At 45.4% G+C, this 115,343-nt stretch carries 91 protein-coding genes and 1 riboswitch (1 of these 92 running past the window's edge); of the genes, 61 read left to right on the top strand and 30 right to left on the bottom strand.

Annotation, left to right across the window (positions count from 1 at the left end; translation table 11 throughout):
• Both ABDW33_RS18890 and ABDW33_RS18885 read left to right on the top strand, forming a co-directional pair.
• Nucleotides 1–1,421: the 3' portion of a M2 family metallopeptidase gene (locus tag ABDW33_RS18890; protein WP_343691646.1), read on the top strand. 403 nt of this gene lie to the left of the window's left edge; only the last 1,421 of its 1,824 coding nucleotides appear in the window; the start codon falls outside the window, past its left edge; the stop codon is at nucleotides 1,419–1,421.
• 374 nt (nucleotides 1,422–1,795) lie between these two features.
• Nucleotides 1,796–3,607 carry a hypothetical protein gene (locus ABDW33_RS18885; RefSeq protein ID WP_343691645.1) on the top strand — a complete coding sequence of 604 codons (1,812 nt, stop codon included), beginning with the start codon at nucleotides 1,796–1,798 and terminating at the stop codon, nucleotides 3,605–3,607.
• Between the two features lie 228 nt (nucleotides 3,608–3,835).
• Here the strand turns inward: ABDW33_RS18885 and ABDW33_RS18880 are convergent, their stop codons facing one another.
• Both ABDW33_RS18880 and ABDW33_RS18875 read right to left on the bottom strand, forming a co-directional pair.
• A complete protein-coding gene (locus tag ABDW33_RS18880) occupies nucleotides 3,836–4,777 on the bottom strand; it encodes a putative sulfate exporter family transporter (RefSeq protein ID WP_343691644.1) in 942 nt (313 codons plus the stop codon).
• A 173-nt stretch (nucleotides 4,778–4,950) separates the two neighbouring features.
• On the bottom strand, nucleotides 4,951–5,337 hold the full coding sequence (locus ABDW33_RS18875; protein WP_343691643.1) for an HPF/RaiA family ribosome-associated protein: 387 nt from the start codon (nucleotides 5,335–5,337) through the stop codon (nucleotides 4,951–4,953).
• Nucleotides 5,338–5,556: 219 nt separating this feature from the next.
• Between ABDW33_RS18875 and ABDW33_RS18870 the strand changes: the two genes are divergently transcribed.
• Nucleotides 5,557–6,609, top strand: coding sequence for a histidine kinase (locus ABDW33_RS18870; protein ID WP_343691642.1), 1,053 nt, complete (start codon nucleotides 5,557–5,559; stop codon nucleotides 6,607–6,609).
• Nucleotides 6,610–6,614: 5 nt separating this feature from the next.
• Nucleotides 6,615–7,346, top strand: a complete 732-nt coding sequence (locus ABDW33_RS18865) for a LytTR family DNA-binding domain-containing protein (RefSeq protein WP_343691641.1) — start codon at nucleotides 6,615–6,617, stop codon at nucleotides 7,344–7,346.
• A gap of 21 nt (nucleotides 7,347–7,367) precedes the next feature.
• On the opposite strand, the gene ABDW33_RS18860 is transcribed toward ABDW33_RS18865, so the two are convergent.
• The gene (locus tag ABDW33_RS18860) at nucleotides 7,368–7,976 is read right to left on the bottom strand and encodes a hypothetical protein (protein ID WP_343691640.1); all 609 of its coding nucleotides are present in this window, start codon (nucleotides 7,974–7,976) and stop codon (nucleotides 7,368–7,370) included.
• A 94-nt stretch (nucleotides 7,977–8,070) separates the two neighbouring features.
• Here ABDW33_RS18860 and ABDW33_RS18855 point away from each other — a divergent pair, with 94 nt between their 5' ends.
• The 9 genes from ABDW33_RS18855 to ABDW33_RS18815 all read left to right on the top strand — a co-directional run bounded on the left by ABDW33_RS18855 (nucleotide 8,071) and on the right by ABDW33_RS18815 (nucleotide 14,084).
• A complete protein-coding gene (locus ABDW33_RS18855) occupies nucleotides 8,071–8,547 on the top strand; it encodes a carboxymuconolactone decarboxylase family protein (RefSeq protein ID WP_343691639.1) in 477 nt (158 codons plus the stop codon).
• A 4-nt stretch (nucleotides 8,548–8,551) separates the two neighbouring features.
• Nucleotides 8,552–8,902, top strand: a complete 351-nt coding sequence (locus ABDW33_RS18850) for a YciI family protein (protein WP_343691638.1) — start codon at nucleotides 8,552–8,554, stop codon at nucleotides 8,900–8,902.
• On the top strand, nucleotides 8,902–10,122 hold the full coding sequence (locus ABDW33_RS18845; protein WP_343691637.1) for a sigma-70 family RNA polymerase sigma factor: 1,221 nt from the start codon (nucleotides 8,902–8,904) through the stop codon (nucleotides 10,120–10,122). The genes ABDW33_RS18850 and ABDW33_RS18845 overlap by 1 nt, the downstream gene beginning before the upstream one ends.
• A gap of 176 nt (nucleotides 10,123–10,298) precedes the next feature.
• Nucleotides 10,299–10,796, top strand: a complete 498-nt coding sequence (locus ABDW33_RS18840) for an FUSC family protein (RefSeq protein WP_343691636.1) — start codon at nucleotides 10,299–10,301, stop codon at nucleotides 10,794–10,796.
• Nucleotides 10,793–11,566: an exodeoxyribonuclease III gene (gene xth / locus ABDW33_RS18835; RefSeq protein ID WP_343691635.1), complete on the top strand. Its 774-nt coding sequence runs from the start codon at nucleotides 10,793–10,795 to the stop codon at nucleotides 11,564–11,566. The genes ABDW33_RS18840 and xth overlap by 4 nt, the downstream gene beginning before the upstream one ends.
• A gap of 12 nt (nucleotides 11,567–11,578) precedes the next feature.
• Nucleotides 11,579–12,106, top strand: coding sequence for a hypothetical protein (locus ABDW33_RS18830; RefSeq protein ID WP_343691634.1), 528 nt, complete (start codon nucleotides 11,579–11,581; stop codon nucleotides 12,104–12,106).
• 74 nt (nucleotides 12,107–12,180) lie between these two features.
• Nucleotides 12,181–12,504: an antibiotic biosynthesis monooxygenase gene (locus ABDW33_RS18825; RefSeq protein WP_343691633.1), complete on the top strand. Its 324-nt coding sequence runs from the start codon at nucleotides 12,181–12,183 to the stop codon at nucleotides 12,502–12,504.
• A 9-nt stretch (nucleotides 12,505–12,513) separates the two neighbouring features.
• The gene (locus ABDW33_RS18820; protein ID WP_343691632.1) at nucleotides 12,514–13,032 is read left to right on the top strand and encodes a hypothetical protein; all 519 of its coding nucleotides are present in this window, start codon (nucleotides 12,514–12,516) and stop codon (nucleotides 13,030–13,032) included.
• A gap of 74 nt (nucleotides 13,033–13,106) precedes the next feature.
• On the top strand, nucleotides 13,107–14,084 hold the full coding sequence (locus tag ABDW33_RS18815) for a hypothetical protein (protein WP_343691631.1): 978 nt from the start codon (nucleotides 13,107–13,109) through the stop codon (nucleotides 14,082–14,084).
• A gap of 399 nt (nucleotides 14,085–14,483) precedes the next feature.
• On the opposite strand, the gene ABDW33_RS18810 is transcribed toward ABDW33_RS18815, so the two are convergent.
• Nucleotides 14,484–15,488 (bottom strand): NAD(P)-dependent alcohol dehydrogenase, encoded by a 1,005-nt coding sequence (locus ABDW33_RS18810; protein ID WP_343691630.1) that lies wholly within the window; start codon nucleotides 15,486–15,488, stop codon nucleotides 14,484–14,486.
• A gap of 104 nt (nucleotides 15,489–15,592) precedes the next feature.
• On the opposite strand from ABDW33_RS18810, the gene ABDW33_RS18805 reads away from it, so the two are divergent.
• The 9 genes from ABDW33_RS18805 (at nucleotide 15,593) to ABDW33_RS18765 (ending at nucleotide 27,194) form a co-directional block, all read left to right on the top strand.
• Nucleotides 15,593–15,940, top strand: a complete 348-nt coding sequence (locus tag ABDW33_RS18805) for a helix-turn-helix domain-containing protein (protein WP_343691629.1) — start codon at nucleotides 15,593–15,595, stop codon at nucleotides 15,938–15,940.
• Nucleotides 15,941–16,077: 137 nt separating this feature from the next.
• Nucleotides 16,078–16,917: an NEW3 domain-containing protein gene (locus ABDW33_RS18800; protein WP_343691628.1), complete on the top strand. Its 840-nt coding sequence runs from the start codon at nucleotides 16,078–16,080 to the stop codon at nucleotides 16,915–16,917.
• A gap of 6 nt (nucleotides 16,918–16,923) precedes the next feature.
• The gene (locus tag ABDW33_RS18795) at nucleotides 16,924–17,937 is read left to right on the top strand and encodes an ABC transporter ATP-binding protein (RefSeq protein WP_343691627.1); all 1,014 of its coding nucleotides are present in this window, start codon (nucleotides 16,924–16,926) and stop codon (nucleotides 17,935–17,937) included.
• Nucleotides 17,879–18,880 (top strand): ABC transporter permease subunit, encoded by a 1,002-nt coding sequence (locus ABDW33_RS18790; RefSeq protein WP_343691626.1) that lies wholly within the window; start codon nucleotides 17,879–17,881, stop codon nucleotides 18,878–18,880. The genes ABDW33_RS18795 and ABDW33_RS18790 overlap by 59 nt, the downstream gene beginning before the upstream one ends.
• A gap of 114 nt (nucleotides 18,881–18,994) precedes the next feature.
• On the top strand, nucleotides 18,995–20,509 hold the full coding sequence (locus tag ABDW33_RS18785) for a family 43 glycosylhydrolase (RefSeq protein ID WP_343691625.1): 1,515 nt from the start codon (nucleotides 18,995–18,997) through the stop codon (nucleotides 20,507–20,509).
• Between the two features lie 113 nt (nucleotides 20,510–20,622).
• Nucleotides 20,623–21,336, top strand: a complete 714-nt coding sequence (locus ABDW33_RS18780; RefSeq protein ID WP_343691624.1) for a DUF4262 domain-containing protein — start codon at nucleotides 20,623–20,625, stop codon at nucleotides 21,334–21,336.
• 134 nt (nucleotides 21,337–21,470) lie between these two features.
• On the top strand, nucleotides 21,471–23,921 hold the full coding sequence (locus ABDW33_RS18775) for a WG repeat-containing protein (RefSeq protein ID WP_343691623.1): 2,451 nt from the start codon (nucleotides 21,471–21,473) through the stop codon (nucleotides 23,919–23,921).
• A 77-nt stretch (nucleotides 23,922–23,998) separates the two neighbouring features.
• Complete coding sequence (locus ABDW33_RS18770; RefSeq protein WP_343691622.1) at nucleotides 23,999–25,711, top strand: family 43 glycosylhydrolase; 1,713 nt, start codon at nucleotides 23,999–24,001, stop codon at nucleotides 25,709–25,711.
• A gap of 100 nt (nucleotides 25,712–25,811) precedes the next feature.
• Nucleotides 25,812–27,194, top strand: a complete 1,383-nt coding sequence (locus tag ABDW33_RS18765) for an alginate export family protein (protein WP_343691621.1) — start codon at nucleotides 25,812–25,814, stop codon at nucleotides 27,192–27,194.
• A 36-nt stretch (nucleotides 27,195–27,230) separates the two neighbouring features.
• Here ABDW33_RS18765 and ABDW33_RS18760 read toward each other — a convergent pair whose 3' ends face one another.
• Nucleotides 27,231–28,127: a helix-turn-helix transcriptional regulator gene (locus tag ABDW33_RS18760; RefSeq protein ID WP_343691620.1), complete on the bottom strand. Its 897-nt coding sequence runs from the start codon at nucleotides 28,125–28,127 to the stop codon at nucleotides 27,231–27,233.
• Between the two features lie 1,009 nt (nucleotides 28,128–29,136).
• Between ABDW33_RS18760 and ABDW33_RS18755 the strand changes: the two genes are divergently transcribed.
• A complete protein-coding gene (locus ABDW33_RS18755) occupies nucleotides 29,137–30,207 on the top strand; it encodes an L-dopachrome tautomerase-related protein (protein ID WP_343691619.1) in 1,071 nt (356 codons plus the stop codon).
• 131 nt (nucleotides 30,208–30,338) lie between these two features.
• On the opposite strand, the gene ABDW33_RS18750 is transcribed toward ABDW33_RS18755, so the two are convergent.
• The 4 genes from ABDW33_RS18750 to ABDW33_RS18735 all read right to left on the bottom strand — a co-directional run bounded on the left by ABDW33_RS18750 (nucleotide 30,339) and on the right by ABDW33_RS18735 (nucleotide 35,280).
• Nucleotides 30,339–31,229, bottom strand: coding sequence for a dienelactone hydrolase family protein (locus ABDW33_RS18750; RefSeq protein WP_343691618.1), 891 nt, complete (start codon nucleotides 31,227–31,229; stop codon nucleotides 30,339–30,341).
• Nucleotides 31,230–31,262: 33 nt separating this feature from the next.
• Nucleotides 31,263–33,611 (bottom strand): TonB-dependent receptor, encoded by a 2,349-nt coding sequence (locus tag ABDW33_RS18745; RefSeq protein ID WP_343691617.1) that lies wholly within the window; start codon nucleotides 33,609–33,611, stop codon nucleotides 31,263–31,265.
• A 174-nt stretch (nucleotides 33,612–33,785) separates the two neighbouring features.
• Nucleotides 33,786–34,364, bottom strand: a complete 579-nt coding sequence (locus tag ABDW33_RS18740) for a TMEM175 family protein (protein WP_343691616.1) — start codon at nucleotides 34,362–34,364, stop codon at nucleotides 33,786–33,788.
• A 226-nt stretch (nucleotides 34,365–34,590) separates the two neighbouring features.
• The gene (locus tag ABDW33_RS18735; RefSeq protein WP_343691615.1) at nucleotides 34,591–35,280 is read right to left on the bottom strand and encodes a DUF434 domain-containing protein; all 690 of its coding nucleotides are present in this window, start codon (nucleotides 35,278–35,280) and stop codon (nucleotides 34,591–34,593) included.
• Nucleotides 35,281–35,306: 26 nt separating this feature from the next.
• Between ABDW33_RS18735 and ABDW33_RS18730 the strand changes: the two genes are divergently transcribed.
• From ABDW33_RS18730 to ABDW33_RS18710, 5 genes are all read left to right on the top strand, one after another.
• Nucleotides 35,307–35,828, top strand: a complete 522-nt coding sequence (locus ABDW33_RS18730) for a Crp/Fnr family transcriptional regulator (protein ID WP_343691614.1) — start codon at nucleotides 35,307–35,309, stop codon at nucleotides 35,826–35,828.
• 30 nt (nucleotides 35,829–35,858) lie between these two features.
• Nucleotides 35,859–36,581, top strand: a complete 723-nt coding sequence (locus ABDW33_RS18725; RefSeq protein WP_343691613.1) for an SDR family oxidoreductase — start codon at nucleotides 35,859–35,861, stop codon at nucleotides 36,579–36,581.
• 93 nt (nucleotides 36,582–36,674) lie between these two features.
• Nucleotides 36,675–37,922 carry a sorbosone dehydrogenase family protein gene (locus ABDW33_RS18720; RefSeq protein ID WP_343691612.1) on the top strand — a complete coding sequence of 416 codons (1,248 nt, stop codon included), beginning with the start codon at nucleotides 36,675–36,677 and terminating at the stop codon, nucleotides 37,920–37,922.
• 285 nt (nucleotides 37,923–38,207) lie between these two features.
• Nucleotides 38,208–38,777, top strand: coding sequence for a Crp/Fnr family transcriptional regulator (locus ABDW33_RS18715; RefSeq protein ID WP_343691611.1), 570 nt, complete (start codon nucleotides 38,208–38,210; stop codon nucleotides 38,775–38,777).
• Nucleotides 38,778–38,779: 2 nt separating this feature from the next.
• Nucleotides 38,780–40,138 (top strand): MFS transporter, encoded by a 1,359-nt coding sequence (locus tag ABDW33_RS18710; protein WP_343691610.1) that lies wholly within the window; start codon nucleotides 38,780–38,782, stop codon nucleotides 40,136–40,138.
• 106 nt (nucleotides 40,139–40,244) lie between these two features.
• Here the strand turns inward: ABDW33_RS18710 and ABDW33_RS18705 are convergent, their stop codons facing one another.
• Complete coding sequence (locus ABDW33_RS18705) at nucleotides 40,245–40,535, bottom strand: hypothetical protein (RefSeq protein ID WP_343691609.1); 291 nt, start codon at nucleotides 40,533–40,535, stop codon at nucleotides 40,245–40,247.
• A 47-nt stretch (nucleotides 40,536–40,582) separates the two neighbouring features.
• Between ABDW33_RS18705 and ABDW33_RS18700 the strand changes: the two genes are divergently transcribed.
• Nucleotides 40,583–41,305 carry a metallophosphoesterase gene (locus ABDW33_RS18700; protein WP_343691608.1) on the top strand — a complete coding sequence of 241 codons (723 nt, stop codon included), beginning with the start codon at nucleotides 40,583–40,585 and terminating at the stop codon, nucleotides 41,303–41,305.
• Nucleotides 41,306–41,405: 100 nt separating this feature from the next.
• On the opposite strand, the gene ABDW33_RS18695 is transcribed toward ABDW33_RS18700, so the two are convergent.
• From ABDW33_RS18695 to ABDW33_RS18680, 4 genes are all read right to left on the bottom strand, one after another.
• Nucleotides 41,406–42,791: a PepSY domain-containing protein gene (locus tag ABDW33_RS18695; protein WP_343691607.1), complete on the bottom strand. Its 1,386-nt coding sequence runs from the start codon at nucleotides 42,789–42,791 to the stop codon at nucleotides 41,406–41,408.
• The gene (locus ABDW33_RS18690; RefSeq protein ID WP_343691606.1) at nucleotides 42,781–44,877 is read right to left on the bottom strand and encodes a TonB-dependent siderophore receptor; all 2,097 of its coding nucleotides are present in this window, start codon (nucleotides 44,875–44,877) and stop codon (nucleotides 42,781–42,783) included. The genes ABDW33_RS18695 and ABDW33_RS18690 overlap by 11 nt, the downstream gene beginning before the upstream one ends.
• A 140-nt stretch (nucleotides 44,878–45,017) precedes the next feature.
• Nucleotides 45,018–45,202, bottom strand: a riboswitch (cobalamin riboswitch).
• Nucleotides 45,203–45,344: 142 nt separating this feature from the next.
• Nucleotides 45,345–45,884, bottom strand: coding sequence for a DUF1801 domain-containing protein (locus ABDW33_RS18685; protein ID WP_343691605.1), 540 nt, complete (start codon nucleotides 45,882–45,884; stop codon nucleotides 45,345–45,347).
• Between the two features lie 142 nt (nucleotides 45,885–46,026).
• On the bottom strand, nucleotides 46,027–47,529 hold the full coding sequence (locus tag ABDW33_RS18680) for an alpha/beta hydrolase-fold protein (RefSeq protein ID WP_343691604.1): 1,503 nt from the start codon (nucleotides 47,527–47,529) through the stop codon (nucleotides 46,027–46,029).
• Nucleotides 47,530–47,760: 231 nt separating this feature from the next.
• Between ABDW33_RS18680 and ABDW33_RS18675 the strand changes: the two genes are divergently transcribed.
• Nucleotides 47,761–48,735: an SDR family oxidoreductase gene (locus ABDW33_RS18675; RefSeq protein WP_343691603.1), complete on the top strand. Its 975-nt coding sequence runs from the start codon at nucleotides 47,761–47,763 to the stop codon at nucleotides 48,733–48,735.
• A gap of 186 nt (nucleotides 48,736–48,921) precedes the next feature.
• A complete protein-coding gene (locus ABDW33_RS18670; protein WP_343691602.1) occupies nucleotides 48,922–50,031 on the top strand; it encodes a serine hydrolase domain-containing protein in 1,110 nt (369 codons plus the stop codon).
• 228 nt (nucleotides 50,032–50,259) lie between these two features.
• On the opposite strand, the gene ABDW33_RS18665 is transcribed toward ABDW33_RS18670, so the two are convergent.
• The 5 genes from ABDW33_RS18665 to ABDW33_RS18645 form a co-directional block, all read right to left on the bottom strand.
• Nucleotides 50,260–50,805, bottom strand: a complete 546-nt coding sequence (locus ABDW33_RS18665) for a hypothetical protein (RefSeq protein WP_343691601.1) — start codon at nucleotides 50,803–50,805, stop codon at nucleotides 50,260–50,262.
• A gap of 68 nt (nucleotides 50,806–50,873) precedes the next feature.
• Nucleotides 50,874–51,344, bottom strand: coding sequence for an SgcJ/EcaC family oxidoreductase (locus tag ABDW33_RS18660; protein WP_343691600.1), 471 nt, complete (start codon nucleotides 51,342–51,344; stop codon nucleotides 50,874–50,876).
• A gap of 5 nt (nucleotides 51,345–51,349) precedes the next feature.
• Complete coding sequence (locus tag ABDW33_RS18655) at nucleotides 51,350–51,940, bottom strand: DinB family protein (protein ID WP_343691599.1); 591 nt, start codon at nucleotides 51,938–51,940, stop codon at nucleotides 51,350–51,352.
• Between the two features lie 10 nt (nucleotides 51,941–51,950).
• Nucleotides 51,951–52,463: a DinB family protein gene (locus tag ABDW33_RS18650; protein WP_343691598.1), complete on the bottom strand. Its 513-nt coding sequence runs from the start codon at nucleotides 52,461–52,463 to the stop codon at nucleotides 51,951–51,953.
• A 60-nt stretch (nucleotides 52,464–52,523) separates the two neighbouring features.
• Complete coding sequence (locus tag ABDW33_RS18645; protein ID WP_343691597.1) at nucleotides 52,524–53,333, bottom strand: AraC family transcriptional regulator; 810 nt, start codon at nucleotides 53,331–53,333, stop codon at nucleotides 52,524–52,526.
• A gap of 121 nt (nucleotides 53,334–53,454) precedes the next feature.
• On the opposite strand from ABDW33_RS18645, the gene ABDW33_RS18640 reads away from it, so the two are divergent.
• The 3 genes from ABDW33_RS18640 to ABDW33_RS18630 all read left to right on the top strand — a co-directional run bounded on the left by ABDW33_RS18640 (nucleotide 53,455) and on the right by ABDW33_RS18630 (nucleotide 57,062).
• Nucleotides 53,455–53,874, top strand: coding sequence for a VOC family protein (locus ABDW33_RS18640; RefSeq protein ID WP_343691596.1), 420 nt, complete (start codon nucleotides 53,455–53,457; stop codon nucleotides 53,872–53,874).
• A gap of 342 nt (nucleotides 53,875–54,216) precedes the next feature.
• On the top strand, nucleotides 54,217–55,392 hold the full coding sequence (locus tag ABDW33_RS18635) for a metallophosphoesterase (RefSeq protein WP_343691595.1): 1,176 nt from the start codon (nucleotides 54,217–54,219) through the stop codon (nucleotides 55,390–55,392).
• Between the two features lie 86 nt (nucleotides 55,393–55,478).
• The gene (locus tag ABDW33_RS18630; RefSeq protein WP_343691594.1) at nucleotides 55,479–57,062 is read left to right on the top strand and encodes a Na+/H+ antiporter; all 1,584 of its coding nucleotides are present in this window, start codon (nucleotides 55,479–55,481) and stop codon (nucleotides 57,060–57,062) included.
• A 5-nt stretch (nucleotides 57,063–57,067) separates the two neighbouring features.
• Here the strand turns inward: ABDW33_RS18630 and ABDW33_RS18625 are convergent, their stop codons facing one another.
• Complete coding sequence (locus ABDW33_RS18625) at nucleotides 57,068–57,640, bottom strand: Crp/Fnr family transcriptional regulator (RefSeq protein WP_343691593.1); 573 nt, start codon at nucleotides 57,638–57,640, stop codon at nucleotides 57,068–57,070.
• 296 nt (nucleotides 57,641–57,936) lie between these two features.
• Between ABDW33_RS18625 and ABDW33_RS18620 the strand changes: the two genes are divergently transcribed.
• Nucleotides 57,937–58,794 carry an SDR family oxidoreductase gene (locus ABDW33_RS18620; protein ID WP_343691592.1) on the top strand — a complete coding sequence of 286 codons (858 nt, stop codon included), beginning with the start codon at nucleotides 57,937–57,939 and terminating at the stop codon, nucleotides 58,792–58,794.
• A 502-nt stretch (nucleotides 58,795–59,296) separates the two neighbouring features.
• Here the strand turns inward: ABDW33_RS18620 and ABDW33_RS18615 are convergent.
• From ABDW33_RS18615 to ABDW33_RS18600, 4 genes are all read right to left on the bottom strand, one after another.
• A complete protein-coding gene (locus ABDW33_RS18615) occupies nucleotides 59,297–59,815 on the bottom strand; it encodes a nicotinate-nucleotide adenylyltransferase (RefSeq protein ID WP_343691591.1) in 519 nt (172 codons plus the stop codon).
• Nucleotides 59,816–59,942: 127 nt separating this feature from the next.
• A complete protein-coding gene (locus ABDW33_RS18610; RefSeq protein WP_343691590.1) occupies nucleotides 59,943–61,619 on the bottom strand; it encodes a pseudouridine synthase in 1,677 nt (558 codons plus the stop codon).
• A gap of 324 nt (nucleotides 61,620–61,943) precedes the next feature.
• Nucleotides 61,944–62,717, bottom strand: a complete 774-nt coding sequence (gene map / locus ABDW33_RS18605) for a type I methionyl aminopeptidase (RefSeq protein ID WP_343691589.1) — start codon at nucleotides 62,715–62,717, stop codon at nucleotides 61,944–61,946.
• Nucleotides 62,718–62,728: 11 nt separating this feature from the next.
• The gene (locus ABDW33_RS18600; protein ID WP_343691588.1) at nucleotides 62,729–63,178 is read right to left on the bottom strand and encodes a GyrI-like domain-containing protein; all 450 of its coding nucleotides are present in this window, start codon (nucleotides 63,176–63,178) and stop codon (nucleotides 62,729–62,731) included.
• Here ABDW33_RS18600 and ABDW33_RS18595 point away from each other — a divergent pair, their 5' ends adjacent.
• From ABDW33_RS18595 to ABDW33_RS18585, 3 genes are all read left to right on the top strand, one after another.
• On the top strand, nucleotides 63,179–63,397 hold the full coding sequence (locus ABDW33_RS18595) for a hypothetical protein (RefSeq protein ID WP_343691587.1): 219 nt from the start codon (nucleotides 63,179–63,181) through the stop codon (nucleotides 63,395–63,397).
• Between the two features lie 174 nt (nucleotides 63,398–63,571).
• A complete protein-coding gene (locus ABDW33_RS18590) occupies nucleotides 63,572–64,138 on the top strand; it encodes a class I SAM-dependent methyltransferase (protein ID WP_343691586.1) in 567 nt (188 codons plus the stop codon).
• Between the two features lie 44 nt (nucleotides 64,139–64,182).
• On the top strand, nucleotides 64,183–64,512 hold the full coding sequence (locus tag ABDW33_RS18585) for a hypothetical protein (RefSeq protein ID WP_343691585.1): 330 nt from the start codon (nucleotides 64,183–64,185) through the stop codon (nucleotides 64,510–64,512).
• A gap of 71 nt (nucleotides 64,513–64,583) precedes the next feature.
• Here the strand turns inward: ABDW33_RS18585 and ABDW33_RS18580 are convergent, their stop codons facing one another.
• The 3 genes from ABDW33_RS18580 to ABDW33_RS18570 form a co-directional block, all read right to left on the bottom strand.
• Nucleotides 64,584–65,156, bottom strand: a complete 573-nt coding sequence (locus tag ABDW33_RS18580) for a Crp/Fnr family transcriptional regulator (RefSeq protein ID WP_343691584.1) — start codon at nucleotides 65,154–65,156, stop codon at nucleotides 64,584–64,586.
• A gap of 4 nt (nucleotides 65,157–65,160) precedes the next feature.
• Complete coding sequence (locus ABDW33_RS18575; RefSeq protein ID WP_343691583.1) at nucleotides 65,161–65,961, bottom strand: oxidoreductase; 801 nt, start codon at nucleotides 65,959–65,961, stop codon at nucleotides 65,161–65,163.
• 176 nt (nucleotides 65,962–66,137) lie between these two features.
• Complete coding sequence (locus ABDW33_RS18570) at nucleotides 66,138–67,061, bottom strand: AraC family transcriptional regulator (RefSeq protein WP_343691582.1); 924 nt, start codon at nucleotides 67,059–67,061, stop codon at nucleotides 66,138–66,140.
• Nucleotides 67,062–67,148: 87 nt separating this feature from the next.
• Here ABDW33_RS18570 and ABDW33_RS18565 point away from each other — a divergent pair, with 87 nt between their 5' ends.
• From ABDW33_RS18565 to ABDW33_RS18495, 15 genes are all read left to right on the top strand, one after another.
• On the top strand, nucleotides 67,149–68,261 hold the full coding sequence (locus ABDW33_RS18565) for an FAD-dependent monooxygenase (RefSeq protein WP_343691581.1): 1,113 nt from the start codon (nucleotides 67,149–67,151) through the stop codon (nucleotides 68,259–68,261).
• A gap of 430 nt (nucleotides 68,262–68,691) precedes the next feature.
• Nucleotides 68,692–69,573: a hypothetical protein gene (locus ABDW33_RS18560; RefSeq protein ID WP_343691580.1), complete on the top strand. Its 882-nt coding sequence runs from the start codon at nucleotides 68,692–68,694 to the stop codon at nucleotides 69,571–69,573.
• Nucleotides 69,574–69,749: 176 nt separating this feature from the next.
• Nucleotides 69,750–72,179, top strand: coding sequence for a bifunctional YncE family protein/alkaline phosphatase family protein (locus ABDW33_RS18555; protein WP_343691579.1), 2,430 nt, complete (start codon nucleotides 69,750–69,752; stop codon nucleotides 72,177–72,179).
• A 58-nt stretch (nucleotides 72,180–72,237) separates the two neighbouring features.
• Nucleotides 72,238–73,047, top strand: a complete 810-nt coding sequence (locus ABDW33_RS18550; RefSeq protein WP_343691578.1) for a DUF5984 family protein — start codon at nucleotides 72,238–72,240, stop codon at nucleotides 73,045–73,047.
• 254 nt (nucleotides 73,048–73,301) lie between these two features.
• Nucleotides 73,302–77,432: a two-component regulator propeller domain-containing protein gene (locus ABDW33_RS18545; RefSeq protein ID WP_343691577.1), complete on the top strand. Its 4,131-nt coding sequence runs from the start codon at nucleotides 73,302–73,304 to the stop codon at nucleotides 77,430–77,432.
• Nucleotides 77,433–77,561: 129 nt separating this feature from the next.
• Entirely contained in the window at nucleotides 77,562–80,417 is a 2,856-nt protein-coding gene (locus ABDW33_RS18540) for a TIM-barrel domain-containing protein (protein ID WP_343691576.1), read from the top strand.
• Between the two features lie 19 nt (nucleotides 80,418–80,436).
• Nucleotides 80,437–83,559 (top strand): TonB-dependent receptor, encoded by a 3,123-nt coding sequence (locus ABDW33_RS18535; RefSeq protein ID WP_343691575.1) that lies wholly within the window; start codon nucleotides 80,437–80,439, stop codon nucleotides 83,557–83,559.
• Between the two features lie 18 nt (nucleotides 83,560–83,577).
• A complete protein-coding gene (locus ABDW33_RS18530) occupies nucleotides 83,578–85,170 on the top strand; it encodes a RagB/SusD family nutrient uptake outer membrane protein (protein ID WP_343691574.1) in 1,593 nt (530 codons plus the stop codon).
• A 337-nt stretch (nucleotides 85,171–85,507) separates the two neighbouring features.
• Entirely contained in the window at nucleotides 85,508–88,666 is a 3,159-nt protein-coding gene (locus ABDW33_RS18525) for a TonB-dependent receptor (protein ID WP_343691573.1), read from the top strand.
• Between the two features lie 27 nt (nucleotides 88,667–88,693).
• On the top strand, nucleotides 88,694–90,271 hold the full coding sequence (locus tag ABDW33_RS18520) for a RagB/SusD family nutrient uptake outer membrane protein (RefSeq protein WP_343691572.1): 1,578 nt from the start codon (nucleotides 88,694–88,696) through the stop codon (nucleotides 90,269–90,271).
• Nucleotides 90,272–90,292: 21 nt separating this feature from the next.
• Entirely contained in the window at nucleotides 90,293–91,510 is a 1,218-nt protein-coding gene (locus tag ABDW33_RS18515; protein WP_343691571.1) for a glycan-binding surface protein, read from the top strand.
• An 11-nt stretch (nucleotides 91,511–91,521) separates the two neighbouring features.
• The gene (locus ABDW33_RS18510) at nucleotides 91,522–92,976 is read left to right on the top strand and encodes a cellulase family glycosylhydrolase (protein ID WP_343691570.1); all 1,455 of its coding nucleotides are present in this window, start codon (nucleotides 91,522–91,524) and stop codon (nucleotides 92,974–92,976) included.
• Nucleotides 92,977–92,992: 16 nt separating this feature from the next.
• On the top strand, nucleotides 92,993–95,182 hold the full coding sequence (locus ABDW33_RS18505; protein ID WP_343691569.1) for a glycoside hydrolase family 3 C-terminal domain-containing protein: 2,190 nt from the start codon (nucleotides 92,993–92,995) through the stop codon (nucleotides 95,180–95,182).
• A gap of 76 nt (nucleotides 95,183–95,258) precedes the next feature.
• On the top strand, nucleotides 95,259–97,346 hold the full coding sequence (locus tag ABDW33_RS18500) for a beta-galactosidase (protein ID WP_343691568.1): 2,088 nt from the start codon (nucleotides 95,259–95,261) through the stop codon (nucleotides 97,344–97,346).
• A gap of 26 nt (nucleotides 97,347–97,372) precedes the next feature.
• Nucleotides 97,373–98,965 carry a glycoside hydrolase gene (locus ABDW33_RS18495; RefSeq protein ID WP_343691567.1) on the top strand — a complete coding sequence of 531 codons (1,593 nt, stop codon included), beginning with the start codon at nucleotides 97,373–97,375 and terminating at the stop codon, nucleotides 98,963–98,965.
• Between the two features lie 88 nt (nucleotides 98,966–99,053).
• Here the strand turns inward: ABDW33_RS18495 and ABDW33_RS18490 are convergent, their stop codons facing one another.
• Nucleotides 99,054–99,935 (bottom strand): AraC family transcriptional regulator, encoded by an 882-nt coding sequence (locus ABDW33_RS18490; RefSeq protein ID WP_343691566.1) that lies wholly within the window; start codon nucleotides 99,933–99,935, stop codon nucleotides 99,054–99,056.
• A 225-nt stretch (nucleotides 99,936–100,160) separates the two neighbouring features.
• On the opposite strand from ABDW33_RS18490, the gene ABDW33_RS18485 reads away from it, so the two are divergent.
• The 6 genes from ABDW33_RS18485 (at nucleotide 100,161) to ABDW33_RS18460 (ending at nucleotide 110,488) form a co-directional block, all read left to right on the top strand.
• Nucleotides 100,161–101,807 (top strand): alpha-L-fucosidase, encoded by a 1,647-nt coding sequence (locus ABDW33_RS18485; RefSeq protein ID WP_343691565.1) that lies wholly within the window; start codon nucleotides 100,161–100,163, stop codon nucleotides 101,805–101,807.
• Nucleotides 101,808–101,911: 104 nt separating this feature from the next.
• Entirely contained in the window at nucleotides 101,912–103,180 is a 1,269-nt protein-coding gene (fucP, locus tag ABDW33_RS18480; protein WP_343691564.1) for an L-fucose:H+ symporter permease, read from the top strand.
• A gap of 59 nt (nucleotides 103,181–103,239) precedes the next feature.
• Entirely contained in the window at nucleotides 103,240–103,575 is a 336-nt protein-coding gene (locus tag ABDW33_RS18475) for an L-rhamnose mutarotase (RefSeq protein WP_343691563.1), read from the top strand.
• Nucleotides 103,576–104,087: 512 nt separating this feature from the next.
• Nucleotides 104,088–106,880 (top strand): T9SS type A sorting domain-containing protein, encoded by a 2,793-nt coding sequence (locus ABDW33_RS18470; protein WP_343691562.1) that lies wholly within the window; start codon nucleotides 104,088–104,090, stop codon nucleotides 106,878–106,880.
• 186 nt (nucleotides 106,881–107,066) lie between these two features.
• On the top strand, nucleotides 107,067–108,968 hold the full coding sequence (locus ABDW33_RS18465) for a glycoside hydrolase family 97 catalytic domain-containing protein (RefSeq protein WP_343691561.1): 1,902 nt from the start codon (nucleotides 107,067–107,069) through the stop codon (nucleotides 108,966–108,968).
• A 125-nt stretch (nucleotides 108,969–109,093) separates the two neighbouring features.
• Nucleotides 109,094–110,488, top strand: a complete 1,395-nt coding sequence (locus ABDW33_RS18460) for a sialate O-acetylesterase (protein ID WP_343691560.1) — start codon at nucleotides 109,094–109,096, stop codon at nucleotides 110,486–110,488.
• Between the two features lie 153 nt (nucleotides 110,489–110,641).
• Here the strand turns inward: ABDW33_RS18460 and ABDW33_RS18455 are convergent, their stop codons facing one another.
• Together ABDW33_RS18455 and ABDW33_RS18450 are read right to left on the bottom strand one after the other, a co-directional pair.
• Nucleotides 110,642–111,952, bottom strand: a complete 1,311-nt coding sequence (locus ABDW33_RS18455; RefSeq protein WP_343691559.1) for an alpha-L-fucosidase — start codon at nucleotides 111,950–111,952, stop codon at nucleotides 110,642–110,644.
• 441 nt (nucleotides 111,953–112,393) lie between these two features.
• On the bottom strand, nucleotides 112,394–112,933 hold the full coding sequence (locus tag ABDW33_RS18450) for a DinB family protein (protein ID WP_343691558.1): 540 nt from the start codon (nucleotides 112,931–112,933) through the stop codon (nucleotides 112,394–112,396).
• A 414-nt stretch (nucleotides 112,934–113,347) separates the two neighbouring features.
• Here ABDW33_RS18450 and ABDW33_RS18445 point away from each other — a divergent pair, with 414 nt between their 5' ends.
• Both ABDW33_RS18445 and ABDW33_RS18440 read left to right on the top strand, forming a co-directional pair.
• A complete protein-coding gene (locus tag ABDW33_RS18445) occupies nucleotides 113,348–114,097 on the top strand; it encodes a hypothetical protein (RefSeq protein ID WP_343691557.1) in 750 nt (249 codons plus the stop codon).
• A 431-nt stretch (nucleotides 114,098–114,528) separates the two neighbouring features.
• Complete coding sequence (locus ABDW33_RS18440; RefSeq protein WP_343691556.1) at nucleotides 114,529–115,203, top strand: YceI family protein; 675 nt, start codon at nucleotides 114,529–114,531, stop codon at nucleotides 115,201–115,203.
• The last annotated feature ends 140 nt before the right edge of the window (nucleotides 115,204–115,343 follow it).

Here is a 115,343-nt window from a genome sequence, read left to right as displayed (position 1 = left end):
CGACTAACAAGCAATTATCTGCACTTTATGGGTTCAAGTTTACGATCGATGGTAAACCCGTTACTACCGGTCGCATTGATGAAATACTTGAATCTTCCGATAACTTACAGGAAAGAAGAAAAGCCTGGACTGCCAGCAAAGAAGTGGGTAAGACCCTGAAAGCAGGTCTCGACTCTCTTCAATACCTGCGCAACGCATCGGTGACCCCACTGGGTTATAAAGATTTCTTCGATTACAACGCCCGTGAGTATGGCATGAGTGAGGATGAGATCATCAAACTGACCCGCCAGTTCGTGACTGAAATATGGCCCCTCTACAGGGAACTGCATACCTGGGCGCGTTATACACTTGCCGCGCGCTATAAACAACCTGTTCCGGATTATATTCCTGCGGATTGGTTACCTAACCGCTGGGGCCAGGATTGGTCTTCCCTGGTAGATGTAAAAGGCCTGAGCATTGATTCTATCCTGAGAGTACATGGTGCTGAATGGATGGCCCATCAAAGCGAAGCGTTCTATAAGAGTATCGGGTTCGATGCGCTGCCACCTGTTTTCTGGGAGAAGAGTAGCCTCTACCCGGTGCCGGCCGATAGTCCATTCACCAAGAATAACCATGCTTCTGCATGGCATATGGATCTCGCAAATGATGTTCGCTCGCTTGAAAGCATCACCCCGACGACCGATTACTGGAGTACGGTCTTACATGAATTTGGACACATCTACTATTATATGTCTTACAGCCGCCCGGAGATTCCGGTGATACTGAGAAGCGGTGCAAACAGGGGCTTCCATGAAGCATTTGGTACGATGATGGGATTAGCCTCCCTGCAAAAGCCATTTCTTGAGAACCTGCATCTTATTCCTGCAGGGACCACTACCAATGATACACTCAAGTTGTTGAAAGAAGCGTTGAGCTATGTAGTTAGCCTGCCGTGGAGCAGTGGTGTGATGACGGAGTTTGAGTACAACCTTTATGCGAAGAAATTGCCGAAAGATCAGTACAACCAGCAGTGGTGGAAGCTGGTGAAACAATTCCAGGGAATTGTACCGCCTACGGAAAGGGGAGAAGAGTACTGCGATGCGGCGACTAAAACCCATATCAATGATGATCCTGCCCAGTACTACGACTATTCAATTGCAAGCGTGCTGGTATTCCAGTTTCATCAGCATATTGCGGATAGCATCCTGCACCAGGATCCGCATGCCACTAATTATTGGGGGAATAAAGCGGTGGGCGATTTCCTGAAAAAAGTAATGAGCCCGGGTGCCAGTATTGACTGGCGGCAACAGCTCAGGGATGATCTGCATACAGACATGAGCGCCAAACCAATGGTGGCCTATTTTAGTGTGTTGATGGATTACCTGAAGAAGGTAAATGCGGGTAAGAAATATACATTACCGGAACAACCTGTTTTTGAATAATAACATACAGTATTTGTGGAAGGGGCGTTGACAAAATGGAATGCGTGTTTTTTCACAAGAGAAAGGAGGTGGCTCAAAAAGTAGGTGAGGCACCTCCTTCTCTTTTTTACCGGCATTGTGCCGGAATGAAAGTCAAAGATCATTAAAAAAATATTGGTCTTTTAATATGATATATACTATATTTACGCCTGTTACTACAACTCAAATAAAGAAGATATCCTTAACAAATCCCAAATAGAACATCACTCAAATAACAAGTAACACCCCTTATTATTTATTTATCCTATCCATTCGTGTAGCCGGATTAGCTGTTGTCATTATCTCAGTTCAGAATCAATTCCACATATCATCACACGTTAAAAAAAACGCACAACATGAAAAAGCCCCTACTTATTGGTATTTCCCTCATGGCAGCTGTGACCCTCACCTGGCTGGGCGCCTGCAACAGTAGTCATAACAACAAGACCACAGAAAGTGCAACCGGAAACGGTCCCTACTCCCGCATCACACTCCCCCAGGATGCGATGGCCACCTGCACTATTTCGAAAGATTCATTTAATACCTGGTTTCAAAGCGGTCAAGCCAGTGAAAACGGCGCGGTTACACCCGCTAATAGTGTCACCTTTCCACATCAGGACAACTGTGATTTCTATCAATGGTCAGAACGTATGTTCCTGTGGCTCACTTCCTCTTCTGCGCAGTATGGCGGTTCAGTAATGGCTTCCCCGGTATTCTTCGATGTAGTGTCCGATTCGGCAGGTAATTTACAGATGCAGCGACATATCGCTGGCATCATTCCAACAGCGAATAGCAGCCTTGATAAGAACGGACCAAACAGGCTGCCCGTTTTCAGGGACAAACAAGGCCGTCTGTTCGAAGTCATGGTCCATAAGGCCGGCGAGAAGGTGGTGTTTAAAAACAAAGCCGGTAAACTAATAGAACTGGGCAAGGTAGAAAAGACTGCGAATGCACAGGTGCTGCTTATGGACAAAGCCGGTAATAAGATCGAACAGGCGCAGATCGTTACGAAATTACACAATCCTGATAGGGTACTCCATGCATTTCAGACACCCACAGGCACCGTGGTCTTGGATATGGGCAACAAAGAAGTGAAATTAGAAGCAGAAGTGACACAGGCTACACTGAATGCCCTGATCGCGCAGAACAATTCCCTGGTGTATTACATCACCATGGTAAATGACATGTATGCTTATTACCTCACAGCTGTCAAAGATCCAAATTTCAAGAACGACAGCATCTCCAGCCTGCAATTTCCTACCACTGCAGCAGCAAGGACCTGTATTGTAAATTATGCAAAGGCACATGGCTATCCTGTACCTACCGACTCAAATGCGCTGACCATGGAACTGAAAACATCCTGGGTGATAGCAGACAGCCTGGCTAATCCACAGGACTATTTCCTGATGGATGCTATGATCCCCACATATACCGCCTCTTCTGACACACTATGGAAACCGTCCGGACAAAAAAAGGCAAAGCTGGCATTGGTAGGTATACATATTGTCGGCAGTGCAGCGGGCCACCCCGAGATGATATGGGCAACATTTGAACATCACAGTAATACACCGAATGCTGCCTATCAGTATCTCGATACCAAAGGCCAGGTGAAGACAGTTGCTGCAGATAAAGGCCGCTGGCTCTTTAACAGCAATGCAGCTGATACACCCTATAACGTTAACTATATTAACTACGACCCAACTACACAAAACCTGGTAGCAGCAAATTCCAAAATTGGTATAGCACCCAGCAATACGCAACGCCTCTTTCCATTCGGTGCGGCAATGGATTCCATCCCCAACCAGCAGGATACCAGCGCCTCCGCATCCAACACTGAAATTATCGCTATCAACAACGCGGTCATGGGCCTCATACCGGGTGCTGACATCAGGAAAAACTACGTATTCATTGGCGCCGTATGGACATCAGGGGGCTCAATACCCAATGGAAATGTCTATAATCCAAGAGATTCCATTTCCGGGCTGGCCATTGGTACCAGCCTCCTGGCTAACAGTACGATGGAAACCTACTTCCAATCCACCAGCTTCACCTGCTTTACCTGTCACCATGGCGCCTCATTGGCCCCCAGCGATTTGAGCCATGTCTTCAGCAAGATAAATCCCCTGAAAGCCATGTTGGATAAAATTGATAAGGACCAGAAGAAATAAGAATATCCCTGCCTTTCAGGACGTTTATTCCCGCTTTGGGAATCCCGGCTGGTAGCGGATGTTATGATATAAAAAAGAAGCCTTCTCAATGGCGTGCCTCCTAAAAGTGTCTAACTTTTAGGAGGCACGTCAAATCATCCGGACAGCTTCTTTTTGGTGCATTTTTAAAATAAAGCGCTTTTTTCAGCCATATGATACCTGATGTGATAGAAGTCATTTCAGGTGATCTCAGGCCAGTGTGATGATAGACCAGAGTGCAGCTCCTGCGATGATCACCCATAGTAGGATGCCCTGGATAAATGGCCGGATGCCAACTGCTTTGAGCACTTTTGCATTCAATCCACAGCCAATTAAGAACAATGTCAGCGTTAATCCCGCCTTGGAAATATCTACCACATAATGCCCAAATTGTTGCACCAATGGTACATATGTATTCAATATCATTGCTACTATAAAGAACCCGATAAAGACCGGAATTTTAACTTTCTTTTTATCAAAACTGCTCAGCAAAGAAAGCGGGATGATCCACAATGCCCTCGCCAGTTTGACGGTTGTTGCCACCTGCAATGCTTCTGTACCATATTTACTGGCAGCCCCAACTACAGAACTGGTGTCATGTATTGCGATCGCACTCCACAAGCCAAACTGTGTCTGTGAAAGATTGAGCAAATGTCCGACAACAGGAAATATAAATAAGGCCAGGGAGTTCAGGATAAAGATCGTTCCGAGTGCGACAGAGATCTGTTTTTCTTCTGCTTTGATTACGGGAGAGATGGCTGCTATGGCACTTCCTCCACAGATAGCCGTACCGGCAGAAATTAAATAAGAAGTTTTCCTGTCTATTTTTAACAATTTGCCAAACAGGTAACCGAAGAACAATGTACCGATGATAGAGGCTATAGTAAACAACAATCCCTGGCTACCCGCGTGTACAGCACTCGTTACATTCATGCCAAAGCCCAGGCCTACGACTGAGATCTGTAGTAACAAATGGGTGGCCTTGTGATTTAAATGTAAGTACGGATGCCCGACAAACTGGGCGATTACGAGTCCCATCAATAATGCAATAGGTGGCGTAATAAGAGGTGTAAGACAGCATACGAATGCCAGTAAAAAAATGACTTCTCTTGTCGTGAGACTTACGGTCCGGTCTAAAAATGTTTTATTCATCGTTTCCATAATGCACACAAAGGTCTGCTGTTGTGCTGGCAAATGAAAATCGCTAATAGTAATGGGTTATAACATTAAGTTATGAGAAACCGGGAAAAATGGAATGCTGAAGTTATAAAAAAAGGGGTGGTAAAAGATACCTTTTACCACCCCTTCATAGAAAGAAAAACACACTATTTCACTACATCTTCTAATTCTACGTCTTCATTGTTGTCACTGTCCTCCTGCATCAGTACATCCTGGATATTTGACTTATCCTGGTGCCTGTAGCCGTCCTCTTTTCTACCCCTGACCTTTGCGATCTGGGCCTGCAGTACATCCACACATTCATTTACCGCAGGTTCAAAATGAGGACTTACTTTCTTTACAAAATGATCTTGTCCCGGCACTTCCAGCCTGATTTCGCAGTAGTTATTCTCAGGCGTACTATCCGGGCCTTTATATAAAGTAACGTTTGCACGTACGATCTTGTCTGTTTTTAACGTGTTCAGCTTTTCACGGATATATGACTCAAGTGCATTGCTGGCTTTAAATCCGAGAGATTGAATAATTATATCCATAGTTCTATATTTTTACAGTTAGTAATACAGGAATTGTGCCAGACGGAATCAGTTTATAAACTGATGATGGTTAGTGGCCTTCTGCAAACCTTTATGTATTTCGTCAATTATTTCATGTCGTTCATATAGCAGCCTTACCCGATTCCCTTCCTTTTGCGTAACTTCAGTATGATGCCGAAGTGGTTTTACAAATACAAGCTTTATCACATTCCCTTCTGGATGTTGTACCAATACATCTGGTGGGCAGTGGCCTTTGGCAATCCCATAAAAGCGGCTGTGACCATTTTTTCCACGACTTTATTTCTCAAATATTTCACGTACGTTTTTTGGGAAACGCTGGCGGTGTATTTTAACTTGTATTACCTGCTGCCCCGTTATTTTGAAAGAGGCAAATATTCCACGTATGTAGTGCTATTGGTAGCGACTACGTTGTTGACTGCGGGGTGCATCGTACCGGGATATTACCTGACCGCTTCACTGGCAGGTACCACTGTTAAAGAATTATTTCATACAGATAGTTTCCTGAGCATCATACTGGCCAATTCCCTTCCCAGCACCGTTGCTGCCATGACACTTGCCATGAGCATCAAACTCGGCAGGAGCTGGCTGCAAACTCAACGAAGGGAACAAATGCTGGAAAAGGAGAAACTGGAAACAGAATTGAACTACCTGAAGTACCAGTTTAATCCTCACTTCCTATTCAATACCATCAATTCTATCTTTTTCCTTATCCATAAGAACCCGGACATTGCCTCCGCCTCGCTGGCGAAATTCTCTGATCTGCTGCGCCACCAGTTATATGAGTGTAATGACAGGCAGATCCTGCTGAATAAAGAAATTGCTTACCTTGAAAATGGAATTGAACTGGAGCGGTTAAGGCAGAATGCCAATGTAGAGGTTGATATCCAGTTACCTGTATTGTACGATACCAGGTTGGGGATCGCTCCCTTTATATTAATGACTTTTGTGGAAAACGCCTTTAAGCACGTCTCAAAGCAGGCAGATCAGCCTAACTGGATACAGATAGACCTGCAGATCGACGGGCAGGATTTAAAACTGGCAGTATCGAATAGTATCGCTGGTATTACAGAAGAGCAAAAAGTGATGCATTACGGAGGAATCGGGTTGAAAAATGTACGCCGCCGGCTGGACCTCATGTATCCCGGTCAGTATGAACTGGCTGTAAACAGTAATAGCTCCTCTTTTTCCATCCGGCTCACGTTACAATTGTCTGTATTGCAAAGCGCACCCATCATGCATAAAATCGCCTGAAACAGATGTTAAACTGTGTAATCATAGATGATGAACCACTGGCCCGTGAAGGAATGGCCGATTATGTGAAAGAAATAGATTTTCTCCACCTGGTAGATACCTGTGAAAACCCCGTGGCGCTCATGAAACTAATGGATCAGCATGCCGTTGACCTGATCTTCCTGGATATTCAAATGCCTAAAATGAATGGTATCGATTTCCTGAAGATCATTCAGAAACCACCTATGGTGATTATCACCACTGCCTATCCCAGTTATGCACTGGAAGGCTTTCAGCTGAACGTGATGGACTACCTCTTAAAACCGATCACCTTTGACCGGTTCTTCAAGGCGGTGAGCAAGGCCAGGGAGTACCACCAGCTGGTGAACAGGGCTACGGTGCAAAAGGCAGAGGCTACCACCGACTATTTCTTTATCAAGTGTGGCAGCAAATATGAAAAGATCCATTTTGAAGATATCCTGTATGTAGAAGGTATGCAGAACTACATTACTATTTACACCGTAAAAGGGAAATATGTAACATTGCTGTACCTGAAAAACCTGGAACAGAACCTCGATAGCCAGGCCTTTATCAGGGTACACAAATCCTACATTGTAGCCATCAATAAAATAGAGGCGATTGAAGGAAATGAGATCTTTATACAACAACACCGGATTCCCATCAGCAGGAACTACAGGGAACAGGTGATTGAACAGGTAGTGTCCAACAAATTGTGGGATAAAATTCGTTTTTCATAGCTGTCGGTCAAGCCATGATCGTCAGAAATTGAAGAGCGCATGCACGTTGAAAAGCTGGTGTGTGACTCCCGTAATACCTGCTACATAAGCTAATCCAACTTCTATATTTCTTCTCCGGTAAGACCTGCCGACAGCAAATCTAACACCGCCATTGAGGGCTACACCGGTCGAAAATTCAGTCGAGTCGCCGGTTATCCTGGTGTTATTGTAAGTATCTATGTAGGTTTCCTGGTAAGTTCTGTATTGTATACCATATCCTGCTCCGCCATAAAATCCAACCCGGTTACGTGATTTTTGGGAAGACCCTGCGCCATAATTAAAATTGAACATGAAGGGTAACTGAACGATGTAACTTGTCCAGTCATCGCTCACTACCGCATTCCCGTAAGTGGCATTATAATAATAGCTGGCATAACCCACGCGCAATGGCGCATTGATTGAAAACGCGTATTTTTTGTTTTCCATAAATGTAAAGCCAGGGGTATATGCGAGGGCAAAGTAGGGATGCTGCCTGGAAAATCTGGTTTCATCATGCATCAGGCTGATTCCTAATCCATGGGTAAAATGCTGGGCCTGGCCGTTAAAAAAAGCAAACAGGCAGATAAGGATGATAAACGGACTTTTTTTCATAGGATATATTGGATTACAAATTTATAAAATAAATATGTATTGATTTTGTCCAATTCAGAATATCCCGGTTGTCATAAGGGCAAAATCACAAATCATGAAAACAAGACTTAATTATTTCCAGCAGGCCAGCAATCCGATGAAAGCTTTAAGTGGGTTCGCACCGTATCTCGCAGAATCTGTACTTGACAAATCCTTGTTAGAATTGCTTTATTTTCGGGTATCTCAGATCAATGGTTGTGCTTTTTGCCTGGATATGCATAGTAAGGAACTGCGTGCCATGGGAGAGCAGGAGCATCGGTTGTATGTAATGAATGCGTGGAGAGAAGCTGCTTTCTATTCAGAGAGGGAGCGTGCAGCACTGGCTTTTGCAGAAGCGCTGACTAAAGTAGAACATGGGGAAGTGCCTGATGAGGTGTACAATGCAGCGGCGGCACAATTTTCAGAAGGAGAGCTGGTAGACCTGGCCATCGCTATTGTTGCCATCAACAGTTACAACCGGTTGAATATTGCATTTGGATCACCATTGCCGGTAGGCAGTTATAAAGTTGGCATGTTTGCCGAAAAACATTAATACTATGAACGAGTTTTTATTGATCTTCAGAAGAGATAATTCCAAAGAAGCACAACCTTCTCCCGCGGCCTTACAGGCGAGCATCAAACCATGGCAGGTATGGCTGGAGAAGTTGGCGGCTGATGGTGCGCTGGTAAGTCATGGAAACCGTCTTCAACCGGAAGGGGCTGTGATCAAAGCGGGTAAGATTGTAACAGATGGTCCTTACCCCGATATCAAGGAAGCCATTGGTGGGTTTGTGGTCATCAGGGCGACAGATCTGCAGGCGGCTACTGAGATAGGGAAAGACTGCCCTGTATTAAATGCGCCCTGGAACGGCTCTGTTGAAGTACGTATGCTAATGAAAGAAGCGTAATGGAAGATCAGGCGTTGCTTCCCTATTTATTCAGGACAGAGTACAGGAAGATCATTGCTGTACTCTGTCAGCTATTTGGTATCGCTCATATTGAAATTGCAGAAGATATAGTGAGTGATACGTTTCTATCTGCAACTGAGTTGTGGAGCCAGCAGGGTATTCCTCCAAATCCTGTGGCATGGCTGTATACCGTGGCAAAGCGAAAGACGCTGAACCACCTGAAGAGAGATCATTTATTTTCGAGAAAGATACGTCCGGAGATAGCGAAATCCAGCCATGAGATGACAGAAATGGATATAGATCTGTCTGATCAGCGTATTCATGATAGTCAGCTGGCGATGATCTTTACCGTCTGTCACCCGGGTATACCGGAGGAGTCACAGGTCGCGTTGGCATTGAATCTCCTGTGTGGTTTTGGTGCACAGGAAATAGCGGATGCCTTTCTGACCAATAAAGATGTCATTTACAAACGCCTGCAAAGGGCAAAGGAAAAGCTGAAAGCAGACCAGATCCCTATTACCCCTCCTTCCGCCGGGGCAGTGAATAGCCGTTTGGATACGGTATTGACTACTTTATACCTGTTGTTCAGCGAAGGGTATTATTCTACCTCGCAGGATACGACTTTAAGAAAAGACCTTTGCCTGGAGGCGATGCGGCTGACCTATTTATTGGTATCTCATCCGCCTGCGGCCTTACCTGCGGTCAATGCGTTGCTGTCATTGATGTGTTTTCATGCATCGCGGTTTGAAGCCCGGGCAGATCAACAGGGGGGCATGATCCTGTATGATGAGCAGGATACCAGCCTGTGGAACCAGGAACTGATCGTAAAGGGAACGTATTATTTAAACGAGGCTGCGAGTGGCGGGATATTGACGAAGTATCACCTGGAAGCAGGTATTGCCTACTGGCATACGCATAAGGAAGATAGCCGGGAGAAGTGGGTGCAGATCCTGTATTTATACGATCAGCTGGTGCGGGTAGAGCCGTCTCCGATAGCTGCACTGAACAGGATTTATGCATTAGCAAAAGTAAATGGAAATGCAGCAGCGATAGAAGCGGCTGCATTGTTGCCATTGACGGATAATCATTTTTACTATGCCCTGTTGGGCCACCTGTATACACCGCTGGATCGTACGAAGGCCATGGTGCACTTCCGGAAGGCATTGTCACTGGCGGTAACGGCGGCTGATAAGGAGGCTATCAGCAGGAAGTTGCGGTAGTTTTTTTATTTTAGCCGGTGTGTTAAGAATGCCGGAGTCTTTCTGCGTTTCCTTATTTTGCATGACGAAACTTTACCGGGAATGAGATTTGGGTTTGATTATTTATATAATGATCAGCAGCTCCGTTTCCTTGCAGGCATGCGGAGGTTTTTATACTATTAATTACCTTTGCACGCATGGAGATGACGCAGCGACTACGGAGCTTGTTGCTTTACATTGCGCAATGTTTAGCAGGCACGGCGATTGGATTTTACCTGTATACATTGTATCCCACTATCGGGGCCTGGTGCCTGATATCTATTATACTGGTATTGGCGCCTGACAGAAAGGATGCCATGACACTGGCAAAGACCCGTATCAAAGCTAACCTGGTAGGCGCTGCCATCGGTCTCGTCATCTTTTTTATTCACCCGGTGAACCTGTTGATGATCTGTGTAGGAATTACCCTGTCCATAATTGCCTGCGAACTGCTGAAGTTACAGCCAGCTACCCGCTCCGCTGCGATTGCAGTACTGATCATTACCATGCATGAATCAGGCAGGCATTTCTGGGATGTGGCATTGGAGAGAGCAGGTGGTGTACTCGCAGGTTGTGTAATCGGAATGCTGATCACATGGGTATTTCATGCTACCATTATCAGGTCTGCAAAAGTCATACGAAAAATAGGAAAATGAAAATAGCTACTTATAATGTGAATGGGGTAAATGGCCATCTGGCAGTATTACTTCGCTGGTTGAAAGAAACATCACCGGATGTGGCATGTTTGCAGGAATTAAAAGCACCACAGGAAAAGTTTCCCGAAGAAGCTATCCTTGAAGCCGGGTATACTGCTATCTGGCATGGACAGAAGAGCTGGAATGGCGTAGCTATCCTGTCAAAAGTGGGTAAACCGGAAGAAGTAAGACGCGCATTGCCGGGAGATCCCGAAGACCTGCACAGCCGGTATATAGAGGCCGTTGTAAATGGTATTACCATTGCCTGTTTGTATCTGCCCAATGGCAACCCGGCGCCCGGTCCGAAGTATGAATATAAGTTAGGTTGGTTCAAACGCCTGCATGCACATGCACAGGATTTAATAAACAGTGGCCGGCCGGTTATCATTCTCGGGGATTATAATGTGATACCAACAGAGAAAGATGTATATAAGCCTGCCAGCTGGGTCAATGACGCGCTCTTTCTGCCGCAGACCCGCGAAGCTTTTGAAGAGCTGAAGGCACAGGGGTGGACAGATGCGCTCCGGAAAATGTATCCGGATGAAACGATATATACCTTCTACGATTATTTCCGCAATGCCTATGGCAGAAATGCCGGATTAAGAATTGATCATTTTCTGGTAAGTCCGGATGTAGAGAAAAGATTGATTGCCGGCGGAGTAGACAAGGAAGTGAGAGGATGGGAAAAGACGAGTGATCACTGCCCGGTATGGATTACTATAAAAGACTAGTACTTTTATGCTATGAAAATAAAATCCTTATTACCGTTTGACCGCTATACCCTGGTAACCAGGCTGACTGTAGCTGAAGTGATGCTGCGACTGGACGCGAATGTAGCCCCGAAAAAACTAACTTCTAACCTGGTGGTAACACGGTGGGGGCAGAAAGAGAAGTTGGATAAACCTTATGCCGGCGTCATTAACGGGCAGCATTTTGATATATCAAGGGTCATTAACTACAAGAATTCTTTTTTGCCTGTGATAAAGGGGGAGGTTGTTCATTTCCTGGGGCAGACGGAAATAAAGGTAAAAAGTAGTCCTCATATAGCAGTTCTCGTCTTTTCAGTATTCTGGATGTCGATGGTGTTTTTGGGGTGTGTGGCAGTCACTATAGCGAATATAAAAGATGGATTTGAGCCAACATTGTTAATACCCTTTGCGATGTTAGTATTTGGGAGTTTATTATTCACCATTCCCTATAAAATAGAAGCAAGAAAATCTAAGGCATTCCTGGCAAACCTGCTGGAAGGAACGGAAGTGAAAGAGGCATAGCTGCATACTTTTACAATGAAGTTCAACGTGCAGCAAATAGTTGCCGGCTTTCCAGGAAGCAACAAAAAATAAGCATGATGATAGCCCAAACACCACCACCACCTTATTATGCAGTCATATTCACTTCGCTCAGAACGCCTGTGGAAGACGGATATAAAGATACCGCTACCCTGATGATGACATTGGCACAGACCCAACCCGGATACCTGGGTGTAGAATCTGCAAGAGAGGGTGTGGGTATTACAGTGTCTTACTGGGAAAGTCTGGAGGCGATCCGTCACTGGAAGCAGCAGGCAGACCACCTGATTGCCCAGCAAATGGGTAGAGAGAAGTGGTATGCGCAGTATAAGACGAGGATCTGTCTCGTGGAAAGAGATTATGGTTTTGATAAAGAATAATACATTGTTATGAATATTACATCCCTGTTACCTTATCAGCATTTTACGCTGAGTAGCCCACTACCATTAGAAGAAATTAAAAAAAGATTATTGGACAATTGTGACCCTTCCATTTCATTGATTAGTGCGCCTCATGGAGTAAGGAGCCTGGGTGGTAAACCATATGGGGGAATGGTCTCCGCTGATGGTTTTGAGATATTCAAAGTGGTTTATCAGAAGAACCTGCATTTGCCCATATTGAAAGGCAAATTTGAATCTTATCCCGGCAAAACAGCAATTAAAGTAACTGTGCAGCCGCAGCTGATGAGTTTAATGGTTTTTGTGGTGGCTACTATTATGATCGCCTGTATAGTGACAATGCCGAAGATGTTTGTTGGCTTTTTAGAAGTGCCTTTGTATTTCAAGGTATTCGGCAGCGTGATGGTCGTGCTGGCTTTTGCCAGGACCGTCTATGCATTTCACGTGGAGAGCAAATCCAGTCAGCAGTTCCTGGCGAACCTGCTGGAAGCTGAAAGACTAGATGGTTAGTCGTATAGCTATATGAGTGGTCGCAAACGCTTGAATTAAGTGCTTAATTTGCCTTCGTAAATTATAACTATACTATGAAGGTCTTATTGCTGCTTGCTTATCTGACAGCGTTTTCTTTGTTTTGCGCTGCACAGGCGCCTCTGCCTGAAAAAAATCTAAGCATTTTCGGAAGGGGGATGTATCCCGGGGATGATTCAACCTATGCTTTATTGCAGGATGCGGGGTTTAATACTGTGTTGCTATCCAGTTTCTATATTCATGGAGATGGAGATCTGTATTCCGGTGATGACAACAAGCATCCGGTGATCCATGATGGGAAGTGGGTGGGAGATACTGCCTACCTGCGTAGGGTGGCGGCTTTGAAGAAGACTGCAAGAATCGAGATCCTGCTGGAAGGCAGGTGGTATAACCAGCCTCCGAATACATTTGACTTTATACGGGATTGGGTGGATGCGACAAAGCAGGTACCTGGTGTGGTAACGGGAACGGGTAATAACAGCACCCTGTTTAAGATCTGCCAGGTATTGAAGGAAGTGGTAGGGGCGGATGCATTTTGTATTGATGATGAGTCAGTATATGACACGCACTCTGTTATTGAAATGGGAAAGATAGCCGCGAGGTTGAAGATGCATATGACCTTGTGTCCGTTTAGGGTGAATGATTTCTGGAAAACAGTCGTAAAGGATACGGATCCTAAGATCGTAGATGCCATTTACCTGCAATGTTATGATGGTGGTACGAGGGCGAATCCGGGTACATGGAAAGCAGCCACGGGTGCGGTACAACCGGTGTACCCTATTTTTATGTGCAGGGGGGCGTTCAGTACCTGTGAGAGTTCGCATAACAGTAAGACGGTGACTGAGATAAAGGATGAGATGATACGCTTCAAAGCCGGGTATCCTGAAATGAGTGGGGCTAGTATCTGGCAGATGGCGGATGTAAAGAGCTTTGTAATTAATAATTGTGCGGTAACAAATCCGGCCTCCGGTTCAGCGACAACTGTGAAGGAGTTCCTGGCACAGATAAAAGAAAGTTTAAGTACGGGTCTTTAAAAAGGACCTGCGATTATACAAACAAGGGCCGGTTGCATGTGCAGCCGGCCCTTATTTGTATGCAGCCAGCTTATTTTCTTACGGGGTTATCTGTGCGGGATTCCATCAGGGAGAGAAATTTCCGGATTCTGGAAGATTAATAGGGTAGGGCTGGTTGAATATCGGTTGATTTACAGTTAGTTATGTTTTGTTTAACGTCTTGGCATTGGTTTGGCAATATATCATACAGAGAATGAGAAGTAATCAATCTTTTTTCCAGATGGAACACACCGGGGTTCTTCAGGACCCTGGGATTGTTCCTCACGATAACAAACGACGAAGCTAAAGCCTTACATAATTCATGCTGACTATTTTGGGGGAATGCTAAGAGGAGGGAGCGAGAGTTCCCTCCATCTTTTTTTAGAGTGTGATTACGAGTTTACCGAAATGTCCCCCGCTTTCCAGTTCCCGGAATGCCGCTTGTACTTCTGCAATGGGATACACCTTATCGATTACCGGTTTGATCCCGGCTTTCAGCAAATCCCGGAAGCTTTCGCGGCTACCTACTGCCAGTCCTGCGAGTCGTTTGAAATTCAGGTTCATATCTCCGTATACATCCAGTGTGATCTCAGACCCGGTCAAAGCACCGGCTGTGCATACCCATCCATTTACCTTCACGGCCTGTAAAGACTGGCGAATGGTATCTTTCCCACCCACATCCAGTGTCACATCAGCGCCTATACCCCCGGTCAGGCGTAGTACTTCTTCCTGCCAGTCAGGGTGCGTTTTATAATTGATGACGGCATCTGCGCCCAATGTCTTTAACCTGGCGGCTTTGGCATCGGAACTGGTGGTGGCAATTACCCGCGCCCCTGCCTGAAGGGCTATTTGCAGGGCGAACATAGAAACCCCTCCGGTACCTTGCACCAAGACGGTTTGGCCGGGTTGTATGTTGGCAATATTGATCAACCCCTGCCAGGCAGTGACACCTGCCACGGGCATGGTAGCTGCCTCTTCAAAGGACAGAGAATCAGGGAGTTTTACCAATCCGTAATCCGGCACAGTGACATAATCGGCCAGCACGCCCTGTGTCTGCCATCCGATGCGTACGGCATCTTTCAACGCGATCCCTTCACCTGCCAGGAAATTCTGTACATAGGTCAGTGCTACCCGGTCGCCGGTCTTCCAATCGCTTACTGCTTCACCTACTGCTGTTACTATTCCTGCACCATCGCAACCAGGAGTATACGGAAAGGGGAGCCCGGTTGGGAAGTCTCCTTTTACGATCATGAGGTCCAGGAAATTTAATGATACTGCTTTAATATTTACCACCACTTCATGAGCCGCGGGTTGGGGGATGCTTGTCGTGCCTACCTTCAGTGCATCAATTCCTGTTTTGTCTATTTGTACGATTCTGTTTTGCATATCCTTATTTTTGTATTGCAAAATTGGACCCGTACGGGGCGAAAGTCAAGTACTGGGAATTTAATCACCAGGTGATAATTTAATCACCTTTTAAGGTTTGAGAGATGTATACAAGGAAAATCCCCCGTTTATATAATTGTTCGCTGGAAGTAACCATGGAAGTAATGGGTGGTAAGTGGAAGCCATTTATCATCTGTTACCTGCAGCATGGGCCCAAACGCCCCAGTGAGCTGCTAAAAATGATCAATGGTGCCAGTAAAAGGGTCATCAGTCAGCAGCTGAAAGAGCTGGAAGACCATGATATTATTGCAAAGAATGTGTATGCGGAAGTCCCGGTACGTACGGAGTATTATCTCACAGACTATGGTCGGGAGCTATTACCTGTCGTATTGATGATGGAGCAATGGGGGAGAAAGTACCAACCTCACCTTGAAAATAAGCGGACCGCGTAGTCTGAAATTTTCACATTTTTTTTACAATTAAAATCTGAGACTTTACTAAATTGGCAGCCGTTTCATTTTAACAGGTAAGTAAATAACAATTATTTCGGTCAGTATATAATTTATTATTTATTAATCTAGAATTGGCAATGTCAGCTACTACAACTAAGCATCAGCGCCGGATGACGCGCAGTCCTTATTTATTTGTTCTGTTATTTGTATTCTTATTCAGCAACCAGATCTGGGCACAAACTTCACCACCATTTACTGCCCGGTTGATCAACATTGAGGCCGCGGCCAATACCACGTTTAATTTCAACACCAAACTCAAAAACGTTGCGCCTGTATCCCGTATCTTCCAGCTCTCTGCAGTATTGCCGGCAGGTTGGAATGCCAATTTCAAAATAGATGGCATGTCAGTGACTTCCGTGAATATTGATTCCGGCAGGACGGCTGATATCGGCATTGAAATTGTCCCTACACTGGATAGCAAACCGGGTAAGTACGCGATTCCCGTGACAGCCCTGGTGGGGAACGATTCCCTGAAACTGAGCCTGGAAGCGGTGATCAAAGGCACTTATGGAGTGACGCTCACTACACCCACCGGTAAACTCAGCGAAGATGTAACAGAAGGCAGCACGAAAGAACTGCAGCTGGTTGTTAAGAACACGGGTACAATTCCGTTGGACAACCTGGAATTCAGTGCACAAAATCCCTCTCAATGGCAGCTTACTTTCGCACCTACTAAAATCCTTCATCTGGAAGCGGGGGCCGATACCACTATCACTGCTACACTACAGGTGCCCGACAAGACACTGGCCGGCGATTACATGACCAATGTTACCGTAAGGAATAGTAATGCCAACGCAAAAGCAGATTTCAGGATTACTGTAAAAACTTCTGCATTAACAGGCTGGCTGGGATTGTTCATTATCCTGATCGCCGTAGGTGCTGTTTATTTCCTTATTCGTAAATATGGCAGGCGATAGTACATTATGGAACAACCAATCATAGAGATACATGGGTTATCCAAAACCTATGGGTCTTTGAAAGCCGTTGATAATCTCCATCTCACGATTCAGCGGGGTGAGATCTTCGGTCTGCTGGGACCTAATGGCGCCGGAAAATCCACTACTATATTGATGCTGCTGGGGCTCACAGAGCCAACAGCAGGAACGGCGCAGATCTGCGGATTGAATGCGTCGCGTCATCCCATTCCTGTAAAAAGGAAGGTGGGGTACATGCCGGATAATGTTGGTTTTTACAATGATCTGTCAGCACTGGAAAATCTGAAATACATTGGCCGGTTGAATGGTATTCCTGAAGCGGAAGTCACAACTGCCGCAAAGGAAATGCTGATTTCCGTTGGGCTGGAAGCTGCTATGCACAAGAAAGCGGGCACTTTTTCCCGCGGTATGAAGCAGCGACTGGGACTGGCAGATGTATTGATCAAACGTCCGGAAGTGATCATACTTGATGAACCTACATTAGGTATAGATCCGGCAGGTGTCAGGGATTTCCTGGAACTGATCCGGCGGCTGAACCAGGAGCAGGGTATTACGATTCTCTTATCGTCTCATCACCTGCACCAGGTACAACAGGTGTGTAGCCGTGTAGGTATTTTCGTGGGTGGGCAGCTGCTTGCCCAGGGAAGTGTGGAAACACTGGCAGCGAACCTGTTCCAGGCAGATCCGCATGTTGTGCAGGTGACCCTGAGAGATGCTTCGGCAGTTGCGGAGAGCGACCTTTTGCAATTACCGGGTGTTACCAAAGTAGATATTACGGCTACTGCAATAGAGGTCTCTGGTCAGTCAGACATTACGCCGGACATTGTTCGATATTTTGTACACAAAGGATATGATGTAACAGGTGTACAAAAAAGAACTTATGGTCTGGACGAGATCTATCAACGTTATTTTGAAAATAATTTAAAGGAAAACGAGGTACATAATGAAAAGTCTACTGGCTTATTCCAAAGATCATTCCGAGGCAGGTTCAAAAAACGTTAGCCCGTTTTGGGTGATGGTCAGGAAGGAAGTGGCTGACCAGATACATAGTTGGCGGTTCATTATCATGGCGCTCCTGATCCTGCTTACCTGGTTGGGTTCGATGTATGTTTCGATGTCCAACATCAGGGGAGCGATGGAGAATGTGCCCGATCATGATACCCTGTATTTTTACCTGAAGTTACTGACCATCACTGACCGGTCATTGCCTCCCTTTCATGTATTCATTGGTTTCCTTGGTCCTTTGTTAGGCATCGCACTGGGTTTTGATGCGATCAATTCAGAGCAGAGCAATGGTACACTGATCCGGTTAATGGCCCAGCCTGTTTACAGGGATTCGCTGCTGAATGCAAAGTTTACCGGATCGTTGATAGTGATCAGTATCCTGTTCTTTTCCCTGAATATGCTGATGGTAGGAGGAGGAATGTTGATTACCGGGGTACATATAGAAGGGGCGGAGTTTGTACGCATTCTTTGCTTTGTAGTGTTGAGCATCATCTATGTGGCGTTTTGGCTGAATCTTGCTATCCTGTTGTCTGTTAAATTCCGGCAGACGGCTACTTCGGCATTGACGGCGATTGCCATCTGGTTATTCTTCACGGTTTTTTATCCTATCCTGGTACAGATTATCCTGAAAGGCATCCTGCCGGATCCCAGTATGCTGGGGCCTGAGCAAATGGCGATCTACAACGAGATCAGGCATAATTTCCTGTTGGTGATACCGAGCCAGATGTATACAGATGGTACCACAACATTGCTGATGCCGGTGGTAAGGAGTATGGGGCCGTTGACCATGGAGCAGATGGCCATGGCGGTGCCGACACCATTGCCTTTAAGAGAGAGCCTGTTAATCACCTGGCCACAGGTGAGCGGGCTGATTGCGGCTACAGTGGCCTGCTTTGCAGTGTCTTACTGGCTGTTTATGAGAAGGGAGATCAGGACATAATAATTAGGCACATACAATAAAAAAAATGCTTCTGTCACCAGGACAGAAGCATTTTTTTTATTGTATATTTCACCTGAATACCTAATATTCACTTATCTCTCAAAATTAACCGGCATGAAAAGAATCTTTCTGCTACTGGGCTTGCCCGTGCTTGCGTTATTGCACGGATGCACAAAGCCGGAATCTGCGCAAAAACTGCCAGGTTCATCCACGTTAAAAGCTGTTACTGCTGCCAGCACTTCGGTCATCTTCACCAATCCTTTACCCTCCATCGACAACGGTAGTTACTACGATCCATGGGTGATCAACATTGGCGGGTATTTTTATTACTGTGGTTCAGACGGCGGACGTTTATGGATCACAAAGTCAACCACACTGGAAAACCTTTTACAACAGACAAAGACTTACATTTTCACCCCACCATCAGGCACACTTTATAGTGGTAACCTGTGGGCACCTGAGTTGCATTACCTGAATGGCAGGTGGTATGTGTACTTTGCCGCAGATGACGGTAACAATGCCAATCATCGCATGCATGTACTGGAAGGCGGTACAGATGCCAACAATCCACTCAACGGGTCTTACAGCTACAAGACGAAGCTGAGTGCGACGACCGATCGCTGGGCAATAGACGGGCATCCGTTTTCATTCAACAGCCAGTTGTATTTTGTATGGTCAGGATGGGAGGGTACAACGAATGTATCGCAGTACCTGTACATCGCAAAGATGAGTAATCCTTATACCATTGATGGGGAGCGGGTGGAGATTTCCAGACCGGATTATGCATGGGAGCAGGTAGGTACGCCTACAGTGAATGAAGGGCCTACTTCCCTGATCAGCGGGAACACGGTCAATATTATTTATTCAGCGAGTGGCAGCTGGACGAATGATTATTGCCTGGGTCGTATTACCTGTACAAACGGCAACCTGTTGTCCAAGGCATCATGGACAAAGAATTCAACAGCGGTATTTTCAAAGTTCGGGAATGTGTATGGTCCGGGGCATGCTTCTTTTGTGAAGTCACCAGATAACCTGCAGAACTGGATTGTGTACCATGCGGCTAACAGTGATGGAAGTGGGTGGGATAGGAGAGTGATGGCGCAGCAGTTTAGCTGGATCGGGGATGTGCCTTTCTTTGGATATCCGATAGAAAAGGGAATTCCTGTGCCCGCGCCTTCAATTGGGCCAGGCTATGCGATGCCGGTTGCAAACGGGACTTATAGAATTAAGTCTAAAGTGACATCACAGTGTGTGGATGTACCCAATGCGGCGTCTACGGCAGGATTACAGATCCAGGAGTATACCGACAATGGTACGAATGCCCAGAAGTGGGTGTTCACATCGCTGGGTGACGGATACTATAAGATAACGAATGTAGCGTCAGGGCTGAACCTGGATAATGCAGGCGGCTCAACGGCTGCGGGGAATATCCTGATTCAGTGGACGGACAATGGAAATGTGGCGCAGCACTGGCGGGTGCAGGACATGGGAGGTGGGTATTATAAGCTCATCAACCAGCGGAGTCTGCTGGCGTTGAATGTACCGTATAGTAATCAGACACCGGGAACGAAGTTGGAGCAATGGTATGAGAACCAGTATGACGCGGAGTTATGGCAGATTATACCATAAGAGGGTGGTAGAAGGGATGGGGGAGTCGTTATGACGTAGCATAATGCTCCTGCTATAGATGCATTTTTTAGAGAAAGCCTGCCATTTTTGGCAGGTTTTCCTATCTTAGGACGATGGAAACTAAAGAAAGAGACCGGATTAAGCAGAATATTGAAAAGCATGGTTGTCATTTGATAATGGTCATGGAGGACGATTATCTGCCGGCATTTGTGCATACAATCGGGCTGTATGAGAAGTATGGCCATCCGGAATTGATTTGTTTTGGCTTGAAGAAGGAGGTCGCGAGTGAAATATTAAATGATGCAGCTGAAATGATCAGTGAGGGGCAATCTTTTGTCCCGGATCAATCGTATGATGATTTTCTGAAAGAGCACCCTATGCAGTTCTTGTCGGTAGACAAGCGTTATTATGAATTTTATTTCGGCTATGCCAGCAGGTATTACGGTCATGATGATTTTCCTGTTTTACAAATGGTATGGCCGGACAAAGCAAGTTTGTTCCCCTGGCAGGCAGGCTTCGTTGCCGACCTGAAATTTAAGCAGCCCTTGCTGGACCGCAACGTTGATTTTATGTTTTATGAAGAAAGAAATGTAGCTGCCTTTACAACCAAACAGGTATTGGAGGGAGCGCCCATTTTATATGTGTACCATGATGACGAAGATGGTGCCTGGCAGTTCCACCACAGCAAAAATCCAGATCAGAAAGATGCAAAATTGGTTGCATTGGCAGAGATCACAAAGATAGATCCCTCTGTAAATCAGGTCCATTTTCTCCCTTATGGCGGTGCTGCCTGGCGGAAATCGCCACAGGATAAGTGGGAGTATTAATGTTTTTCGGTCTGATAACTAACTACTTACAGTTCCTGTAGTCGTTTTGTAGTCGCTCTTGTAGTCCCCTGGTGACCTCGGTTTTTTGGAAAGATATGTTCGCAACCTGACATTTGCGCTTACAAATTCTTTATATGAAATACCGATTACTAGCCAGCTGTTTATTATTCCTCTCCGGAAGTGTGGCGGCACAACAAAAATTCGACGGAGGCTCCCGCTTTGTGCAGGGGTTTGCCAGAGTAGTAGACCATGGACACTCCATTTATATCGATAGCACAGGCAAACCAGCTTTTGATACTATTTATAATGACAGAAGTCTCTCCGATACCTGGGCAGACACTGATTCGGTATCCCTGCCACAAGACATCCTGCAGGTTGGCTTTAAGGGCAAACAAGGGATTATGACCGTATCCGGTAAGTGGATCCTGCGGCCTGAATATGACACCATAGATACCCAATACTCCGACCAATGGATTATAAAGAAAGATAATAAATCCAGTTTGTACACCTCTAAAGGCTTTATTCTTCCCTTCCGCTTTGAAGCCAGTAATCAACTTGACACGGACTGGTTTGCCGTAAAGGAAAACGGTAAATGGGGCGTGTATAACCGGCAGAAAAACGAACTCACCGTGCCATTCTTATATGAGGATGTGGACTATTGTTATGGTTGTAACACCAAAGGTGACTACATATTTGCACAGAAAGACGGCAAATGGGGGGTAGTAAGTTTCAAAAATGAAGTATTAGTTCCTTTTGAATACGATCACGAGCATATGAATATGCGAAGTGATGAATGGATCGAATCGCTCTATAAAAACGACCAGAAGATGAGCATCAACCTCAAAACAAAGAAAGTAGAGGTAGATACCTGCGAGTGCCTGCCGGGAGATGATGTGTCAGTTCAGGATACAGAACTGGGTCCTTTCACCGGTCAGCAGAGAAACGGTAAATGGGGACTGGTGAATAAAGCTGGCCGGTTAATCCTGGACCATGTATACGATGATATTAACTATTACAATGACAGCACCGCTTTCATTGGCATCGTGCGGAACGGGAAATACGGGCTTGCAGATACGACTGGTAAGATCGTTGTTCCCACCGCATTTGGTTATTGGTTTGAACCCCGCTGCGGAGGCGCATTATTCCAATCTGAAAGAAATGGGAAAGAGGTAATATTTGATAAAACAGGTAAGCAGATCTTAGCGCAATACAGCCTGTTTCACGAAATGTCTATGGAAGACGGTACAATGATGCTCGCCATCATACAGGGCAAGTTATACGGCTTCTATAACCCTGCTACAGGCAAACTGGTGCCACCTAAATATACCACGCTCAGTTACTACGGAGATGCGCATTACCTGAATGTGGGGATGGGCGATAAATATGGCTTTATCGACAAGGAAGGCAATACCGTCGTACCACCTATCTACGATTATGTAGACATGCATACCATTCCTAAAAATGACCAGCTGGCAAAAATTAGCCTGAAAGACAAAACAGGACTATTTGATATCAAACAGCAAAAGGTCATACTTCCTGTTATTTACGATTACATTTCTACCTACGATGACAGCAGTGTGCTGTTAGTAACCAGGAATGGCTTAAGCGGCGTATTTGATTTTTCAGGTAAGATGCTGGCCCCTGTAAAATACAGGGAGGTCGTTCCGTTTAACAGTATATATTCCTTTTTAAATCCCAAGGATTCCGGCAAAGCGGAGATCCTGAATAAGCGAACCCATGAGATCGTCAAACTGCCTTTTGATACGGCCTATGTTGCATACGAAGGGCATTTGATGCTGGTATGGGAAAACGCTAAATGTTTTATCTATGATATAGATAAAAAAGCGAAAGTGGAAGGTGATTATTCAAAAGGAGGATTCCCTGAATACATGGGGTATTTTTCAAATCACCGGGCCATGGTTGTAAAGAACAGGAAGTTTGGGTATGTGGATGCAAAGGGAAATTATGTCGTGCAACCGAAGTATGATTATATCTCTAATTTCCATAAAGGGGTAGCGGCTGTATATGAATGCCTGGATACCGCCGCCCGCATTTTCCGTTATGGTTATATCGATTCTACCGGCAGGGAGATCGTACCGGTCATCTATGATGTACCCCAGTCAATCGTACAGCGATTTACAGAGGATGCGTTCTTCGGAGAAGATGATTCAGAAGTGCTTACGCTCATGAAAAGTGACGGCAGAAAGGGGTTGGCAGGGTTGAACGGCCGGATCATTGTACCGGTGAATTATGAAAAGATCTCTCCTGAAAAACATGGTAAAGGTTACCTGGTGATGGAAGGAACTAAATTCGGGATACTTGACGCCAATGGCCGGGAAATTATTAAACCGCTATATGAAAATATGATGCTGGACGAATTAGAGGGATACGATGGCAGGGTGTCATTTAGTTTTCCGATCATGGCGAGAGAAGGAGAATCGGCCAGCTGGAAATACATAGATGAGCATGGCAAATCAATTGGTGTGGATGTAACTGACTATGTAGCGTTCAGTACACTGGATTGGGGTGAGGCTCCTGTGGAGGTGCCTGCACCACCGATGCTACCGCCGGCAGAAGAAAAATAATTCAGATGGGGACAATTAGCAGGGAGGTGGCTACTGATAGCCATTTTCCCTGCTTTTTCGTTTAACTTTGAGCCGTTATGAAAAAGATCCTTCTTTCCTGCTGCCTCATGATGAGTATGGCTGGCCGTGCACAACAGCCTACCTATTGTAACCCCATCAATGTGGACTATGGTTATACACCTATTCCCAACTTTACAGAATGGGGTAAACACAGGGCTACTGCGGACCCTGTTATTGTGAATTACAAAGGGGATTATTATTTGTTTTCGACCAATCAGTGGGGATATTGGTATAGTGCAGATATGGTAAACTGGACTTTTGTATCGCGTAAATTTCTGCGGCCCTGGAATGAAGGATATGATGAATTGTGTGCCCCTGCTGTAGGAATTGTAGGCGATACGATGCTGGTATTTGGTTCCACTTATACCCGCAACTTTACCTTGTGGATGAGCACTTCACCAAAGGAAAACAACTGGAAACCACTGGTAGATTCTTTTGAGATCGGTGGTTGGGATCCTGCATTTTTTACAGATGATGATGGCCGGTTGTATATGTATAACGGGAGTAGTAATCGCTATCCGTTATATGGGGTAGAGCTGGATCGTCAAACATTCAGGCCCATTGGTACCCGGCAGGAAATGTACCTGCTGGAGCCGTGGCGGTATGGGTGGCAACGATTCGGGGAGCATATGGACAATACATTCCTGGATCCGTTTATAGAGGGAGCCTGGATGACAAAACACAATGGAAAATATTACCTGCAATATGGTGCACCGGGAACAGAGATGAGTGGGTATGCGGATGGTGTGGTAGCAGGGCCTTCGCCATTAGGGAATCAATTTACGCCACAGTCAGATCCATTGTCTTTCAAGCCCGGCGGGTTTGCGAGAGGAGCCGGGCATGGGGCTACATTTACAGATCACAAAGGTGCATACTGGCATGTGAGCACCATGGGCATTAGTGTGAAGAATAACTTTGAACGCAGGATTGGCATCTGGCCCGCAGGATTTGATAAAGATGATGTGATGTATTGTAATACGGCATTTGGCGACTACCCGCATTTTACAAACGGGGATTTTACAGGGTGGATGTTGTTGAATTATAATAAGCCGGTGATGGTTTCGTCTACCCTGGGTAGCTATAGTGCAAATAATGCCGTCGATGAAGATATTAAAACGTATTGGAGTGCGGCGAGCGGAAATGCAGGAGAGTGGCTGCAATCAGACCTGGGCGCCGTGTCGGCAGTGCATGCTGTGCAGGTGAATTATGCAGACCAGGATGCGACATTTTTGGGCAAACAAACCAATATCTATCATCAGTATAAATTGTTGTATTCGCTGGATGGTAAGAAATGGTTGTCATTGGCAGATAAGAGTAAGAACCATACGGATGTACCTCATGATTATGTATCGTTGGAAAAGCCAGTGAGGGCGAGGTATATTCGCCTGGAGAATGTGCATGTGCCGACTGGCAGGTTTGCCATCAGCGGACTAAGGGTGTTTGGAAATAGTGACGGCAATAAGCCGGCGATAGTGGAGAGCCTGATCGTGCTCCGCACAGAAAAAGACAAACGTAGTGCATGGCTGAAATGGAAGCCGGCGACAGATGCCTATGCGTATAATATTTATTACGGTACAGCACCTGATAAGTTGTATACAAATATTATGGTGTACAACGCTAATGAGTATTGGTTGAAGACGCTGGATAAGGAGAAGGTATACTATTTTACAATAGAAGCCATTAATGAGCGTGGGGTGTCGGAGAAGTTACCTGTGCAGCGGGTTGAGTAGCTACTTTATTTTGGGCCAATTGTCCTATTAATACATCATTTATTACAAGCTGAACTCCTGTTTGCTTTTCATCTTTGCATTGTTAAAAACACAATAGAAGATGAAACGAGCCATCTTGTGTATCCTCGCACTATTACCGCTACTCACCTATGCGCAGGATACCATCAAAAAACGGCCTGTACCGAAATTCTTACCACTGAACTATGAAGAAGATTACCGCTATCTTTCAGATAAACAGCTAAGAACCGGATTGTGGGCGCAGCTGAAATACATTCCACTATGGAGAAACGGCTACCTGACCTTTGGAGCTGAAATCCGACCCAGAGTGGAATACAGGGAACACCTGAAATATGGTAAAGGCAATGAAGACCAGGGCTTCGACTGGCAACAACGTTCCCGTGTATGGGCTGATATCCATATCTTACCTAACCTGCGTGTATTTGGAGAACTACAATCAGGTACTACCTACGAGCTGGATTATAAACCCTCTTTAACAGACTACAACCCGGGTGAACTCCACCAGGCATTTGCTGAATATACCCTTCATTTAGGTAAAGGCAATAAGATGTATATAAGAGCGGGGCGGCAGGAAATACTCTTTAATAAAGGCCGGTTACTCGATGTAAGACAACCACCTAACAACCGGCATTCCTTTGACATAGGCAGGATCGGCGTAAAATTGGGCGCCTACACTTTCGGTGTAATGGCAGGCGAGGAAGTACAGGATAAGGCTGGTTATTTCAATGATCCATCCAACAGGCAACTGAAATTGGCCGCAGCACATGTGAGCCGTAAATTAAGCGGCACGTTATCCAATTCAACTGTTGAGTTACTGTACCTTTATACGGACAAAAAAGCCGCTGCGAACGCATTGTACAATGGTACAAAGAATACATTTTCTGCACGGATCGGTGGTATAGAAGGTGGCTGGAACTACGATGTAGAGCTGGTAGGTCAGACGGGTAAAAATGCCCTCCGTCAAAAGGCGCGTGCATGGTACGTGGCAACAGAAAGCTGGTATACCTTCCGTACAAAATGGAAACCATTCATAGGTACCCGCATTGATATCGGGTCAGGTGATAAAGACTCTACAGATAACAAGACAAACAGTTATGATTACCTCTGGTCCCGGGGGATGAGCTGGGCGCCTGACCTGGGATATACCAATATCGCTGCCGTGGGGCCGGTAGTTGGTTGCAAACCAATTGCAAAACTGAGCATTGACCTTACCATACAGGAACTGTGGCGTACCTCCAAAGAAGATGGTATCTATGCTATGTCTGGCGTACAGGTCAGAAGTGCCGGTGCAGGTACATCAGGTGTGATTGGTACCCGATGTTGTGCGAAGGCCGAGTACCAGGTAAATCCATTCCTGCTATTCGGTGCTTATGTAAATGAAACATTTAAAGGGAAATACTTAGAACAGGCAGGGAATAGCCAGCAAATGGTGTATGCACACCTGTACAGCGTTTTCAGATTCTAATTTAACCTTGTAATGATCCGGGGGGACTACTTCGGATCATTCTTTTATTTTAGCCAGCGGAATTTGTTTGCGATACTCATTAGGTGTTAGCCCGGTATGTTTTTTGAAGAGCCGGGTAAAATAAGAGGGATCATCAAATCCCAGTTCATAGGCAATTTCGGAAATGTTGGAATCGAAATGATACAAATGTGCCTTTGCTTTGCATATTAATTCTACCTGTACGACCTGTAATGCGGACATTTGTTTGAGCGCGCGGCAGATCCGGTTCAGGTGTTTTGCTGTAATATGCAAGTGATCTGCATACACCTGTAAACTTGTGAACGGACTCCTGGAGATTTTGACAAGGTGCTGGAATTTCCTGAAATAATAGAGGTTATTGTTGTGACCTGATTTCACAACCGGTTGTTCATTGGAGTAGCGATAGAACTGCAGTATCAATAAATACAACATGTGCTCCATGATAATATCTTTACCGACTTTAGACTCGTTGAATTCAGCGTGAATATCATTGACTGATTTATGGAAGGAGGGGAGTGCGTCTCCTTTGAGTACACAGACGGTATCCAGTGCATGCAGGATGTTAGGATATCTTTCATGCAATGTCTCTGTATAAAAATCTGAAAAGGTCAGCATGCGACCCCTTATCTGTGCACCGAAATGAAACCGGTGAATACTCAGCGGGGGGATAAAAACCATGAAGGGTGCTTCCAGGCAGATTTGCTCATCGGCTGTATAAAAAGTGGCGTACCCGCTTTCAACAGAAAATACCTGGTATAATGAACTATGAAAATGGGCGTCTACTTCCCAGTTAAAATCTTTGTTGCTGCTTTCGAAGTTTTCGCAGTAGATATAGTTTTCATTGTGCGTGTTCTTTTCTCTATGTATACCAGCGTAGTTGATGAACTCGTGGTGCTGAATGCTGTTCGCGTGCATAGCATCGTACGTTTGAAATCCAAAATTAAGTGGCCACCCTGCCTTCCATTCTGACCGTCGGCAGTCAATAGACTGATCTTAATCCGGTTCGGATTGTTATGCTTAAAATGTCTGTGTAGCCGGCGCGGCGGGTAGTGAAGTTTTGTAATGACGATCAATAGAGTCATTTTGAACCGGTTCGAATAGTCCTGTTTAAAATGTTTGTGCAGCCGGTGCGGCGGGCAGTGAAGTAATAGACTGCTCTTAATCCTTGCCTGGTTGATTGTTTAATATGTGTGCAGCTGGTTCGGCAGGCAGTGAAATTTTGTAATGACGATCAATAGAGTCATTTTAAACCTGTTCGAATAGTCCTGTTTAGAATGTTTGTGCAGCCGGTTCGGCGGGCAGTGAAGTAACAGACTGCTCTTAATCCTTGCCTGGTTGACTATTCAATAAGCGTGTAGCTGGTTTGGCAGGTAGTGAAGTTTTGTAATGCCGATCAATAGAGTCATTTTAAACCGGTTCGAATAGTCCCTTTTAGAATGTTTGTGCAGCCGGTTCGGCGGGCAGTGAAGTAACAGACTGCTCTTAATCCTTGCCTGGTTGATTGTTTAATATGTGTGCAGCTGGTTCGGCAGGCAGTGAAATTTTGTAATGACGATCAATAGAGTCATTTTAAACCTGTTCGAATAGTCCTGTTTAGAATGTTTGTGCAGCCGGTTCGGCGGGCAGTGAAGTAACAGACTGCTCTTAATCCTTGCCTGGTTGACTATTCAATAAGCGTGTAGCTGGTTTGGCAGGTAGTGAAGTTTTGTAATGCCGATCAATAGAGTCATTTTAAACCGGTTCGAATAGTCCTGTTTAGAATGTTTGTGCAGCCGGTTCGGAGGGCAGTGAAGTAATAGACTGCTCTTAATCCGTGCCTGGTTGACTATTCAATAAGTGTGCAGCCGGTTCGGCAGGTAGTGAAGTTTTGTAATTCATAAGGTGCAACTTCATTAAATTTGCTGCATTAACAAATGTAGCGTATATGTCGAAATTGAACTTACTGGCGTTGGGAATCTTCTTAGCCGCGTGCAATAATAGTGGACAAACAAATAAAAATACCACCGATACAGTGGCAACATCAGCTGCTGTACCACAGCTGGAAGAGGTGTTCGGTGACCATCAGTACCAGCTTACAGGTGTAGCCGTTGCCAGGGATGGCCGCTTGTTTACAAACTATCCCTACTGGGGAGAAAAGCACGCTTATTCTGTGGTAGAAATAGTCAATGGTAAGCCGGTACCTTACCCGGATACTACCTGGAATAGTTTTAAGAAAGGAGAAGACGGGCAGAATAAGTTTGTATGTGTACAGTCTGTCGTAGCAGATGATCAGGGTTATTTGTGGGTAGTAGATGCGGCAGGAATTGGTCTGGGGCCTGTGTACGAACATGCCAACAAAGTATTAAAGATCAACCTGGCTACCAACCAGGTAGACCGGGTTTATCATTTTCCGGAAACTGTGGCGGGTAATGACAGCTACCTGAACGATATCAGGATTGACAATGTGAATGGATTTGCCTATATGACTACCTCTACCAACGGAGGAATCGTCGTGTTGAATATTAAAACCGGTGAATCCAGACTGGTATTGCACGACCATTATTCAGTAAAGGCAGATCCACATTATCACTTCGAGAAGAATGGGCGGACAATGGTTGTCAATTCAGATGGGATTGCGCTCACAGCAGATCAGCAGTGGCTGTATTACAAGCCGCTTACTGATAATAAACTGTATCGCATTAATGCCGGTCTGCTGCGGAATTTTAAAACCGCTATGCGCACCCTGCAGGACAGCGTACAGGACCTGGGCCGTTTTGTAACTACAGATGGAATGATCTGCGATAACGCAGGTAACCTGTATATGGGTGACCTGGAGAAAAATGCCATTGTGAAGATTACGCCAGACTTACAAATGCATTATATCGCGCAGGACAAAACAAAGTTAATGTGGCCGGATAGTTATAGTATTTCTACAGATGGTTATTTATATATATCCTGCTCCCAGATCACCTATCCACCGGTGTTACCATACAAGATATTCAGACTGAAATTATAGTGTATATACTTCACTATTTAACGGATAGCTTACACCAGCAAGAGGTGTAAGCTATTTTTTTGTGTATGGTGCATCATTTTAGGAGGAACCTGCCTAAATGATTGTTGCTTCACTCCTCCGTGATAGCGATATCAGCTCAGGTGTGCTTTGAAGAACTCAATTGTTCGTTTCCACGCCAGCTCCGCCGCCGCTTTATCATACCTGGGGGTGGTGTCATTATGAAACCCGTGGTTGGCACCGGGATATACATACGCTGTGTACGTTTTCTTTTCTTCCTTCAGGGCTGCCTCATACGCAGGCCAACCTTCATTGACATGTGTATCCAGTTCGCCGAAATGCAGGAGTAAAGGTGCTTTGATCTGAGCTACCTGCTCCCTGGAGGGTTGTGAGCCATAGAAAGGTACGGCTGCGGCGAGATCGGGTATTTTTACCGCCATCATATTGGCAATCCATCCACCAAAACAGAAGCCTACTACACCCACTTTACCATTACAATCTTTATGGTGCTTCAGGTATTCAAAAGCAGCAATAAAGTCTTCCAGCATCTCATTTTTATCTCTCTTTGCCTGCAGCTCACGACCTTTGTCGTCAGAACCGGGATAGCCACCCAATGGGGTCAATGCGTCGGGGGCAATAGTAATGAACCCTGCCAAAGCCGCACGTCTCGCTACGTCTTCGATGTATGGATTCAGTCCCCTGTTTTCATGCACGACGACGATTCCACCCAAAGGGTGTTGCGCATCTGCTGGTTTGGATAAGAGGGCTTTGATGCTACCTCCGCCTTTGGGCGACTGATAGGTGATATACTCCGATTTCAGTCGGGGATCATCTGGTTTTACCTGTACATTGTCCTGGTAGTTGGGCATCAGGAAACTCATCAATGCCGGTACGGTCATGCTGCCAACGGCATAGATCGAGAGTCTGTCAATAAAGTCCCGCCTGCTCAGCCGATTATGGGCATAATCGTCGTACAGGTCAAAGACTTCCTGTTTGATATCTTCTTTCTTGATAGGATTGCTCATATGGATGAAGGTTTATTCTTTAAATGTAAGCTATTATCTGAATTTAAAGGCCACTGTAGTACTGAAGCGCCCTGGCATCATCTGACTTACATAACTACCCCAGTATACCTTGTTGGTCAGGTTGTCCATTTTCAGGCTAATGCGGTAGGCGGAACGCTCATAACTTACTACTGCATTCAGTGCGGTATAAGCAGGCAGATAGAATTCACCTGCGTTGCGTGACTGGGTGATATACGCCTTCCCGTTATAATTACCACCGATGCCGACACCCAACCCTTTCAGCGCGGTGTTGAACAGGTGATAGCTGATCCACAGGTTAGCCATTTGTGCAGGCCCCGTCCATTGATGCAGGCCGTCCAGGTTCACATTCGTATTAATGGTATAAATATCATTGTAGGCATAACCGGCAATGATGTTCAGCCCTTTGAGTGGATTGGCGATCACCTCCGCTTCGTATCCTTTACTGAGTTTGCCACCGTCCTGTACGGAATAGCCGGGCTGAGTGGCATCGAAGCTGGCATGGATCACGTTATCCACTTTGATGTGGTAGTAACTGAAGGTGCCGTTCAGTTTGCCCTCAAAGAATTCAAGTTTCACACCCGTCTCCCATTGGTTGGCATAACTTGGTTTGAACATGCTGAATTTACCGTCAGGTTGCTGAACGGGTGCATTATTGGTAAAGCCATTCATGTAATTACCAAACAGTGACAGATGTTTGGGCACCAGCTGGTACACTGCTCCTAATTTGGGAGAGAGGGCCGTCTGGTTATATTTTCCGGTAGTCGTATCAAGGTTGGCATTGAATACGCCTCCGTTCACAAAGTGATCTACGCGCAAACTTGCCATTACCAGCAGGTTGTCAGTGATGTTCAGTACATCGGATACATAAGCACTGTATACACTTTGCTGGCTCCGGCTTTTCGCGTAAGGTTTATTGGCGAGGGCCAGTTGTAAGGCAGGTAGTGTCAGTTCGTTATACCTGGGATCATGACCGGCAATCCTTACCTGGTCAAAACCAATCACACTGGCAGTCGTGCTGTTGGTCGTTCCTGTCAGGTAGTCGAGTCCTAATACAATACGGTTGCGAAGTGTACCAATTTTGAAATCACCATTGAAGTTCTGTTGTACTTCGGTGTAATTATATAGCACATGCTCATAACCGGGATTGCGGGAAACCACTGTGTCTCCTAAGATACTATTCCAGCTATAATATCCCTGTATGGAGGAATTGGTATGAGAAAAGGTGGTTTGTGATGTCCACTGATCATTGATCCTGTAGTTCGCACCACCGTATAGGCTTACAGAAGGCGTGGTCAGATAGAGATCGTTGTTGCTATATGATCTTTTCCAGTTTACACTCAGGTCACGGGGTGTTTTTTGCGTGAAAGATGACTGCGGAAACAGGCGATTGAAGTCGTTGGCTTTCTGACTGTATATTTCTGCGTCGAGTGTAATCGTAAACCTGTCATTGACCTTATATGAAAGGGAAGGTGCGATGAACAGGCGTTTGGTGAAACCTGCGTCCTGGAAGCTGCCTTCATCGTGGTAGGCGACGTTGGTACGAAGCAACAGGTCTTTCTCTTTGTTCAAGGGTGTATTGAAATCGGCAGTTACCCGGCTTAATCCAAATCCACCAAGGGTGTAGCTGACTTCTCCATGAAAGGTCTCATATGGCTTTTTTGTCACCCTGTTTACTAATCCCCCAAAAGAGGTGAGGGTGCTGCCGAATAAGGTAGCAGAAGGTCCTTTCAGCACTTCGATGCGCTCGATATTGGCAATTTCGATACTGTTGCCTTTATAATCCTGCAGACCGTTGCGGAGATAGCTACTGGTAGGAAATCCTCTTAAGTTCCAGGAATTGGAACCATTGACCAGCGATTGGCTCACGCCTGTTACGTTCTTCAATACATCATTGTAACTCACGATCACCTGGTCCTGCAACAATTCCCGGGGTACCACATTGTACACCTGCGGATTTTCCAGGTTCTTCAGTGGCATCCGGGCGATGCTTTCGGTTTCTTTTTTTGCAAATTTGTTATATCCCGAAGAGACGGTTACTTCCTGCAGGGTATGGTTGTCTTCAGAAAGGGAGAAGTTGACAGTAACGGTTTGATCATTGCCTACTTCTACCTGTTGAAATTGCGTTTTGAGTCCCGTGAAGATGGCAACGATGGTATACTTACCTGCTTTGATATGATTGATTTGATAATGTCCCTGCTGGTCAGCGGAAGTGCTGGTTTGCCCCGGCTGCAGGGTGATCTCCACGAAAGGGGCGGGCTTGCCGTCGGTTGTTTTTACTTCGCCTGTAATGGTGCCATATTGGGCCATTACAGCATAACTGCACAGGGATAGTGCGGCCAAAAAGAGTGTGCTTTTAAGCATGGTGATAGACATTGGTTAAGAATGTGCTTTATAGGTGTGTCAGGTTGGTTCGAATGGCTGCATACAAACGTGGCGGCGAAATTAGGCAACAGGAGATTAGCCGGTTTACGAATTCCGGAAAAAATGAAGGCATATAATACATCGCATTTGAGCGATGAAATTTGTGGAAATTGGTTAGTGTTTTTTCAGGTTTTGCTCTATTCTTTTGTCTGGGATAAACCATGTCACCGCTACCAGGACATACAGGCACACACTGACAATAGGGTAGAAACAGGATAATGCGATACCTGACAGATAAAGAATTACAGACAGGTATTGTTTATAGTCGCTTTTGTACACTTCTTTGAGGCGGGAGTTGGGACCTTCATGCCGGATAATCACGATCGTCAGTATTTTCCATGCCAGGCCACACATGGCAAGGATGAAACCATAGAACGCAACAGGAAGTGATGAAAAGTGGTTTTCATCAATCCATCCGGTTGCAAAGGGAAGCAGGGAAATCCAGAAGAGGAGGTGAAGGTTGCCCCACAGGATAGCGCCGTTCACTTCTTTTACCACCTGGAAAAGATGATGGTGATTGTTCCAGTAAATACCTACATAGATGAAGCTGAAAAGATAGGAGAGTGCAACGGGAATGAGGGGTTTAAGGGCAGCAAGGTCTGTGCCGTGGGGTATTTTGATTTCCAGCACCATGATGGTGATAATGATGGCGAGGACGCCGTCACTGAATGCTTCGAGCCTGCTTTTGTTCATTGTGGGAGAAATATTTGAAGCTAAATTACATATATTTAAGTCGTAAAATCCCGGTTGCTTGTACGACATTTTATAATAATCATCTTTGAGGGAAGCTTTCAATAAAATACAGTCCTATATTTAAGTCGCAAAATCCCGGTTGCTTATACGATATTTTATTATAATCATCTTTGCAGGAATTGCATTATACGATGTCAATGCAGGATGTTAAAATACAGGCAATAGTTTACCGGGCAGCTACTATGCGATTACGAAAATCACCCTGTGCGATAATACAGGCAGCCAGATTAAACCAGGCAGTACATTCATTCAGTACAAATGCATCTGCGCTACATGCCCATACCTTTTGCTCAATGAGGTATTGATCCGGATGCTGATGCAGCAATACCTCCCAGGGGAAATGATATTGCGTAGCCAGCTCATAACAATAGGTCTTCAGCTTACCGCTATTAGACACAGGGGAGTCGAATACCCATACCACCTTTTGCAGGCCCAGTGTCTGCAATGTACGACCGACTAACAATAGCACAGCTTCTGTCTCTTCCACCTGTTTGTAAGTACCATGTACAGATGAAATATCCCTGTAACAACCATCCAGCCCTTTGAAAACTATCCCGCCGGAAAGCAGGGTTTCTAACAGAATCAGGATATTAAAGCCATCTATGTAAAGCGTTTGATCTTTCAGCTGTTCGGCATGCAGTTCTTTTAGTTGCCTGTCGGTTAGTTCCTGTTCAGAACAAACCATGCCCAATAAAGCGGTTTGTTGTTTCCTGACCAACCCGTACCGGTTACCTACCAGTGCAAGCGCCGCTTTAGCCGGATAATTCCTGGTGAGTAAATAATACATATCCTGTACTGCCAGCTTCAACTTTTCCTGGTCTTCAAATAACGCAATATCCTGTTCGTTGGTTCTCATACGGGCAAGTTACTATATTTGCGGTTATGGAGCTGGATGGTCATTTTGAAACACAAGTCTTCCGGGAAGGAGAACAATTATTTGCTCCCGGAGGCATCTGCAGGCAGCTGTATTTTATAAAGCAGGGCGTGCTGCGTATTATGTCTGTATCAGACAGGGGAGAAGACATTACCCATTACTTTTTGAAAGAACATTATTTCTGCACCATACTGGGTAGTTTTTTGGAACAGACACCTGCACTGGAAGGTATCCAGGCTGCGACAGATGTGGAGGTGTACGTCATAGGTAAAGATGAATTTAACGAGTTGTACCAGGCGGATGAAGCTTTCAGGAAGATGTTTGACCAGCATACCACACACGGTTTACTCCAAAAAATCCAGTTCAGGAATATGCTGCATGGCCATGATGCCACTACCCGTTACCGTATCTTTCTGGAAAAGCTTCCTGATATTGCTGCCCGTGTACAGTTAGGATACATCGCCAGTTATCTGGGTATTACCCAGCAGTCCCTCAGCAGAATACGCAGGAATTTACCAAATGGTAAATAGATTGGGACGTGTGCGGGGTAGTTTTACAGTATGGAAAACTTAGTAAACAAGCAAGTGCTGATCCTTGGAGGAAGCACCGGGTTAGGGCTGGCGACTGCCAAAGCCGCTGCCGCAGAAGGAGCGATCGTTACCATCGTATCTAAAAATCCTGAAAGATTAGCCGCTGCCGCGCAGCAATTACCACCTGCCACTAAGACCGTTAGCGTTGACCTTAGCAGCGGGACAGCTATTCAGACATTTTTCAACACGCTGGGCAACATCGATCACCTTGTGTACACGGCAGGAGAAAATCTTTCTTTGTCGGTTATCAAAGATATGGACCTAGCAGATAGTCGCAGGTATTTTGATATTCGCTATTGGGGTGCTGTAGCGGCTGTAAAATATGGTGCTCCCCATATCAATGCAGGTGGGTCTGTGACCCTGACTGGCGGAATAGCGGCTGTTAAGCCCACTGTCAGCTGGAGCATAGGAAGTAGTATTTGTGCTGCAATGGAAGGTTTTACGCGCGTGATGGCCCTGGAATTGGCTCCTGTGAGGGTCAACCTCGTACGCCCGGGGTTGGTAAGATCAAATCTATGGGATAGCATGGACCCGGCAGAGAAGGCGCAACTGTTTGATAATTTTGCCAACGCATTGCCTGTACAATATGTAGCAACGCCGGAAGATGTTGCACACACCTACCTTTATCTTATGAAGCAGTCTTACAGTACAGGACAATGTGTGACTGTGGATGGCGGTGCTTTAATGATCTGACATACTGAAGTCGTTCAAATCGGCGGACCGTCTTTTTAATTGCTGTTATTGCGGCAAATCTTTTGTATGACAGTCAGAAAGAAATGTACTGTTATGAGAATATTATTATTGCTGCTGTGTATGCCTCTTGTTAATTATGCGCAGCAATTGCCACCGCCGCATGCAACCAAATCCGTTACAAAATACAGTAAGGTAAAGGGATGGGGGGAAAATGAAAAGCCCGTTGCGCCGGCAGGCTTTACTGTCAGCCTGTTTGCCGCCGGTCTTCAGAATCCCCGTTGGATCTACGAATTACCCAATGGCGACCTGCTGGTGGCAGAGTCCAATAGTCACTTCGGGTTCTTTAAGAAAATAGGCGCTGCAATCGTTGGTGCCACTCATTCTAACAGCGTCAGGAAAAGCGCTAACCGCATTACCCTGCTTCGGGATGCAGACCACGATGGTGTGCCTGAAACCCGCTCCGTATTCCTATCCGGCTTACATCAGCCTTTTGGTATGCTACTGATAGGCGATCAGCTATATGTGGCAAATACGGACGCTCTATGGCGATTTCCCTACAAAGAGGGGGCAACAGCTATTACGGCGCCGGGTGTAAAGATCGCTGATCTGCCTGCCGGCAAAGTAAATCGTCACTGGACGAGGAACCTTCTTGTGAATCCAGCTCATACTAAGCTTTATGTGGCAGTAGGATCGGGAGACGATCACGCAGAAAAGGGCATAGAGAAGGAGCAATTGCGTGCGGCAATTCTTGAAATGAATTTAGATGGAAGTGATCTGCAATTGTATGCATCGGGTATCAGGAATCCTGTTACGATTGCCTGGGCACCGGGTACCACAAATATGTGGGCGATTGTCAATGAAAGAGATGAATTGGGCAATGACCTTGTTCCGGATTATTTTACCCATGTACAACGCGGTGGTTTTTACGGCTGGCCTTATAGTTATTTCGGGCAGCACCTGGATCCCCGCGTTCCTGCGGCGCCGCCGGGTTTGGTGGAGAAAGCGATTGTGCCGGATCTGCCATTGCCTGCACACAGCGCGAATCTTGGATTAGTTTTTTATACTCAGAAAGCTTTCCCTGAAAAGTATAGAAATGGTGCGTTTATTACCCAGCATGGCTCCTGGAACAGGAAACCCGTATCCGGATATAAAGTGATCTTCATCCCTTTTAAAAACGGACAACCCGCGGGACCGGGAGAAGATTTTCTGACAGGCTTTGTAAAGGATAGTGTGGCGGGTACCGTGCGGGGAAGGCCGGTTGGTATTACTGTGAGTCGTAAAGGAGAGATGTATATAACGGATGACAAAGAAAACAGGGTTTGGAAAATAAAGGCTGACTAATATGCTAAAGCTGCGGCAACTGCAGTGCGGTTTTTGATACAGCCGTTTCAGAGAAAACAGGGTTTGGAAAATAAAAGCAGCGTAATATGCCCGAGTTGTAGCAGCTGCAGTGCATTTTTTGATACAGCCGTTTCAGGGAAAACAAGACTAATATGCTCAGGCTGCGGCAACTGCAATGCAGTTTTCAGTACAGCAGTTGCCGCATAAAGTATGCGGGGATTGACTAACCAAATAACTTGTCAATTGGTAATACAGGTTATTGCTCCTTGCCCTAATTTTGCAGGAATGGAAGCACTCATTACTTACCTGCTGCAATTCGGGTACCTGACTGAACAACAGATCGCGCTGATTAAAACAAAAGCTCAATGGAAGAAGCTTTCAAAAGGAGCCAGTTTTTCCGAAGCAGGAATAGTATCTGAAGAAATCGGGTACGTCACTGAAGGTGTCTGCCGTATTTGCTATTATAACAAAGCAGGAGAAGGATTCACCCGTTATTTCGTATACGAGGATCGTTTTGCGGCAGATTTCAGCAGTTTTCGTGATGGGCTGCCTGCCTCAGAATATATTGAGGCCGTAACGGATTGTGTATTGCTGGTATTTTCAAAAGCAGATTTCAACTTTCTTGACAAGGCTGTTCCCGGCTGGAAAGATATCTTTGCCCGCATTACTGCATCCGTCATGGAAAATAAGATGAAAGCCGCCAGTAATATGCTGGTGCAGGATGCACAGTCCCGCTATCTGCATTTTATTGAATATTACCCGGGGTTAGCAAACAGGGTACCGCAGGCCATGCTTGCCTCTTACCTTGGTATTACCCCGTCGTCGTTAAGCCGTATCAGAAAATCTTTGCGCTAATCATGACCGCCAGCACCAGTTTTAGATGGATCACCGCTGTAACCAGCCTTGCATTTGTAGTCGCACAACTCGATGTTTCTATCGTCAATATTGCCCTGCCTGAGATAGCGAAGACTTTCAAAGCAGATATGAGCGTGCTGCAATGGGTAATTGATGCCTATGCACTTGCCTTTGCTGTACTGATGTTGTCTGCAGGCAATCTCAGTGATCTTTTTGGGGCGAAGCACGTCTTTCAATATGGCATGCTCATATTCGGTACTGCTTCTATTGGTTGCGGCTTTGCGGGTACTGCAGGTATGCTGATCGTATGGCGGGTAATGCAGGGGGTAGGTGCCGCTACCATGATACCCAGTTCACTGGCCATCCTGAACCAAAGCTTTGCGCACCTGCCGGATATTCGCGCAAGAGCAGTCGGTTTGTGGACGGCGGCGGGGAGTGCTGCTATTGCAGCAGGGCCCATTGCTGGCGGCGTCATTATCTCTGTGAGCAACTGGCGTTATATCTTTTTTGTAAATGCGCCCCTGTGTATTGCAGGTATGTTACTGACATTAAAGTTGCCCAAAAATGAATTGCCTGCTGTAAAAAGAAAGATAGATTTCCCCGGCACTATCGCCTGGATGATTGCGATTACTACATTGATCGGGGCGATCATTGAAGGTCCCAGGCTGGGGCTGGCACATCCGCTGATCTATGGTGGGGGCATACTGAGCCTTATTGCTTTCATTGTATTCATCCTGCTGGAGAAGAAAGGTAGTCACCCCATGTTGCCTTTGTTCCTTTTTCATTCCGGTTCATTCAATGTATTGCTGTTGCTCGGGGCTTTATTGAATGGGTTTTATTACGGCACTGTATTTATCCTGAGCCTTTACCTGCAGAATGTATTACACTACCCGTCTTTAACTGCTGGTTTTGCATTCCTGCCATTGACGATTGGCTTTGTTATTTCTAATTTACTGAGTGGAAAGATTATCAATAAATACGGTATTCGCAAACCTATATTGGTAGGGCTGGTAATGTTCGCTATTGGTTTTGCGGGCCTGCTCATTGCAGGGGAGCAAACACCCTACCTGCAGTTATTCCTGCCTTTCCTGATCATTCCGATGGGTATGGGATTGGCGGTGCCTGCTATGACAACAGGGATATTGTCCAGCGTGGATAAGCAACTGTCAGGTACTGCTTCTGCTGCCCTGAATACGGTGAGACAGGCTGCAGGGGCTACGGGTGTTGCCGTATTAGGTGCTGCCGCGGCTGGAGGAAGTATGGCGATCCTGCATGCTATTTCGCTGAGTGTACATGTAGCGATTACTTGTACGTTTATCTTACTGATCCTGGTTCACCTGAAATTGAAAACACAGCGATGATAATTATAAGTGCATCCCAGGACCGGACTTCCATCATTTTGTTATAAAGATCATTCAAACCAGTGGAGAGAACTTATTTGGCTGTACAATTTTTACCGTCGTATAATTACAGGTTATTCAGCAACTCTCTTGCCTGGTTGAGTTCATAATCCAGTTCTTCCGCCTCATCATCAGTTAATATTGCCTCAATTGCGCGTTCCAGGTTCCTGCCGGCAGCCTCTTCATCGCCCAGGTTAAAGAAGTATTCACCCAGCACTACACTGGCCCTTACTACGTGCACCTGGTCATTTTTCTGTATGCTGGACAAGAGTACTTTTTCCAGCAATAAAAGGGCTTCTTCTTCCCGCCCGGCATCCAGCAAACGAATAGCTTTGTTATATTCTAAATTTAATTCCATACCGCAATTTTACTTAATTTTTGTAAAATTAGGTTTACCTTAAAATAATGAAGGCATATATCACAGACGCTCATTTAGGGCAGGAATTAAAGACAGGAAATGGTATCAGCTATGCGCCCAACCCGGTAGCACATACAGCGAATCTCTGGAGAATCCTGGATGATGTGAATGCAAGAGGAATTAAAGAAATTGTATTCGGAGGGGATATCGGGTCGGTAGAGATGAATAAATATTTCTTTGATATAATAGCTGAACGTGGTTTTTCGCTCTGGATGGTACTGGGAAACCACGATATCTTTGCAGAAGTAAGTAAATACTATCCCGGGCCTGCTAACTATAGCAAAGAAGATGCTCATTTCAGGTATATTATCCTCGATACTTCAGATAATAAAATTGATGCGGCCCGCCTGGATTGGTTAATAAAAGAACTCCATACAGACAAGGAAATTATCCTGTTTTTGCATCACCCTGTATTACCTATTCATACTTCTTTAGAAGACTTAGGTGCCGCTTTAAAAGGTAGAGACGAACTAAGAGACGTATTAAAATCTGTTGCAAAAAAGATCACCATTTTCTGTGGACATTATCACATGATAGACGAAGCAGTGGACGGTAATATTCAACAATATACATCATCAGCGGCCTCCTACCAGATTGGAAAGGAGGTGGCTGATTTGGTAATTGACCAGCAGACATTCGGGTATAGAATTATTGATACAACGGCGGGAACTATTCAATCCGAAATGGTAGTATTTTCGGCGCTGCAATAATGTTGCCCGTCAATGGATATCTATTGCTGCTTCCTGGTTAAAGCAGCCGGTCATTATTGACCAAAGTTCGCAAACTGATCGTTCAAAGAGGATACTTTTATTACTTCCTGCGAAAAAGACCTGTTTTTCTTTTTAACCATTTCCATGTCAACACAGCACCTGTTGCACTCACCATGGTTCCACCCAGCAATAACACGATTACAACAATATCCCACAAAGGTCTTTTATATACCAGCCAACTAAAATCAAGACTATGTAAACCATGGTACAACCACCGTTCTACTCTTGCCCCATTATCCTGTTGCAGTACCAGCTGACCGGTTCTCAAATCTATATAAGACCAGGTATTTCCATCCTTCACCCTTAATACCGGCAACCGCTTCTCGTGCTTCCGGGAGTAATAATAATCATCGTAAGCGGTCAGGATATCTGCCTTTCCTTTTATTGTAAAAAGACTGGTATCGAATAACTCAAATGGCTCGCCAGCTGGCTTGTCAGCAGCGAGCGCCATGGTATGCCCGCCATCCTGCCAGCCAAGATAATAAGGCTTACCTGCTACCTCTACCAGCTGGATTTCTTTTACAGCTTTGATTGTTGCAGCAGCTACCTGTGGTGATACTACAAAATTCGCCTGTACAGTGGCCTTTGGTGCAGACTGCTTGCCCAGGGGCAATGGACTCATCGAAAACAAGCCACTGAGCACCCACGTAAATACAAACAATCCAAATATAAACCCGGTATAATGATGATACTTAAACCACGCTTTTTTATAAGGACTGAACTGCATACCCCGTTTACGCCTGTACCTTACTATTCCCATGATAATACCTGCAAGGCACATGATTGTTCCTGCCAGCGACACCCAGATCACTAACTGGCTCCATACAGCTCTGTTCCTGATCAGTATTGTTGGATAGATCCAGTGAGGAATAGGGCCCAGCCATGCCAGCAACCGTTGCCTGGCAGTCACCATTTGTACTACTTCGGCAGTATGCCTGGATACGTATACATAAGTTCCTGCTGCATCATCCATTTCGAATCTGTACACTTCCGGCAGATAGCCCTGTGAGCGATATGCTGCCATCCACTGATCAATTTCTGTTAAGACAGCTACTGATCCCGGATGACTGGCATGATGCACAAATGCTTCTGCAATCTGTATGGCGAGTGCTGTATCTACCTGTGACAGTGTATCGCCATTGTCCGCAAAGATAACCTGCTGATCAATCCTGTATACAGGTCTGTCCAATAGCATACCTAATCTTACCCGCTTTGCATCCCGGATCTGCGGCGGAATAAGATGGCATTGCGCCAGATTGACCACCGGCAACTGTTGTAGGCGCTGCTCATATTTCATAGTCGGATAAGTAACATACATCATCATCATCATCCCGGATAAGAACCAGACTACAAATAACAGGCTTAACGCGAACCCCAGGTACCGGTGGATAAGCAATATTGCTCTCCATTTCATCTTAAATGGCATACTTCAGGGTTAGCAGATAATTACGGGTAGCACCCGGATAGAACTGGTTCGAGTAGATGGCATTCGCATAGTACTTCCTGTTGCCGATGTTGTTTACATTCAGGCGCAGCCCTACTTTGCCAAACTGGTAACCCAGTGCTGCATCGACAGTGGTATAAGCAGGTAATACATAGGTGTTGGCACTGTTCGTATAAGTGTCGCTCATATAATTCCCTCCGGCGCCCAGGCTCCAGGCCCTGAGCTGATAATTTGCCCAGAAGTTCACCATATGTTTAGGTGCCAGTGCGACAATATTTCCAGCAACACTATTGACAAGTGATTTGTCTGCATAAGGAAGATACTTTGCCAGTGTGTAAGTGTACCCTGCATTTACGTCCAGCCCTGCGAGAGGACTACCCTGTAATTCTATTTCGTATCCTTTGGATGCAGCAGCTCCTACACGCCTGTAACTTCCGCCAGGAATGCTTTCCACCTGGTTATTCTTTCTCATGTAATAAAGCGAACCATTCAGTGTCCAGTTAGCCGTTATATCATAACGGGTACCTATTTCTGCCTGGTAACCATCTTCCGGTTCGAATGTTTCCCCGTTGCTGGCAATCCTTCTGCTCGGCTTGAAGTAGGTTGAATAGGAGCCATAGACAGACCATGCATGGAGTGGCTGGTATACTACGCCGGCACGGTAAGTCAGTGCCGCAACGGGTATTTTGGTTTCAGCGCCGTGTTCAGTTACATGCCTGTCCTTATCTACTTTATTCGTGAAGTAAGTACCACGGAAAATATCATAACGTAATCCTGCCAGCGCTTTCAGTTTGTCGGACAACTTTATCCACTCCTGTACATAGATGCCATGTACTGTTTCGACTGACGCTTTATATTGGTAAGGGGTGTAGGTAATATTACCCTGATTCAGCACCGGTGACTGTACGGCAACTGTCGCATAAAGTCCATCTCCTGAAATGTTGGCATTGTACGTCTTACGGTCCAGGTGACTGAAAGCATATCCTGCCAGGATCTTATGTTCAATGGTACCTGTATGTGTCGTATAGGTGAGCTCCAGCTGATTTTGCAATGGTTTGGTCAGGTGATTGAAGTACAGTGGGGAGGTACGTTTCAGCGAATCCATTGCTTCATTGAAAGTGAGTGCCTCCGTAGATAAATAATCGATATTATCGGCTGAATAAGACAGCTGGTTGGACAATATCAATGCCTCACTAAACTGGTGTGTATAGTGCAGCTGATAGCTGGTGGTCGTATTTTTCAGGAAGTCGGCAGGATCGTTATACCGGGTGTTGACATTCATACCGGGCGCCAATTTACCACCGGGGAGCACAGGGATACCTGCATCTGTCGCGTAGTGATCTTTGTTGGCGCCTACAGTCAGGTAGAGGTTATCGCGGGAGGAAGGGGTATATTCCAGTGCCAGATAGGCATTGCTGGTATTCATACCTGCGTTGCGATAGCCATCAGTAGCCGATAAACCGGCATCTACCCGGTAGAAGAGTGTTTTGCTGAGCGGACCGCCGGCACCTACGCGCATTCTGCGGGTATTGAAACTACCATAAGAGGCGGAGAAGTCTGCTTTCTGCTCGCTGCCGGGCCGTTTACGTACCATATTGATAATACCACCCAGTGCTGAGTGGCCGAAGAGTACAGACGCAGGACCTTTCAGCACTTCGATCCTTTCTATATTAGCCAGGTTGGTGCTGGGAGCACTGGTAGAGATATTATGCCGTTCATCTCTCACTCCGTCTACCAGTAGTACAAAGTTGTTGAAGCCGCGAATGGTAAAGTGTTGGAAACCACCATAGGTATTATTCGCACGAACGCCGGTGGTATTCTTCATGGCTTCGCCCAGGTCGTCGATACCTCGCTGTTCAATGGTACGTGAAGTAACGGTAGTTGTGGTCAATGGCAGATCCCGTATAGGAACATTGATCTTGCTGATGTTGGATCGCTGCGCATGTTTGATGGTGACTGCTGATAATTGTTTGACAGTACTGTCAGCAATGGATTGCGCCTGAATAGTGGCGACAGGAATTACACATGAGAGTAACAGGCCTGTAAGGCCGATGGTAGCAGTTTGCATTGATAGAGTTGATGAAGAAATAATAATTCTTCTTGACTTTACCATGCTCTGGTGGATAAGTATGGAACATGACGATCCCCAAGTGTATACACTCCGGATCTAAAAACTCCAAACCTTGACATTGCTTCAGTCCACGAAAGCATAGCCAGCATAAAAAAGGCAGGTCTCCTGACTTGTAACATTGCTACCGTCCTTCCCGGTGTTGGCCAGTGGACATTGTTGGTAACAACTGTGTGTGTTACTTACAGTTGCGGGACAGTTCGTGATTTTCACACGATTCCCTATTAATCTGCGGTGAAGCAGAACCTTTTTTAGGTGGGGAAAGAAAAAGAACGTAAACGGGAGCGAAGATAGGGATATCTGATAAAATACCGGTCATCTTTCATGATTTCTTACGAACGGCTTCAAATCACTGGGGGGCATTTTCTTGTCTTGTTGGCCATCTTTCGAACGTTAGTATAGCATGTTTAATCATTCATTCCTTTCCCTGCCAGGATGAGCGGAATGTACTTTTCAATCCTGGCTTCCCGGGTTTTCGCCTGCTTAGCTCCTGAAAAAAAGAATGCGTAGGCTTTTTGTCTGCCTGGGGTCAATGCTTCAAATGCTTTCCTGAGTTTCGGCTGCCGGGTAAATTGCCGTTGTAGTTCTTCCGGAATGTTGACAGGTGTTTTTTGAGTGTCCACTTTTAATCCCTGTTTCTCTACTTCAATTGCTTCATATATACAGGCTTTCAGGATCGATGAAGCCTGTGTAATTGCTTTTACAGAGGTGAACCTGGCCTGCCGGCCTACCTGTGTGTTTTCGCCGGTTTTGACGAGCAGGCCATCAGGATCGGCTAATAGTACGCCTTTGAAAAAGAGCACGGCACAGTAGTCTTTAAACCCCTGTATGATCACGATGTTCTTTCCTTCATAGTCAAAGCATGGTTTACCCCATTTGATGGATTCATTGAGGCCGCAGTCAAGTATGATCTGTCTGAGTGTATCAGTTTCTTTCTGCCATATCATTGCCGATATTATTTAATACTACTATAAATTTTTCTGAACGTTTCATGATCGATCCCGGAAGACCTACCTGTTTTTTTGTGCGTGGATCTATCTACTTAGTCATGAACCGGAATTTTACCTGTATACATGGAGCATATGATCGTTATAAAGTAAAGATAGGAATTAACTTTTCGAGAATCGCTGCACTATAAAAAGGAATTGTACCTGCGTTCATCAATTGCAAAGTGGAAGGAGCGAGACAGGAAAGTCTTAAACCAGCGTCTGCATTTTTATGCGGGTATACGATCTTGTAGGGATGGAATCCTTTTTCCAGCGGTACAATGTAGGTGTATGTATTACCATCATCATTCTTTTTGCAATTGATCAGTTCCTGTTTATTCAGAAAGAACTGTGAACCTGCGTCTGCTTCGAACAGCAGTATATAATAACCAGTCTCTTTTGCTTCCATCCAGCCATCTACTATGAGTTTATAATCATTCTTTCGCGGCAATGTCAGTTTATCTTTTATGATGCCTTCCTGCTTAGGTTTTAACGAGTCTTCTTCAAAATAAGCATAATGGATATCAGGCTTGCCTTTGGCGGCTCCTTTCAGGGGGGAGCCTACGGTGTAGGTACCTGATTTTGATTTATCATACCTGGTGCGGCTGGTCAGTTGCCTGACCATCAAAGTAGCTGCATCCTGAATCACTACTTCATCGCCCATGGAAGAAGAGGAAAATGTAGGTTGACTGCCATCTAAGGTATAGTGCAGGTTAGTGGTGTCGCCAAAACACCAGACTTTGAAAGGCTGCCCTTTTACCACCATTCCATTCATGGGATGAAAAGTGATGCTCATTTTATTCCAGCCGAAGGAGAATCTCAATCCATCGTAGGTGCTCTTTAACCTGATAGAACTATGTGTTTCGTCCGGGTATTGTACCACCTTCCACTTCAGCCCTGGGGGGGCCAGCCTGGAGAGTACTGTATCCATGTCGGGTACTTTCATCACTTCGCCGTCCCTGCCTGTTCTGCCGCTGATAAAAAGCGTTGTATGGGAGTCTGCCAATGCCGGAAGTTTCCCGGGGGCAGTTTTAAGTATCAGGCCATCGTCCCACCAGAGGCTGGGATCAACGGCAATATAGGATTTGAAAGTATTGGGTTCATTGAGCCATGCATTGACTACAAACAATCCTCCCAATGAATGTCCCCACAGGGTATTGTCACCGTCGGAGGGATAATTTTTATTGATGTATGGAATCAGTTCATCCCTGAGAAAATGGAGGAAGTTTGTACCGCCGCCGGAAGTCGGCCAGTCTTTTATACGGGTAGGTGTCAGGTCTTTGTTACGGTCAATGCCTAATACACTTACGACGATGGTAGGCGGGATGGTGCCCTCATTTTCTTCATAGCGCTGTACATTGTTGATCATACCCGTGTTCCAGTTGCCGCCGTCGAGTACATAGAGCACGTCGTATTTTTTATTACTTCCGGGTGTATAGTCCTGTGGGGTAAATACCTGGATGACGCGCTGTTGCTGTAGAATGTTTGAATAGATGGAATCTATTTTATTGCCGGTATATACGCTTCTTACAGTGTCTTGCCCCTGCACACGGAGCGAAATGAAGGTAGTAATAAGGATAACAAGATTGATAATGCTGACTTTCATGGCGGTTAATCTTTCTTTCCTCAAGATATGTACATTTCTGCAAATGCACCCTGGCAAGTTCTTAAGTTGTGCAGCTTGTTAATTTGAGCCAGGGGATTTTTTTATCTCGATAAATTAAGGTGCTGCTAACCGGTAAATAAAAGCCAGCGTAAAAATGCCAGGTGCAAAATGCCGGGATCATACTACGGCTAAGACTGCCGCTGTTGGCTTACCTTTTGAAGACTTCATTATATGGAAAACAAAACAATCGTCATAACAGGAGCATCCAGCGGCGCAGGTAAAACCACTGCCCTTGAGCTGGCTGCTGAAAAAGTAAACCTGGTGCTGGCCGCCAGAAATGAAACAGCCCTGCTTGAATTAGGGGATGAATGCCGGGAATTGGGAGCAGCGGTATTGGTGATACCTACAGATGTGGCAGACCGCACGGCCATGCTGGAACTGGCGCAGAAAGCGTTTGAGTGGAATGGCCGGATTGATGTATGGGTAAATAATGCGGGTGTATTGGCTGCCGGCGCCTTTGAGGAAACGCCCTGGGAAACTCATCAGCAGGTGATCAATACAAATCTGCTGGGGTATATGAGTGGTACCCATGCTGTACTTCCGTACTTCAAACAACAGGGGGCCGGTATCCTGATTAATAATATCTCTATTGGCGGGTACGTACCTGTTCCTTATGGCAGCGCCTATACAGCCAGTAAATATGCGCTCAGGGGCTTTTTTGAATCCATCAGGGGAGAATTGAGCAACTGGCCGGATATTCATGTAGTAGACCTCTTTCCGGCCTTTCTGGATACCCCCGGTATACAGCATGCCGCTAACTATACAGGGAAGGTATTGAAGAATGCCCCACCAGTATCTGATCCTAAAGTAGTTGCTGCTGCTGTGAAGGAATCGATCCTGCATCCTGTGTCGAACAGGTATCCGGGTGGTGCCTCAAAATTATTCAGGCTTGGTCATGCGCTGGCTCCTGAGCTCATGGTGAAATTTACCGGTTTACTGATGCGGGGATATTTTAAGCATGCGGATCCGATTGCCAAAACAGATGGGAATATTTTCAACACCGTGGATTATTCCATGAGTACAAACGGGAACGCGCGTCCCCGGTTATCGAGACGTACCCGCCAGCGGATCACAGCAGGGGTAGTGTTGTTAGGAGTAGGATTGCTGGCGATAAAGCTGCTGACAGGGAAAAAGAGACTGGCATGATCCGGATGTCTCAAAAGTAATCTGGCAGGTTCGGGATGCGGATTTATGACATGTTGTAACCAGCCAGATTACTTTTGAGACAGTGTTTTATTTATAGTCATTCATAACAGGATATTCCCATGCTGATAGTTCTGTCGTATCTCTTCCTAAAAAGCCATAAATTACAGTCCTTATCCCGGACACAACATGAAACTCACCAATTACCTGCTGATTGTTTGTACATTTTTGCCGATCCTTGTATATCCGCAAAAGCCATTACTTGACAGCCTGCTGGCCGATAAACATATTGCCGGTTTTGAGGCTGTTGCCATCGATAAAGGGCACATTGTATGGACCGGCTACTATGGGTATCAGAACCTGGAGAAAAAGATCCCTGTCGGGCCGAATACCCTCTTCGAAGCTGCTTCCACGTCCAAGACAGTCACCGCAGCTGCTGTTATGCAATTATATGCTGCCGGCAAGTTCAAGCTGGATGATGACGTGAATCGTTATCTTGACTTCCATCTTGCCAACCCTGCATTTCCTCATACGCCCATTACGTTCCGGCAGCTGTTACGACATCGTGCATCTATTGATGATAATGTAGATTATCTCCACATATTCTGGGACACAAATCATGGTGATCCTACCATACCGCTATCTGTATTTATCAAAGAATATTTTAAGGTGCAGGGTAAGCATTATGATAAGCAGAAAAATTTCTATGACTATCCACCCGGTGCAAAGGCTCATTATTCCAATATGGGCATAGCTCTTCTGGGCTATCTTGTAGAGCGCATCTCCGGGCAGGATTTTAATACTTATTGTAAGATCCATTTATTTCAGCCACTGGATATGCATAATACGGGGTGGTTCCTGCGCGATATAGACAGTAACCAGGTGGCAATGCCATATACGTATTCGGATTCGCTGCATCAATTTATACCATTGGGGCATGGCGGGTTTCCTGATTACCCGGCTGGCGGGCTTCATACCAATGTGGAACAGTTTGCACATTTCCTGATTGCATGGACGAACCAGGGCCGGTGGAGCAACAGGCATGTGATCGATAGCAATGCTATACAAACTTTGACGCCTGATGAATGTAATCTCGGTTTTCATACCTGGTTCCAGTTCGCTACCAACAAGGGCTTGATTTTATATAGCCATACCGGATCTGCAATTGGAGTGTCGTCGTTTATCTCTTATAGCCCGTTGAGTAAAAAAGGGGTGATCTTTATTTGTAATGGGGAATTTGAGAATGCGCAGGCCTGGAAGGATGTTATTAATACGTTGTATAGCCAGGCGTTTAAATAGGAGAGCAGGTATGTGCGGTTATAGCACTTGTTGCGTCTGAATAAAGAAGACATCTCTGAAAAGGAGGGCTTGATTGCTTATTAGCGGGAATTACACATGCACCACATTACTTTAAATAAAGAGGTTGTATCAAAAGTAAAATTTTCCGGATTTAATTCGGATACCTGATGGAGAGGAATATTGAATTCTCAATGTCTTCAAATTACTTTGATACAACCTCTTCCTGTTTTAATTCAATTTGAATGATTTTGCTACTGCGTCGAAAATAGGACGGTATTTACCTTTTTTACCTGGTGGGCAAGTGCCGGTGATCACATATGCGATACCGTCTTTGGGCAACACATAGGCCATCAGGTCAGCCTTCACACCTTGCATTTCCATAGTATAATTATACCATACTCCCTGGATACCATTTACTTCAATGTCTCCATTTGCAATGATCTCTGAGGTCGGCAAAAGCCGCTTTAATGTAGACATTGATTTTGTGATATATTCCTTCAGTGTGATTCCCTGCATAGATTCCGAGACCATGTTGATGTTCGTACCAGGTACTTCGCCCGTATTAGGTGCGATAATATAGTAGTAGTCAATACCCTGAACGGTTTTGCGGTCGGTCGTCCAGCCTTCAGGTGTATCTAAATGAAAATCCTGACGGCCTTTGTTCAGGTTGGTTTTGTTCACCGAACTTAAAACTTCATCTGCTGTTTTAGGTTGTTTCTTTGTGTTACAAGCCAATGCAAGGGTTAAGAAAAGGAGTCCAACAATTTTTCTCATGTGCTTAAGAGTTTAGTGAAAATTGAATAGTGTGAAAATAGCACTTCCTGCCATATGACAATGTTATCTTACTTTATTCCCTGATCCAGCTTCGCATTTTGCCCGGCTTTGATCAGCCACTTCCCCTGCCGTTTATTTAACACAATCATCCTCCTGAATTCAAATACCTGCCCCGGATAGCGGGCATCTCCACTGAGCCCGGTACGCACATGTGCGATGGCTATGTCAGGTTTCAGCAACGTAATATCTTCGACCTCCCTGGTATAGTACTGTGTATGCCTGAAATAGGATTCATGTACTATCTGGTAGTGATGCCGGATATCTTCTCTCCCTTTGTAATAACTACCAAACCAATTCACCCAGGTGGCATCTGTATCGTAATTCTCCGCCAGGCCCTGGGGATCGTGCCGGTTCCAGGCATCTTCGTAGCGTTGTACCAACTGTTTAATCGCTGTGATTTCTTTCGTTGTATCTAATCGTTGTGCATTTACTACATAACAGGTGAATAACAAAAGCGTTAACAATGTGATTTTTTTCATGGGGTTCAAGTTATAGATGATTCGTATTTTGCCCGTAGTGCCTGTGCCATATGTCGTTGTTCATGTGCAATCACGAACCGGAAAGTATCACCCAGGGAGAATTTTAACCAGTTGCCCAAAGTCGTGGGTATTTTGATACTTTCCAGGTTAACCAGTTTTGACTGCTCAAGTAATTGTTTTGCCCGTTCCTGCCAATCGATGAATTCATTCACCACCTGCTTTGCATTCAGATCAGCCAATGGCCTATATCCTTTTGGGGCCTGCATTTTCATGCCCGGATGGCCATCTGCTTTAGGGAGCATCATATTGGTAAAATAGTTTCCCAGCCAGCCGCTTTTAAAAACAGGTGATGGCGCTGGTGGAAGGCTACCTGCCAGTTTCCCCTGTATGGCCTTTTCTATACGGGGGATATAAAATCGTGCATAGGCATTCAGGTGATCCAGGCATTGCGCCGCACTCCATTTGTCCGGAGCAGGTTGGCGTAAGAGTATATTATCATGGGCTGGCAATAACTGTTCTCTGGCAGTATTCAACAGCACATCCACCTGCTGAAGAAGGGTATTGGTCAGGGCCGGGGTCTCGAATGTACGTGACATATAATGGTGATTATATACTATCAAATATAGGCATTTGCCTGTAAAAGGTAGCCAGGTCTATAGAAGAGAGATCCGTAAATCCCGCCTGCCGGAGTAGAGTAACCAGTTGGCCGCGGTGATAAGTAGAGTGATTGATAATATGTGCAAAGGTTTGAGCAAATGGCATTTGTGCTTCTCCACCACGTGGATAGCTGAAAGTAATCAGGTCTTGCAACTGCTTTTCGGGGTATGCCTCTAAGAAGTCACGCATACCGGCAGCTGCCTTTTTCCAGATCTCAATTAGTTCACTTTTAGTGCCTGTAAACGTACCGGATAGAAATATGGGTGCTGGTGCTTTTGTCCAGAAGTCGATCCATATTTTTTCAGCACTGGCAATGTGAAGGACAGTTTGGCGTACGCTGCTGAAACTACTGGTAATATCCTGTTGCCATTGTGTATCGGTGAGCTGTTGTACCCAATTGATTGCTTTCGCATTTGCCCACACATTATAGTTGGCGAGTTGTAAAAAGTATGTTTTATTCATGACTCAAAGGTAGTCATGGTGCCAGGTGTTAAATAACAGGCAGGCGTTCAGAAATTGTAGCTAAACGTTCAATTGGTATTGTTTGGGCGTGATACCGTAGATCTGCTTAAAAGACTGGATAAAGCTGGAGAGGTTTTCATACCCCAGTTCAAAGTAGATCTCACTGGCCTTCCGGTTGTCGTAACGCAGCATTTTAGCCGCTCTTTCCATTCTCTTTTCCAGCAACCATTTATTCGGGCTATTACCATAGATGCGGGCAAACCTGCGTTTAAAAGAAGACAGGCTCATATTGCAAAGAAAGGCCAGCTCTTCGACGGTGATATTACTTTCTATATGCGAAGTGACGGCCTGACGGATCATGAATTCTTCTCCGCCCTCGTAGCTCATGTTCCTGATCTGCTGTAGTTGCCCCGGGTATTGAGTAGCGAGGTATAAAAAAAGTTCTTCGAGTTTTATCTTCTGTAGTGCCGGATGGAAGATCTTATCATCTGCCAGCATGTAATCAAGTGAATGAACAAAGTTTGTGAGAAACACATCTTTTTCAAATCGTAGAAAAGGATGTGTGCCTGATTGCTTCGAAAACGTACCTAACAATGGGGTGTGCCTGTCAAAAAAATCTGCCAGTTCCTGGTTACTGAACAATAGCAGGATACTATGGTAGTCCGCATTGTGTGCTGCGATCTTTTCGCTCATCAGGCAATTACCTGCTGCTAACAATACAAACTGGTGTGGTTGTACAGTGACCTGCGTACCTGCAAAATGTACCGTCTTTTCACCATCCAGGAGAAAGGTGAACATGTTTTGCTCCAGCATGATTCTCGTTCTGGGGGCCGGCAGTTGAGTGCGGTATCGAATGATTGAGACAGGCATACTGCAAAGTTAACTAAATATGGCTGCGATGGATTAAAAATTGAACCTGCCAGGGAAGCTGCTGACATAGGGCTGTCACTAGCCGGTATTTATTTTGCCGTAGTAACAAAATCAAAACACAATGATCCTATCCTCCATCCGCATTATTACTGCTGACATCCAACGCCTGGTAAAGTTTTATGAAGCCGCTACCGGTGCTTCTTTCAGCTGGTTTACGGAAGACTTTGCCGAATTAAAAACAACTACTGCTGCGCTGGCAATTGGCAGTACCCGTACGCTTGCACTCTTTGGCGGCGACGTAGCGGCGGCTGCCAGTAACAGGTCTGTTATCATTGAATTCAGGGTAGATGATGTAGATGCTGCCAGCACCCGCATTCCTGCAGAAGTGGTGGTACAGCAGCCTACAACTATGCCATGGGGCAACCGCTCTTTGCTGTTCAGAGATCCTGATGGTAACCTTGTCAATTTCTTTACCCCGGTAACGGATGCGGCTAAGCAACGATTTGGCGTGGCAGAAAATGATGGGGTAAAAGAGGCATAAGAATTCTTTATTCAAATAGCTGAAGTAGCTGTCTTCGGCTGTTTGAATATTATTTGACAGGTGGCCGGTTTGGGATATAGCCATTCGCCAGTCAACCATACTGGTGGTTAAGTAAAGACTGATGGCCCAGCTTTTCGGGGTCTTTAAATATGATAGATCAATGTGCCGGGGACATCAGCATTGGGTGAGATGATCAATTTAGCCATTAAAGCAGACGGCCTATACTGCTACCCGGGGAAATTGCCAATGATACTGTAAACCAATCGGATATAAAAAAAGTGGGCGGTTTTACAATATTCCTGCCAGGTGTTCGTCTACTTAATAAACGCGTTTTCAATTTATATGGCAAGGTTTCCGTTAATGCTCCTGCTCTTCCTGGTGGGCGATCTTTATTTTTACCAGGCAGTTTCTACACTTAGCCAGCATCCGGCTTTTCATGTTGGATATTGGCTCTTCGATATTTTACTGATCGGTGCGATCATCTCTATTATTTTTTTACGCAGGGCAGGGTTTACATCAGAGCGCTACATTGCAGTTGTGATAGGAGCGATGATGCTCAATTTTATACCCAAGGTTTTTTCTTCCCCGGTATTACTGGCAGAAGACATCGTGCGTTTATTCCGTGGTTTCCCGGCCAGAAGTGTCTATGTAAGCGAGGTGGCTGTGGCGCTGGCGGGTGTTATTTTTCTCGTTATCCTCTTTGGATTGACGAAAGGAAAGCACTTCTACAAGGTGAGAAAGGAAACCATCTTTTTCCCTGATCTGCCGGAGGCGTTCGATGGTTTTACCATCACACAGTTATCCGATATACATTCCGGTAGTTTTACTGATGCCAGTGGCGTACAGAAAGGACTTGACCTGGTAGATGCCCAGCAAAGCGACCTGCTGCTGTTCACTGGTGACCTTGTCAATAACATGGCTTCAGAGATGGACCCCTGGATAGGTGGTTTTAACAAATTAAAGGCGCCATACGGCAAGTATTCGGTATTAGGTAACCATGACTATGGCGACTATATCCGGTGGGAAAGTAAGGAGGCGCAGGCCGCAAATCTGAACCGTTTGAAAGCGGTACACGGGGAAATGGGTTTTAACCTGTTGCTGAACGAAGCTGTCACCATCAGTAAGCAGGGGCAGAGCATTTCCCTTATTGGGGTGGAAAACTGGGGGAAGGGTGGTTTTCATAAATATGGAGACCTGAAGCAGGCCACGGCGAATGTACCGGACAACTCATTCAAAGTCCTGATGTCGCACGACCCTTCCCATTGGGATGAAGTAACAGTAGACCATCACCAGCATGTACACCTGACTTTGGCCGGCCATACCCATGGTATGCAGTTCGGTATAGAGCTGTTTGGCTTCAAATGGAGTCCGATCAAATATGTCTATAAGCAGTGGGCCGGCCTGTATGAGCAGCGGGGTAAATACCTGTATGTGAACAGGGGATTTGGTTTCCTGGGCCTAAAGGGCAGGATCGGCATGTGGCCGGAGATTGCCGTACTGACATTAAAGAAAGGCTGATAAAGGTAGGGCGTACTATTCAACTTACGCCCTATTTTCTTATTTTCGGGCTTATTTGCTCGTCCAGCGATTTTAAAAATAGTTGAATGCACACTATCCTTCCTTTTTTCCTCGCCATGATTGCGGCCGTCGTGATATTAGAAATGTGGGCAACCCGGCTAAAAATCGCATATCCCATCCTGTTAGTAGTGGCAGGGCTGCTTATCAGTTTTATCCCCGGATTGCCTGCTGTTAAGGTCAATCCTGACCTTATCTTCTTCATTTTTTTACCACCGTTATTATTCGAGGCTTCCTGGACTGTTTCTTTCAAGGAAATGAAGAAATGGTGGCGTATCATTTCCAGTTTTGCATTCCTGGTTGTGTTCTTCACGGCATTGTCAGTAGCGGTATTTGCAAATTATTTTTTGCCGGGGTTTAGTATTGCCCTGGGGTTTTTGCTGGGAGGAATAGTGTCACCACCAGATGCCATCAGCACGGCTGCCATCACGAAGTTTGTAAAAATACCCAAATCTACGTCTTCTATCCTGGAAGGGGAGAGCCTGCTCAATGACGCTTCTTCGCTGATTATATTCCGTTTTGCGATGGTCACGGTAGGAACCGGCCAGTTCATCTGGCTACAGGCAGCGGGAAGTTTTGTATGGATGGTGGTGGGTGGAGCCGCGATCGGCATCCTGCTGGCGATCCTGTTTGTAAAAGCGCATAAGTGGTTACCTACTACGGCTACTTCTGATATTGCGCTCACCCTGATTGAACCTTACCTCATGTACTGGCTGGCGGAAGAACTGCATTGCTCGGGCGTGCTGGCGGTAGTGTGCGGTGGTTTGGTAATGTCTTCCAGGCGATTACTTTTCCTGAATAGTGCCAGCCGCATTTCGGCCTATAGCGTGTGGGGGAGTTTGGTGTTCATATTGAATGGTGTCGTCTTTCTCATCATAGGATTGGATCTGCCCGAAATCGTAGATGGCCTGCGATCGGCCGGTACACCTTTGCATACCGCTATCTGGTACGGTGTATTGGTGACGGGGGTATTGATCTTAGCGAGAATGATCAGTGCATACAGTGCCATGCTGGCTACGATCATTTTCAGACCGCAGGTGAGGCCCAGGGCCAGCTCCCGGCTCAAAGCCTTTTTATTACCGTTCATGCTCGGCTGGACGGGGATGCGTGGCGTGGTATCGCTGGCTGCTGCGTTGTCTATACCGGTAGCCTTTGATGACGGTACTTTGTTCCCGCAGCGGAACCTGATCCTTTTTATCACCTTTGTAACAATACTACTGACATTGGTGGTACAGGGCCTGACGCTGCCTTTCCTGATCAGGAAAACAGGGGTCTTCGAGGGACTGGATAGCGACGATGCGGAGAAGGAGACCCGCCAGAAAATGAAGCATGGATTGAAACAGCACGTATATCAGTTTTTGAAGCACAAGCATGAAAATGAGTTGAACGGGCATGCAGGAATGGAAAAACTCCTGCATATATGGGAGGAACGTGCGAAAGCGAATAGTGAGAATTTAATGAATGAAAAAACGAAGGCTATCTTTATTGAATTGCTGGAAAGCCAAAGGGCTTACCTGACGGAGCTGAATAAGGACCCTGCAATCGACGAGGAGATTATCAGGGAACAGTTATACCAGATAGACCTGGAGGAGGAGCGGATAAAGATCATTTAAGCTCCTTACCGCATGTTCTTTCTGACCCGGCTCAATGTTTCGGGTGTGATACCCAGATAAGAAGCAATCATTCCCTGCGGCACACGCTGTGCGAGCTGAGGATACTTTTCTATAAACTGCAGGTATTTTTCTTCCGCGCCAGCGCTGAGAAATGTCTGGATTCGCCCCTGCGAGGCAACAAAGCTTCTCTGCAGGATGGCATTGACCATGTCATTGAAAGCTGGTATCTCATTGCATAGATGGTCGAAGTTGGTTTTGGTAATGAGAATGACTTCGGCATCTTCCAGTGCTTCAATATTGTAGATAGATGGGGTGCCTGATAGCAGGCTCTGGCGGTCGCCTATCCACCAGTTTTCTATAGCGAAGTTTAAGATATGTTCATTTCCCTTGTTGTCCACCGAGAATGTGCGCAAACATCCCTTTACAATAAAAGCATTGTATTTCCAGACATCCCCTTCCTGCAACAGGTATTGTCTTTTCCTTAGCTTTTTATACTGGCAGACCGCTTCAATTTTCAACAGATCTGATTCGGTTAAAGTGACTTTTTCGAGGATGTATTTCTTGAAAGACTCAAACATATAGCCATAAAGCTATAAAAAAATATGCGTCCCGGCATATATAATTTGGTCCTGACACATTTCATGTCGGGCGACCGGCTGCTTTTCGCGCCCATGCAAACGTATTTTCCTGCTATATAAGATCCCGGGATATCAGACGTGTACATTTTATTTATACAAAGTTGTGGAATGGAATATGAAACGGCATTCATGTATGTCAAGAACCTGCGTTGACATATGTCAATGACATTTTTTACGATAGGTCAATGGCCGGGAAAACCGATCGTCTCACCTTTGTATCATAAAAATTACAAATTATGTCACAGGTAATATTCATCACAGGAACCAGCACCGGATTTGGCAAATTGACAGCGCAAACCCTTGCAAAGGCAGGTTATACAGTCATAGCAGGCATGCGTGGGGTAGATAGCAAAAATGCGGCGGTAGCTGCGGAGATGGCAAAGATCCCGAATATAACAGTTGTTGAAATCGATATAACAGATGATCAATCTGTAAAAGCAGCCTTTGACGAGGTAGTTGAAAAGTTTGGGCGTGTTGATGTACTGGTAAATAATGCGGCGGTGAGTGGGTTCGGTTTACTGGAAGCTTATACCATCGACCAGATCCGCCGGATGTTTGAAGTGAATGTATACGGGGTAGTACGTACCTACCAGGCAGTACTGCCGGTAATGCGCCGTCAGAAAAGTGGCCTGATCATAAATGTCACTTCAGGTGCCAGCGGGCATACCTTACCATTTATGGTGCCCTATCTGGCTTCAAAGTTCGTGGTAGAAAGCATTACGGAAGGAGCGCAGGATGAACTGGCGGATTATGGTATTGAGAATGTAAGTATCCAGCCGGGGGTGTATCCTACAGAGATGAACACGGGTGTAAAGGTGGGCGTGAATGCGGACAGGACCGACATCATTGAAGCATATGGTGCTGCTGCGCAGGAAAAGGCGAATGCCTTGGGCGCTGCTCTTTTTGGTAAAATGGCGCAGTTTGAAATGAATCCGCAGACTATTGCAGACGGGGTGCTTGCACTGGTCAATATGAAAGCGGGTACGCGTCCGCTTCGTTTTCCGCTGGATGCGATTGCGCAGGGAACAGACAGGGAGTTTATAAAGGCCCGTGCTGATATAAAGGCAAAATGGGTGGCGGCTTATTATGAGTAATATAGTGTGGCTATAGCCAGGATAGCATACTAAAAGGGTACTTATAGGTCACTAAAAGGGCACTTCAATATCACCTCGATATCGATTGGATATAGAGGTGATATATTGGTGTACTATTGGTACCCTTTTAATGAGCTGATAGTAGCGTAGTTAGATCATATCTATTCTAACCTGGAATGGGCTTTTTCCCGGTCAATATCTGCCTCCCTATAATCACACAAATATTATTTCCCCGATAGGAGAATACCTGGAGGTTGATAATGGATTAATAAATGACGTTTCTACTGGTAAGGTGTATTTGAGAGAAGGTAACTTCATCCGGCATATATATACCGCAGACGTATTCAATTTTTATCACTTTAACTGGGATGCAATTGTAAATGTCAGAAGTATTAGTGGTTATGTAGTCGGTAAACCAATCGGAATATAAAACATAACGAAGCTGTCTCATAACTAAATGAGACAGCTTCGTTATAAATAATACATTGTCTGATAAAAAACATCAGAAAAGGTCGCCGTTGTCGTTCGCTTTTACCTTAATCCTTTTGGTGCCGTTTTCCAGTACCAGTCTGTACTTTGATTCATTGTCCCTGTCCTTGATGTACGTAATCAGGTATACATCTTTTGCAATTACCCAACCGGGATATTTTTTTGCAATTGCAGCTGTCAGAGAAGTAGGTAATAATTCCAATTCATATCTTTCTGCAGTTCTGATCAGTTTTCCGCTTTTATCATATGCTGCCAGTGTTTCCCCATCAGGAATTGCGAAGCAGACGAAGTAGTTATCGTATTCGTCTTCGTAATAGTTGACGGCCGTTTTTAGGTCGTATGCAGCAGAAGTGATGGTCAGCGGATGAACAGGTTGTGCTTCTTCCTTTCCATTGACTGTTTTGATGAACTTATAACTAGTTGCCTGTAAGTTGACAGCAGGGCCACCAGGAGCCCCTGTTTGAGCAGATGAGATAAGGCTATTGGTCAGCATCAGGGCGATGGCTACAAGCATGAATTTTGTGTATTTCATAGCTCAAGGTTTAAAGTTTTAATCTTACTTCAAAACTCCTTCATATCGCAGGCAAAACTATTGACGGGGGTCAGGGTACTTTGAAAATAGCATCATTTGGAGAAATGATGGCTGTCAGGGGGGAGTATTAAAACCCTTCTGCAATAGTAAAGCTGACTTTTTCCTTTGTGGCAGGATGGACAAATTCAATTTCAGCGGCATGCAGGTACATTCTTTCGGAGGGGGTGCCATACAGATCGTCTCCTACAATGGGGGCATTTAATCCTGACTCATGGGCGGAGTGCATGCGCAGCTGGTGCGTTCTGCCGGTCAATGGCCAGAAATTGACTTTGGTTGTATCAGTGTATCTTTTCACAACTTCCCATTTGGTAACGCTTTTCTTCCCGGTATCAAAGCAGACGAGTTGCCTGGGGCGGTTAAACAGGTCGGGGCCTAGTGGAAGATCAATTATGCCTCCCGGCTGGTCAATGATCTTTGATAACAGTGCCGTATAGCGTTTGCGAACTGTTCTCTGTAAAAATTGCCGTTGGATATGCTTGTGGGCTGCCTGGGTTTTGGCGACGACGAGTAGTCCGGAAGTATCCATGTCTAATCTATGAATTATCAGTGGTTCTGTGCCTGGGAGACCCTGTTTTAACCTGCTATATACGGAATCCGCGATGTTCACGCCGGGCACAGAGCGTAAGCCTGCCGGTTTATTCACCACTACGAAACTATCATCTTCAAATATGATCTCCAGGGGGTGGCGATCTGCTTTGATGTCGAGCAAAGGATTGTCTTCCAGCGGTATCCCTTCGAGCATATGGGCCAGAATGGGCTTGCACTTACCGGTACAGGAAGGGTAGAACTGGCCATGTTTCCGGATCTCGGATTTTGGAGATGCGCCCCACCAGAATTCTGCCATGGCAACAGGCCGATACTGGTTGGCAAAGGCGTATTGCAGGAGTTTGGGCATGGCACATTCCCCGCTCCCGGCAGGTGGTTTGCCAAAAGGTGTTTCTTTGAAGATGGCCTGCAAACTTTTAGTGCGCCCGTCTTTATTGAGGAAACTATATTGTTCAAAGATCTGCTGCTGAAGGTCGGCCGATCGTTCCTTCCGTTCATTTTTCAGGGGTTCAATTGCTGACTCAAATGCAGCCAGCTGTAATTGTAGTGCTGTTTGCTTTTGGGTCCAGTGATCGGTGAGGTGTTTCAGCTGTCGTTTATCGGCCAGGCTCTGATTGATAATATCTGCCTCTGCAGTAGCATAATCAGCCTCATTAAGACGTTGTTTCAACTCCGCCCGGAGTTGTTTGCGATGGTCTTTGTTGGCCTTTAAACGGGCTTTTAAAGCCGCTATTTCATGGGTAGCGCTGACAGTTGATCGTTCAAGGTCTTCCTGTAGCAGAAGGTATGATTTGTTGTTAGTGAGTTCGTCGATACGGGTATTGATGGTCGTAATGATATCCAGTCCTTTAAGAAAAAAGCTGTTTTCCGTAAGCATATCGAATACGGGTGGAACGAATTTCCCGTGGTCGTTGGAGTTGGCCAGTTTGCCAGAGAAGGCGGAGAGATAACCCAGCTTCCCGGTGGTGTCCTGTACCACCAGTACGCCGAACATTTTCCCGATGGCGGTGCCATCGGTATCATTATCTATTCCAAAGTTATGATCCAGGCCAGTGAGCTTTTCCAGGTACTGTTGCAGGTCGGCGGCCGCTATTTTGGATAGTGGATGTGGTTCGTAGAAAAAAGGAAAGGTAAACCGTTCTGGTAAGGTTATATCTTTGATTAAATCCTCCGAAAAGTAAGCGATCTTATCTGCCAACACTGGTTTTATTTAGGGCGCAAAATTACGACTATCTTTTAACAGAATGGCAATTAATTGAGCAGATCAACGGCATTTCCAGCTTCTGCCGGCGGCAAGCCACGTGTACCTTGTGTTCGGCGGTACCAGCTATTGCATATCCAGAACTGTTGCCTGGAAGACAAAGGGGGGATGGTAAAAATAAAAGCCTTCAGCTCGTGATGAATGAAGTGAGCCCGAAAAGTGTCCAACTTTCAGGGCGCACTTCAGAATGGCTGAAGGCTTTTTTACTTAAAACAGGTTCATGCCAGCAGGCGGGTGCCCGCTTTCATACGTGTTTTATGCTTAGTTGAAAATTCCGTTCATTTCCGTGAGAATCAGGGGCTGACCATCCGTCACGACAATTGTATGCTCATGCTGCGCCATATATCCGCCTCTTTCCCCAATCATGGTCCAGCCGTCGTTCAGTGCAACGGATTCCGTTGCATAAGATGAACTTGTAGAGATAAACGTTTCAATGGCTACAACTGAATTCTTTTTAAAGCGTCTTTTATCCGTCTTCACCCTGTAATTCAGCAGGTCGCCCGGTTCTTCATGCAACCCTCTGCCAATTCCATGGCCGCCCAGGTTTTTGATCACCTTGAAACCTCTCTTTTTGGCTTCTGTTTCCATCAGGTATCCCACATCTGCTATCTTTACACCACCTCGAATGGTGTTCAGTGCTTTCTGCAGGATCTCTTTCGATGCATCCACCAGTTTCTGATGCTGGTGAATATCATTCCCCAATACAAATGATCCGCCATTGTCAGCCCAAAAGCCATTTAGTTCTGCAGACACATCTATGTTGATCAGGTCACCATCTTTCAGGATCCTTCTTTCAGAAGGAACACCATGGCAGAACTCATTGTCTACGCTGATGCAGGTATAGCCCGGGAAATTGTAAGTTAAATAAGGGGCAGACTTTGCGCCAAAACCAGCCAGAATACTGGCACCGAATTCATCCAGCTCTTTTGTACTCATGCCTACCCTGGCATATTTCGTCATTTCTCTCAGGGTAAAAGCCACCGCCTCACTGGCTTTCTGCATACCTGTTAACTCAGCTTCTTTTGTTATTGACATATCTGTTTATTTTATTTTGTCGCTATAAAGATCTCCACTTCAGCGTTATCGCCCTGTTGAGATGTAGCGCTGTAGACTTCAAAGTCGTAGGTGTATTTTCTATTTAGTTCTTTATCCCGCTGCCAGATGTCCATCCAGGTATTGGCTACTGCCGCCGGCATGGCTCCTTTCGCAACAAATTTCCGGAACTGCTCTGGCTGAAATTCGCGGCCGGTCAATCCTTCCGGGATCTCGTCCAGCGTGGTGACAGGCATTCCGAGGAGGGTGGTGTAATCTTCTGTATAATCACTTTTGTAATCAGTATAGATAGAATAAATGTCACCGGATTGTTTATTGGGGATCTTATCAGGTATACCTTCTGCAAAGAAACGACTCCATAAGTTCCCTATATCTGCTAATGCCTGGTTGTCTTTGTTCGTTGTTCTGACCGAGATACCGATTATTTTAAACCCATTTGTCATATGCTGCTGCAGTTTGATGAGATGAACTTTCCCCGGGGGGGCCTTAAAGATAAGCAAAACTATGTTGGTTTAAACGCTGGCTTTGTGGCGCATACTTTTCCTGATCTTTTCCCGGTGATTTTCGCCCTATGCGCCCTCTGCGCGAAACACCGGCGGGAGGTACCAGTAGTAAAGAAAACGGCCTTTGAGAAGGAAGTGGAGCGTATAACGATTGACTAAAGTGTAGTCAGCCAATACCTTCCGCAAGGTATTGGTTTATTTATATAGCAGTGATATATTTACCCATGTATTTTTTACCGGGGTTCGGATTTTATGTAATCAGGTGAAAAAAGCAGCTGCAGTAGTGCGCGGAAGTTGGCAGGCTGCAGGTATTGGATCATTAAAAAATAGAAGATGGATAAATCAAATGGCTACGATGCTATCACGGGTTTGTACCTTCAGCAAAGGGGGGGGATCGGTAGTGCTGTTATCAGCAGTTGGGCTGCGAGTTTCCCACCAGGTGCCGCGGTCATTGACCTGGGATGTGGAACAGGGTTCCCAGTTACAAAAATCCTGGCAGCAGCAGGCTTGCAGGTATATGCTGTGGATGCCTCTGCCAGCATGGTTGCGCTGGTGCAGCAGCATATCCCCGGGGTCATTGTTGCCTGTGAAGCCATGGAGGAGTCATTGTTTTTCAATCGTACCTTCGACGGCATCATTTCTATAGGTGTCATGTTCCTCCTTTCAGCAGAACAGCAACGGTTGTGCATTCAAAAAATGGCTGCCGCTCTGAAACCCAGTGGGAAGCTCCTGTTTACAGCGCCGCTTGAAGAGACCACCTGGAAAGATGTATTGACGCAACGACCTTCTCTTTCCCTGGGTGCGGCGACATATAGAAGTTTATTAGCTGCTGCAGGCTTATCTATTGGTGAAGAACTGGAAGACGAAGGTGGCAACCATTATTATACTGCGAATAAGTAAAACATAGCGCCTGATCGTGTCAGGAAAATAACTACCTTCCTGCTATGAATAATATATTGTTTTCCCTGCTGTTGATTGTAACAGTAATTACCTGTAGCTGTACTGTTCAGAAACAGTCCAGATTTACCACGGACCGGATTAAGCCGGGTATGACCAAGGAGGCTGTGATCGCATTATATGGTAAGCCGTATAAAGAAAGTACATTTACTGACAGTAATCATGTGGTACATGAGCACCTCTACTACAAGGAGCACATCTGGGTGCGCAACTGGTATGAGATCAATAACATTCTGCATTTTCAAAATTCGGTCCTGCAATCGCTGGAGCAGGGAGATGAGCACCTGGTAGACAAACGGGAAGTAGTGGTGAAGTGAGACCTGCATCACTTCACCTGCTATGGGAAACTATAGGCCGGCTCCCTGATCGTGCCATAGATTAAATGATACTACCGGATATTCCTCCTGATTCTGCTTAGCGATGATTGGGTAATACCCAGGTAAGACGCTAAGTAGGATAACGGGATTCTATTCGCCAGTTTAGGGAAATTATTCAGGAACATCCGGTAGCGTTCGGTAGCGTCTTCTGCCATCATCGGACTGATCCTGTTCACTTTCTCAGCGAGGCTTTTGGCGGTGATCTTTGCAACAATGACATCCCAGGTGATAATGGTCATCGACAGCTCTTCCATGTCGGCTTTGGAGAGCACAATATATTCGCAGTCAGTAACAGCCTGTATATATTCAGTAGATGGAATATTTTGATTATAACTATGTACATCCACAATGAAATTATTTTCATCTATGAAGTACTTGGTGATCTCGTCACCTTTGTTGTTGTAATAGCAAACCCGCATAATACCGGTTGTTAAGAAGATCACCTCCCGGGGCGTTTTTCCCGCTTCGTGATAGTATGCATCTTTTTTGGTTGTCTTTACAACACCTTTACTTTTGATCAGCGCAATCTGCTGTTGGTTGAGGTGACCGAAATGTAACAGGTAATTGATCAATTGCTCCATCATACAGTTATTTCATCTGTCTCATCAATAGCCTGTCAAACGTTTTGTCCGACAGGATCTTTCTCAGGAAAAGCATTGGCTTTGCCATCGTTCCTCCAATATACCTTGTTTTGGGTTGTTTCGCTTCAATTCCTTTTTTAATCAGCCGGGCAATGACGATCGGTTCTACCGAATTCTTTTCCATTTCAGTATACATCCTTTGCAGGTGATGGGCAAGTTCTTTGTATACTGTATTGCCTGACACCCGCATCATATCTCTGGCTCCAATTTGTGTCATCTCAGATTTAGTACCACCGGGTTCAATGACAATGACATCAATACCAAATTGTCGCACTTCATTGCGCAGCGAGTCACTCATTCCTTCGATAGCGAACTTGCTGGCATGGTACCATACTCCCATTGGCAGCCCCACTTTACCACCAATGGATGAGATATTGATGATCTTTCCGTATTTATTTGCACGCATGCGGGGGAGGACTAACTGTATCAATCTGGCTACCCCAAACAGGTTGATCTCCAGCTGGTGTCTGGCCTCCGGTAACGGTACATCTTCCAGTGCGCCATAAGAGCCCAGGCCGGCACTGTTTACCAGGATATCGATGTCGCCTGTCTGTGCGATGCAGGCAACAATGCTGTCATCGTTGGTAACATCCAGGGAAACAGGTTTTACCCCATATGTTTTTAAGGTTTGTAACATTTCCATACGGCGTGCTGCACCATATACATTGTAGCCATTTTGAGCCAGGTAAATCGCGGTTGCTTTACCTATTCCTGAACTGGCACCTGTGACCAATACTGTCTTCGGCATTGTTTAGTTTTTTTGATGATGACACGAAGGTAGTCTGGCTACAGGTAGCAATATTTGCCATTTGGCAAATAATGGAACTATCGGACCGTCAGGACGATTTTGCCCTGGATATGTCCACGGGCTGCCTGTTCATGTTCTTTGCGGTGGCTGCCAGTGGAAAAGTGCTGTCAATGGCCTCATCCGTGTTTGAGACTGTATTTCTTGGGTTTTTCACCGATATACTTTTCAAAAGTCCTGGAAAAGTGGCTAAGGTTCTCAAAACCTATCTGATAACCGGCTTCAGATACGGACAGTTTTTCTTCACGGATCAGTCTTGCAGCTTCCTGCATTCTGAAATGCTGATAATATTCATAGATGCCCATACCAAAAACCTGTGTAAAAATCCTGCGCATTTTCAATTCATTCATACCGGCAAGTTGTTTCAGCTTTTCAATGCTGGTAGGCCGGCTTAGGGAGGACACAACCTTGTCGCGTACCTTGAAAATAGATCTGATGTCTTTACTACTAAGTTTTTGATGAACAGACTGTTCGCGCTTACTTAAACTTTTAAACAGGTAGAAAAGCAGTTCCATTGCTTTTAGTTTGTAGTAGTAATCCGGGAGTGTATCGGGGGCTTGTTTTTTTACAATATCATTAATCGTACGTACAATATCATCTGTCATGATCTCTTCGATCATGAAATCGTAACTGGTGTCAAATAAATATTGAAACTGTTCAGCATCATTTTTTAAGAAACTTTTCAGGTATTCGGCACTGATAATAACTGCAACTACCTTAACGGGGCGGGTGTCTTTTCTGAAGGTGCTGGTATAAGTGTAGGTAGCGGGAAATGCGCGCGCGGCGCTGTCTTTTACATGTTCGTTGTCGAATACGTTTTTGAAGAAAAAGCAGATACTGTCTTTGATGAATTTCGGTGCTGCCGTGGGGCGGCTAAATGTTTTATTGACGGTATAAACGGCAAAGAACATGACCAGCTCAGGAAAGAAATCGAAACTTTTATGATAGTGCATGTCTACATTATGCATCATTCCCTTTCCAATATCGTATCCTATTTTATCGGCAAAATCGAGAAAGTCGGGTCCGTTGGTGGTGGTTTCCATAAGTTTTACGGCTATTTTTAGTAGTTATCCGGCTATTTTATTTCTAAAGATACATCCAATTTTGTAGTGTAACCAAATAAAGGAAACATGAAAAAAGAGGTTTTAATATCGGGTGCGAGCATAGCGGGCCTTACGCTGGCCTATTGGATGAACCGTTACGGATACAGGGTGACAGTGGTGGAAATTGCTAAGGGATTGAGAAGGGGTGGTGCACCTATTGATGTACGAGGCAATGCATTGCAGGTAGCGGCAGAAATGGGTATCCTGAATAAAATAAAGGCCAAAGAGTTTGTACATATAGACCGGATGGTGAACGCACAGAATGAGACGTTGGCGACCTTCAACGTCAATGCACAGGAAGAATATCGTGGTGATATTGAAATTCACAGGGATGATTTATCCGACATATTATTGGGCTGTATTCCGGCAGGAGAGGTGACATTTTTATTCGAGAACAGGATCGAAAAGCTGGCGCAACATAACGATAGGGTAGCGGTCTCTTTTAAGACCGGAGAGACCCGCAACTTTGATTTTGTATTTGGTGCTGATGGTACACATTCATCCGTGAGGAAACTCGTTTTTGGAGAAGAAGAACAATTTTCAAAGTTCTTTGGTGCTTACTTTGCGATCGTGGAGGCGACAGATATAGCGCATGAGAGTGGGGGATCGGTCTACCATGAGCCGGGCAAAATGGCAGCGCTTTATCAATTCAAGCATGTGGTCAATGCTTTTGTAGTGTTCAGGTCTCCTAAGCTGGATTATGATTATAGGAATGATCAGCAGCATAAGGAAATTTTAAAAGAAAATTTTGAGGGTAGTGCATGGAGAATACCTGAAATTCTACATACAATGGTGAATGCTGATAATCTATATTTTGATGAAGTCTGCCAGATCCATATGCCGACATGGTCGAAAGGACGTGTCGCATTGGTGGGGGATGCTGCGCATACGGCCAGTTTCCCGACCGGAATGGGCACAAGCCTGGCTATGGAAGGGGCCTATATCTTAGCGAAACAACTGCATCAGGAGGAAAATTACCATACAGCTTTTGCAAAATACGATGAAACGTACAGGCCTTATGTGAAAGAGGTACAATCGAGAATAACAAGAGGGTTAAACTGGTTGGTGCCAACAACAGTGGAGGGTATTCAGGGGGCTATTCAGCAGGTGGCAGAACAAAGATTGGGAGAGAATATCTGATCCGTCGATATTGTTTTGCCTGTCCTTATATGGCTGAATAAAATAGTGCACCTAACCAGCGGGACGGTTGCTATAATGTTTGTTCCGGGGCGCTATATAGTGCTTTGGGGTTTGAGGGAAACCGGGTAAAATAGTTTAAAAATATAGCCAGTTGTTTTATATTTGACAATGCGTGCTTGTATACGGTTAACCGGCCGTAGCAAGTTCGCATTTCAATGTTGTCAAAGTTCTGGAAACAGGTTGTGTAGCGGATGACCTGATGATTGTAACCTACTTTGACAGCCAGCGGATCCTGGTGCTTACTGATGATACTCACGTGGTGTGGAAAATGAAAACGATCAGTATTATTATAAGCGCCCGGGGGAAATTCCCGCACTTTGTACCATTTTAACCGACCCTGTACATCATGACAGACTATATGCGAAATTTCATGTTAACCTTGTTGATGCTTGCCAGCTTACAGGGATTTGCGCAACGCGTAAACACGACGAAGCCGCAACACATTACCACTCCAGCTGCATCACAACTACGCTCTTACGTTTGGGATAAGTTTCCCGATCATTATCATATACTGGCATTCAACTACGGATCAATGTTCCCTGCAAACCCCGGGCAGGCTTCCCTGGCAAATATTTACTATACGGCTGTACCGGTAAGCACGGGCACATCTAAAAATGAGACTTTCACGGGTGTGGCAAAGAATGGTTTTGCGAACCGGATGTGGTCGATGGGAGGTGATTATGAATCCATTTTCAATGAAAAGAATGATATCGTATTAGGAATTGGTGGATTTAAGAATGTAGGGGGAGATGGCGGTTTCTATTTTCATGCAGGCTATAGATACGTGTTGAACATGGGATCAGTGTCGATCAAGCCGGGACTTGATTATTATGCGCTGAGGGGATCAAATCATGTAGGAGATATCGATAATCGCCAGAGGAACCTTTATTTCGATGGTTTCTATTCGGAGGCTGAATTTACTGTCACACATACAAATGTTTATACAGATGACGCGGGGAACGAGTACGTGGAGACGACTTATAGTACTTACAGCAGTGACAGGGTGGAAGTGAAATACAGGAGAAAGGCGAAGGCACTGCAGCCCCTGATAGAAGCCAGTGGTCACTGGAAGAGACTGTCCATAAGTATGGAAGTGGGGTATATGATACAGATCCAGCAAAAAAGCCTGCTGACATTTGACCAGATCAATGATTACGTTCGTGAGCGAAATGAAATCGGTACGATGAATATGAGGAAGAATGGCGTGCTGTCCGGACCCAGAATCGGGTTGATGATTGGTTTGATATTATGATCCGGGGTATGCCGGCATCGGCATTTTCGATTTAAAAAGTACAACACAAAACAGGTAAAGTTACCTCTAAAGAGAATTTCAAGGCCATTGTATTTTTACCGGTAAATGATAAGATTAACTTAACACTGTTCTAAATTATTTTTTTGGAAACTTGGAGGTTCGATAAATTAGTTGTCATGAAGAATATCATTACCGGTATCACCGCATTGTTATTTGCAGGCGCTGGCTTTGCCCAGACTGCTGCCCAGCTGGATGCCAGCCGGGTGCAGTTACCTAACGGCTGGTCACTGACCCCTGTAGGTGAGTACCTGACGCTGGGGGATCTGCCATTAAACATAGCTGTATCCTCTTCTCATAAGTATATGGCTGTCACCAACAATGGGCAGAGTACGCAAACGATTCAGCTGATAGACGTGAGGTCTCAGCGGGTAACCGATGAGGTGGTCATCCCTAAAAGCTGGTTCGGGCTGAAGTTCAGTGCGGACGGTAAGTCTTTATATGCTTCCGGCGGTAATGATAACCGTATTCTACAGTATACGGTGGATGCGGGAAAATTAAAGCTCGCAGATAGTATTAGCCTGGGCAAGAAGTGGCCGGTAAAGATCTCGCCCACAGGTATTGAGATCGACGATAAGCGGAAATTGATGTATGTGTTGACGAAGGAAAATAACTCCCTGTATATAGTCGATCTTGCAACTAAAACAGTGAAACAGCAGTTGCCGATCGGTGGTGAAGGGTATAATTGTTTGTTATCGGCAGATAAGAAAACATTGTATATCACGTGTTGGGGATGCCGCAAGCTATTACTATTCGATACGCAGCGTACCGCTTTTGCCGGCGAAGTAAGTGTAGGAGATCATCCCAATGATCTTTGCCTGTCAAAAGACGGCCGCTATATGTATGTAGCGAATGCCAATGATAATACAGTATCGGTAGTGGACCTTACGAAAAATGAAGTGATCGAAGTATTAAATACAGCTTTGTATCCTGATGCCCCGAATGGATCGACAACGAACGGGGTTGCATTGAGTGAAAACGGGAAAATATTATATATCGCCAATGCGGATAACAACTGTCTGTCAGTGTTTGATGTGAGTAAGCCCGGAGCAAGTAAGAGTAAAGGATTTATTCCGGTAGGATGGTACCCGACAAATGTAAAGGTGATCGGTAAGAAGATTTATGTAGCCAATGGCAAAGGGTTTTCTTCAAAGGCGAACCCTGATGGGCCGAATCCGCTGAAGAAGAAAGAGGAAGTGGAATACCAGGCAGGAGACAAGAACCGGCCGAAGGAGGTGCAGTATATAGCCGGACTATTTAAAGGAACGCTCAGTATTATTAATGCACCTTCTGAAGAGCAGCTGGCTGTATATTCTCAGCAGGTCTATAAGAATACACCTTATACCAAAGAGAAGGAGACGGTTACTTCCGGTGAAGCGGGTAATCCGGTTCCGATGAAGACAGGTGCTACTTCGCCGATAAAGTATGTGTTTTATATCATTAAAGAGAATCGTACTTATGACCAGGTACTCGGGGATATGAAAGAAGGGAATGGTGATACCAGCCTGGTATTATTTGGGCAGCATGTGACGCCGAATCAGCACAAAATAGCAAAAGAGTTTGTACTGCTGGACAACTTTTATGTAGATGCGGAGGTGAGTGCAGATGGACATAACTGGACAACGGCTGCCTATGCGACAGACTATCTTGAAAAGACCTGGCCAACGGGTTATGGTGGAAGAGGAGGTGTTTATGATGGCGAAGGGAAGCGGGCCATTGCGAATAATAAGAAAGGATTTATCTGGGATCATTGTCAGCGTGCAGGTGTAAGTTATCGTACCTACGGAGAGTTCGCAGATGATGGCAAACCGAATATACCGGTATTGAAAAATCATTTTTGTCCCGGGTATACCGGGTGGGATCTGAATGTGTATGATACCACGCGTTTCAGACAGTGGCAAACGGAGTTTGATTCCCTGGTGGCGATCGGCCAGGTACCGCATTTCAATACATTGCGGATGGGGAATGATCATACGGAAGGATTGCGTAAAGGTAAGTTGTCACCTATGGCGCATGTGGCAGATAATGACCTGGCTGTAGGGATGTTTGTCTCCTACCTGAGCAAGAGTGCGATCTGGCAGGAGAGTGCGGTATTTATTATAGAAGATGATGCGCAGAATGGAGCTGATCACCTGGATGCGCATCGCAGTACAGCTTATGTGGCAGGCGGTTTTGTAAAACAGGGATTTGTAGATCATACCATGTATTCTACTTCTTCCATGCTTCGCACTATTGAGCTGATACTGGGTATTCCGCCTATGAGTCAGTATGATGCGGCGGCGATGCCGATGTGGAAATGTTTTTCGGCAGATGCGCATCATGGGGTGTATGAGTCCGTACCTGCGAATATAGATCTGCGCGAGAAAAATGTGGTGATGAATGAATGGCAGCGACGTTCAGAACAGTTTGATTTTTCGAAGGAAGATAATGTACCAGACCTGGAGTTTAACCTCGTTTTATGGAATGGCATCAAAGGCACTGTATTCCCTGCACCGCGGCGGGCGGCCTTTGTGAATTTAAATAAGAAAGCGGATGGGGACGACGATTGATAGTACCGTCATTTCACTATTTATATTACCTTGCCGGTACTTTGACTTTTAACAGCATATGGCGCTTATTAATTTTTCGCTCAAACATCCGGATAATATTATTCCCTGGGGTGATGCTCCTGAGATGACAATGCATTGGTTTGGACTTACCGAAGGAGAGTATTGGCTTGATTTGGGTAAATCTACTCTTTATGAATATACAAGTGAAGTACTGGCAGGGGATGGTCATGATGCCCGTTATGTAGAATATCAGATAGTGCGGTTGATAGAAGACTGGACCAGCTTATTTGATGCTATTGCGGAACCATTGCCGGATGCTTTTTACAGCATAGCACGCACGAGTAATTATTTATACAGGTTTTACGCAGCAGCCCTGAGTTGGCTGGATCATTTGTCTCAGGATCCACTAATTGATGAAGATACCTATTACAATCGTTACGATAAGGCAATCGAATGGATCTATAGCAGGACGTTGACGGCGATGCATTTAACCGCCGGGCCGGGTGTTAGCTTTTTTAGAAACAGGGATAATATTGCGATTGTCTGGAAGGCCGATCATGTTACTGAGCACAACATCCCGGTGTGGACCGCACAAAATGGAGAGATAGAAATGGCGTACGAAGTGTTTGTACGTGAGGTGGCCGATTTCGGGAATCGTTTTTTTGATGCCATGGATAACCAGGTTCGTATAGCGTTGGACAAGGATTGGGGAAGTACGGTCATCAACAAAGAGCGATTAAAGCAGGAACAACAGGAGCGAAAAGAGGCATTTCAAAAAAAGCTGGCGGTGTTGAAAGGTGAACCAGCCAAACACACAGACTGGGAATTGGTCAATGCTTTACTAACGCAGATGTTTAGCCATAGATGAGATAAGTACCAGCAGCAATATCTTTCATACATCAGGGAGCCCGCTCTAAGAGCGGGCTCCCTGATGTATGAAACAGCCGGTGCCAGCGTGCCGGCAATCCAGGCGATATCTGGCTCATCAGCTAACTGCAGGTATAAAAGTTCCCCGTTATCAGTTATATTTGGAGCCCAGCTAAAAATAGCGTTATGAAAAAGAGGGCTGGTAGCTATCCTTCCCATTGATGGGAGTGTTTTTTTGAGCAATGAAATATTAACATGAAGCAATCTACCTTGCAATATATCAGATCGGTTTTTGCCGCAGTAGCTTTTTGGCTGCTGCCGGTATGGGTTTTTGCACAGCGGGATCATTATAATTTTTCTAAACTGGATATGCATAGCGGTCTTTCACACAACCAGGTGAATGCCGTGCTAAAGGATCCGGATGGCTTTATGTGGTTTGGTACAGTGTCCGGTCTCAACCGTTATGACGGTTATTCATGCCGCATATTCCGTAATAATCACAATGACAGCACTTCTCTGAAAGATAATAATGTAGTAGCACTTTTTGCGCTTCCTGAAAGAAGGATGTGGGTGGCTACAAGAAGAGGGGATTGTATTTTTAATCCTGATAATGAGGAGTTTGATGCAGACTATTATAAGTATTTACGACGCCTGGGCTTACCTTCCGGCATGATGCTACATATTGAAAAAGGGAATGCCGGCAGATACTGGTTTCTATACAAAGAGCTGGGTCTATATTTATATTCAGCCAGTGAGCATAAGGCAAAACCATTCACCCGGCAGGACAAATCATATCCGGATAATAAGATCACATGCGTAAAGGAAACAGCGGACGGGAAGTTATGGATTGTTTATCAGAATGGGTTATTGCAGCAATATGACATCACCCTGGATAAGGTTATATTCTCCAGCACTGCTTTAACTGAACAGCATACAGGAAGCAATGCCAATAGCCTGTTTATAGATAGTGATGGGGATGTTTGGATCTGGTGTTATACCTATGGTGCTTTTCTTTTTCGTCCCAAAGACAATACGATCAAACTGTTTAACAAAAATTCCGCTCCATCCAGGTTGAGTTCAGACTTAGTCAGTGCGATTGTGCAGGATAACAATGGGATGATCTGGATAGGAACGGATCATGGCGGCGTGACGCTGATCGATAAAAAAAATAACTTCCAAACCAGTTACCTCCTCTATGATTCAAAAGATCCGAAAGGGCTTAGCCAGAATAGCATCAACACCATTTATAAAGATAACAACGGCATTATCTGGCTGGGTACTTACAAGCAGGGCGTGAATTACTTAAACAGCAGCATTGTACAATTCCCGTATTATCATCACCAGGAAACGGATGCGAAGAGCCTTCAATACGACGACGTAAATCGTTTTGTGGAAGACAGGTCTGGTAATATCTGGATTGGCACCAATGGTGGAGGGCTCATTTATTTTGACAGGAAGAATAATACTTTCAGGCAGTACCTGCACGATCCCAACAATCAAAACAGTCTCACCGCTAATGTCGTAGTCAGCTTATGTATCGATCATACAGGCATGCTCTGGATTGGTACTTACCTGGGTGGGCTTGACAGTTTTGACGGACAGCGCTTTACGCACTATCGCCATGATGAACATGACGCTGCCAGCCTGGGAGAAAACCTGGTTTGGGAAATTTATGAAGACAGGGAGCAGCATTTGTGGATAGGCACCCTGGGTGGAGGTATGGACCGTTTAGACAGGAGTACGGGTAAATTTGAACATTACAACAAGGGAAACGCAGGAGTGGGTCTCTCCGATTATGTTTTCAATTTCCTGGAGGACAGAAAAGGTAATTTATGGATTGGAACGAATGCAGGATTGGCCGTTTTTGAAAAGAATAAAGATATCCCGGTTTTTTATAAGCATACAGGCAAGAAGCATAGTTTAAGCAGCGATGTGATTTCCTGTATCCTGGAAGATAGTAAGGGCCGCATCTGGGTGGGTACTTCCGAAGGTTTGAACCTGTTTAATGAGCAGGCGAAGGATTTCCAGGTATTCACTGCTTCAGATGGATTGCCGGATGACATTATCCTGGAAATGCTGGAAGATAATCATCACACATTCTGGATTTCTACGCCCAATGGTTTATGTAATGCCATTCCCAAACAAAACGGCCAGGGTCTTACATTTTCCGTTATTACCTATGACGAAACGAACAATCTGCAGCACCGTGAATTTAATGACAATGCAGCGCTTAAAACAAAGGCTGGTGAACTGATATTCGGAGGTCCTTTCGGCTTTAATATTATAGACCCGGCTAACATCAAAGAACCGGTGCATCATCCTGAGATTGTTTTTACCGGATTGCAGGTATTAAATAAAGACGTGGCACCAGGAGAGCAGATCAATAACAGGGTACTGCTGCCACAATCTTTGTCCAGGCTGGAACACGTTGACCTGAAACACAAAGAGAATGTGTTCACTATTGAATTTGCTTCGCTTGACTTTGGTGGTAATACCCATGATAAGTACGCGTACAAGCTGGAAGGGTTTAATACAGACTGGTTTTATACCTATGGCAATGAAAGAAAGGTGACCTATACTAACCTGAATCCCGGGCATTATATTTTTAAAGTAAAGGTGTTAGACCGGGATGGTTCCTGGAGTCCTGTCCGGAGTTTGCAGATCAATATTGAGCCGCCGTTCTGGCGAACGCCCGTTGCCTATTTTATTTATCTACTGGTTGCTGCCGGCTTGCTTTTACTTGCCCGCCGTATCACGCTGGAGCGGATACGTATGCGCTTCGAAGTGCAGCAACAACGCCGGGAGGCGGAAAGGGCGCATGCACTGGAGCAGTTGAAGACAAAATTCTTTACCAACGTCAGCCACGAATTCCGTACGCCATTGAGCCTTATTATAGCCCCGTTGGATAAGATCATTAAACATACTACAGACGAAGAGCAGGTGAAGCAATTAAACCTGGTACAGCGTAATGCAAAACGCTTATTGAACCTGGTGAACCAGCTGCTGGATTTCAGGAAGATGGAGGTGCAGGAGGTACGGTTACATCCAGCTATCGGCGATATTGTGAGGTTTTGTAAAGACACCAGTGCATCGTTTACCGATATTGCTGAAAAGAAAAAGATCAGTTTTTCGTTTTCCACTAACATTGATAGCCTGGATATTTATTTCGATAAGGATAAGATCGAGAAGATCCTGTTCAACCTGCTTTCCAATGCGTTTAAGTATACGCATGATAACGGTACTGTGAGCATTCACCTGAATTATCAGCCCCCTGCAGATAATGAGGCAGATGGAACGCTTGCCATAGAAGTAAAGGACACCGGTATCGGCATCCCGGCCAGCCAGCATGAAAGAATATTTGAACGGTTTTTCCAAACCGAGGTACCGGAGAGTATGGTGAACCAGGGCACCGGTATCGGCCTGGCTATCACAAAAGAGTTTGTAAAATTACATCAGGGCATCATTACCGTGAAAAGTGAACCGGATAAGGGTACCTGTTTTACGGTAGTATTTCCTGCAAGGAAAGTCTATGAGTTGCCCAATCGTGTTGTGTCGACCCCATTATCGGCAGAAAGTGAAGAACCCCTGGTATCAGAGGATGTTAAAAAGGGGGATAAGCGGAAAACGATACTTATCGTGGAAGACAACGAGGAACTGCGGTTTTATTTAAAGGATAACCTGAAATCAGACTACCATATAGAAGAAGCTACCAATGGAAAAGAAGGCTGGGAGAAAACAAAGCTGTTGAATCCAGACCTGGTGGTCAGTGATATTATGATGCCGTTAATGGACGGCGTAGAGCTCGCCCGGAAAATTAAGACGGAAACGCTGACTGCCCATATTCCCGTTGTTTTGCTGACCGCTATGGGAAGTGAGGAGAAACAACTGGAAGGGTTGAAAGCGGGTGTAAATGATTATATCACAAAGCCTTTCACCTTTGAAATCCTGGCTTCCCGCATCAATAACCTGCTGGCGCAGCAACGGTTACTGCAAAAGAGGTTCCAGAAGCAGATAGAGGTGAATCCTGAGGAGGTAACAATCACACCTGTGGACGAAAAATTCCTGAAGCAGGCATTGGAAGCTGTTGAAAAGCAAATAGATAATCCTGATTTTACGGTGGAAGACCTGAGCCGGGAACTGTGCATCAGCCGTGTTACTTTTTATAGAAAGATCGTGTCGCTGACCGGCAGGTCGCCGTTGGAGTTTATCCGTTCGATCCGTTTGAAGAGAGCGGCACAATTATTAAATAAGAGTGGTCTGTCAATTGCCGAAATTGCATATCAGGTAGGCTTCAATGATCCCAAGATCTTCTCTAAATTTTTCAAGGAAGAGTTTAATATGCTGCCTTCACAGTATGTGGCCAACAGGAAGAATAAAGCCGGCTAATTTTTCCTTGTTCAGGTAAATGGCAGTGAAAACCAACAATTTGTAACATTTGCCCACCTAAGTTGAAACATTCGACCGCCTGCTTTCAGACGGCCAGGTGATAGTTTTACAGCATTCTAATCCACGTATATGAAACTGAGATTGTTGCTGTTTAGCTTACTGGCTGGTGCATTTTTTAACGACTTACTGGCATCACCACCTGTCTATGTCAAACTTCCTGATGGAGTAATAGTTTATACCGATCCGTTGCTTACTGGTTCGCCACATGCAGTGAAACTGGAAGTTGTAGCAGACAATATTATAAGAGTCATTGCTGCCCCCGGGAAGGAAATTGTGCCCGGTAATAGCCTGATCACTGTTTATGAGAAAAATCCGGGACTAACCTGGAATGTTATTACTTCCAAAGAAAGCATTACAGTTAAGACTTCGAAATTATTGGCTACCATCGACCGGAAAACTGGTGCTGTCAACTTCACTGACCTTGCAGGTAAAGTGATATTAGCTGAAAAGCAACCGTTTGGAAGAAATTTTCAATCTGCCGTATTTGACGGACAGCGGTATTATACGTTGACACAAAGTTTTCAGACGACCGGAGGTGATGCCTGGTATGGGCTCGGTCAGCACCAGGATGGTGTCATGAATTACCGTGGGCAGCAGGTGACGTTCTTTCAGAACAATACTGAGGTCGCTGTTCCTTTTTTAGTCTCCAATAAAAATTATGGTATTCTCTGGGATAATTATTCCCTGACCAGGGCTGGCGATATACGGCCTCTTCACCCGCTTGCTGCTATGGCACTTTTTTCAAAGAGGGGAGAGGCGGGCTGGCTGACGGCCTCTTACTCAAACGATTTGCATAAGCCAGGGGATGTAAGTGTAGAAAGAGCAGAGACAAATATCAATATGGAGTACCTGGGAGATTCAAAGATCCAGTTACCCGCGGAATTTAAGGGGGCTACAGGCATGGTCACCTGGGAGGGGAGTCTTGCCAGTCATCTGTCGGGGCTACACCAGTTCCGGTTTACTTATGGCGGTTCACTGAAAGTGTGGCTGGATGGAAAACTTGTGCTGGATCGCTGGCGGAAGTCCTGGAATCCTGCGTCTGCATTGGTGCCGTATAATTTCACAAAGGGGGAAAAAGTACCTGTCAAAATTCAATGGATACCTGAGGGGGGTGAATCCTATCTTTCTTTGAAGTGGCAGGAGCCACTCAGTGAGGCGGAGCAAAATAGTTTTGGCTTTTGTTCTGAGGCAGGTAGGCAGGTTGATTACTACTTTGTATATGGTAAGAATATGGATGAGGTGATTGCTGGTTACCGGCATCTGACGGGCAAGGCACCTATCGTACCGAAATGGGCATTGGGTTTCTGGCAAAGCAGGGAGCGATATAAAACCCAGGAGGAGATCCTTACCACTGTTGATGAATTCAGGAAAAGAAAGATCCCGCTTGATAATATCGTGCTGGATTGGAGCTATTGGAAAGAAGCGGAATGGGGGAGCCAGGAGTTTGACGAAAAACGTTTCCCTGCTCCCGATAGTATGATCGATGTGCTGCATAAAAAATACCATGCCCGGATCATGATTTCGGTATGGCCTAAATTTTATGACGGTATATCTGCTTACAATAAGTTTGACAGGAATGGCTGGCTATATAAAAGAAATATAGCTGACCGTCAAAGAGATTGGATTGGTCAGGGATATGTATCTACTTTTTATGATGCCTTTAATAAATCTGCCCGGAAAGGATTCTGGGACCTGATCAATGAAAAGATCTATAGTAAAGGCATAGATGCATGGTGGATGGATGCCAGTGAACCTGACATTCTTTCTAATGTGAGTCCGGATAAGAGAAAGTTGCAAATGACGCCTACTGCACTGGGTAGTGCGGCTGAATTCCTGAATGCTTATCCCCTGCAGAATGCCAGGGGCATCTATGAGGGACAGCGTGCCACAGATCCCGGGAAAAGGGTGTTTTTACTGACGCGTTCCGGCTTTGCAGGGTCCCAGCGTTATGCTGCTGCCATATGGAGTGGTGACATCGGTTCCACCTGGCAGGATATGAAAGCGCAGATCGCCGCTGGGTTGAATTTCTCTATGTCAGGACTTCCTTACTGGACCATGGATATAGGGGGATTTGTGGTGCCGGAGAAGTTTGAAAAACCCGATGCTGAAAATCTGGAAGAGTGGAGGGAACTGATGACGCGTTGGTCACAGTTTGGCGCGTTCGCTCCCTTGTTCCGTTCACATGGACAATTCCCTTACCGCGAAGTATTTAATACAGCACCTGAGGAGCATCCTGCTTATAAAAGTTTTCTTTATTACGATCAGCTACGTTACCGTTTACTACCCTATACCTATTCGCTGGCGGGCTGGGGCTATCATAATGATTATACGATTATGCGAGGTCTTGCAATGGACTTTGCAACAGATACAGCCGTGTTGAACATCGCAGATCAATATATGTTTGGCCCTGCCTTGCTGGTAAATCCTGTTTGCGAGTACGGGAAAACCACGCGTCGCCTCTACCTGCCACAGTGCGCTGGTTGGTACGATCTCTATTCAGGTAAGTGGTATGCCGGTGGTCAGCAGCTTACTGCTGCAGCACCTTATGAACGGATGCCATTGTATGTAAAGGCCGGGTCTATCCTGCCTTTCGGACCCGCGTTACAATATACCACAGAAAAACAGGCGGACACGATCACGCTGAACGTCTATACCGGTGCGGATGCATCCTTTGACCTGTATGAAGATGAAGGAGGGAATTATAATTATGAAAAAGGGGCGTTTTCCATTATCCCGGTACGATATAGTGAAGCGACAGGAACAGTTACCATCGGGGACCGGAAAGGCTCATTCAATGGCATGCTGCAAAAAAGAACATTCCGTATCAATATCATAGCGCCGGACAAGGCAAGAAGCCTTGATCCGGATCAAAGATCCGATAAAGAAGTCGTGTATGAAGGGAGACATTTAAGTATAAAAAAATAGCCAATTTAAATTCACACGTATGAAGTTAGCTAGAATTATTCGCTTGCGAATATTGCTGCTATGGGGAACAATGATGTTTTTAGCCCTAAGCAAAAATACCTTTGCACAAACGGCGAAAGTAAATGGGACAATAACCAGTCAGCAATCATCCGGTCCTGTTCCGGGTGCATCGGTCACTGTGAAGAACACCAGGACCGCTACCGTGGCAGATGAGACAGGAAAGTTCACTATTAATGCATCTATCGGCGATGTGCTGGTGATCACTTCAATTGGATTCGTTGCCAAAGAAGTGAAGATCGAATCGATGGACCTGCGTATTCAGTTGCAGGAATCAGAAAACCAGCTCGAAAATGTTGTTGTAATCGGTTATGGCACACAGAAGAAAAAGCTGGTTACCGGTGCTAATATACAGGTAAAAGGTGCTGATCTGCAGAAGCAGAATACGACCAATGCATTGCAGGCTTTACAGGGGCAGGCACCTGGTGTACAGATCACCTCTTATTCAGGGCAGCCCGGATCCGGCATGAATGTGATTATTCGTGGTAAAGGTACTGTTGGTAATTTCTCTCCGCTGTACATTGTGGATGGCGTGCAAACAGGGGATATTTCCTACCTCAATCCTGCCGATATCGAATCCATTGATGTGTTGAAAGATGCTGCATCTGCTGCTATCTATGGTTCTCAGGCGGCCAATGGCGTTATCCTGGTCACTACCAGATCTGGTAAAATGAATCAGAAAGCGCAGGTAACGCTGGATGCCTTTTATGGTACCCAGCAGGTAGCCCGTAAGGCAAAGTTGCTGGATGCAAAAGAATATGCCACGATTATCAATGAGGCCGCTGTCAACTCAGGCAAAGCTCCTTACTTCAGCGATGATGTCGTAAATAATCTACCTGTAAATACTAACTGGCTAGACCAGATGTTCAGCAATCATGTGCCCACACAGAACTATGTGCTGGGCGTACAAGGAGGGGGAGCCGGGTCGGCCTATTCGCTGTCACTGGGATATACCGGCCAGGGTGGTATAGTAGGCGGTTCAAAGATATCTAACTTCGAGCGCTATACATTCAGGATTAACTCTGATCACAATTTATACGGGAATATCATCAGGATAGGTGAACATCTTACTTTCAATTACCAGAACAGTCATGGCATTGCAGTAGATGGTCAGTATAACAACACCCTGCGCGGTGCTTTTAGTGCCAGCCCTTTCCTGCCTATGTATGATTCTGCTGGTAATTATTTCAGTAGTGATCTGAAGGGCTGGTATCCGGGAAAACCTGACCAGTCATGGAACAATACAGAAGCGAATCCTTATGCAGTCATGGATTACACGACGCGTAACCGGAATAGCAGCCAGGGTTTGTTTGGCGATGTGTACCTGCAGGCGGAGCCTATCAAAGGATTAAAGTTCCGCTCCAGCCTGGGGGTGAATTATACCAACAATCAAAGTCATGGGTATACCCCGGTTTATCATCTTTCTATTTATGCGCTGAATGATACAGCCAAGGTATCCCAGTCTATGGGTAACGGGCTTACCATTCAGTTTGACAATTTATTAAGCTACGATTTCAATGTCGCAACAGATCATCACTTCAGCGTCATGGCTGGTACTTCTTCGCTAAAAACAAAAACGGTAGGCATAAGTGGGAACAACTGGGACCTGCGTGTTGCAGACCTGCAGCATGCCTATCTTTCTGTAGCGCAGAATGTGAACAGGGGAGCACCTTATATGAGTGTGAGTGGTGGTCCGACTGAAAATGCATTGTTATCTTATTTCGGCAGGTTGCAATATGATTTCCGGGAAAAATACCTGTTGAATATGACCTTCCGGTCTGACGGGTCATCACGATTTGCATCTGCGCATCGCTGGGGCTATTTTCCATCTGTGTCTGCAGGATGGGTGGCTTCGATGGAAAGCTTTATGCAGGATGCACATTGGCTGGATTTCCTGAAGATCCGCGGCAGCTGGGGCCGTGTAGGTAATCAGAATGTGGCTGCTTACCAGTTTCTCTCTCCTATCAGCTTCAGTAATACCGCTTATATATTCGGACCTGTAGAAGGGGCCAATACGCAGGGCGCTTTTCCCAGCCGCATCGCCAACCCTAATGTAAAATGGGAAACATCAGAACAGACCAATATCGGTTTTGACGCGACCGTGCTGAAGCGGTTGAATGTAACCTTTGACTATTATGTAAAGAAAACAAAGGACTGGTTAATTACAGTACCTATACTGGCTACAGCCGGTGCGGATGCGCCGCTGATCAATGGTGGGGATGTTAAGAATTCAGGCGTTGAACTGGCGTTGAACTACGGTAATAATATTGGTAAGAACTTTCATTATTCAATTGGAGTGAACGGCGCCTATAATAAGAATAAGATAGGCAATATTCCTACGAACGATCACGTGCTGCATGGCAATACCAATGTGCTGTATGCCAATGCAGGCGAATTTTACCGGGCTGCTAATGGTGAGCCGGTAGGTTATTTCTGGGGATATAAAACTGCTGGCATTTTTCAATCGGCAGAAGAGGTGCAGGCTTATAAGGGTAAATCGGGCACACCTATTCAACCCAATGCCAGGCCGGGTGATGTGCGTTATGTTGACCTGAATGGTGACGGCACTATTGATGCCAGTGATAAAACAAAGATCGGTGATCCTAATCCTCATTTCACATTTGGTTTTAACATCGCATTGGACTACAAAGGTTTTGATCTCTTTGTACAGGCATCCGGGGTATCTGGCAACCAGCTTGTGCAGTCCTGGCGGTCACCTGGTGGTTTCGGTAATTATACCAAGGAGATCCTGCAGCGCTGGCATGGACCCGGCACTTCCAACAGGATACCCAGGGTAACGGAAGATGGGGTGAACTGGGCAGAGTTTTCCGACCTGTACGTTTATGATGGCAAATTTCTGCGTATCAGCACTATTACCCTTGGTTATGATTTTGCGCGCCTGGCAAAGAAGGGCTACCTCGGTAAGTTAAGAGTATATGCTTCCGTACTGAATGCATTTACAATCACCGGTTATAAGGGAATGGATCCGGAAGTGGGATACAATGAGGGCTTCTCATCAGGGGTTGACCTTGGATATTATCCCCGGCCCAGAACATACATGGTTGGGGCAAACATCCGCTTTTAAATCTTAAATGAATCAGCAATGAAAAACTTAAAAGTCTATATACTTTTTACTGCATTGTTATCATTGATAGCCTGTAGTAAAAATTTCCTGGATACAGAAGATGTAACATCTGCCACAGAACAGAATTTTTATAAGACACCGAACGATGCCTGGAAGGCATTGGTAGGGGTATATGATGGCCTGCAACGTGTATGGTCCGGTGGCATTGCTTTCCCGGTGGCATCAGTGATCATGTCAGACGAAGCCTACGGCGGCACCGGCAATTCAGATGGATTTGGTTTCCAGATGATGGATGAATTTGACAAGCTGCGTTCACCATCTGATCAGAACCTGTTTGGCGACAGCTGGAGTCTTTATTACAAAGCTATTTACCGCGCCAATATGTTGTTGGGACATCTGGATGGTGTGGATTGGAAAGGAAATGAGGGCTTACGCAAAACCTATGAAGCAGAGACAAGGTTTATACGGGCCTACTGCTATTTTGATATGGTGAGATTGTGGGAGAATATTCCACTGATCACGAAACCGACCACTGATAATGTACCACAGGCAAATGTAGACAGTGTTTACAAGCTGATTGCAGATGACCTGACATTTGCGGCCGCCAATCTACCTGCCACCAGTTATGGGGCGCAGGATCCTTCCACCAGGGGCCGGGTCACCAAATGGGCTGCTGCATCTTTACTGGGTCGTGTGTTCCTCTATTATACCGGTGCTTACGGCAAGGCAGACCTGGTAGGAGTGGTGTCAAAAGCAGCGGCGCTTGCCTACCTGGAAGATGTGATTAACAATGGCGGATTCGGGTTGGTTGACAAGTTTGCGAATTTATGGCCGGCAGCTTCTCTCAACAATTATGTAGGGGAGGACAATAAGGAGACGGTGTTTGCTATAAAATATACCTATACCAGCGACTGGAATGGTAATGTGGATGGTAATAACTGGATGGTATTGTACGGCATCCGTATCCAGAGTATCTATCCATATGGCATGGGCTGGGGGGGCGCAACGGTGAACCCAAAGCTCTGGAATGCCTATGCTCCTGAGGACAGCCGGAGAAGTGCTTCGATTATTTCTATCAAGGACGAAGGGCTTGATTTTCAGAACATAAAAGATCAAAGGGAGTATACTGGTTACACTATAAAGAAGTATACGCCTATGGCGGATGCTGCAGGCAGAAGCCTGGCAGAAAAGATGGGTGGCGTGAGTTTTATGATCAGCCAGTACCAGGATTATGTATCTATCCGATATGCGGATGTATTGTTAATGGCAGCCGAATTAGGCGCCGGCGGGGCACAAAATTACTTTGATGATGTACGCAAAAGGGCATTGGGTAATAGTTTCGTCCAGATCCCGGTGAACGAGGCGAATATTATGAATGAAAGAAGGCTTGAGTTTGCAGGAGAAGGGATCCGTTATTGGGATTTGCTTCGCCAGGGAATCAATGTTGCCTCAGCTGCCATTGCAGAATCAGTAACTGTTCAAAATGGGGGGGTGAATACAGTAAAGACCATTTCAGCATCGAAGATCATAGAAACAAAGGGACTGGTACAAATACCCTACACACAGATCACTTTATCAAACAACGTACTGAAGCAAAACCAGGGGTGGTAAAATGCCACTGTCGGGCATTTTGTAACATTTGGGGCCTATAGTTGAATCATTTGACACCCTGGTTTCCAGGCGCATAAGAATATCTTTACCACAATTAATCCACGTATATGAAACTACAACAGCAACAGCTTTGGCTGTACACCCATGTCTTTTTCCGGGTTTTTTTGACAGGACCTTTTGTTTATACAAAAGGTCCTGGTCACCAGCCAGCATCTCCGGTACCTATACCTGCCGGCTCGTTTCAAACAGTGAATGTAATGCCAGGGTTATAAAGCGCTATCCCCGCTGAATAATGCCTGCCGGGCACAAAATTTAGTCAAGTTTAAAATTATTAAGCATGCAATCAACCAAAATGATTCGCTCGCGAATACTGCCGCTATTGGGTATTCTTTTGGGCACCCTTTTCTGCGTACCCCTCTCTGCACAAACAAATAAGATAAACGGGACAATTATCAACCAGGGGAATGCTACGCCTATTCCGGGTGTATCGGTGGCTGTAAAGAACGCTAACCGCTTTGCCATCACTGACGGAGCAGGTAAGTTTAGTATCGATGCATCAGCAGGAGACGTGTTAGTGATCACCATGATAGGGTACCTGAAAAAGGAAGTAGTAGTCGATAAGAATACGTTCATCCAGGTAAAACTGGTTGAGAATATTTCGCAGCTTGGCGACGTGGTGGTAATCGGGTACGGCAAAGTAAGGCGGCCGGACGTTACGGGGGCCATCGCCTCTGTTTCTGGAGATGAGATCCGTAAAACGCAACCTGTCACGCTTGATCAGGCCCTGCAGGGAAAGGTGGCCGGGTTGGTAGCGCAGCAAATATCCGGTCAGCCGGGTGGAGCGGTGTCTGTTCAGATCAGGGGTTTGTCTTCTTTGAGCGGAGGGTCACCTATGTATGTGATAGATGGGGTGATTATCGGAGGAACAGCCTCCCTGGGCGCGGGTGTAAATCCACTGGCTGGTATCAATCCATCGGAAATTGAATCCGTTGATGTATTGAAAGATGCATCTGCAACGGCTATTTATGGATCACAGGCAACCAATGGTGTAATCGTCATCACCACCAGGAGAGGACAGGTGGCTGCGCCATCTATTTCCTATGATATGTATGCCGGCTACCAGCAGATACCCAGGAAATTGCCGGTTATGAATTTAAGAGAGTATGCCACTTTCATCAATGAAAGGAATACGGGATTAGGCTGGGGATTCGATACCAGGCCGGAGTTCGCAAATCCGAAATACCTGGGTACGGGAACAGACTGGCAGAAGGAGCTATTCAGAAATGCGCCTATGTCGAACCATACGTTGACGATCAGCGGGGGAGATGTAAGAACACAATACCTGCTGTCAGGTTCTTATTTTGGCCAGGAAGGTATTGCCCTGGGTTCAGATTTTAACAGGGTATCATTGAGACTGAACCTGGACAATAGAACGACCAACTGGCTAAAGATCGGTACCAGCCTGCAGTTGATCAGTATGAAAGAGAGCGTGAACGCTACCAGTTCCAATGTAATTGGTACAGCATTGAGTCAGACACCTGATATCGCTGTGAAAAATGAGGACGGTAGCTGGGGTGGGGCTTATAATCCCAATGGTTGGGTGAATAGTACAGTGAATCCGTATGCGATTGCCCTTATCAATAAAGACCAGGTCAACAGGAAGCAGCTTTTTGGTAACCTGTATGCAGAAGTTGCTTTCACCAAAGATCTGTCACTGCGGAATGAAGTTACTACCAGCTTTTCAATGGCAACGGAAGATAAGTTTTTCCCCTCCTATACCTTTGGCCTTGTAAAGAATAATACGAACAGTGGATCATATAATTATTCCCAGAGTGTGTTTTCGACGCTCAGGAACTATTTAACCTATGCACACCTGTTTAAGGAAAAGTACAATGTAAACGTATTGCTGGGTCATGAGGCGCAGTTAAGTACCAATGAAAATTCCTCAGCCAGCAGATCGAATTTCCCGTCTAACAATGTGCAGGTGATCAGCAGCGGAGATCCTACCACTGCCACGAACTCCGGCAGCAAGGGGCAAAGTGCCCAGGAATCTTACTTTGGCCGTCTGAACCTGGGGCTTTTTGATAAGTACCTGTTTACCGCCAATATCCGGGCAGACGGATCTTCCAAGTTCGCTCCTGACAATCGCTGGGTGAATACTTTCTCTGGTGCCTTTGCCTGGAAGATCAATAATGAACGATTCCTGCAACCTGTAAAACAAATCAGTGAGTTAAAGTTGCGGTTGGGTTATGGCTTAACGAATAATCAAAACATTCGTGACTATGCGTATACCTCCACGCTGGCTACAGTAGCCACGGGGCTTACGGGCATTGCACAGCTTACCCAGAATGTAGGTAATCCTTATGTGCAATGGGAGAAAACGAAGTATGCAAACATAGGATTGGATGGCGCACTTTTTAACTGGAGAATTAATTTCTCCGTCGACTTTTACAATCGCAGAACCGATGGCCTTGTATTGCAGGTGCCTTTGCCATTGTATTCCGGTACGGCAATCGGTTATTCACCAGGCTCCCTGGATGCTCCGTACGTGAACGTTGGTACAGTCAATAACAAAGGTTTTGACTTTAGAATCAGTTCAACGAATGTGAAGGGTAAGTACTTTACATGGAAAACGGATGTAACTGTTTCCCGCAACATTAACGAAGTGCTGAAGCTGAATACAGATGGCGCCTCACTGGACAGGCAGTACAGCAAAACTATTGTAGGCAGGTCTATTGGTGAGTTTTATGGATATGTTGTTGACGGGGGCGTGTTTGCAACGAAAGAAGATTTTAAAACACATGCGTTACCTACTAAAAACGGCGTGCCGCTGCCGGTAGGGGCTGCAGGAGGGAGTATCTGGTTTGGCGACCTGAAGTTCAAAGACTTCAATGGCGATGGTGTGATCAACGAACGTGATCAAACGTTCCTCGGGTCACCCATACCGAAGTATCAGCTTGGTTTCAATAACACTTTCTCTTATAAGCGTTTTGATCTGAATGTATTCTTCACTGCAAATGTGGGCAACAAGGTATATAACCAGCTGCGTGTGAACGGGGAGTACCCGGGAACAAGTTTTGGGTATCTCAGGGCCCTGATGAACTATGCAAAACTGACGCTGATAGATCCCAACGGATCTGCGACGGATATCAACAACGTACAGGTAACCAATCCTGATACCAGGATCCCTGGCATCAGAAATGACAACACCAATGATAATAACAGGAATTCTGACAAGTTTGTAGAAAACGGCTCTTTTTTACGGTGTAAGAATATCTCTTTAGGATATGCCCTGCCTGAAAAGCTGCTGGCAAAAGCCAGTATTAAGTATGTAAGAGTGTATTTCAATGTTTCCAATGCATTTATCATCACCAGCTACAAGGGAATGGACCCCGAGATCGGATCATGGGATCCGCTCTCCGCAGGTGTTGACGGCGGCTATTATCCACAGCCCCGGGTGTATACCATTGGCGCTAACATCAAACTGAGTAAGTAAGTATTCATCTGTTTAATATAAATAGTTATGAAAAAGATATTGGATAAAATAATTGCTTTCCTGGTTATAGCATGCGTGTTGATGGGATGCTCGAAGAGTTTTTTAGATCGTCCGCCATTATCACAGATAAGTGCTGATAACTTTTACCAAACCACCAGTGATCTCAGGCTGGCTACTGCAGCATTATATGCCGGTACGCCCTGGGCAGAGTGGAATTACAACTGTTTTTTACCTGTTGGTGATGTGTTGAGTGGTAACATGGCCGTTGGTTACTGGGGAGATGCTGTGCAGCTGAACACCTTTACAGTCACCGGCCTGAATGGCATCATGATCGCCAACTGGAAGGGGATGTACAAAGTTATTGCGCACTGTAATGTGACCATTAATGCCATCGCTCAAAAGGCACCTGCTGCAATTCCTGAAAAAGACAGGAATGCGGCGATTGCAGAAGCACGTTTTATACGCGGATTTGCCTATTACAACCTGGCGGTGCTATGGGGAGCTGTACCGGTTATAGAGGATAACAGTAAACTGATTATTTCTCCATTGATTAACCGTATCAAAACGGAAGATGTATATAAGTTCGCGATAAATGACCTGACGTTCGCAGCGGAAAATCTTCCTGCTGCCGATGCTGCCGGCAGGGTTACCTCCTGGTCTGCACAGGGTATGTTAAGTAAGGTGTATCTCACGGCGGCGGGATTGAACCAGAATGGCGGTACAAGGAACCAGGCATACCTGGATAGTGCGCGGAAATATGCCGGTAATGTATGTAAGAATAGCGGCCTGAAACTGGCCGCTAATTATGCAGATCTTTTTAAAACACAGTTTAACGATAACCCCGAGTCATTGTTTGCCTTGCAATGGGCGCCGGGAGGTGGTTGGCTGGAAGGAAATATGCTACAGATCTATTCTCCGGGAGGCACTGAAATATCCGCGAATGGTTCGGCGGGTTGGTTTAGTATCCGCCCGACTATAGATATGTATGAGCTTTATACTTCAAAAGATTCCGTGAGGCGTAAGGCTACATTTATGATCAATGGAGATTTTTATCCAGAGCTGAATGCAGCGGGAGGGGGCTATAAGTTTACAGGTGATTGCGGATTGAAGAAACATATTATCGGTACAAACAAGGATAATAGTGCGCCGACCATGAACCTGACTTCCTCTACAGAACACAATGCATTATTAAGACTGGCTGATGTGTATCTCATTTATGCAGAAGCGATACTGGGCAACGATGGGTCAACAGTAGACGGGGATGCGCTGATGTACTTCAACAAAGTGCGTGAACGGGCAGGAATTTCTCCCACTACGAGAATAGATATTGATACGCTGATAAACGAAAGAAGGATCGAACTGGCGGCGGAGGGGCAGTATTGGACAGACCTGGTGAGGTTGTCTTATTACAACCCGGCAAAGGCGATAGCAAAATTAAACGGGGAAAGGCGTGTGACGTTCACACTGCCAAACGGCGTGCTGACGCCGGCGGATCCATATGGCGTAATTACGCCGGCAACTATTCAAAGCTTTACATTCCCGATACCTTCTTCTGAGGTGACTGCCAATCCTAAATTGCTGGAACCTCCGGTAGCATATTATTAAGCAATATTAAAACAGTATACCGTGAATAAAGTAACATATAACCAGCGCTATAGCAGCTTACTTTTACTGGTGCTTGCGACCGTTCTTACATGCATGCAGTCAGGGTGTAAGAAGGAAACAACGGAAGGTGGGCCTGTAATAACGAGTGTCAGGAATTATGCAGCCTCGCCGGCTGATACACTTGTGCAGGGCATTACTACCGGTCAGTATGTAGTATTGATTGGACGTAACTTAAGAGATGCCGTACAGATCTCTTTCAACGGGGTGCCTGCTACGATTAACAGTGCCATGTACTCTGATACCAGTGCTGCGGTACTGGTGCCTGCAGTGATTCCCTTTCCGTCAGTGTCTCCTGAAGATCTGAACACGATCCGCTACGTAACGAGGCAGGGGGCTACTACTTTTACATTTGACATCGTAGCACCACCACCTACCATTGCGAGTATTTCAAACGAGAATGCCAATGAGGGGGATTCTGTACATATCAATGGACTGAATTTATTCTTTATAACTGAGTTAACTTTTGCCGGCACACCGATCACAAATTATGTCACTGCCAGTGATGGTACTTCAATCGGGTTCGTATTGCCGGCGCTTACACATAGCGGTCCCGTAGTGCTGACTACAAAATCTGGCTCAGCATCCACGGCATTTAATGTAAATGATCTGACCACTGGTATGCTCTGTGATTTTGACAATGTGAATACTTTCAGCTGGGGCACCGGCATTGAGAACAGCAGCGTTGATTTTCCCGGGAACAGGGGGAATTACGCCGTGTTGAATAATGGTATTCTACCGGCAGGTGATGGTACCTGGTGGGGCTGGCAGCGCAGCATCAATACGAATGACGTGCAGTGGGTACCCGTGGACAGCTTAGGTGTTTCGCCGGATGACTATGCCCTTAAGTTTGAGATCAGCATTCCCGATGCATGGAGCGGTACTTCTATCTATGTAATAAAAGGCTTTTCATTTGATTATATGGCCCGTTATGAGCCGTGGCAGGGAGCCAATGGTACAGTCACTCCTTTCACTACCAAAGGGTGGCAGACTGTCACCATTCCATTGTCGCTGTTCAGGGGGAATGAGGGTAAAGGTTCGGCAGCTGCAAGCCTGACAACTTTGCTGGGTGCCAGTGGTAATGGTGCCGTGAATATCCAGACGAAGAACTTTTCTGCTTCTCCTTCAGCATCTGGTTTAAATGCTGCTATTGATAATATTCGTGTAGTAAAGATCAAATAAATAATATCCTTATGAAGACTCAACGTTGGTATATGCTTACAGGCCTTATGGTAATGGGGATCCTGTTTGCTTATTGCAGTAAAAAGAGCGTGCTTACACCTGCCTTGTCGGTTTCAGCATCAGCCATTACTTTGCAGGCAAAAGGTGATACGGCAGAGGTGACGATCACCAGTAACGTAGGCTGGAATATCAGCAACCCCGCCGGTGCCTGGTTGCAGCTGAGCAAAGCAGTTGGCAATACCGGTCCTGTTACAGTACAATTAACTGCCAGCGCCAATAATACAGGCGCTGCCCGCACTGCGGTACTGGAAGTGAGCGCAGGCGAGAGCCAGGTGCGCAGGATCACCATTACACAAGCCGGTAGCTTGTATCCGGGTTATAATATATCACCGGCACCGGCTAATAAAACGGGCATGGAAAGTAATGCGGTGCAGTTAGCTGCTAAGTTTCATTTAGGCTGGAACATCGGGAATACCCTGGAAGCCATAGGTGGAGAAACTGCCTGGGGAAATCCACTGATCAGCGAAAGCTATATCAAGGCGGTAAAAGCACAGGGTTTTAGCGCTATTCGCCTGCCTTGTTCATGGAATCAATATGCTGATAAAGCTACGGCTAAGATACAGGATAGCTGGTTGAGCCGTGTAAAGCAGGTGGTTCAGTATTGTGTCGATAACGATATGTATGTGTTGCTAAATATACACTGGGACGGTGGCTGGCTGGATAATAATATCAACAGTCAGAAGATGGATTCCGTGAATGCCAAGCAGCAGGCATTCTGGGAACAGATTGCTACTACGATGCGGGATTTTGATGAGCATCTGCTATTTGCGAGCGCTAATGAGCCCCCTGCGGAGACTGCAGCACAAGTGGCGATACTGGCCAGTTATCATCAAACCTTTGTGAATGCAGTCAGGTCTACCGGTGGGCGTAACAGCTACCGGGTGCTGGTGGTGCAGGGACCATCCACGAATATTGAGAAGACCTATGACCTGATGAATACGCTTCCTACCGATCCGGTACAGGACCGCCTGATGGTAGAGGTCCATTATTATTCTCCATCTCAGTTTTGTTTGCTGATGGATGGTGACGCTTCATGGGGTAAGATGTTTTATTACTGGGGAACAGGGCATCATTCAACCATTGAGCCAGACAGGAATGCTACCTGGGGAGAAGAAGGTGATGTAGATGCCTCTTTTGCCAGAATGAAAACAAAATATACGGATAAACAGATTCCTGTTTTACTGGGCGAATATGGTACCTACAGGCGTGACAACAATAAATATGTACCGAAGGACCTGGCTACGCACAATGATGCAGTGGACTACTGGTTGACGTATGTTACCAAACAGGCGATTACGAATGGCGTTAAGCCTTTCTACTGGGATACAGGTGGTGCGTTGGACAGACGGAATAATACGGTACTTGACAAACGTACCATTGATGCGCTGGTGGCAGGAGGTAAATAACTGAAATAGCAAATAGATGAAATTAAAAACAGTCGTAAAAAAATTTTTACTTGGCATAGCGGGCGTAATGATGGCTGGTATAGCCAGTGCGCAGCTGAAGGCAAATGATAGTAAGGCGGAAGAAAAGATCCGGTCCTTGATCAGTCAGATGACCTTGCAGGAAAAGGTGAGCCTGCTGCATGGAAATTCAAAATTTTATGTATCAGGAATACCCAGGTTGGGTATTCCTGAATGGGCATTGAGTGACGGGCCTCATGGTGTACGTGCAGAAATCAACCGGCACGACTGGGCTTATGCAGGATGGACAAATGATTCTGCTACGTGTTTTCCTCCGGGTACCGCGCTGGCTGCCACCTGGAATCCCAGGTTGGCGCATGAGCGGGGAATCGTTTTGGGGGAAGAAGCCCGTTTCAGAAAGAAAGATGTTTTATTGGGACCGGGTATTAACATTATCCGGTCACCTCTTTGCGGGCGAAATTTTGAATACATGAGCGAAGATCCGTTGCTGATTTCTACTATGGCGGTGGCGTATATAAAAGCGTTGCAGTCGAAAGATGTAGCGGTGAGTGTGAAGCACTGGCTGGCTAACAACCAGGAAACGCACAGAGATTCTATAGATGTGTATATGAGTGAAAGAGCGTTGCGTGAGATTTACCTGCCGGGATTTAAAGCATCGGTTACGGAAGGTGGTGCTTATACAGTCATGGCAGCATACAACAAATTCAGGGGGAACTGGTGTTCTGAAAATGAGTATTTAAACCGGGAGATCCTTCGTAAAGAGTTTGGTTTTAAAGGTGTGCTGATGACAGACTGGGCGGCGGCACATTCAACGGTAAAAGCTGCCTTAACAGGTCTTGACCTGGAAATGGGCACGGATAAAAACGATTACAATGAATGGTATTTTGCCGACCCTTTGGTCCGCGAAGTAGAAGCAGGAAGGGTCCCTGTAGCTGTTGTTGATGAAAAGGTAGCGAATGTGCTGCGGGTGATGATAAAGACAAAAATGTTTGACGAAGAAAACCGGGAAAAAGGAAAGATGAATACGCCACAGCATCAGCGGGCTGCCTATAATGATGCGGCAGAAGCGGCAGTACTATTGCAAAATAACGGGAACATGCTGCCGTTGAATTTCGATAAAATAAAATCCATTGCCGTGATCGGAGACAATGCAACACGTAAGCATTGCAATGGCGGTCTTAGCTCCGAGATAAAGGCGCTTTATGAAATTACGCCGCTTGACGCGCTCCGTGAAAAATTTGGCGCTACCGTAAAGATAAACTTTGCCCAGGGGTATGAAAAGCAGTCTACCTTCAGGGAAGGCAGCAATACCGGGCAGACAAAGTCGGATGTGGTTAACTGGAAATTGATTGATGAAGCGGTAGCGGTGGCAAAGGAATCAGAAGCCGTCATCATTTTTGGTGGATTAAACCATGACTTTGATACAGAATCTGCAGATAAGCAAAGTATGGATCTGCCTTATGGACAGGATGTTTTGATCCGGGAAGTAGCCAAAGCCAATCCTCATACCGTGGTAGTTATCATTGCGGGGTCGCCGGTTAAGTTGTCCGGGATTGTGCAGCGTGTGCCAGCTATATTGTGGTCATGGTTCGGGGGTATGGAAGCGGGGAATGCGGTGGCTGACCTGCTGAGTGGTAAGGTAAATCCATCCGGTAAATTACCCTTCACATTGCCGGTGTCTCTGGATCAGTCGCCTGCGCATGCATTGGGGAATTTTCCAGGCAGGGACCTGCAGGTAAATTATGAAGAAGATATATTAGTAGGATACCGCTGGTTTGATACCAGGAAAATCGTTCCTCAATTTTCATTTGGTCACGGTCTTTCTTACACCAATTTTTCTATCAGCCATTTTTCGACGGATAAGATCACTTATGGGAAGGGAGATATCATTCATGCAAAATGCACGATCAAAAATACCGGTACAAGGTATGGGGCGGAAGTGGTACAGCTCTACAGCAGTGACCCGGTCTGCACGGTACTTCGTCCAGTCAGGGAGCTAAGGGCTTTTGAGAAAGTCTTTCTCCATCCCGGCGAAAAGAAAACATTGGAGTTGAATATAAAAGTGGCGGACCTGGCTTTTTATGATGAAACCCAAAAAGCCTGGAATGTGGAAGCGGGTGAGTTCATTCTGCACATTGGTAATTCGTCAGATAACATTACAGGATCGGTAAAAATTTACGTTAAATAGAAGAGAAATTGCATACGTGAAAGCAGAATTTTAGTTATATTCTCACTATGCCAATTAAGCAACAACAGGTCTCCCGATGAATAAATACACAACGTTTTTTATTATAACCATTCTCATCGCCGTATTAAGCGCAAAAGCGCAGGTGGGCAACCGCTTTTTCCCGGATAAAGATCTCATTACGACTGGTATCTACTATTATCCTGAGCATTGGAATGAAAGCCAATGGGAGCGGGATATAAAGAAGATATCTGAAATGGGGTTCGAGTTTGTTCACCTGGCGGAGTTTGCCTGGTTTAAAATGGAACCAACAGAAGGAAAATTTGAATTTGATTGGCTTGATAAGGTGATAAACCTCTGTGCCAGATACAATCTGAAAGTGCTGATGTGCACACCTTCGGCTACTACACCAGCCTGGATGCGGGCTCATTACCCGGAAACTTTTATCATGGATGGTCGTTACATGCGTGGTGAGCAGGGTACCCGCGGTTTAGGATCCATCGTAAACCCTACTTACCGGAAGTTTGTAGCAACCATTGTATCAAAAATGGCCAGGCGTTATGGTCAGGATAAAAATGTAATCGGCTGGCAATTGGATAATGAACCTGATGCCAAGCCGGATTATAGTCCCTCTTCGCAGGAAAGTTTCAGGCAATGGCTAAAGCGCAGGTATAAAACGATAGAAGCGTTGAATGTGGCCTGGGGGAATGCTTTCTGGAGTCAGTGGTACAATAATTTTGACCAGGTGATGATTCCCAATACGAACCTCGTGGGCTGGTGGGGGAATAATCCGCATGCCCTGCTTGATTTTAAGAGATATGCAGCAGATGCACAGGCGGAGTTCCTGGATTACCAGGCAGCGTTATTACGCGCTTATATTTCGAAGGATCAGTTTATAACCACTAATTACACAGCTGTCTCCACAGGTGCAGATGCGCAGCGAACGAACAAGCTGGATTTTGCTACTTATACTGCTTATCCGAATGGGGGTACAGATAATATCGGAGACCTGGGGTTTCGCTTGGGCAATAGTAAGGTGATTCTTTTTGCGGCAGATTATTACAAAACGATAGGTGGGGTATCTGGTGTAATGGAGATTCAACCTGGCCCGGTGAACTGGGGTAGTTACAACCCGTTGCTTTTACCAGGTACAGTGCGTATGTGGCTGTATCACACGTTTGCAGCAGGTGGAAAATTAGCCAGTTCCTATCGTTTTCGCCAGATCAATTATTCTTCGGAGCAGTACCACTCGGGGATCATACAGACGGATGGCATCACTCCTTCACCTGGCGGCGAGGAATACATGCAATTTATAAAGGAAATAAAAATGCTGCGGAATCAATACAAGCCCGGCGTGGGTATGCCTGCCGCACTGGCTGCCAGGTCTACAGCTATTATATGGAACCTGGAAAATTACTGGACGATAGACCGGCAAAAGCAAACCTGGCAATGGGATACCTGGAATTATCCGGTTAAATTCCTGGAGATAGCAAAATCTTTTGGCGCGCCGGTAGACATTATTCCGGAAACGGCAGACCTGTCTGCATACAGGTTTGTGATCGTACCGGCATACGAAATGGTGGACAGTGCACTGGTGAAAAAATGGAATGAGTATGCAGCCAACGGGGGGAACCTGATCATCACCTGCCGTACAGCAATTAAAGACCGTATGGGGCATTTTTGGGAGGCAGGATGGGCAGCACCCTTATCGCGGCTGATAGGGGCAAAAGTGAAGGCCACCGATATGCTTCCAAATAATGGAAGAGGAGAGATCGTTATGAAATCGGACCATTACAGCTGGAATAACTGGGCTGACCTGTTGGCGCCGGATAAGCAAACTGAAACGGTGGCCGTATTTGACAACCAGTTTTATAAAGGAACGGCAAGCGTTGTAAAACATACTGTAGGAAAAGGTACGGTAACCTATATCGGCGTGGATACAGATGATGCAAAGCTGGAAAAGGATGTATTGCGCAGTATTTATGCCGGAGCCGGGGCAACGACGGAAAACTATCCGCCTGGTGTATATGTTTACTGGCGGGACAACTTTTACATAGCGGTCAATTATTCTTCGGATAATTATACCATGAACATACCGGCAGCGGCTAATATTATTATCGGTGAGAAAATATTACAGCCGGGCGGTGTATTGGTATGGAACAAATAGTTTAGAAAAGATAAAAGACTTATTGTATGAATAAACATTTCATCCTGTTGATGGTACTGTTTCCTGTTATATCAGGAACAGTAGTTGCCCGGCAGGCAAAGCGCAGCGAACCCACTGTGCAGGCCCGGGTGATCGATATTGATTTCAATAAAACGGCGGGTAAGTTCAACACCATGTTCAATACGTGTGTGGGTGCGGGGCGTGCAAATGAGGGACTAAGGGCCGACTGGCAGCAGCAGCTCGCCTATGTAAGAAAGGAATGTGGTTTCAGGTATATTCGTATGCATGGACTGCTGACAGATGATATGGCTGTGTACACAGAGGATAATAAGGGTAACCCGGTTTACAACTATATGTACATAGATGCGCTGGTCGATTTTTTACAAAGTATCGGCATGAAACCGTTTATAGAGCTGGGTTTTATGCCATCAGCGCTGGCAAGCGGACCTAAGACAATTTTCTGGTGGCGGGGAAATGTAACGCCTCCTAAAAGCTATGAAAAGTGGGGTGCACTGGTGCAGCATCTTACGGAACATTTTACAGAGCGGTATGGCGCTGATGAGGTGAAGAGCTGGTATTTTGAGGTCTGGAATGAGCCTAACCTGGATGGCTTCTGGGCAGGTACGCAGGATGATTATTTCAAATTATACACTTACAGTGCGAAGGCTATAAAGCACGTTAATCCAGCTTATCGGGTAGGTGGGCCCGGCACCGCCGGTGCCGCGTGGGAGCCTGAAATGATAGCTTATTGTGAAAAGAATAAAGTACCCATAGATTTTATCAGCACCCATGCCTATGGTGTAAAGCAGGGATATCTGGACGAATTTGGCCATTCGGGTACAGTACTTGACAAAAATCCGATGAGTGTAAGTGGAGATGTATTGCAGTCAAGAAAGGAAATTGCGGGTTCGGCAATGCCGGGGCTGGAACTTCATTACACAGAATGGAGCGCATCTTATACGCCGTCCGATCCGATTCATGACAGTTATCATGAGGCAGCCTATGTGTTGCAAAAACTGAAGCAGGTTGGTAATGCTGCCAACTCGATGTCGTATTGGGTCTTTACTGATATTTTCGAAGAACCCGGACCTCGTTTTACACCTTTTCACGGGGGATTCGGTATGCTGACTATCCAGGGTATCAACAAACCGGTATTCTACGCATACCAGTTTATGAACCGGCTAGGTAATATTGAACTGAAGAATACAGACGCCACTTCGTGGGTTTGCAGGGATTCCATTGGAAATATACAGGTCCTGGCGTGGGATTTTACAAATACGCATCCTGGTGATTCTGTGCACAACCAGAAATATTATATCCAGGACCTGCCGTCAAAGTCGAAAGGGAAATTGCAGATACATATTGCAAATGTACCTGCAGGAACCTATGCGCTGGAAGTGTATAAAGTAGGTTATCGTAGTAACGATGCTTATTCCACATATCTCTCCCTGGGGAAGCCTGCACAGCTGACCAGGCAACAGGTTGAGCAGATTAAATCGCAGAATGATGGTACACCGGTTTCAAAAGAGATGATCAAAGTAGAAGAAGGGGTTCCTTTTGCAAAGGAGCTGGCGCTGAGAGAGAACGATGTTTACTTCCTGAATTTAGTAAGGCTTTAACCGGGGATAAATTTTTTTATTAAAGATGGATTGGAAGAAAAAGTGTTCACCGGCTGGCTACCGGTGGCACTTCCGGGAATTGTGACCTTTAAAAGTGGACCAGTTCCATTTGTTTTTTATAGTTCCCGGGGGACATGCCTGTGATCTTTTTGAATATTTTAGAAAAGTAAAATACATTTTCAAAGCCGGTCTTAGTGGCAATTTCAGCGTAAGTCATCTGGGTGGTGCCGATCAGGTACTGGGCTCTCTCTATCCTTTTTTCGTGTATATATTTTACAGGTCTTTCACCGGTGTGTTGATGGAAAAGGCGTGAGAAATAATCCGTATGCAGGTTCGCTCTGTTTGCGAGATAGGACACGGAGAGATCGCGGTGCAGGTTGAGCTGAATATAGCTGATCGCGTTCAGGATCTTGACCGGCACATGGCCGGCATCTTTATTTTCAGACAGGTCTGATGTTAGAAATCTTGATACCAGTTGCAGGAGAATACCGTGCGTTTCTGTGAATGTTGCTATGCTTTGCCGGTTATTAAATTCCTGGTACTCCTTATAAAAAATATTCTTTTCGTATATTCTCGGGTTGTCTGACCGGTTGATGCCTCTGCCTGGATTTATTTCCAGTAGGCGGGAAAAGTTCATGATATCAATTTCAGTCGCTTTCACTTTCATGATAGATCGCTTATCTGCAAATAAAGAAATGCCATCTGATGACTCTTCGAAGAACTGGACAAAGTACTGGCTGAGATAGCTTTTGCAGAATAGATTACATAAAGTGAAACTGGGTATGAGGTAAAGAAATCCGGGCTCCAGTTTCATCTTAGCGGAAGCATTCGAGATCTCGCCCTCCCCGGCATCAATATAGTAGAGCCTGAAATAAGGACTGATGACGTTTTCGTAATTCCACCTGGAATCGAGATCTACATGATCAACGTTCAATAATGAAAAAGTATGTTTGAGCGTCCTTTTTATCATACGATGTAATGGATTAATGAGATCAGCAGCATTCATCCGATGTCCGTTACTGCAATAATAATCAAATAGTCTGTTTTGTATAAAAAAAAGTCCTATTAAGCTAAATAATAAGTAAGCATTTAACAGTATGTTTGATAGGTTACTTTTCAGTCAAAAATTAAGCGGCAACTATTATAAATTCCAGGTCTCATTTTGTTGCGCGTACTAAAACAAAAAATAAATTCCATGCAAAGAAGAACACTGATAAAAGGTTTAGTCACCGGTTTTTCATCCCTCTATCTTTCCAATACTTATGCACGCAGCCTGATGGCTTCACAGATGGATACGCTGGTAGCGCCGGGCCCATTTCAGCCTACCTGGGATTCACTGGGGCAGTACCAGGTACCAGACTGGTTCCGGGATGCAAAATTTGGCATCTGGGCGCATTGGGGACCACAATGTCAGCCCGAGTATGGCGACTGGTATGCCCGTGGCATGTACCAGGAAGGTAGCGACCAGTATAAATATCACCTGCAGAAATATGGGCACCCTTCAAAATTTGGTTTTAAGGATGTGATCAACGAATGGAAGGCAGAGAATTGGCATCCTGAAGAATTAGTTGCCTTATACAAAAAAGCCGGCGCCAGGTATTTTATGGCCATGGCCAATCACCACGATAACCTGGATCTGTATGACAGCAAATACCAGCGCTGGAACTCGACTAAGGTGGGACCTAAGAAAGATATTATCGGAGGTTGGGCAAAAGTAGCAAAGGAGCAGGCATTGCATTTTGGGGTAACGGTACATGCCTCCCATGCCTGGACCTGGTATGAAGTGGCCCAGCGATCTGATAAAAGCGGGCCTTATGCAGGTGTGCCTTATGATGGCAAGCTGACCACAGCAGATGGACAGCATACCTGGTGGAGTGGTTATGATCCCCAACAATTATATGCTCAGCACCATCCTATGAGTAAGGGTAGTCTGGATGACAATAGCATGAGTGGATATTGGGATTGGGGGAATGGAGCAAATGTACCTGATAAGGCCTATTGTGATAAATTCCTGCGCCGTACGCTGGAACTGATAGATAAATATGGGCCTGATCTTATTTATTTTGATGATAATGCGCTACCACTTTGGCCGGTAAGTGATGCCGGGCTAAAAATAGCAGCGCATTTCTATAATACCAGTATAAAGAAACATGGAAAGTTGCAGGCAGCTTTGTTTGGCAAGAAGCTGAATGAGCAGCAACGCAAATGTATGATATGGGATATTGAGCGTGGGCAGAGTAACCAGATAGAGCCACTGCCCTGGCAGACAGACACCTGTATTGGTGGCTGGCATTACGACCGCCGCGTGTTTGATAACAAGTGGTATAAAAGTGCCCGGACAGTTATACATACGCTGGTGGATGTGGTAAGCAAGAATGGTAATCTCCTGTTGAATATACCTGTAAGAGGTGATGGTTCTATTGACAGTGAAGAACGTGCAGTTGTAGAACAGGTAGCCGACTGGATGAAGGTGAACAGCGAAGCTATTTATAGTACCCGACCGTGGAAAGTGTTTGGAGAGGGACCTGCCATGGAGTCCGTTGAGGCATTGAGCGTGGAGGGTTTTAACGAGGGTAAAGGCAAACCATTGGATGCACAGGATTTTCGGTTCACTACCCGGGGAAACACACTGTATGCAGTGATGCTTGGCTGGCCGGCAGATAAAAATGCAGTCATTAAAACGCTTGCAAAAGACCGAGCAGGAAACGTAAGCCAGGTGAGCCTGTTGGGGCGTGATAAAGTGAACTTTCAGCAAACATCCGAAGGACTGAAAGTGCAACTGCCAGAGCAGCCACCTTGTAAAGAGGCATTTGTATTTAAAATAGAAGGTGCGATTATTTAATAGATTTAACACTTATTATTCATTCGGACAATGCAGGTGACTGACCAGGTTAGATGAGTTAAGCATTCAGCTGTTTAGTCACCTGCAATATTTAAGATTCAGATATGAAAAAGACACCAACCCTTTTCCCGTTTATATTAGTAACAAGCCTGTTCTTTTTATGGGGGTTTGCACATAATCTTGATCCCATACTTATACCGCATTTACAAAAGTCATTTACGCTTACGACTGTTCAGGCGACCCTGGTTGATTCTGCTGTGTTTATCGCCTATTTTCTGATGGCATTACCTGCCGGGTTTATTATGAAAAGATATGGTTATAAAACAGGTATTATAACTGGTTTGCTGGTATTTGCATTGGGGTCTTATTTATTCATACCTGCAGCTAACACCCAGCAATATGTGTTTTTCCTGATTGCCCTGTTTATCATCGCCTGTGGGCTTACGATACTGGAAACGGCGGCTAATCCTTATGCATCTTCACTTGGGGATCCCAGTACTTCCACACAAAGGTTGAACCTTGCACAATCGTTCAACGGGCTGGCTGCTACACTGGCGCCTATTATAGGGGCACGGGTGATACTTACAAAAGGGAATACACTGGAGCAATTGAATGCAATGACTGCAGAGGGGCGCAGACTGGCACTGGCTGCTGAAGCTGCTTCTGTAAAGACGCCTTACTTTATCCTGGGTACTATACTGGTATTGATCGCTGTTATTTTTGCATTTACACGTTTACCGGCGATCCAGACAAGTGAGGGGCATGTAGCCAGTAAGAATATTTTCCATGCTTTTAAGCATGAACATCTGACATGGAGTGTAGTCGCGCAATTCTTTTATGTGGGTGCACAGGTATCCGTGTTTAGCCTGTTTATACTGTATGCAACAAAAGCAGCCGGAATATCACAGGTACAGGCGGCCGACTATCTGGGCTTATGCGGACTTGCTTTTTTAATTGGCAGATTTATAGGTACCTATCTCATGCGATACTATCCTTCTTCCACATTGCTTGGTATATATGCAGTCGTTAATGTATTACTGTGCACGGTTGCCATTTGGGGACAGGGCATGTTGACCATTTACACCATCATAGGTATCTGCTTTTTTATGTCTATTATGTTTCCCACCATCTTTGCACTGGGCATAAAGGAATTGCGGGGAGATACTGAATTTGGGAGTAGCCTGATCATTATGTCTATCGTAGGAGGTGCTATTTTGCCAAGGGTCTTTGGATATATCAGCGATGTGACCGGTAATATACAGTATGGTTATATTGTACCACTGGTTTGTTTCATAGTGGTCGCATTCTTTGGATTTAAAGGTCATCGTGTAAAAGTGAAGCCAGAAAGTTTACCTGTTTCCACGATTCTTTAGCAGGCGTAAGTCGCTGCATATAGGTGTATGTTTCCTGTTATTAAAAATTAAAATAAAAAATGAAAAGATATTGTTTAGCACTTGATCTAAAGGAAGATCCTCAACTGATAGCCGAATATGAGTATTGGCACAAAGCAGAGAACGGTTGGCCCGAGGTTAGAAAAAGCATTCTTGATGCAGGGATAACAGATATGCAGATTTACAGAACGGGTAATCGGCTAATGATGATTATGGAGACCATTGACCAGTTTGATGCAGCCGCGAAATCGGCTGCAGATGCTGCCAATCCTAAAGTGCAGGAATGGGAGCAATTGATGTGGAAATTCCAGCGACCTTTGCCCTGGGCAAAAGAAGGGGAGAAGTGGCTGGTGATGGAACAGATATTTCAGCTTTAGAAAGTAATACGCCCTGGCAATTAAAGCATCCCTTTAACCCGGTTTGATATTATTGCAGGGTTGATGGATGAGGATTCCCATTTTGTCGGTTGCCGATGAGGGATATAATGGACATACAACGTCAATGACCGGCCACAGACGAGGATCGATGATTTGGGCAATATGATCAGTAATTGAAAAAGCCGGAACGAATACGCAAGCAACTGTGAAGGGAACACCTGCGTGATGATCCTATGAAAAATTGAAATTTGATACATTTCCTACCGTGATTTGAAACATTTGAGCACCCATTTCAAAGAATAGCAGCGTAGTTTTACAACATTCAGTCAAGAGAAAGATTCCTGTTATGAAAATACGTTTACTGCCACTATGCTACCGCGGGTATCTCCGTTTGGTCAATTTTCCTTCCATAGCAAAATTCCAGTTGTCCACTTTGAACTGAAGGACTGAATGCCGCTGTATTCAATTAACCCGTTTTTCAATTATTGCATTTATTTAAACCATCAACCTTTATGAAAGCAAAATTACTGGTACCGTTTTTACAAAGGGTAAGATCTTCCTTTGTTGTCGAACAACTCATTTCTATCAGACTACGTTTGCCATTCAGGCAAAAGATTTTTCCCTTTTGGGGATTACTTGTTGTTATAATCATATCGCAGGGGTATGAGGCACTGGCGCAGGCTTCTACCAGTTATACATGGAAGAATGTGGCTATTGGTGGGGGCGGATTTGTTTCTGCAATCATTCCGTCGCGAACTGAGCAAAACCTGGTGTATGCCCGGACGGATGTGGGAGGTGCTTATCGCTGGAATGCGGCTACTTCCAGCTGGGTATCCTTGCTGGATTGGGTATCAGAGGATGAAGTTGGTTTTCTCGGTGTGGAGTCTTTAGCGACAGACCCCCAGTTGCCTAACAGGGTGTATATGCTGGTGGGTATTTCTTATTTCAATGGCGGAAAAACAGCCATCCTTCGATCTGATAACTATGGTAATACGTTTACCGTTAAGGATGTTACGACACAATTCAAGGCCCATGGAAATGGTTTGGGGCGGCAGGCGGGTGAAAAGCTTGTAGTGGACCCTCACAACAGCAATATTCTGTATTGCGGTACACGATGGAATGGATTATTCAGAAGTACTGATGCCGGGGCTACCTGGAGCCGGTTGAACTCACTGGATGTGACCACAACTCCGAATGAAAATGGGATCAGCTTTGTGATGTTAGATGGAAGCAGTGTTTCGGGTGGTGCGACGCAAAGGATCATTGTCGGTGTTTCGCGTAGTGGCAGTACAAACCTTTACAGGAGTGATAATGGCGGGCAGTCTTTTTCAGCGATTTCAGGTGCTACCACTGCTTTTATGCCACATCGGGCCGCGCTTGCCAGTAATGGCAACCTGTATATTACTTATGGTAACGGTGCAGGACCGAGCGGCTATTGGTCGCTGCCAGAGCCGATGGATAATGGGCAGATCTGGAAGTATAATATTGGAAGCGGTGCATGGACCAACATTACACCTGCCGGTTTCAATAAAGCATTCGGCGGCATTAGTGTTGACCCAAGCAATCCTAACAGGATAGTGGCTTCCACTATTAACACGTATATGAATCAGAATGGTGCGTGGGGAGACAGGATGTTCCTGAGCACGAATGGCGGATCGGGTTGGGTGGATGTGGTAGACCGGGGATTTACAATGAATCCTGATGGCATCACCTGGATTAGCGGACATGCCATTCATTGGGCAGGATCAATAGAATTCGATCCCTTCAATACCGAAAGGGTTTGGGTTACCTCGGGGAATGGTATTTTTGTAAACGATCATATCAGTACCAGCGGTACCTGGCGATTTGCAGTAAAAGGTCTTGAAGAAACAGTGCCGCTTGGCCTGGTAAGTATCCCTAACGGCCCTGTCATTTCGGTGATTGGTGACTATGACGGATTCAGGCACGCTAACGATCCTGGCCAATACGCGCCTATTCATCAGCCTCAAATGGGCACTACTACCGGTTTGGCAGTAGCTGCCCAAAATACGAGTAAAATAGTCAGGGTAGGGAACTCCATGTATTATTCCAATGATATGGGATTGAACTGGACCCAGGCGGGTATGAATGGCACACAGGGGCAGGTGGCGCTGTCGGCTAATGGTAATACTATTTTGCATTGCCCAGGAGGGTCGTCTGTTACCTACCGTACCACGAACAACGGATCCTCATGGTCTGCAGTAAGTGGATTAAGTATCAGCGAGGCACGGCCGGTGGGAGATCCTGTCAATTCGAATAAGTTCTATGCATATAATCCCGGCAACGGCGCCTTCATGGTCAGCACCAATGGTGGTACTTCATTTTCCCAGGCGGGTTCAGTTGCCGGAGGAGGCTCAAAAATTATCCGGCTGGCACCTGGTCTTGAAGGGCATGTGTGGGTAGCATTGGGCAATGGCGGATTGGCCCGTTCTACTAACAGCGCGCAGTCCTTTGCTGCCATCAACGGTGTCAGCTATTGTGGAGCAGTTGGTTTTGGCGTGACTGCTTCCGGTGCAAAGTATCCGACGATTTTCATATGGGGTACCATTAGTAATGTAAAAGGTATTTATCGTTCTACAGATCAGGGTGTTTCCTGGGTACGTGTAAATGATGATGCGCATGAATATGGAGGTCCGGCTAACGGGCAATTTGTACAGGGCGATATGAATGTATTTGGACGGGTATTCATGAGTACAGCAGGCAGAGGTATCGTTTATGGAGAACCTGCTGGCTGTACGGCTACTGCCATTATTCCCTACGTGCAGGTCAATGGTGGCAACTGGCAACAGGCCTCCAATGCAACAGTCGCTGCGGGGGGCAATGTACGTTTTGGCCCGCAGCCTACGCAGGGAGGATCATGGAGCTGGAGCGGTCCTAATAATTTTAGTGCGACAACACGGGAAGCAGTCATTTCAAATATCCAGCCGAACCAGGCCGGGAGTTATGTGGCGACTTACACCAACAGTGGGGGATGTAAGAATACACAGACTTTTAACGTCTCTGTGAGTAGCTCCTTACGGATGGCATCATCAAAGGGAACTACCGGCGAAGTGTCCATTGAGGTATATCCGAATCCGTCTCCTGCCGGTAGGTTTACAGTACTGCTTCAGGGAATTTCAGAAAATGCTATCTTAAGGATTTATGATAGCCAGGGCAAATTGCTTCATGAGAAGAGAACCTATGGTCGTAATATGGTAGACATTGACGCAAAGTTGACTGCAGGATTTTATATTGTAAGAGTAGCATCTAATGGATCCGTTTTTTCAAAGAAGGTCATCGTTCATTAATGGAGCTGTGAATAGTTTAAGGGAATGCTTTCACGGAAGCATTCCCCACTAATGGGTAGGATCATCTATGCCGTTTTATGAGATTTGGAATTTGATAAATACTATTAGTTATTATTAGTTATGAAAATGCGTTTTAAAAGCACACTTCTGCTGGTCTGGTTATTTATAGGTATAACTGACCGGGGAATGGGAATCAATCAGCTACATGCACAGCAGGTGGCAAAGTTACAAAGTCCGGATAAGTCCATTGTATTGAATGTATTCCTGTCGGCTTCAGGTGAAGTACAATACAATGTACTAAAATCAGGTATTGATGTTATTCATCTTTCAGCTTTGGGGGTGAGTATGAAAGGACATGATTTTGTAAAAGGGCTGCAACTGGTTACGACATCAAAAGCGGAGAAAATAACAGAAAGCTATCAGACAAAGAACGCAAAAAAGAGTAGCATTCTCTACCAGGCCAATCAACTGATCATTTCATTTGTGAATGATGAAAGGAAAGAAATGGATATCATTTTCAGGTTATCCAACGATGGGGTCGCCTTCCGTTATTCTTTTCCATGGGTGAAAAATAACGAAACGATCGTTAAAGAATATTCCTCGTTTTCATTTGATAAAAAAGCACGGGCCTGGTTACAGCCGATGAGTGAGGCCAAAACGGGTTTTGAGCATTGTCATCCGTCTTACGAAGAACATTATTTACAGGATATTGCTGTCGGCACAGCGGCACCATTAAAATCAGGTTGGGTATACCCCGCGTTGTTTAAAACGGATGACATATGGGTCCTGATCACCGAAGCGGCACTGGACGGTACTTATTGCGGAACAAGGTTGGTCAATGATACTGCTTCGCCAGTTTATTCCATCGGTTTCGCAGATCCAAGGGAAGTGTTTACCGGTGGTGGGTATTTACCTGAAAGCAATAAGCCCTGGCTTACACCGTGGCGTATTATAGCAATAGGTAGTTTGAAGACAATTGCAGCATCAACTTTAGGTACTGATCTGGCGCCAGCCCCTGCGTTGAAAGATGTCTCTTTTGCAAAACCAGGAAAGGCCAGCTGGAGTTGGATCAATAGCAAGGATGACAATATCACTTTCAATGAGCAGAAAAAATATATTGACTATGCATATGATATGCACTGGCAATATTGCCTGATAGATGCAGACTGGGATACTAAGATCGGTTATGATAAAGTAGCTGAACTTTCGGCGTACGCAAAGCAGAAGCATGTAGGATTGCTATTGTGGTATAATTCAGCAGGAGACTGGAACACGATCAAATATCATCCTAAAGATGTTTTACTGACGAAGGCAGGACGGGAAAAGGAATTCAGCCGTCTGCAGGCAATGGGTATTAAGGGTGTAAAGATTGATTTTTTCGGTGGTGATGGCCGGAGTATGATTCAATATTACATTGATATTTTGAATGATGCTGCAAAATATGGGTTACTTGTAAATTTTCACGGTGCTACATTGCCAAGAGGGTGGGAGAAAACATATCCTCACCTGATGACTGCCGAAGCCATTTATGGAATGGAGATGGTAACATTTGACCAGCATGCAGCGGATGTGGAAGCTAACCATTGTGCGATGTTGCCTTTTACCAGGAACGCGTTTGACCCAATGGATTTTACGCCTATGAATCTTACGGGACTGACTTCTTCTAATTGCACGAGGAAAACCACGCCCGCTTTTGAACTGGCACTTTCCGTTTTATTCTTATCGGGGATACAGCATTATGCACAGTCACCGGAAGGGATGATGAAGGTACCCGATGATGTGAAATCGTTTTTAAGAGAGCTGCCTGATAACTGGGATGATGTGAAATTTTTGGAGGGATATCCCGGGAAGTATGTTGTAATAGCCAGGCGAAGTGGCAAACGTTGGTATATAGCAGGTATTAACGGAGATAACAATGAAAGGAGTGTGCGTCTTGATATGACACCATTTAAGAAAAGCCGGGCAACTATATTTAAAGACGGTGCGGGAAGTGAACTGTTTTCAAAAACAGTGATGAACGCATTGAAACAGGAGAAGGTTGATCTAACCCTGCGTGCAAATGGTGGATTTGTATTGGTACTTGAGTGATAGTGCAATTGAACCTATGCATCATGAGGTTTAATAAATATCGTTTCGTTCTTTTTAGGGAAGAAATTTGCGGGAGATTGTCCCGCATGTCATTGTTCTCTGGTCAGTAAATTATTAAGTGGATTATGATAAGAATGTTTTTTTACAGCATTGCATGCCTTTTGCCCGCGGTACTTCATGGTGCCATCAGGCTACCGGCATTGGTTGGGAGTAACATGGTGCTTCAGCAAAATGACAGTGTCAGCATCTGGGGATGGGCTAATCCTTCAGAGAGGATCACAGTATTTACAGGTTGGGATAACAGGTCGACAACAGTCACCACCAGCGGTGATGCGAAGTGGACATTAAAGGTTCATACCCCTGTAGCGGGAGGTCCATATGAAATAAGGCTGAAAGGAGCCAATGAGATTGTGCTGAAGAATATTCTGATAGGAGAAGTATGGTTATGTTCTGGCCAATCTAACATGGAGTACGGGTACTATAATGGTATCCGGCAGATAGCAGCCGAGCTGCCTGTCTGCCATAACAATAATATCCGGTTTTTCAACATTCCGAAAACTACGGCGGCTTCTCTGCAGGATGATTGTTCAGGGAAATGGGAAGTCTGTGACAGTAATAGTCTGAAGACGTTCAGTGCAGTTGGTTACTTTTTTGGGTTAAAACTGCAGCAATCATTGGGGGTACCTGTAGGACTGATCAATGCCAGCTGGGGAGGAACACCGGCTGAAGTGTGGGCGCCGGAACATTTGGTGGCCGGGGATCCCATACTTTCGGCAGCGGCTGCCAGGTTGGCGCCATCGGTGTGGTGGCCGAATAAACCTGGTTATGCCTATAATGCAATGATAGCTCCGCTCGTCAATTTCAACGTTAAAGGAGTTATCTGGTACCAGGGAGAGGCGAATGTGAATACAGCGGATACTTATGCTCCCTTGTTTACAGGATTAATAAAGACATGGCGTGCTGCCTGGCATCGGGAGCTCCCCTTTTATTATGTTCAGATAGCCCCGTTCTCTTACGATAAAGAATACCAGGCGGCATTGCTGCGGGAGGCACAGGCGCGTACCAGTGCGTTGCCAGGAACGGGTATGGTAGTAGTAGCGGACGTCACAGAAAATGTGAAGGACATCCATCCACAGGATAAAAGAACAGTTGGGAACAGGCTTGCCAACTGGGCGCTTGGGGAAAATTATGGCAAAACCGGATTTGCGTGGAAAAGCCCGGTATTCAAGGAAATGAGTATCAGCAAAAACAAAGCGCTCATACGTTTTGCCAACGTTCCTGCTTCTCTCAGCATCAAAGGGGAAGCCCCGGTGGCTTTATATATAGCGGGCGCAGACCATGTTTTTTATGAAGCATCTGCAAAGGTGGATAAAGATGTATTGATCGTGTGGAGTAAAAAGGTAGAGAAGCCGGAAATGGTGAGATATGGATTTTCTAATACGGCTATCGGTAATATTTTTTCTTTGGAGGGTTTGCCTGTTGCTCCTTTCCGAACGGATGACCTGCCGGTTGCACAGTAGTAGTTAGCGTGTATGTTGTATTTCTTTAAAAGAGGCTGTATTCATAAGTACGATACAGCCTCTTTTTATTCGTATCCCTGATGGAGTCGGGTATCCGTTTAAGTGATTCTCAGCGCCTATTTTTACTTATGAGCTATCCTCAATAGTATCGGGTTATTTCAAATTGAGTTTTACAATCAGATCAGTTTTATTCTCCTGATTGGTAATCCCGTTCAATACGATCCCGTTCCCGCTTTGTTTGAAGCTGACGTTTGCATTTGTGCCGAGGTATTTTGCAGATGAAATTTTATCGGAGATAGATGGGAGCATGATTTTCCCTTCTAAAGGAACTTTTAGGATATGAACGTAGATTGCCTTTTCTGTAAAGGTTGTTCCACCCCATGTAGCATCCCATACGCCTCCCCTGGTACCGTAAATGCTTTCTCCGTATTTGTTAAGAAAGTCGCCGATCTCTTTCAGGCGTTGGGTCTGTGCCGGCTCAATTTCTCCATCGGCTTTAGGCCCGACATTTAACAGCAGGTTACCATCCTGGCATACAACAGTCACCAACAGACGGATGCAGCTGTCAAGAGAAATAACGCGGTCTGCCGCCTGTGGTGTCCATCCCCAGGCCGCCTGACTGAGGTTCGTACACAATTCCCATGGCCTGTTTTCTCTTCCTCTCAGCGTTACTTCCTGCGTGTTAAAATCACCCATCCATCCACTGCGGGGATTGATCACGATCTTTGGCTGCAGTTCTCTTACCATTGAATTGAGCTTAACGGGTTCCCAGCTAAATTTTCCCGTGTAAGGTTTGTCCATACCACGGGTATACCAACCTTTTCCACCATCCCACATCAGCCCGGCAAATCCAAGCCAGTTATCCTCGCCGCCGTCATACCACAAAACATCTATTTTGCCGTAATTGCTTAACAGTTCGCGAATCTGTGTGTAGGTCTGTTGTTTCATTTCAAGCGCATTGGAGTAATACAGATCCGGGAAAAAGAAACCGGGGTACCGCCAGTCAAGCGGAGAATAATAAATGCCGGCTTTCATACCTGCATCATGAGCGGCATCCACGTATTCTTTGATCAGGTCTTTTTGGGCAGGGCTATTCATGGAATTGTAATGGCCAAAGCTTGTGTTGAAGAGGCTAAAGCCGTCATGATGCCGGGACGTTACGACCATGTATTTACATCCGGCCTGCTTTGCAACATCTACCCAGTTTTTCCCGGAGAACTTTGAAGCGGTGAATGAGTTTTTTAATTTTCCGTACTCGGTTGTATCCATCCGTTTATTAAACATGGCCCATTCGCCCTCGCCTAAAATAGCATATAATCCATAATGAATAAACAATCCAAACCTGGCATCTTTCCACCATTGCATATCTTTTTGTGAAAGCAACAATGAGGAGTCTATGACTGTCTGTGCAATGGTAGCTTGAGTAATGAAAATTAGTGAGAGAACTATCAGGAATTTTTTCATGAAGGTTGTTTTTGGTAATAATGAGTGGCAGACCCACAAAGTAGCGTTCGTTATTACATTCGCCTGCTCATTCTTTGATGTGATTTTAAACTCGTATCGTTTTGAAGATGCGTTCATGGATGGTCATATAAGAATCGGTGTTAATAGCGGGGATTGGAAGTAATGACTTTGGAATAACGGTCACCTCATCCAAAATACAAAATTTGTATGGGTCCCGGGATTGTTTTCAAAAAATCAGCAATGGCAATTGCGCTACGTGCAAGTGGTAATATTTTCATAACTGGTAAAATACTTTGATTCATCGCGGGTAAAGTTACACATTCCCCCTGGAGAGGGGGTGGTTAAATGTTACAGTTAGGGGGGGAGGATGTTGCATACAGGTTCAGACATGATTGAATTGATCATGCTGGTATATGCCCCTGCAACCTGATACGGCTTTTTTTATTTATTTACCTGTATTGATAATTTCTCATCAATACGTTGTTTTTGTTTGAAATGATGACGTAAATGCATTTCCATAAATTGCAGCCATTCCTGCCCGCTGAAGTAAAGTAAACCGGGATGTAGTGACTTACCGGTAGCGACAGATGGGTCAACGGCTTCCCAGGCTTCGTTGACATCGTTTTTGATCTGTATCAGTGCCTGTTCTATATCATTTTTGCTGGTGGGTTGGGGTATCAGCTGATCGGTAGCCGGCCCTTGAATGCGCATGTCAGGGAAGCTGTTATTTGCGAACATCCTTTGGGCATTTGGATGCATGGTTGCTGCTGTGTTCTCCTTTGTAGCCAGTGCTGTTTTCATTTGTCCGACCTGATAGCGGGTATCATCGATGATATGGGTATATACCTGACCTAACGACCAGGAGCCGGGCGCGGGAGTTTTGTGTAGTTGTGCCAGGGTATAATCGTTGAGAAAAGTAATCCAGGCAGTGATCGTGTCATTAAATTGGTGGAGTGCTGCATTGGGTTTATCTTCTTTCATAACGAAGTTTTGAGAAATTGAAAATACAAAAGCTGCCGGAATTAAAGCTGACTATAGTAGGAGGGAAGTTATGATTCTTTACGGAATGATGTTGACAATCTTGTTGAATGTACAGATGATTTCTATATTGAACGTTTTTTAATCATCTCTTTGTAACGCCTGCTTACTTTAAGTAAGGCGTCATTATTCATCCTGATTTTATACCCATCATCATTCTTCAGAATTTCTTTAATCTGGTGAAGATTAATAATTGTAGACCTGTGTATGCGCTGGAAGATGCCGGGGTCGGATTTTTGTTCGAGCAAAGAAATGAGGAAAGCCGTAATGAAAATTACGTTTTATATCCTGTTAAAAAAAATTGGCATATAATTCGCCTTCTATCCCCTGGGGGCAATATCTTTGTCCCATTATATTATGAAGAAATTACTCTTAGTCGTTTTTCTCTATGCCAGCGTAACCGCTTTTGGTCAGGACAATACTAATCCTAATCCTAATCCCAAGGCCGTAGCAGCTTTTATTGCGATCGTAAAGAAGCAGGATAAACAAGCCATTGCGGACAAGGTGATTTATCCTTTCAGGCGGCAATATCCACTTACATCCGTCAATAATAAGCAGGAGTTCCTGGCGCGCTATGATGAGATATTTGATGATTCACTGGTCCATATTATTGCCAATTCCGATCCTGGAAAAGACTGGACATCAGGAGGGTGGAGAGGGATTTCCCTGAAGCGCGGACAGGTATGGCTGGATGATAATGGAAGGCTGATTGGCATCAATTACCAGACGAAAGTGGAAGCCGCAAAAAGGGCGGCTTTAATAGCGGCCGATAAGCGTGAGCTCTTTCCTGCGCTGAGAGATTATAATCAACCAGTGCTTGCATTCCAGACAGATAAATACAAGGTTCGTGTGGATGATATGGGCAATGGCAATTTCCGGTATGCTAGTTGGCCGGTGAATGTCAAAACCATCGATCAGCCGGAAATGGTTATTCCTGATGGGAAGTTTATCAGGGAAGGTTCCGGAGGGAATCATTATTTCTCTTTTGAAAACGGGGTGTATACTTATAAAGTGGAAATTACGGTGATAGGGAAGGAGAAGTTGCCACCGACGTTGATGATTACAAAGGGGGAGGAGACCATTTTAACCCAGCAGGCGAAGAAGTAGTTGTACAGATAGTAAATTCCGATTGTGGGGCTGGAAATGGGGTGTAATGGAGAGGGGCCCAACTGCTTTAAAAACTTAGTATATTCTGACAAATAGCCCCAGCTGGATTACCAGCTGGGGCTTCCCATTAAAATTGTAAAATAAACAAACTAATATGGCTATACTAAACGCATTGCCACGTATGTTTATCTGAGCTACAAATTTACACCCTTTATTCTTTGTTGTTATATCCCACATCAATCATTAAACACGTTCCTGTACAATCATTAAATCTTAAAAAAGCACATCATATTCAGAAAATTATCCATTCCCCAGTAAAAAGTCCTTGTACATTTCATCTTTTTTCCAGATTTGCTATTGTTGTTTTAACACAAATATTTAATTTCGGCGATATAATACATTGTCTCTTAATTAAAAAAAAATCGAAAACCATGAAGCAAACTGTATCTGCTATTGCTTTAATGCTCGCCCTGGCCGCTTGTGGCGGTGGTACTAAACCTGAACAGGCTCAGACCTCTGAAGCTCAGCAAGCTGCTGCTACTACCGGTGCAGCTTACAGCATCGACACTACCGCAACGAGTGTTGACTGGAAAGCTACTCACAAAGGTGGTATGGCTCCTCGCTGGGGTGTTATCAAGGTGACTTCAGGTACCCTGAACGTTGAAAATGGTACTATCACCAGTGGTGAATTCGAAGTGAACATGAATTCCCTGACCACTGATCCTGCATCTGTTACTGAAAAGGATAAAAAATCCACTGACCTGGATGGCCATCTGAAGAGCGGTGACTTCTTCGATGTTGCTAAGTATCCTACTGCTAAATTCGTTATTACTGGCGTAGCTCCTTACGACAGCACCAAAGGTAAAAGCCTGGAAGCAGGTGCTACTAATCTGATCAGCGGTAACCTGACCCTGAAAGATAGCACCCTGAACATCACTTTCCCGGCTACTGTTGCTGTAGCTGACGGCAATGTTACTGCGACCGCTAAATTTGTTATCGACAGAACCGCCTGGGGTATCCATTACAAAACTGAAGGCAGCCCTGAAAACTGGGTGATCAGCAAGGATATCGAAATCGGCTTAAAGCTGAAAGCTGTTAAGAAATAATTGCTTTCTGTAAGTCAACAAAAGAGGGTGTCTCATAAGTAAATGAGGCACCCTCTCATTTTTTTGAGTTATATAGCATTTTAAGGGTCGCCCTATATTGATTTTTGGGTAATCGTTTTGAGAAGGAAAGTTTTTCAAAT

The organism is Chitinophaga sp., from assembly GCF_039596155.1.
Taxonomy (GTDB): domain Bacteria; phylum Bacteroidota; class Bacteroidia; order Chitinophagales; family Chitinophagaceae; genus Chitinophaga.
This window is presented reverse-complemented; position numbering and strand designations above follow the sequence as displayed.

Bases quoted from the DNA above. Each gene is read 5' to 3' on its own strand.
- ABDW33_RS18630 (WP_343691594.1), top strand. From the start codon at position 55,479: ATGCACACTATCCTTCCTTTTTTCCTCGCCATGATTGCGGCCGTCGTG.
- ABDW33_RS18860 (WP_343691640.1), bottom strand. From the start codon at position 7,976: ATGAAAAAAAGTCCGTTTATCATCCTTATCTGCCTGTTTGCTTTTTTT.
- ABDW33_RS18585 (WP_343691585.1), top strand. From the start codon at position 64,183: ATGAATAATATATTGTTTTCCCTGCTGTTGATTGTAACAGTAATTACC.
- ABDW33_RS18555 (WP_343691579.1), top strand. From the start codon at position 69,750: ATGAAGAATATCATTACCGGTATCACCGCATTGTTATTTGCAGGCGCT.
- ABDW33_RS18815 (WP_343691631.1), top strand. From the start codon at position 13,107: ATGAAGGTCTTATTGCTGCTTGCTTATCTGACAGCGTTTTCTTTGTTT.
- ABDW33_RS18640 (WP_343691596.1), top strand. From the start codon at position 53,455: ATGATCCTATCCTCCATCCGCATTATTACTGCTGACATCCAACGCCTG.
- ABDW33_RS18870 (WP_343691642.1), top strand. From the start codon at position 5,557: ATGTTGTACCAATACATCTGGTGGGCAGTGGCCTTTGGCAATCCCATA.
- ABDW33_RS18715 (WP_343691611.1), top strand. From the start codon at position 38,208: ATGGAAGCACTCATTACTTACCTGCTGCAATTCGGGTACCTGACTGAA.
- ABDW33_RS18700 (WP_343691608.1), top strand. From the start codon at position 40,583: ATGAAGGCATATATCACAGACGCTCATTTAGGGCAGGAATTAAAGACA.
- ABDW33_RS18465 (WP_343691561.1), top strand. From the start codon at position 107,067: ATGGGAATCAATCAGCTACATGCACAGCAGGTGGCAAAGTTACAAAGT.
- ABDW33_RS18675 (WP_343691603.1), top strand. From the start codon at position 47,761: ATGGAAAACAAAACAATCGTCATAACAGGAGCATCCAGCGGCGCAGGT.
- ABDW33_RS18625 (WP_343691593.1), bottom strand. From the start codon at position 57,640: ATGTTTGAGTCTTTCAAGAAATACATCCTCGAAAAAGTCACTTTAACC.
- ABDW33_RS18810 (WP_343691630.1), bottom strand. From the start codon at position 15,488: ATGCAAAACAGAATCGTACAAATAGACAAAACAGGAATTGATGCACTG.
- ABDW33_RS18725 (WP_343691613.1), top strand. From the start codon at position 35,859: ATGGAAAACTTAGTAAACAAGCAAGTGCTGATCCTTGGAGGAAGCACC.
- ABDW33_RS18755 (WP_343691619.1), top strand. From the start codon at position 29,137: ATGTCGAAATTGAACTTACTGGCGTTGGGAATCTTCTTAGCCGCGTGC.
- ABDW33_RS18775 (WP_343691623.1), top strand. From the start codon at position 21,471: ATGAAATACCGATTACTAGCCAGCTGTTTATTATTCCTCTCCGGAAGT.
- ABDW33_RS18615 (WP_343691591.1), bottom strand. From the start codon at position 59,815: ATGAAATACACAAAATTCATGCTTGTAGCCATCGCCCTGATGCTGACC.
- ABDW33_RS18660 (WP_343691600.1), bottom strand. From the start codon at position 51,344: ATGAAAAAAATCACATTGTTAACGCTTTTGTTATTCACCTGTTATGTA.
- ABDW33_RS18485 (WP_343691565.1), top strand. From the start codon at position 100,161: ATGCAAAGAAGAACACTGATAAAAGGTTTAGTCACCGGTTTTTCATCC.
- ABDW33_RS18590 (WP_343691586.1), top strand. From the start codon at position 63,572: ATGGATAAATCAAATGGCTACGATGCTATCACGGGTTTGTACCTTCAG.
- xth (WP_343691635.1), top strand. From the start codon at position 10,793: ATGAAAATAGCTACTTATAATGTGAATGGGGTAAATGGCCATCTGGCA.
- ABDW33_RS18540 (WP_343691576.1), top strand. From the start codon at position 77,562: ATGAAACTGAGATTGTTGCTGTTTAGCTTACTGGCTGGTGCATTTTTT.
- ABDW33_RS18865 (WP_343691641.1), top strand. From the start codon at position 6,615: ATGTTAAACTGTGTAATCATAGATGATGAACCACTGGCCCGTGAAGGA.
- ABDW33_RS18820 (WP_343691632.1), top strand. From the start codon at position 12,514: ATGAATATTACATCCCTGTTACCTTATCAGCATTTTACGCTGAGTAGC.
- ABDW33_RS18825 (WP_343691633.1), top strand. From the start codon at position 12,181: ATGATGATAGCCCAAACACCACCACCACCTTATTATGCAGTCATATTC.
- ABDW33_RS18690 (WP_343691606.1), bottom strand. From the start codon at position 44,877: ATGCAAACTGCTACCATCGGCCTTACAGGCCTGTTACTCTCATGTGTA.
- ABDW33_RS18750 (WP_343691618.1), bottom strand. From the start codon at position 31,229: ATGAGCAATCCTATCAAGAAAGAAGATATCAAACAGGAAGTCTTTGAC.
- ABDW33_RS18535 (WP_343691575.1), top strand. From the start codon at position 80,437: ATGAAGTTAGCTAGAATTATTCGCTTGCGAATATTGCTGCTATGGGGA.
- ABDW33_RS18780 (WP_343691624.1), top strand. From the start codon at position 20,623: ATGGAAACTAAAGAAAGAGACCGGATTAAGCAGAATATTGAAAAGCAT.
- ABDW33_RS18600 (WP_343691588.1), bottom strand. From the start codon at position 63,178: ATGACAAATGGGTTTAAAATAATCGGTATCTCGGTCAGAACAACGAAC.
- ABDW33_RS18830 (WP_343691634.1), top strand. From the start codon at position 11,579: ATGAAAATAAAATCCTTATTACCGTTTGACCGCTATACCCTGGTAACC.
- ABDW33_RS18875 (WP_343691643.1), bottom strand. From the start codon at position 5,337: ATGGATATAATTATTCAATCTCTCGGATTTAAAGCCAGCAATGCACTT.
- ABDW33_RS18710 (WP_343691610.1), top strand. From the start codon at position 38,780: ATGACCGCCAGCACCAGTTTTAGATGGATCACCGCTGTAACCAGCCTT.
- ABDW33_RS18475 (WP_343691563.1), top strand. From the start codon at position 103,240: ATGAAAAGATATTGTTTAGCACTTGATCTAAAGGAAGATCCTCAACTG.
- ABDW33_RS18445 (WP_343691557.1), top strand. From the start codon at position 113,348: ATGAAGAAATTACTCTTAGTCGTTTTTCTCTATGCCAGCGTAACCGCT.
- ABDW33_RS18455 (WP_343691559.1), bottom strand. From the start codon at position 111,952: ATGAAAAAATTCCTGATAGTTCTCTCACTAATTTTCATTACTCAAGCT.
- ABDW33_RS18530 (WP_343691574.1), top strand. From the start codon at position 83,578: ATGAAAAACTTAAAAGTCTATATACTTTTTACTGCATTGTTATCATTG.
- ABDW33_RS18635 (WP_343691595.1), top strand. From the start codon at position 54,217: ATGGCAAGGTTTCCGTTAATGCTCCTGCTCTTCCTGGTGGGCGATCTT.
- ABDW33_RS18565 (WP_343691581.1), top strand. From the start codon at position 67,149: ATGAAAAAAGAGGTTTTAATATCGGGTGCGAGCATAGCGGGCCTTACG.
- ABDW33_RS18845 (WP_343691637.1), top strand. From the start codon at position 8,902: ATGGAAGATCAGGCGTTGCTTCCCTATTTATTCAGGACAGAGTACAGG.
- ABDW33_RS18785 (WP_343691625.1), top strand. From the start codon at position 18,995: ATGAAAAGAATCTTTCTGCTACTGGGCTTGCCCGTGCTTGCGTTATTG.
- ABDW33_RS18670 (WP_343691602.1), top strand. From the start codon at position 48,922: ATGAAACTCACCAATTACCTGCTGATTGTTTGTACATTTTTGCCGATC.
- map (WP_343691589.1), bottom strand. From the start codon at position 62,717: ATGTCAATAACAAAAGAAGCTGAGTTAACAGGTATGCAGAAAGCCAGT.
- ABDW33_RS18570 (WP_343691582.1), bottom strand. From the start codon at position 67,061: ATGGAAACCACCACCAACGGACCCGACTTTCTCGATTTTGCCGATAAA.
- ABDW33_RS18620 (WP_343691592.1), top strand. From the start codon at position 57,937: ATGTCACAGGTAATATTCATCACAGGAACCAGCACCGGATTTGGCAAA.
- ABDW33_RS18525 (WP_343691573.1), top strand. From the start codon at position 85,508: ATGCAATCAACCAAAATGATTCGCTCGCGAATACTGCCGCTATTGGGT.
- ABDW33_RS18855 (WP_343691639.1), top strand. From the start codon at position 8,071: ATGAAAACAAGACTTAATTATTTCCAGCAGGCCAGCAATCCGATGAAA.
- ABDW33_RS18685 (WP_343691605.1), bottom strand. From the start codon at position 45,884: ATGATATGGCAGAAAGAAACTGATACACTCAGACAGATCATACTTGAC.
- ABDW33_RS18580 (WP_343691584.1), bottom strand. From the start codon at position 65,156: ATGATGGAGCAATTGATCAATTACCTGTTACATTTCGGTCACCTCAAC.
- ABDW33_RS18440 (WP_343691556.1), top strand. From the start codon at position 114,529: ATGAAGCAAACTGTATCTGCTATTGCTTTAATGCTCGCCCTGGCCGCT.
- ABDW33_RS18795 (WP_343691627.1), top strand. From the start codon at position 16,924: ATGGAACAACCAATCATAGAGATACATGGGTTATCCAAAACCTATGGG.
- ABDW33_RS18790 (WP_343691626.1), top strand. From the start codon at position 17,879: ATGAAAAGTCTACTGGCTTATTCCAAAGATCATTCCGAGGCAGGTTCA.
- ABDW33_RS18695 (WP_343691607.1), bottom strand. From the start codon at position 42,791: ATGCCATTTAAGATGAAATGGAGAGCAATATTGCTTATCCACCGGTAC.
- ABDW33_RS18680 (WP_343691604.1), bottom strand. From the start codon at position 47,529: ATGAAAGTCAGCATTATCAATCTTGTTATCCTTATTACTACCTTCATT.
- ABDW33_RS18595 (WP_343691587.1), top strand. From the start codon at position 63,179: ATGCTGCTGCAGTTTGATGAGATGAACTTTCCCCGGGGGGGCCTTAAA.
- ABDW33_RS18840 (WP_343691636.1), top strand. From the start codon at position 10,299: ATGGAGATGACGCAGCGACTACGGAGCTTGTTGCTTTACATTGCGCAA.
- ABDW33_RS18730 (WP_343691614.1), top strand. From the start codon at position 35,307: ATGGAGCTGGATGGTCATTTTGAAACACAAGTCTTCCGGGAAGGAGAA.
- ABDW33_RS18760 (WP_343691620.1), bottom strand. From the start codon at position 28,127: ATGCACGCGAACAGCATTCAGCACCACGAGTTCATCAACTACGCTGGT.
- ABDW33_RS18545 (WP_343691577.1), top strand. From the start codon at position 73,302: ATGAAGCAATCTACCTTGCAATATATCAGATCGGTTTTTGCCGCAGTA.
- ABDW33_RS18850 (WP_343691638.1), top strand. From the start codon at position 8,552: ATGAACGAGTTTTTATTGATCTTCAGAAGAGATAATTCCAAAGAAGCA.
- ABDW33_RS18490 (WP_343691566.1), bottom strand. From the start codon at position 99,935: ATGATAAAAAGGACGCTCAAACATACTTTTTCATTATTGAACGTTGAT.
- ABDW33_RS18575 (WP_343691583.1), bottom strand. From the start codon at position 65,961: ATGCCGAAGACAGTATTGGTCACAGGTGCCAGTTCAGGAATAGGTAAA.
- ABDW33_RS18805 (WP_343691629.1), top strand. From the start codon at position 15,593: ATGTATACAAGGAAAATCCCCCGTTTATATAATTGTTCGCTGGAAGTA.
- ABDW33_RS18505 (WP_343691569.1), top strand. From the start codon at position 92,993: ATGAAATTAAAAACAGTCGTAAAAAAATTTTTACTTGGCATAGCGGGC.
- ABDW33_RS18645 (WP_343691597.1), bottom strand. From the start codon at position 53,333: ATGCCTGTCTCAATCATTCGATACCGCACTCAACTGCCGGCCCCCAGA.
- ABDW33_RS18770 (WP_343691622.1), top strand. From the start codon at position 23,999: ATGAAAAAGATCCTTCTTTCCTGCTGCCTCATGATGAGTATGGCTGGC.
- fucP (WP_343691564.1), top strand. From the start codon at position 101,912: ATGAAAAAGACACCAACCCTTTTCCCGTTTATATTAGTAACAAGCCTG.
- ABDW33_RS18665 (WP_343691601.1), bottom strand. From the start codon at position 50,805: ATGAGAAAAATTGTTGGACTCCTTTTCTTAACCCTTGCATTGGCTTGT.
- ABDW33_RS18560 (WP_343691580.1), top strand. From the start codon at position 68,692: ATGTTAACCTTGTTGATGCTTGCCAGCTTACAGGGATTTGCGCAACGC.
- ABDW33_RS18650 (WP_343691598.1), bottom strand. From the start codon at position 52,463: ATGAATAAAACATACTTTTTACAACTCGCCAACTATAATGTGTGGGCA.
- ABDW33_RS18765 (WP_343691621.1), top strand. From the start codon at position 25,812: ATGAAACGAGCCATCTTGTGTATCCTCGCACTATTACCGCTACTCACC.
- ABDW33_RS18745 (WP_343691617.1), bottom strand. From the start codon at position 33,611: ATGCTTAAAAGCACACTCTTTTTGGCCGCACTATCCCTGTGCAGTTAT.
- ABDW33_RS18470 (WP_343691562.1), top strand. From the start codon at position 104,088: ATGAAAGCAAAATTACTGGTACCGTTTTTACAAAGGGTAAGATCTTCC.
- ABDW33_RS18520 (WP_343691572.1), top strand. From the start codon at position 88,694: ATGAAAAAGATATTGGATAAAATAATTGCTTTCCTGGTTATAGCATGC.
- ABDW33_RS18705 (WP_343691609.1), bottom strand. From the start codon at position 40,535: ATGGAATTAAATTTAGAATATAACAAAGCTATTCGTTTGCTGGATGCC.
- ABDW33_RS18655 (WP_343691599.1), bottom strand. From the start codon at position 51,940: ATGTCACGTACATTCGAGACCCCGGCCCTGACCAATACCCTTCTTCAG.
- ABDW33_RS18735 (WP_343691615.1), bottom strand. From the start codon at position 35,280: ATGAGAACCAACGAACAGGATATTGCGTTATTTGAAGACCAGGAAAAG.
- ABDW33_RS18880 (WP_343691644.1), bottom strand. From the start codon at position 4,777: ATGAATAAAACATTTTTAGACCGGACCGTAAGTCTCACGACAAGAGAA.
- ABDW33_RS18885 (WP_343691645.1), top strand. From the start codon at position 1,796: ATGAAAAAGCCCCTACTTATTGGTATTTCCCTCATGGCAGCTGTGACC.
- ABDW33_RS18500 (WP_343691568.1), top strand. From the start codon at position 95,259: ATGAATAAATACACAACGTTTTTTATTATAACCATTCTCATCGCCGTA.
- ABDW33_RS18460 (WP_343691560.1), top strand. From the start codon at position 109,094: ATGATAAGAATGTTTTTTTACAGCATTGCATGCCTTTTGCCCGCGGTA.
- ABDW33_RS18450 (WP_343691558.1), bottom strand. From the start codon at position 112,933: ATGAAAGAAGATAAACCCAATGCAGCACTCCACCAATTTAATGACACG.
- ABDW33_RS18740 (WP_343691616.1), bottom strand. From the start codon at position 34,364: ATGAACAAAAGCAGGCTCGAAGCATTCAGTGACGGCGTCCTCGCCATC.
- ABDW33_RS18800 (WP_343691628.1), top strand. From the start codon at position 16,078: ATGTCAGCTACTACAACTAAGCATCAGCGCCGGATGACGCGCAGTCCT.
- ABDW33_RS18510 (WP_343691570.1), top strand. From the start codon at position 91,522: ATGAAGACTCAACGTTGGTATATGCTTACAGGCCTTATGGTAATGGGG.
- ABDW33_RS18550 (WP_343691578.1), top strand. From the start codon at position 72,238: ATGGCGCTTATTAATTTTTCGCTCAAACATCCGGATAATATTATTCCC.
- ABDW33_RS18720 (WP_343691612.1), top strand. From the start codon at position 36,675: ATGAGAATATTATTATTGCTGCTGTGTATGCCTCTTGTTAATTATGCG.
- ABDW33_RS18495 (WP_343691567.1), top strand. From the start codon at position 97,373: ATGAATAAACATTTCATCCTGTTGATGGTACTGTTTCCTGTTATATCA.